At 64.0% G+C, this 111882-nt stretch carries 108 protein-coding genes, 2 tRNA genes, 1 other RNA gene and 3 pseudogenes (1 of these 114 only partly in view); 52 read left to right on the top strand and 62 right to left on the bottom strand.

Features of this window, described 5'->3' with window-relative positions:
- Positions 1-181, bottom strand: partial view of a hypothetical protein gene (locus tag BM222_RS03675; RefSeq protein ID WP_092226929.1) — the 5' portion only. The gene continues 8 nt to the left of window position 1, outside the view; only the first 181 of its 189 coding nucleotides appear in the window; the start codon lies at positions 179-181; its stop codon lies off the left edge, out of view.
- A gap of 316 nt (positions 182-497) precedes the next feature.
- Here BM222_RS03675 and BM222_RS03670 point away from each other — a divergent pair.
- Positions 498-572: transfer RNA gene (locus tag BM222_RS03670), tRNA-Thr, on the top strand.
- Positions 573-1016: 444 nt separating this feature from the next.
- Here the strand turns inward: BM222_RS03670 and BM222_RS40865 are convergent.
- The 3 genes from BM222_RS40865 to BM222_RS03655 form a co-directional block, all read right to left on the bottom strand.
- Positions 1017-1340, bottom strand: coding sequence for a hypothetical protein (locus tag BM222_RS40865; protein WP_177242991.1), 324 nt, complete (start codon positions 1338-1340; stop codon positions 1017-1019).
- Between the two features lie 345 nt (positions 1341-1685).
- A complete protein-coding gene (locus BM222_RS03660) occupies positions 1686-1928 on the bottom strand; it encodes a DUF3551 domain-containing protein (protein WP_092226928.1) in 243 nt (80 codons plus the stop codon).
- Positions 1929-2553: 625 nt separating this feature from the next.
- On the bottom strand, positions 2554-3036 hold the full coding sequence (locus tag BM222_RS03655) for a Crp/Fnr family transcriptional regulator (protein WP_092226927.1): 483 nt from the start codon (positions 3034-3036) through the stop codon (positions 2554-2556).
- Between the two features lie 172 nt (positions 3037-3208).
- Here BM222_RS03655 and BM222_RS03650 point away from each other — a divergent pair, with 172 nt between their 5' ends.
- Complete coding sequence (locus BM222_RS03650; protein ID WP_092226926.1) at positions 3209-4204, top strand: LLM class flavin-dependent oxidoreductase; 996 nt, start codon at positions 3209-3211, stop codon at positions 4202-4204.
- Positions 4205-4369: 165 nt separating this feature from the next.
- Here the strand turns inward: BM222_RS03650 and BM222_RS03645 are convergent, their stop codons facing one another.
- Genes BM222_RS03645 through BM222_RS03625 form a run of 5 tightly spaced genes read right to left on the bottom strand, consistent with a single transcriptional unit; the run spans position 4370 to position 8157 of the window.
- Positions 4370-5245 (bottom strand): amidohydrolase family protein, encoded by an 876-nt coding sequence (locus tag BM222_RS03645; protein WP_092226925.1) that lies wholly within the window; start codon positions 5243-5245, stop codon positions 4370-4372.
- A 13-nt stretch (positions 5246-5258) separates the two neighbouring features.
- A complete protein-coding gene (locus BM222_RS03640; RefSeq protein WP_092226924.1) occupies positions 5259-5651 on the bottom strand; it encodes a RidA family protein in 393 nt (130 codons plus the stop codon).
- Entirely contained in the window at positions 5648-6529 is an 882-nt protein-coding gene (locus tag BM222_RS03635) for a fumarylacetoacetate hydrolase family protein (RefSeq protein ID WP_092226923.1), read from the bottom strand. The genes BM222_RS03640 and BM222_RS03635 overlap by 4 nt, the downstream gene beginning before the upstream one ends.
- A 45-nt stretch (positions 6530-6574) precedes the next feature.
- Complete coding sequence (locus tag BM222_RS03630) at positions 6575-7192, bottom strand: flavin reductase family protein (RefSeq protein WP_177242990.1); 618 nt, start codon at positions 7190-7192, stop codon at positions 6575-6577.
- Entirely contained in the window at positions 7192-8157 is a 966-nt protein-coding gene (locus BM222_RS03625) for a Bug family tripartite tricarboxylate transporter substrate binding protein (RefSeq protein WP_092226921.1), read from the bottom strand. The genes BM222_RS03630 and BM222_RS03625 overlap by 1 nt, the downstream gene beginning before the upstream one ends.
- Before the next feature lie 108 nt (positions 8158-8265).
- Here BM222_RS03625 and BM222_RS03620 point away from each other — a divergent pair, with 108 nt between their 5' ends.
- The 3 genes from BM222_RS03620 to BM222_RS03610 are packed head-to-tail and all read left to right on the top strand — an operon-like array spanning position 8266 to position 11221.
- Positions 8266-9078 (top strand): IclR family transcriptional regulator, encoded by an 813-nt coding sequence (locus BM222_RS03620; protein ID WP_177242989.1) that lies wholly within the window; start codon positions 8266-8268, stop codon positions 9076-9078.
- Positions 9079-9138: 60 nt separating this feature from the next.
- Positions 9139-10434 (top strand): O-acetylhomoserine aminocarboxypropyltransferase, encoded by a 1296-nt coding sequence (locus BM222_RS03615; protein ID WP_092226920.1) that lies wholly within the window; start codon positions 9139-9141, stop codon positions 10432-10434.
- Between the two features lie 4 nt (positions 10435-10438).
- On the top strand, positions 10439-11221 hold the full coding sequence (locus BM222_RS03610) for an alpha/beta fold hydrolase (RefSeq protein ID WP_092226919.1): 783 nt from the start codon (positions 10439-10441) through the stop codon (positions 11219-11221).
- A gap of 8 nt (positions 11222-11229) precedes the next feature.
- Here the strand turns inward: BM222_RS03610 and BM222_RS03605 are convergent, their stop codons facing one another.
- Complete coding sequence (locus BM222_RS03605) at positions 11230-12183, bottom strand: aliphatic sulfonate ABC transporter substrate-binding protein (protein ID WP_092226918.1); 954 nt, start codon at positions 12181-12183, stop codon at positions 11230-11232.
- Positions 12184-12285: 102 nt separating this feature from the next.
- Between BM222_RS03605 and BM222_RS40860 the strand changes: the two genes are divergently transcribed.
- The gene (locus BM222_RS40860) at positions 12286-12573 is read left to right on the top strand and encodes a hypothetical protein (protein WP_177242988.1); all 288 of its coding nucleotides are present in this window, start codon (positions 12286-12288) and stop codon (positions 12571-12573) included.
- Between the two features lie 335 nt (positions 12574-12908).
- Here BM222_RS40860 and BM222_RS03595 read toward each other — a convergent pair whose 3' ends face one another.
- Genes BM222_RS03595 through phnG form a run of 9 tightly spaced genes read right to left on the bottom strand, consistent with a single transcriptional unit; the run spans position 12909 to position 19901 of the window.
- Positions 12909-13520: a pyridoxamine 5'-phosphate oxidase family protein gene (locus BM222_RS03595; RefSeq protein WP_092226916.1), complete on the bottom strand. Its 612-nt coding sequence runs from the start codon at positions 13518-13520 to the stop codon at positions 12909-12911.
- A 26-nt stretch (positions 13521-13546) separates the two neighbouring features.
- Entirely contained in the window at positions 13547-14128 is a 582-nt protein-coding gene (phnN, locus tag BM222_RS03590; protein ID WP_092226915.1) for a phosphonate metabolism protein/1,5-bisphosphokinase (PRPP-forming) PhnN, read from the bottom strand.
- Complete coding sequence (locus BM222_RS03585) at positions 14125-15282, bottom strand: alpha-D-ribose 1-methylphosphonate 5-triphosphate diphosphatase (RefSeq protein ID WP_092226914.1); 1158 nt, start codon at positions 15280-15282, stop codon at positions 14125-14127. The genes phnN and BM222_RS03585 overlap by 4 nt, the downstream gene beginning before the upstream one ends.
- Positions 15283-15287: 5 nt before the next feature.
- Positions 15288-15986 carry a phosphonate C-P lyase system protein PhnL gene (gene phnL / locus BM222_RS03580; RefSeq protein WP_092226913.1) on the bottom strand — a complete coding sequence of 233 codons (699 nt, stop codon included), beginning with the start codon at positions 15984-15986 and terminating at the stop codon, positions 15288-15290.
- Positions 15987-16008: 22 nt separating this feature from the next.
- Positions 16009-16806, bottom strand: coding sequence for a phosphonate C-P lyase system protein PhnK (phnK, locus tag BM222_RS03575; protein WP_092226912.1), 798 nt, complete (start codon positions 16804-16806; stop codon positions 16009-16011).
- On the bottom strand, positions 16799-17707 hold the full coding sequence (locus tag BM222_RS03570) for an alpha-D-ribose 1-methylphosphonate 5-phosphate C-P-lyase PhnJ (RefSeq protein WP_092226911.1): 909 nt from the start codon (positions 17705-17707) through the stop codon (positions 16799-16801). Before BM222_RS03570 ends, phnK begins: the two co-directional genes overlap by 8 nt.
- Positions 17704-18819, bottom strand: a complete 1116-nt coding sequence (locus BM222_RS03565) for a carbon-phosphorus lyase complex subunit (RefSeq protein WP_092226910.1) — start codon at positions 18817-18819, stop codon at positions 17704-17706. Before BM222_RS03565 ends, BM222_RS03570 begins: the two co-directional genes overlap by 4 nt.
- Positions 18820-18823: 4 nt before the next feature.
- The gene (gene phnH / locus BM222_RS03560) at positions 18824-19432 is read right to left on the bottom strand and encodes a phosphonate C-P lyase system protein PhnH (protein ID WP_177242987.1); all 609 of its coding nucleotides are present in this window, start codon (positions 19430-19432) and stop codon (positions 18824-18826) included.
- Between the two features lie 4 nt (positions 19433-19436).
- Entirely contained in the window at positions 19437-19901 is a 465-nt protein-coding gene (gene phnG, locus BM222_RS03555; protein WP_092226908.1) for a phosphonate C-P lyase system protein PhnG, read from the bottom strand.
- A 108-nt stretch (positions 19902-20009) separates the two neighbouring features.
- Here phnG and phnF point away from each other — a divergent pair, with 108 nt between their 5' ends.
- Positions 20010-20738: a phosphonate metabolism transcriptional regulator PhnF gene (gene phnF, locus BM222_RS03550; protein ID WP_092227266.1), complete on the top strand. Its 729-nt coding sequence runs from the start codon at positions 20010-20012 to the stop codon at positions 20736-20738.
- Positions 20739-20909: 171 nt separating this feature from the next.
- Here phnF and BM222_RS03545 read toward each other — a convergent pair whose 3' ends face one another.
- Positions 20910-21089 carry a hypothetical protein gene (locus BM222_RS03545; protein ID WP_092226907.1) on the bottom strand — a complete coding sequence of 60 codons (180 nt, stop codon included), beginning with the start codon at positions 21087-21089 and terminating at the stop codon, positions 20910-20912.
- Between the two features lie 771 nt (positions 21090-21860).
- Between BM222_RS03545 and BM222_RS03540 the strand changes: the two genes are divergently transcribed.
- Complete coding sequence (locus tag BM222_RS03540; protein ID WP_092226906.1) at positions 21861-22199, top strand: hypothetical protein; 339 nt, start codon at positions 21861-21863, stop codon at positions 22197-22199.
- 76 nt (positions 22200-22275) lie between these two features.
- Positions 22276-22479 carry a hypothetical protein gene (locus BM222_RS03535; protein WP_244547004.1) on the top strand — a complete coding sequence of 68 codons (204 nt, stop codon included), beginning with the start codon at positions 22276-22278 and terminating at the stop codon, positions 22477-22479.
- 143 nt (positions 22480-22622) lie between these two features.
- On the opposite strand, the gene phnE (BM222_RS03530) is transcribed toward BM222_RS03535, so the two are convergent.
- From phnE (BM222_RS03530) to phnC, 4 genes are all read right to left on the bottom strand, one after another.
- A complete protein-coding gene (gene phnE, locus BM222_RS03530) occupies positions 22623-23438 on the bottom strand; it encodes a phosphonate ABC transporter, permease protein PhnE (RefSeq protein ID WP_502690868.1) in 816 nt (271 codons plus the stop codon).
- A 29-nt stretch (positions 23439-23467) separates the two neighbouring features.
- Positions 23468-24352: a phosphonate ABC transporter, permease protein PhnE gene (gene phnE, locus BM222_RS03525; RefSeq protein WP_092226903.1), complete on the bottom strand. Its 885-nt coding sequence runs from the start codon at positions 24350-24352 to the stop codon at positions 23468-23470.
- 85 nt (positions 24353-24437) lie between these two features.
- Positions 24438-25367 carry a phosphonate ABC transporter substrate-binding protein gene (phnD, locus tag BM222_RS03520; protein WP_092226902.1) on the bottom strand — a complete coding sequence of 310 codons (930 nt, stop codon included), beginning with the start codon at positions 25365-25367 and terminating at the stop codon, positions 24438-24440.
- A gap of 63 nt (positions 25368-25430) precedes the next feature.
- Positions 25431-26240: a phosphonate ABC transporter ATP-binding protein gene (gene phnC / locus BM222_RS03515; RefSeq protein ID WP_092226901.1), complete on the bottom strand. Its 810-nt coding sequence runs from the start codon at positions 26238-26240 to the stop codon at positions 25431-25433.
- Positions 26241-26414: 174 nt separating this feature from the next.
- On the opposite strand from phnC, the gene BM222_RS03510 reads away from it, so the two are divergent.
- From BM222_RS03510 to BM222_RS03500, 3 genes and pseudogenes are all read left to right on the top strand, one after another.
- The gene (locus BM222_RS03510) at positions 26415-27071 is read left to right on the top strand and encodes an LbetaH domain-containing protein (protein ID WP_092226900.1); all 657 of its coding nucleotides are present in this window, start codon (positions 26415-26417) and stop codon (positions 27069-27071) included.
- A pseudogene (locus BM222_RS03505) lies at positions 27068-28241 on the top strand (alpha-D-ribose 1-methylphosphonate 5-triphosphate diphosphatase). Before BM222_RS03510 ends, BM222_RS03505 begins: the two are co-directional and overlap by 4 nt.
- An 18-nt stretch (positions 28242-28259) precedes the next feature.
- A complete protein-coding gene (locus BM222_RS03500) occupies positions 28260-28958 on the top strand; it encodes a DUF1045 domain-containing protein (protein ID WP_092226899.1) in 699 nt (232 codons plus the stop codon).
- Positions 28959-29100: 142 nt separating this feature from the next.
- Here the strand turns inward: BM222_RS03500 and BM222_RS03495 are convergent, their stop codons facing one another.
- The 5 genes from BM222_RS03495 to BM222_RS03475 form a co-directional block, all read right to left on the bottom strand.
- Entirely contained in the window at positions 29101-30039 is a 939-nt protein-coding gene (locus BM222_RS03495) for a dihydrodipicolinate synthase family protein (RefSeq protein WP_092226898.1), read from the bottom strand.
- A 103-nt stretch (positions 30040-30142) separates the two neighbouring features.
- Entirely contained in the window at positions 30143-32224 is a 2082-nt protein-coding gene (locus BM222_RS03490; protein WP_092226897.1) for a methyl-accepting chemotaxis protein, read from the bottom strand.
- A gap of 122 nt (positions 32225-32346) precedes the next feature.
- A complete protein-coding gene (locus BM222_RS03485) occupies positions 32347-33117 on the bottom strand; it encodes an enoyl-CoA hydratase (protein ID WP_092226896.1) in 771 nt (256 codons plus the stop codon).
- 12 nt (positions 33118-33129) lie between these two features.
- Positions 33130-33603, bottom strand: coding sequence for a MarR family winged helix-turn-helix transcriptional regulator (locus tag BM222_RS03480; protein WP_092226895.1), 474 nt, complete (start codon positions 33601-33603; stop codon positions 33130-33132).
- 47 nt (positions 33604-33650) lie between these two features.
- Positions 33651-34310 (bottom strand): TetR/AcrR family transcriptional regulator, encoded by a 660-nt coding sequence (locus BM222_RS03475; protein WP_092226894.1) that lies wholly within the window; start codon positions 34308-34310, stop codon positions 33651-33653.
- Positions 34311-34400: 90 nt separating this feature from the next.
- Between BM222_RS03475 and BM222_RS03470 the strand changes: the two genes are divergently transcribed.
- The 3 genes from BM222_RS03470 (at position 34401) to BM222_RS03460 (ending at position 37877) form a co-directional block, all read left to right on the top strand.
- Positions 34401-35663: an HlyD family secretion protein gene (locus BM222_RS03470; RefSeq protein WP_092226893.1), complete on the top strand. Its 1263-nt coding sequence runs from the start codon at positions 34401-34403 to the stop codon at positions 35661-35663.
- The gene (locus tag BM222_RS03465) at positions 35605-37227 is read left to right on the top strand and encodes an MDR family MFS transporter (RefSeq protein ID WP_210188489.1); all 1623 of its coding nucleotides are present in this window, start codon (positions 35605-35607) and stop codon (positions 37225-37227) included. Before BM222_RS03470 ends, BM222_RS03465 begins: the two co-directional genes overlap by 59 nt.
- Before the next feature lie 98 nt (positions 37228-37325).
- A complete protein-coding gene (locus BM222_RS03460) occupies positions 37326-37877 on the top strand; it encodes an ATP-binding protein (protein WP_244547003.1) in 552 nt (183 codons plus the stop codon).
- Between the two features lie 24 nt (positions 37878-37901).
- Here BM222_RS03460 and BM222_RS03455 read toward each other — a convergent pair whose 3' ends face one another.
- The 6 genes from BM222_RS03455 to BM222_RS41880 form a co-directional block, all read right to left on the bottom strand.
- The gene (locus tag BM222_RS03455) at positions 37902-39356 is read right to left on the bottom strand and encodes a GntP family permease (protein WP_092226891.1); all 1455 of its coding nucleotides are present in this window, start codon (positions 39354-39356) and stop codon (positions 37902-37904) included.
- 4 nt (positions 39357-39360) lie between these two features.
- Positions 39361-40380, bottom strand: coding sequence for a patatin-like phospholipase family protein (locus BM222_RS03450; RefSeq protein ID WP_092226890.1), 1020 nt, complete (start codon positions 40378-40380; stop codon positions 39361-39363).
- Positions 40381-40488: 108 nt separating this feature from the next.
- Positions 40489-41733, bottom strand: coding sequence for a phosphoglycerate dehydrogenase (gene serA / locus BM222_RS03445; RefSeq protein WP_092226889.1), 1245 nt, complete (start codon positions 41731-41733; stop codon positions 40489-40491).
- A 199-nt stretch (positions 41734-41932) separates the two neighbouring features.
- Positions 41933-43165 carry a rhodanese-like domain-containing protein gene (locus BM222_RS03440; protein ID WP_092226888.1) on the bottom strand — a complete coding sequence of 411 codons (1233 nt, stop codon included), beginning with the start codon at positions 43163-43165 and terminating at the stop codon, positions 41933-41935.
- 83 nt (positions 43166-43248) lie between these two features.
- Positions 43249-44148 (bottom strand): alpha/beta fold hydrolase, encoded by a 900-nt coding sequence (locus BM222_RS03435; protein ID WP_092226887.1) that lies wholly within the window; start codon positions 44146-44148, stop codon positions 43249-43251.
- Positions 44127-44453 (bottom strand): hypothetical protein, encoded by a 327-nt coding sequence (locus tag BM222_RS41880; RefSeq protein WP_244547002.1) that lies wholly within the window; start codon positions 44451-44453, stop codon positions 44127-44129. The genes BM222_RS03435 and BM222_RS41880 overlap by 22 nt, the downstream gene beginning before the upstream one ends.
- Here BM222_RS41880 and BM222_RS43220 point away from each other — a divergent pair.
- Positions 44334-45170: a LysR family transcriptional regulator gene (locus BM222_RS43220; RefSeq protein ID WP_502690867.1), complete on the top strand. Its 837-nt coding sequence runs from the start codon at positions 44334-44336 to the stop codon at positions 45168-45170. The two genes, BM222_RS41880 and BM222_RS43220, sit on opposite strands and share 120 nt — an antisense overlap.
- On the opposite strand, the pseudogene BM222_RS03425 reads toward BM222_RS43220, so the two are convergent.
- Positions 45162-46307 (bottom strand): annotated as a pseudogene (locus BM222_RS03425) (PepSY-associated TM helix domain-containing protein); the annotation flags it as partial. The gene BM222_RS43220 and the pseudogene BM222_RS03425 overlap by 9 nt on opposite strands.
- Before the next feature lie 37 nt (positions 46308-46344).
- Positions 46345-48663: a TonB-dependent siderophore receptor gene (locus tag BM222_RS03420; protein ID WP_177242986.1), complete on the bottom strand. Its 2319-nt coding sequence runs from the start codon at positions 48661-48663 to the stop codon at positions 46345-46347.
- A 515-nt stretch (positions 48664-49178) separates the two neighbouring features.
- Between BM222_RS03420 and BM222_RS03415 the strand changes: the two genes are divergently transcribed.
- Positions 49179-50408 carry an MFS transporter gene (locus BM222_RS03415; RefSeq protein WP_092226885.1) on the top strand — a complete coding sequence of 410 codons (1230 nt, stop codon included), beginning with the start codon at positions 49179-49181 and terminating at the stop codon, positions 50406-50408.
- Between the two features lie 9 nt (positions 50409-50417).
- Here BM222_RS03415 and BM222_RS03410 read toward each other — a convergent pair whose 3' ends face one another.
- On the bottom strand, positions 50418-51302 hold the full coding sequence (locus BM222_RS03410) for a dihydrodipicolinate synthase family protein (protein ID WP_092227264.1): 885 nt from the start codon (positions 51300-51302) through the stop codon (positions 50418-50420).
- Positions 51303-51478: 176 nt separating this feature from the next.
- On the opposite strand from BM222_RS03410, the gene BM222_RS03405 reads away from it, so the two are divergent.
- Together BM222_RS03405 and BM222_RS03400 are read left to right on the top strand one after the other, a co-directional pair.
- Positions 51479-52891 carry an FAD-binding oxidoreductase gene (locus BM222_RS03405; protein WP_092226884.1) on the top strand — a complete coding sequence of 471 codons (1413 nt, stop codon included), beginning with the start codon at positions 51479-51481 and terminating at the stop codon, positions 52889-52891.
- An 8-nt stretch (positions 52892-52899) separates the two neighbouring features.
- Positions 52900-53565: a GntR family transcriptional regulator gene (locus tag BM222_RS03400; protein ID WP_092226883.1), complete on the top strand. Its 666-nt coding sequence runs from the start codon at positions 52900-52902 to the stop codon at positions 53563-53565.
- 4 nt (positions 53566-53569) lie between these two features.
- Here the strand turns inward: BM222_RS03400 and BM222_RS03395 are convergent, their stop codons facing one another.
- The gene (locus tag BM222_RS03395) at positions 53570-53770 is read right to left on the bottom strand and encodes a hypothetical protein (protein ID WP_092226882.1); all 201 of its coding nucleotides are present in this window, start codon (positions 53768-53770) and stop codon (positions 53570-53572) included.
- A gap of 208 nt (positions 53771-53978) precedes the next feature.
- On the opposite strand from BM222_RS03395, the gene BM222_RS03390 reads away from it, so the two are divergent.
- The 4 genes from BM222_RS03390 (at position 53979) to BM222_RS40855 (ending at position 59493) form a co-directional block, all read left to right on the top strand.
- The gene (locus tag BM222_RS03390; RefSeq protein WP_092226881.1) at positions 53979-56000 is read left to right on the top strand and encodes a YgiQ family radical SAM protein; all 2022 of its coding nucleotides are present in this window, start codon (positions 53979-53981) and stop codon (positions 55998-56000) included.
- A gap of 293 nt (positions 56001-56293) precedes the next feature.
- Positions 56294-57316, top strand: coding sequence for an LLM class flavin-dependent oxidoreductase (locus BM222_RS03385; protein ID WP_092226880.1), 1023 nt, complete (start codon positions 56294-56296; stop codon positions 57314-57316).
- 1194 nt (positions 57317-58510) lie between these two features.
- Entirely contained in the window at positions 58511-58693 is a 183-nt protein-coding gene (locus BM222_RS39800) for a hypothetical protein (RefSeq protein ID WP_143105892.1), read from the top strand.
- Positions 58694-59331: 638 nt separating this feature from the next.
- A complete protein-coding gene (locus tag BM222_RS40855; protein ID WP_177242985.1) occupies positions 59332-59493 on the top strand; it encodes a hypothetical protein in 162 nt (53 codons plus the stop codon).
- A gap of 164 nt (positions 59494-59657) precedes the next feature.
- On the opposite strand, the gene BM222_RS03375 is transcribed toward BM222_RS40855, so the two are convergent.
- A complete protein-coding gene (locus BM222_RS03375; RefSeq protein ID WP_177242984.1) occupies positions 59658-61052 on the bottom strand; it encodes a serine hydrolase in 1395 nt (464 codons plus the stop codon).
- Between the two features lie 255 nt (positions 61053-61307).
- Here BM222_RS03375 and BM222_RS03370 point away from each other — a divergent pair, with 255 nt between their 5' ends.
- The 4 genes from BM222_RS03370 to BM222_RS03355 all read left to right on the top strand — a co-directional run bounded on the left by BM222_RS03370 (position 61308) and on the right by BM222_RS03355 (position 66741).
- Positions 61308-61499: a CsbD family protein gene (locus tag BM222_RS03370; RefSeq protein ID WP_092226877.1), complete on the top strand. Its 192-nt coding sequence runs from the start codon at positions 61308-61310 to the stop codon at positions 61497-61499.
- A gap of 1229 nt (positions 61500-62728) precedes the next feature.
- Positions 62729-63037, top strand: coding sequence for a DUF1330 domain-containing protein (locus BM222_RS03365; protein WP_092227263.1), 309 nt, complete (start codon positions 62729-62731; stop codon positions 63035-63037).
- A 252-nt stretch (positions 63038-63289) separates the two neighbouring features.
- Positions 63290-66355 carry a GAF domain-containing protein gene (locus BM222_RS03360; RefSeq protein ID WP_092226876.1) on the top strand — a complete coding sequence of 1022 codons (3066 nt, stop codon included), beginning with the start codon at positions 63290-63292 and terminating at the stop codon, positions 66353-66355.
- On the top strand, positions 66352-66741 hold the full coding sequence (locus BM222_RS03355) for a response regulator (RefSeq protein ID WP_092226875.1): 390 nt from the start codon (positions 66352-66354) through the stop codon (positions 66739-66741). The genes BM222_RS03360 and BM222_RS03355 overlap by 4 nt, the downstream gene beginning before the upstream one ends.
- A gap of 46 nt (positions 66742-66787) precedes the next feature.
- Here BM222_RS03355 and BM222_RS03350 read toward each other — a convergent pair whose 3' ends face one another.
- From BM222_RS03350 to BM222_RS03340, 3 genes are all read right to left on the bottom strand, one after another.
- A complete protein-coding gene (locus tag BM222_RS03350; protein ID WP_092226874.1) occupies positions 66788-67249 on the bottom strand; it encodes a hypothetical protein in 462 nt (153 codons plus the stop codon).
- Between the two features lie 7 nt (positions 67250-67256).
- Positions 67257-67478 (bottom strand): hypothetical protein, encoded by a 222-nt coding sequence (locus BM222_RS03345; RefSeq protein ID WP_092226873.1) that lies wholly within the window; start codon positions 67476-67478, stop codon positions 67257-67259.
- A 101-nt stretch (positions 67479-67579) separates the two neighbouring features.
- Positions 67580-68200, bottom strand: coding sequence for a TetR/AcrR family transcriptional regulator (locus BM222_RS03340; protein WP_244547001.1), 621 nt, complete (start codon positions 68198-68200; stop codon positions 67580-67582).
- A 100-nt stretch (positions 68201-68300) separates the two neighbouring features.
- On the opposite strand from BM222_RS03340, the gene BM222_RS03335 reads away from it, so the two are divergent.
- The gene (locus BM222_RS03335; RefSeq protein WP_092226872.1) at positions 68301-69611 is read left to right on the top strand and encodes an MFS transporter; all 1311 of its coding nucleotides are present in this window, start codon (positions 68301-68303) and stop codon (positions 69609-69611) included.
- Positions 69612-69814: 203 nt separating this feature from the next.
- Positions 69815-70912, top strand: a complete 1098-nt coding sequence (locus BM222_RS03330) for a glycoside hydrolase family 3 N-terminal domain-containing protein (protein WP_092226871.1) — start codon at positions 69815-69817, stop codon at positions 70910-70912.
- 41 nt (positions 70913-70953) lie between these two features.
- On the opposite strand, the gene BM222_RS03325 is transcribed toward BM222_RS03330, so the two are convergent.
- The 8 genes from BM222_RS03325 to BM222_RS03285 form a co-directional block, all read right to left on the bottom strand.
- Complete coding sequence (locus BM222_RS03325) at positions 70954-72642, bottom strand: methyl-accepting chemotaxis protein (RefSeq protein ID WP_092227261.1); 1689 nt, start codon at positions 72640-72642, stop codon at positions 70954-70956.
- A 177-nt stretch (positions 72643-72819) separates the two neighbouring features.
- A complete protein-coding gene (locus BM222_RS03320; protein WP_177242983.1) occupies positions 72820-73677 on the bottom strand; it encodes a carotenoid biosynthesis protein in 858 nt (285 codons plus the stop codon).
- Between the two features lie 258 nt (positions 73678-73935).
- Entirely contained in the window at positions 73936-75618 is a 1683-nt protein-coding gene (locus BM222_RS03315) for a tannase/feruloyl esterase family alpha/beta hydrolase (protein WP_244547000.1), read from the bottom strand.
- Between the two features lie 957 nt (positions 75619-76575).
- On the bottom strand, positions 76576-77199 hold the full coding sequence (locus tag BM222_RS03305; protein WP_092226867.1) for a LysE family translocator: 624 nt from the start codon (positions 77197-77199) through the stop codon (positions 76576-76578).
- 125 nt (positions 77200-77324) lie between these two features.
- The gene (locus BM222_RS03300) at positions 77325-78548 is read right to left on the bottom strand and encodes an amidohydrolase (RefSeq protein ID WP_092227260.1); all 1224 of its coding nucleotides are present in this window, start codon (positions 78546-78548) and stop codon (positions 77325-77327) included.
- A gap of 62 nt (positions 78549-78610) precedes the next feature.
- On the bottom strand, positions 78611-79087 hold the full coding sequence (locus BM222_RS03295) for a GNAT family N-acetyltransferase (RefSeq protein ID WP_092226866.1): 477 nt from the start codon (positions 79085-79087) through the stop codon (positions 78611-78613).
- Complete coding sequence (locus tag BM222_RS03290; RefSeq protein ID WP_177242982.1) at positions 79071-80498, bottom strand: methyltransferase; 1428 nt, start codon at positions 80496-80498, stop codon at positions 79071-79073. The genes BM222_RS03295 and BM222_RS03290 overlap by 17 nt, the downstream gene beginning before the upstream one ends.
- A 27-nt stretch (positions 80499-80525) precedes the next feature.
- Positions 80526-81716, bottom strand: coding sequence for a hypothetical protein (locus BM222_RS03285; protein ID WP_092226864.1), 1191 nt, complete (start codon positions 81714-81716; stop codon positions 80526-80528).
- A gap of 266 nt (positions 81717-81982) precedes the next feature.
- Between BM222_RS03285 and BM222_RS03280 the strand changes: the two genes are divergently transcribed.
- Complete coding sequence (locus BM222_RS03280; protein WP_092227259.1) at positions 81983-82525, top strand: recombinase family protein; 543 nt, start codon at positions 81983-81985, stop codon at positions 82523-82525.
- Positions 82526-82774: 249 nt separating this feature from the next.
- Here BM222_RS03280 and BM222_RS03275 read toward each other — a convergent pair.
- Positions 82775-82851: transfer RNA gene (locus BM222_RS03275), tRNA-Arg, on the bottom strand.
- A gap of 231 nt (positions 82852-83082) precedes the next feature.
- Positions 83083-84525 carry an ATP-binding protein gene (locus BM222_RS03270; RefSeq protein WP_092227258.1) on the bottom strand — a complete coding sequence of 481 codons (1443 nt, stop codon included), beginning with the start codon at positions 84523-84525 and terminating at the stop codon, positions 83083-83085.
- 445 nt (positions 84526-84970) lie between these two features.
- Between BM222_RS03270 and rpmH the strand changes: the two genes are divergently transcribed.
- From rpmH to dapE, 10 genes are all read left to right on the top strand, one after another.
- Positions 84971-85105 carry a 50S ribosomal protein L34 gene (rpmH, locus tag BM222_RS03265; RefSeq protein WP_008542748.1) on the top strand — a complete coding sequence of 45 codons (135 nt, stop codon included), beginning with the start codon at positions 84971-84973 and terminating at the stop codon, positions 85103-85105.
- Between the two features lie 28 nt (positions 85106-85133).
- Entirely contained in the window at positions 85134-85589 is a 456-nt protein-coding gene (rnpA, locus tag BM222_RS03260; protein WP_092226863.1) for a ribonuclease P protein component, read from the top strand.
- A 16-nt stretch (positions 85590-85605) separates the two neighbouring features.
- On the top strand, positions 85606-87453 hold the full coding sequence (yidC, locus tag BM222_RS03255) for a membrane protein insertase YidC (RefSeq protein ID WP_177242981.1): 1848 nt from the start codon (positions 85606-85608) through the stop codon (positions 87451-87453).
- Positions 87454-87559: 106 nt separating this feature from the next.
- Entirely contained in the window at positions 87560-88213 is a 654-nt protein-coding gene (yihA, locus tag BM222_RS03250) for a ribosome biogenesis GTP-binding protein YihA/YsxC (protein ID WP_092227257.1), read from the top strand.
- Positions 88213-88572: a DUF423 domain-containing protein gene (locus BM222_RS03245; protein WP_177242980.1), complete on the top strand. Its 360-nt coding sequence runs from the start codon at positions 88213-88215 to the stop codon at positions 88570-88572. Before yihA ends, BM222_RS03245 begins: the two co-directional genes overlap by 1 nt.
- 241 nt (positions 88573-88813) lie before the next feature.
- Entirely contained in the window at positions 88814-89701 is an 888-nt protein-coding gene (gene argB / locus BM222_RS03240; protein ID WP_092226860.1) for an acetylglutamate kinase, read from the top strand.
- 155 nt (positions 89702-89856) lie between these two features.
- Positions 89857-90843, top strand: coding sequence for a DUF1036 domain-containing protein (locus tag BM222_RS03235; RefSeq protein WP_092226859.1), 987 nt, complete (start codon positions 89857-89859; stop codon positions 90841-90843).
- A 13-nt stretch (positions 90844-90856) separates the two neighbouring features.
- The gene (locus BM222_RS03230) at positions 90857-91552 is read left to right on the top strand and encodes a pyrimidine 5'-nucleotidase (RefSeq protein WP_092226858.1); all 696 of its coding nucleotides are present in this window, start codon (positions 90857-90859) and stop codon (positions 91550-91552) included.
- Positions 91553-91737: 185 nt separating this feature from the next.
- Positions 91738-92583 carry a 2,3,4,5-tetrahydropyridine-2,6-dicarboxylate N-succinyltransferase gene (gene dapD, locus BM222_RS03225; protein WP_092226857.1) on the top strand — a complete coding sequence of 282 codons (846 nt, stop codon included), beginning with the start codon at positions 91738-91740 and terminating at the stop codon, positions 92581-92583.
- 8 nt (positions 92584-92591) lie between these two features.
- The gene (gene dapE / locus BM222_RS03220; protein WP_092226856.1) at positions 92592-93758 is read left to right on the top strand and encodes a succinyl-diaminopimelate desuccinylase; all 1167 of its coding nucleotides are present in this window, start codon (positions 92592-92594) and stop codon (positions 93756-93758) included.
- Positions 93759-93921: 163 nt separating this feature from the next.
- On the opposite strand, the gene truA is transcribed toward dapE, so the two are convergent.
- From truA to def, 3 genes are all read right to left on the bottom strand, one after another.
- Entirely contained in the window at positions 93922-94659 is a 738-nt protein-coding gene (gene truA / locus BM222_RS03215; RefSeq protein ID WP_092226855.1) for a tRNA pseudouridine(38-40) synthase TruA, read from the bottom strand.
- Positions 94660-94779: 120 nt separating this feature from the next.
- Complete coding sequence (gene fmt, locus BM222_RS03210; protein ID WP_092226854.1) at positions 94780-95703, bottom strand: methionyl-tRNA formyltransferase; 924 nt, start codon at positions 95701-95703, stop codon at positions 94780-94782.
- A 206-nt stretch (positions 95704-95909) separates the two neighbouring features.
- Positions 95910-96434 carry a peptide deformylase gene (gene def, locus BM222_RS03205; RefSeq protein ID WP_092226853.1) on the bottom strand — a complete coding sequence of 175 codons (525 nt, stop codon included), beginning with the start codon at positions 96432-96434 and terminating at the stop codon, positions 95910-95912.
- Between the two features lie 170 nt (positions 96435-96604).
- Here def and BM222_RS03200 point away from each other — a divergent pair, with 170 nt between their 5' ends.
- From BM222_RS03200 to BM222_RS03190, 3 genes are all read left to right on the top strand, one after another.
- Positions 96605-97810, top strand: a complete 1206-nt coding sequence (locus BM222_RS03200; RefSeq protein WP_092226852.1) for a DNA recombination protein RmuC — start codon at positions 96605-96607, stop codon at positions 97808-97810.
- Between the two features lie 135 nt (positions 97811-97945).
- Positions 97946-98248 carry a GIY-YIG nuclease family protein gene (locus BM222_RS03195; RefSeq protein ID WP_092226851.1) on the top strand — a complete coding sequence of 101 codons (303 nt, stop codon included), beginning with the start codon at positions 97946-97948 and terminating at the stop codon, positions 98246-98248.
- A gap of 179 nt (positions 98249-98427) precedes the next feature.
- Positions 98428-99792 carry an AmpG family muropeptide MFS transporter gene (locus tag BM222_RS03190; RefSeq protein ID WP_092226850.1) on the top strand — a complete coding sequence of 455 codons (1365 nt, stop codon included), beginning with the start codon at positions 98428-98430 and terminating at the stop codon, positions 99790-99792.
- A gap of 121 nt (positions 99793-99913) precedes the next feature.
- Here BM222_RS03190 and BM222_RS03185 read toward each other — a convergent pair whose 3' ends face one another.
- The 5 genes from BM222_RS03185 to ffs all read right to left on the bottom strand — a co-directional run bounded on the left by BM222_RS03185 (position 99914) and on the right by ffs (position 103440).
- Positions 99914-100348, bottom strand: a complete 435-nt coding sequence (locus tag BM222_RS03185) for a hypothetical protein (RefSeq protein WP_092226849.1) — start codon at positions 100346-100348, stop codon at positions 99914-99916.
- Positions 100349-100374: 26 nt separating this feature from the next.
- A complete protein-coding gene (recR, locus tag BM222_RS03180; RefSeq protein ID WP_027561562.1) occupies positions 100375-100977 on the bottom strand; it encodes a recombination mediator RecR in 603 nt (200 codons plus the stop codon).
- A gap of 1 nt (position 100978) precedes the next feature.
- Entirely contained in the window at positions 100979-101299 is a 321-nt protein-coding gene (locus tag BM222_RS03175; protein ID WP_092226848.1) for a YbaB/EbfC family nucleoid-associated protein, read from the bottom strand.
- Positions 101300-101408: 109 nt separating this feature from the next.
- A complete protein-coding gene (locus BM222_RS03170; protein WP_092226847.1) occupies positions 101409-103250 on the bottom strand; it encodes a DNA polymerase III subunit gamma/tau in 1842 nt (613 codons plus the stop codon).
- A gap of 93 nt (positions 103251-103343) precedes the next feature.
- Positions 103344-103440, bottom strand: an RNA gene (gene ffs / locus BM222_RS03165) — signal recognition particle sRNA small type.
- Positions 103441-103623: 183 nt separating this feature from the next.
- Between ffs and BM222_RS03160 the strand changes: the two genes are divergently transcribed.
- From BM222_RS03160 to BM222_RS03115, 9 genes are all read left to right on the top strand, one after another.
- On the top strand, positions 103624-104478 hold the full coding sequence (locus BM222_RS03160) for a transporter substrate-binding domain-containing protein (protein WP_092226846.1): 855 nt from the start codon (positions 103624-103626) through the stop codon (positions 104476-104478).
- 223 nt (positions 104479-104701) lie between these two features.
- Complete coding sequence (locus BM222_RS03150; protein WP_092226845.1) at positions 104702-105364, top strand: amino acid ABC transporter permease; 663 nt, start codon at positions 104702-104704, stop codon at positions 105362-105364.
- Positions 105361-106155, top strand: a complete 795-nt coding sequence (locus BM222_RS03145) for an amino acid ABC transporter ATP-binding protein (protein ID WP_092226844.1) — start codon at positions 105361-105363, stop codon at positions 106153-106155. The genes BM222_RS03150 and BM222_RS03145 overlap by 4 nt, the downstream gene beginning before the upstream one ends.
- Positions 106155-106910 carry an SDR family NAD(P)-dependent oxidoreductase gene (locus tag BM222_RS03140; RefSeq protein WP_092226843.1) on the top strand — a complete coding sequence of 252 codons (756 nt, stop codon included), beginning with the start codon at positions 106155-106157 and terminating at the stop codon, positions 106908-106910. Before BM222_RS03145 ends, BM222_RS03140 begins: the two co-directional genes overlap by 1 nt.
- On the top strand, positions 106907-108034 hold the full coding sequence (locus BM222_RS03135) for a muconate cycloisomerase family protein (RefSeq protein WP_092226842.1): 1128 nt from the start codon (positions 106907-106909) through the stop codon (positions 108032-108034). The genes BM222_RS03140 and BM222_RS03135 overlap by 4 nt, the downstream gene beginning before the upstream one ends.
- A gap of 152 nt (positions 108035-108186) precedes the next feature.
- Complete coding sequence (locus BM222_RS03130; protein WP_092226841.1) at positions 108187-108606, top strand: HIT domain-containing protein; 420 nt, start codon at positions 108187-108189, stop codon at positions 108604-108606.
- A gap of 11 nt (positions 108607-108617) precedes the next feature.
- A complete protein-coding gene (gene nudC / locus BM222_RS03125; protein ID WP_092226840.1) occupies positions 108618-109556 on the top strand; it encodes an NAD(+) diphosphatase in 939 nt (312 codons plus the stop codon).
- Positions 109557-109564: 8 nt separating this feature from the next.
- Positions 109565-110518, top strand: a complete 954-nt coding sequence (locus BM222_RS03120; RefSeq protein ID WP_092226839.1) for a sugar kinase — start codon at positions 109565-109567, stop codon at positions 110516-110518.
- A 67-nt stretch (positions 110519-110585) separates the two neighbouring features.
- Positions 110586-111095 carry an Lrp/AsnC family transcriptional regulator gene (locus BM222_RS03115; RefSeq protein WP_092226838.1) on the top strand — a complete coding sequence of 170 codons (510 nt, stop codon included), beginning with the start codon at positions 110586-110588 and terminating at the stop codon, positions 111093-111095.
- Between the two features lie 166 nt (positions 111096-111261).
- Here the strand turns inward: BM222_RS03115 and BM222_RS03110 are convergent.
- A pseudogene (locus BM222_RS03110) lies at positions 111262-111882 on the bottom strand (phosphomannomutase/phosphoglucomutase); the annotation flags it as partial.

Genomic DNA, 111882 nt, shown 5'->3' with positions numbered 1-111882 from the left:
CGGCCTTGCCGGCGGTCCCCTCACTTGAGGAGCCATCGTCGTCTTGCGAGGGGTCGGCGGTCGCTGCGCGTTCGCGCGCCTGGGCCTTGCGTCGCTTCAGATTCTCCCGCAACGCCGATTTCAGGCGGTCGTCCCGCGCGCCCCTCGCCTGTCTTGCGCTCTTGTCGGTCTGGTCAGCCATCACGGATTCCTACAACGGTCCGCGATACCTTGCCCAGGGATTGCGGCAGCTCAAGAGGCCGGCGCGGTCCCGATCGTTGCGAAACTCAAAATGGCGCGAATCCGGCGTGGCGGCCAACTGCCCAGTTGACCGGGGGACGCGGAACAAAAATCACCGGAAAGTCGGTCGTTTCGGGCCCAAACGGCCGTATAATCCCCGATATTGCCTCGATTTTCTCGTTTGGAGGGGCCTTGCAAGCTTGCACAGCGGGGAGGCCTGTGGCAGATATCGGCCCGCTTGGAAGGCCCCCGTGGCGGCCGATTCTTATCCCAGCATTGCTGCCGTAGCTCAGTGGTAGAGCACTCCATTGGTAATGGAGAGGTCGACAGTTCAATCCTGTCTGGCAGCACCATTTCATCTTCTTGAAATACGCACGGATCAGCATTCTCGCGGCACTGAACGCCCGAGTTTCGCTCGTCTCGATTGCCCTCCTCCTGTGAAGAGGGCGCAGGGAAGACCGGGTGCCGACGGGCACCCGCGGTCCACTGCGCGAAAAAGTGTAGCGCAAGGAAACCGCACAGCAGCATACAGGTGACGCCGAACACTCGGCCTTCCCTGCGCGATGGTCGGACGGCTTATGCCGTGCTCTCCCCGGCGACGAATTCTTGTTGTCACCGTCGCCTCACGGAATTCACCGGCACCGCGCCGGTTGACGCCAGTGCCGCCTCCGCAAGTGCTTGACCGTAGCGACGACGGCCAGGACCACACGGTTTTGCCGTACGCATCAGCGCCGTTCGTACGACACGGCTTGCGACGGGCTCACGGGGTTCGGCTCAATCCTCTGCCCGCCCTGCCCTCACATCCGCGCCGGCGCTGCGGCGTCCACCGCATCCCCAACCCACAATCGTGACGACGTACGATCGCCCCTCTCCATCGGGCCGGGATGTGCGCACATTGCTGCAAATCCGAATTTCGGTAAAGTGGAATATTTTTGTGACGAAGGGTTGACGGGGTTTGGCGATAGATGGGTGTTTTGCCCGACGGGACAGATCAAAGCAGAAATGGCGACGTCGCGGTCATCGATCGCCTTCTTTGCCTGCGCAAGCCTGGCGCTGTTTTGCTTGCTAAGCGACATATCTACGACAATCGCCTTGGCTCTGCTGATCGCGCGTTCTCTCATGAAGCTCGCAAGCTCGCTGTGGCCGCGCTCCTCGGCACCGCCCTCCCTGGACCGCGCAGGTAAGTTTAATTCTTCCTTTCGATTGTCGGTAAAATTTTATCTATTATCGTTCCGGTCGTGCATGAACGAACCAGGGGCTCCGATAGTGATTGCGTTTTGCTTGATCGTGACTGGGGCTGCGCTGCTTCTGTCCGGCCTGGTCGCCTTCGGGTTTCATGGAAATTCGCTGCACTCGCTGGCGCTGCTATAGCCGGATCAGGCTTCCCTGCACGTCCGGATCTCTCCGGCCAAGGCCCAAGCATACTCGACGACCGGTGCGCCCAGTGTGCGCCTGCGTGCTGCGATTCAGTGCGTCCGGCGCGGAGGCGGAGGCGGCGCCGGCTGCCTGAACCTCACACGCGGGTTGATGTCGCAATAGAGGTTCCACCGCCCATATGCCGAGGCCAGGCACTGCTCCCGGGTCTCATACATGCAATCGCCGGAAGCACCGAGCTCACCGCCAAAGACGCACCAGGGATAGTCACGCTCGGCGTGTGCTGCGGGAGCCAGCCCGGCCATCATGACAACAACCAACAGGGCAATTCGCATTGCGATCCTCCACGATGTCAGCCGAGCGGCGCCGGAGAGCGGGAGCCCTGAAGGGTCGCCGGTCGCCTGACATGACTTACGAATTGTCGCACCCCACGGCAAGCGCCAATCCGTCGTGACGCCAGATCGTTCCTAACGGCTTGCGAAAGCTCGTCTCAGCTGCTCTTTAGGAACGTCCGCAGGCAGCTCCGGTTGACGGCCACAACCTCAATGGAGCTGAAAAATGCGAAAGACAATTTTCTCGATGGCCATGTGCGCGTTGCTTGCGGGTGCGTCGATCGGTTTCGCCCACGCGCAGGCGGGCGGAGGAAGTGGCGCGGGCGGTGCGGGCAGTGCGGGTGCCGGCGCTGGAACAGGCGGTGCGGGCGTGGGAGCTGGCGCAGCCGGCTCTGCAGGCAGCAACGGAACGGGTGGCACGACCGGCATGGGCGCTGGGGGCAGCAATGCGGGTGCCGCATCCAGCACCGGCGCAGCCGGCCAGGGCGCATCCAGCAGCGGCCTGGGCGGCCCCCAGGCTATTCGTCCCGGCGGGAACAACGATCCCACCCGTCGTCGACGCTGACATTCCCGCCACGTGATCTGACGGGGAAAGGAGGCTGCCGAGTTTCTGCTCGGCAGCCTCCGTTCACAGCTCGGAATCGTCCCCCACGCGATGCCCGGTGAAGCGATCATCGGCGCGGCGAAGCCGCCGGCATAGCTCCCGATTGATGTTTTGCAGGACGAGCACATAGGCGTGGATGTCGGTCTTGTAGCAGGCGTAGAGCTTCTGGGCCGTCAGTTCGTACAGCACGGTCGGGGACTCCGCGACGACCGTGGCGGAGCGATTCTGCATTTCGATCAGCATCATCTCGCCGAAGAAATCGCCAGGCTTCAGAACGGAAATCGGGATGGCGCTCCCCGCATTCGACCGCTTGCTGACCGCCAGCCGACCCGACCTGACGATGAACATCGAGCGTCCCGGCTCGCCTTCGGCCACGATGGTCGCGCCGAGATCGAAGTGGTACTCGACCAGCATCGAGATCAGGAGATCGAGACTTGCGTCCGAAAGGCCGCCGAAGAACGGCGTCGCGAGCAGGAATGCTTTCAGGTCGGGGGCGCTGACAGTCATCGCGCGAGGATATGTCCCATCGCCAGAGGCGGCAAGCAAAGTACTGGACCGTTCGAGGGCCTTGAACGATTTCGCAAAGCCCCTCTCCGTTGTGTGCGCTAACATTTCCGGACCCGGTTCCTATATGTGAGGCCCCGGCGCGCCTCCCGCGCCTTGATCCGGTGGCTGCTTCATGATCCCCTTCTCCGTGCTCGACCTCGCTCCGATCAGGCAGGGCTCCGACGCCGCGCAGGCCTTCCGCAATTCGCTCGATCTCGCGCAGCATGCCGAACGTTGGGGCTTCAAACGGTTCTGGCTGGCCGAGCATCACAACATGACCGGCATTGCGAGCGCCGCGACGTCGGTGGTGATCGGGCATGTCGCTGGAGGCACCAAGACGATCCGCGTCGGCTCCGGCGGCGTGATGCTGCCGAACCATTCGCCGCTCGTGATCGCCGAGCAGTTCGGCACGCTGGAGTCGCTTTATCCCGGCCGGATCGACCTTGGCCTCGGACGTGCGCCGGGCACCGACCAGCTCACTGCGCGGGCGATGCGGCGCGACCTCGCGACGGCCGCCGAGAACTTTCCCCATGACGTGCTGGAGTTGCAGGCCCTGCTCGGCGACGTCAAGCCGAATCAGACCATCCGCGCCGTGCCCGGCATGGGAACGAAGGTGCCGCTCTGGATCCTGGGCTCCAGCATGTTCGGCGCGCAGCTAGCGGCCATGCTCGGGCTGCCCTTTGCGTTTGCTTCCCACTTCGCGCCGCAGATGATGATGCCGGCGCTGCGCGAATATCGCGCGCGGTTCGAGCCCTCGGCGCAGCTCGACAAGCCGTATGCGATGGTCGGCGTCAACGTGTTCGCCGCCGACAGCGATGCCGAGGCGCAGCGCCTATTCACCTCGCTGCAGCAGCAGTTCATCAATCTGCGCCGCGGCACGCCCGGCCAGCTGCCGCCGCCAGTCGACGACATGGACGCCCTGTGGTCGCCGGCGGAGAAGGCCGGCGTCGCGCAGGCGCTGGCCTGCACCGCCGTCGGCTCGCCCGCTGTCGTCGAAGACAAGCTGAAGGCGCTGATCGCCGACACCGCGGCGGACGAGCTGATGACCACGGGCCAGATCTACGATCATGCCGCGCGACTGCGATCGTTCGAGATCGCAGCGGAGGTGCGGGATCGGCTGGCGGTGTGAGGCGGTGGCGTGAGCGCGGACTTTCTTCCGTCAGGCGAGCCAACGGGTCCGCGCGAAGCGCGGCCCGATGACAGGCTCCGCGAAGCAATCCAGGCTGCCTCCGCAGAAACAGCCTGGATTGCTTCGTCGCTACGCTCCTCGCAATGACGGCGGAGGGTGTCTCGCCTAATCCGGAAACCCGAACAGCTTCGCCGGATTGTGCACGAGGATCTTCTCGAGCTCCGCCTGATCGGGCGCGTAGCGGTACATCAATTCGAGCAGATCGGCATCGTTGGGCGGCTGCTTGACCGAGACCGGATGCGGCCAGTCGCTGGCCCAGACGCAGCGGTCGATGGCGGCGTCGATATAGGCGCGCGCGATCGGGACGACGTCGTCATAGGGCGCGCCGGCCTGCGAGGTCTTCTCGCCGAGCGAGAGCATGACCCAGAAATTGCCCTTCTCGAGCAGCTCCAGCATCTTGCGCAGGTTCGGATCGTCCTTGCCATTCGCTGGAACCGGCCGCGCCATGTGGTCGATCAGCACGGGCACGTCGAGGTTTTCGTATTTCGCGACACTCGACATGATGCCGTCTTTCTCCGGCTGGATCTTGACGTACCATCCGAGCTCGCGAATGCGCGCAATGGCGCGGGCGAAGTCCTGGTCCGACAGCACCGCGCCAAGCTCCTGGCGGAAGCTGAAGCGGGCGCCCCGGACGCCCGCGTCGTACAGCCTGGCGAGATAGGCGTCGTCGGCTTCCGCAAACACCAGCGCGTTGGCACAGCCGCGATAGTTCGGACCCATCGCAGCGAGACCGTCGAGCACGACGGAATGATCCGCGCCATAGGTCGTGGTCTGCACGATGATGCCGCGCTCGATGCCGAGCTTCTTGTGCATGCGCAGCGCCGCCTCCCAGGTCGCGGTCGGCATTCGATAGGCGGCACCAGGTCGCTCTGGATATTTGTCGACAGGACCGAGCACGTGAAACTGGCTGTCGACGGTTTTGGGCGGCGGCGCCTTGACCGGGCGCCGCGGGTTCGGATCGAACGGCAGATAGGTCGGCATGCGCAATGCTCCTTCAGTCGATCACGGCGGTGAAGTCGCACTGCACCAGCGCGCCGCCGTCCATGACGTCCATCGCCAGCGTGTGGCGCGCCGGCCGCGAATGCTCATCCGGAAACATCTTGAGCCATTCGGCATTGACGGGACCGCGTTGCGTGCGGTCCTTCAGCCACACCGTCATCTTGATGATGTCGTCGGTGCTGCCGCCGGCGGCCTCCACCGTGGCCTTCATATGTGCGAACATGTTGGCGCATTGGGCGTCGAGGCTCTCCGGCATCGCGCCGCCGGCATCACGCCCCAGGATGACGCCCGACATCACGAGATTGCCGATGCGGCAGGCGTTCGGAATCGGATTGGCGTGCCTGAAGCCGCCGATATGGATGCTCTTGCGGCGCGTTGAGCCTGTCATGATGCGCTTCCCTTTGTCGTTGGTTCAGCGGCGACGGTGTTGCTGAGTACGCCGATGCGGCTGGATTCGACCTCGACGACGTCGCCCACCTTGAGCCAGCGCGGCGGGTCGAAGCGCGCGCCCGCTCCGGTCGGCGTGCCCGTCACGATCATGTCGCCGGGCTTGAGCGTGGCGAAGGTCGAGAGATAGGAGATCAGAAAGTCGAACGGGAACATCAGCCGCTCGGTCGTGTCCTGCTGCCGCACCTCGCCGTTGACGCGCGTGATGATGTCGTGCGGTCCGCGCGGATCGAGCTCGTCCGCGGTGACGATCCAGGGGCCGATACTGCCGGAGCGATCGAAGTTCTTGCCCTGCGTGACGTTGAACTTGCCGTGGCGCAGCCAGTCGCGGACGGTGCCTTCGTTGCACAGTGTCATGCCGAAGATGTGCGCGAAGGCGTTCTCGCGCGGGATATGCCGGCCGCCCTCACCGATCACGATGACGAGCTCGCCCTCGTAGTCGAGCTGATCGGAGACATCAGGTTTCTCGAGCGGCTGGCCGGAGCCCGTCATCGACGACATGCTGCGCACGAACAGGCTCGGATATTTGGGCAGGTCCGAATTATCCTTATATTCGGCGTTGCGTTCGGCGTAATTGACGCCGATGCACCACAGCTTTTCGGGTGCCAGCACCGGCGGCAGCAGCGTGAGACTGTCCAGCACGTAATCCGGCTTTTGTCCGGCCAGCGCGGCTTGCGCTTTGGTCAGCGCGTTCGCGGCGATCAGCGCCTTCACATCGGAGAACTCGCGGCCGATCCGTTTGGTGAGATCAACCACGCCGCCCTCGATCACCGCACCGTAGCGCGGCTCTCCCTCCATCAGATAGCTCACGAGTCGCATTGTCGTTTTCTCCAAAGGCTTTCCGACGTCCCGCGACCCGCGCGCTCAGTCCTTTGATTTCGGGGTCTGGAACACGGTGTTCAGCGTCACGATTTCCCCGAGGCGGGCATAACGGGGACCGCCGATGCGGGCGATCGGATCGAGCGCCGCGGTCTCGACCTTGCCGTTGCTCACGAGGCCATCGCGGATGTGGAACATCACGACCTCGCCGACGATCAGCCGGCTGCGGGCTTGGCCGAACTCCAGGCATTGCCGGAACACGCATTCCATCGCGACCGGTGCTGCGGCAAGCCGGCGCACCCTGACGCGTTCGCATGGCAGCGTCTCCAGGCCGAGATGCTCGACCTCGCTGATTTCAGGTGGATGCTCGACCGAGCTGTCATGCACCGCATTCATCAAGGGCGTATCGGCGATGTGGATGACGTAGTCCTCGGTGTCGAGGATGTTGTGCGCGGTGTCCTTGTAATCGACTCCCTTGCGGCCGACGCTGATGGCAAGCATCGGCGGCTTCTGCGAGACGAAGGTGAAGGCGCTGAAAGGCGCGAGGTTGAGCACGCCCGATCGCGACAGGCTGGTCACCCAGGCAATCGGGCGCGGCACCACGATGCCGGTCATCAGCCGGTAGATGCGCTCCGCGCCAAGCTCGGCAGGGTCGATCCGCATCAGTCAGCCCTGATGTTGGCCTTGCGCACGATCGGAATCCATTTGGCATCCTCGCGTGCGAGATAGGCTCTGAACTCGTCGGGGCTCATCGGAACGGCTTCCGCGCCGAGCTTGTCGAACTTGTCGACCACGCCGGGGTCCTTCAGGACCGCGACCAGCGTGTCGTGCAGCTTGTCGACCACGGGTGCCGGCGTACCCGCGGGCGCGAACAGGCCGGTGAAAGTCTGGGCATCGAAGTCCTGGTAGCCGAGCTCGGCGAAGGTCGGAACCTCGGGCAAGGATGCCAGGCGATGCGGGCTGGTGACGGCGAGCGCCCGGAGCAGGCCGGCCTTGATGTGTTGCAGGCTGACGGTGAGCTGATCGAATGCGAATTGCACCTGCCCGCCGAGCAGATCGTTGATCGCGGGCGCGTTGCCACGGTAATGCGCGGTGACCCATTGCAGGCCGAGGCTGGACTGCATCAGCTCGCTGAGCAGATGGTTGGTGGTGCCGGGACCCGGCGAAGCCATGGTCAGCTTGCCGGGCTCGCGCTTGGCGAGATCGACGAACTCCTTGAAGGTCGTCGCCGGCACCGACGGATGGACCTCGAGCACCAGCGGCGTCATCGAGATCGTCGAGATCGGCACGAAGTCCTTCTTCCAGTCATAGGCGTCGCGCCGGTTGATCTCGGGCGCGAACAGCACCGGGCCATTGGCACCGACGAACAGCGTATAGCCGTCGGGCGCGGATTTCGCGAAGGCTTCGCCCGCGATCATACCGCCGGCGCCGGCCTTGTTCTCGATGATGAAGGGCTGGCCGAGCTTCTCCTGCAGCTTGTCGGCGATGATGCGCGCGGCGCTGTCGACATTGCCGCCGGCGGGATAGGGCACCAGCAGCTTGACGCCGCGCGCCGGCCATTGCTGCGCCGACGCGGGGCCCGCCAGCATCGCCGCCACCGCAGCTGCGATCACCCAGAGCGACCTCATCTGAACCTCCCGAACGGCGGATCCGGACCGCCGGTTGTTCTTGTTGCGCGCAATCTGTCGATTCCGGACTTTACCTGTCGACTGAATTGTGCGGTTCTTGTCCATAATATGGACAAGCCTCGCTCGTCTAGCCGCCCGGTAGAACCGCGTCGGGGCGCTCAAGCCATCCGCCGCGCGCTCTCCGTGCTGCGCATTCTTGCCGCCGGCCGCGAAGACGGCGTGCCGTTGGCCGAGGTCGTGCAGGCCACCGGCCTCACGCGCCCGACCGTGCACCGTATCGTTCACGTGCTGGTCGAGGAAGGCATCGTCGAGCGGCACGGCAGAACCGGCCGCTATGCAATCGGCAACCAGGTGCCGGAGCTGGCGCTCGCGCGTCCCCGGCCCTCGCCGCTTCTGGTCGCCGCAGATCCTTCGCTGCGGCGCGCATCGGCCGAGATCGGCGACACGCTGTTCCTGACGGTACGGACCGGCAATGACACGCTGTGCATCGACCGCCGGATCGGCGCCTATCCGATCCAGGTGCTGTCGATCGAGGTCGGCGCGCGCCGTCCGCTCGGCGTCTCCAGCGCCGGCGTGGCGATCCTCGCCGCACTGCCGGCACCGGACGCGCGCAAGATCGTTGCGGCCAATGAAAAGAGATTCGAGGCCTACCGCACCGACATCGTAACCGTGCTCGGCCAGGTCACCTCGGCGCGACGGCGCGGATATGGGATACGGGAGATCGGCCTCGTGCAGGGCACGAAATCGATCTCGACCTGGATCAAGACCCCGGACGGCCGGCCCGCGGCGGCGATGACCGTCTCTGCCGTTCGGACGAGGCTCGGCCCGCGCCGCGAGCAGGAGGTCGCGGAGATTCTGTTGCGGGAGGCGCACATCATCGAGCAGGCCATTCGGGGTCAGGCGATGCTGTCAATGGGCTGACTTCCAGCGCCGTTTTGTGGCACAAGGGCGACCTCCGCCGACCGACCAACGAGGCCACGCATGCCCGCGCCAAAACCGCCCGCCTTCGAGACCCTGAGCCTGCATGCGGGCCAGCATCCGGATCCCGCGACCGGCGCCCGCGCGGTGCCGATCTACCAGACCACGTCCTACGTATTCCAGGATTCCGATCACGCGGCGGCGCTGTTCAACCTGGAGCGCGCCGGCCACATCTACACGCGCATCTCCAATCCGACCACCGGCGTGCTGGAGGAACGGCTCGCGGCGCTCGAGGGCGGCGTCGGCGCAATCTGCACCGCAAGCGGCATGGCCGCGCTGCATCTCGCCATCGCAACGCTGCTCAATGCCGGCGACCACATCGTGGCGTCGAGCTCGCTCTATGGCGGCACCATCAACCTGCTGGCGCACACGCTGCCGCGCTTCGGCATCACCACGACCTTCGTGAAGCCGCGCGATCATGACGCGTTCCGGAAGGCGATCAAGCCGACCACGAAGCTGGTGATCGGCGAGACCATCGGCAATCCCGGTTTGGAAGTGCTCGACATTCCCAAGGTCGCCGCGATCGCGCACGAGGCCAGAATTCCGCTCTTGATCGACAACACCTTTGCCACGCCCTATCTGAGCCGGCCGATCGAGCTTGGCGCCGACATCGTCATGCATTCGGCGACCAAATGGATCGGCGGCCACGGCATCGCGATCGGCGGCGCCATCGTCGATGGCGGCCGGTTCGACTGGCGCACGTCGCGCAAGTTCGGCGTGCTCACCGAGCCCTATGGCGGCTATCACGGCATCGTCTTCGACGAGCAATTCGGTACCGCGGCCTTCATCATGCGCGCACGCACCGAAGGTTTGCGCGATTTCGGCGCCTGCCTGTCGCCGACCAACGCGTTCCAGCTGTTGCAGGGTGTGGAGACGCTCGGCGTGCGCATGGACCGCCACATGCAGAACACACATCTTGTGCTGGACGCGCTGAAGTCGAACAAGGCCGTCGACTGGGTGCTGCATCCCTCGCTGGAGAACCACCCCGACTATCAGCTCGCAAAAACATTGCTGCCGCGCGGCGCGGGCTCGATCGTCTCCTTCGGCATCAAGGGCGGCCGTCCTGCGGGGCGCAAGTTCATCGAGTCCCTGCGCATGATCAGCCATCTCGCCAATGTCGGCGATGCCAAGACGCTGGTGATCCACCCGGCGTCCACCACGCATCAGCAGATGGATGCCGAGCAGCTCAAGGCCGCCGGCATCGGCGAGGAGCTGGTGCGGCTATCGGTCGGCATCGAGACGGCCAGCGACATCATCGACGATCTTGCGCAGGCGCTGCGCATCTCGCAAAAGGTTTGACACGATGAAGCTCTCCGTCAACGGCACCGAGATATTTGTCGCAACTGGCGGCCGCGAGTTCGACAAATCGCTGACTACGGTCGTCTTCATCCATGGCGCCGGCTTTGATCATGCGACCTGGGCGCTGCACACACGCTGGTTCGCCCATCACGGTTTCGGCGTGCTCGCACCTGATCTGCCAGGTCACGGCCGCTCCGCCGGACCATCGCTCACAAGCATCGCCGAGATGGCCGAGTGGACCGCAGCGCTGCTCGATGCGGCCGGAGCACCGAAAGCGCATCTGATCGGCCATTCCATGGGATCGCTGATCTCGCTCGAGACCGCCGCGCGTCACCCCGACAAGGTCTCCGCGCTGAGCCTGATCGGTACGGCTGCAACCATGACTGTCGGCCCGGATCTGTTGAAGGCTGCCGAAGCCAACTCGCAGGACGCCAACGACATGGTCTCGATCTGGGGCCTCGGCTTTAGCGCCGAGCTCGGCGGCAGCCTCGCGCCCGGCCTGTGGATGCATGGCGGCGCACAGGCGGTGCTTCGGGCTTGCGAGCCGGGCGTGCTGTTCAGGGATTTGTCGGCCTGCAATGCTTACGCGAATGCACTGACCGCGGCCGCAAGCGTGCAGGTGCCGACGACTCTGATCCTCGGCGAACGCGACATGATGACACCTGTGAAGGCCGGCAAGGCTCTCGCGGCGGCGATCCCGCACGCGAAGACCGTCGTGGTGCCGGGCGCGGGCCACATGATCATGGCCGAGCGCCCGGATGAGCTGCTGGCAGCGCTGAGGGGCTAGCTCCTGACTCAGGAGCCCGGCGTCCACTTCCAGGCGATGTCGGAGACGTTGACCGGCTTCGGAATCAGGCCGAGCTTGGCAAAGCGATCGGCGATGGCCTGCTGCGTCTTGATCACCTCGGCATCGAGCGGCGCCACGTTGTAGGTGGATCGATTCACGAAGCGCCTGATGGCCTCGATGTCCACACCCGTTGCCTCGGCCTGCGCCTTCGCCACCTCCTCATGATGAGAGTTCGCCCAGTCGCCTTCAGCCGCGAAGGTCGTGTTGAGCCTGGCGACCAGCGACGGATATCTTTCGACGAAATCGGTATTGGCGATGTAGAAGGCGTTCGGCTTGTGAACGTCCTTGTCGAAGACCAGAACGCGCGCGTTCTCCTTCAATTCGGCGAGCGCGAGATACGGGTCCCAGATCGACCAGGCGTCGACCGAGCCCTTGACGAAGGCTGCCGTCGCGTCCGCCGGCGCGAGCGGCGCCGGAGTGATGTCGGACCAGGACAGGCCGGCCTTCTCGAGCGATGCGACCAGGAGATGATGCGCGCTCGATCCCTTGCCGTAGGCGACACGCTTGCCTTTGAGGTCGGCGATCGTCTTGATCGGCGAGTCCTTCGGCACGATGATGGCCTGATTGTCGCCTTCGGACTTGACGGCGGCGACATAGCGGATCCTCGCGCCGCCGGCCTGCGCGAAGATCGGCGGGGTGTCACCGACAAAGCCGAAATCGACGCTGCCGACGTTGATCGCTTCCAGCAGGGGCGGACCGAACTGGAAGTCGATCCACTTGACCTCGATGCCGAGCGGCTTGAATGCGGTTTCGAGCGTCTGCCGTTGGCGCACAGCCGGAAAGAACCCACCCTTTTGAGTGCCGATGCGGATCTCCGCCGGCTTGTCCTCCGCCTGCACGGGCACAGCGATAGCGGTCGTGAGCAGCAGCGCTGCGGTCAGGAGTTGTCGTCGTGCGATCATGTTGCGATCCTTTCAGTTGGCGAGGGGTGAAGACTTCACGCGCCGGTTCCGCTCGGAGAACACGGCACGTGCAGCGCGCTCTGCCTCGCGTGCAGAGCGGAATTGACGGCCTTCGAGACTGTCGAACAGACGCTCGGAGGAAAAGAAGCGGAAGCCGCGCTCACCGCGAGTGACGATGCCAGCGGCGCGATCGTGGATTTCGATGATGTAGGCGTTGGACTGGGCTTGCTGTTGGGCTCGGGACATGACTGCTCATTCGCCGAAGTCTCGGCGTTCCTGTCGTGGACATTGCGATATGGAAGGTTGCTAGAAGACCGTCAGCAACAACAACAGGCGCGTGTTACCGCCGAGAAACAGCGCCGCGTCATGCGTTCGTGCATGTCGTTCTGATTGCGCTGGTGATCGGTTCTCATGTGGCGGCTTTGGCTCGAGCAGCATTTTCGACGCTCCGAATGTCGGGCGATCAGCGCCTTTGGTCAATGAAATGGCTATCCAAATTTGCGGCGCGCGCGCTCTCGCGCTTCTCCCACTGCAAGCAACAGCAGGCAGATTCATCCCGCGCGACTGTTTTTTCCTTCTCCCTTTGCGGGAGAAGGTGGCGCGAAGCGCCGGATGAGGGGTATCTTTCGGCTTGCGAGAGCGCGCCGCTGAGGAGCGATACCCCTCACCCGTCTCGCCGCTATCGCGGCGAGACCCTCGCCCAAAAGGGGAGAGGGGAAGAAAGTTCACCACATCGTCGCGGCAGCGCGTTCCGGCCAGATGCGGTCATACTCCGCGCCGCCGACCTTGTTCTGGCTCATCTCGGCGAGGATTTGGCCTGGCGTCGGCAGCGTTTTCGGATCGATACGCTTGTCGGGATTCCAGAGGTCGGAGCGGACGATGGCGCGGGCACACTGGAAGTAGATCTCGTCCACGTTCATCACCATGACACTGCGCGGCGCCTTGCCCTCGACCCTGAACGAGGCGAGCAAATTCGGATCGACCGAGAGATGCGCACGGCCGTTGGCGCGGACCGCGTTGCCGGAGCCGGGGATCAGAAACATCAACGACACGCGGGGGTCGCGCACGATGTTGCGCAGCGAATCGACCCGGTTGTTGCCGCGGCGATCCGGCAGCATCAATGTCTTGGGATCGTGAATGCGGACAAAGCCGGGGAGATCGCCGCGCGGCGAGCAGTCGATGCCCTCGGGTCCGATCGTTGCCAGCGCCGCGAAAGGCGCCTTCTCGATGAAGATGCGGTAGAGTGGGGTGACGTGGTCGGCGACTTTCACCGTCGAGGCGTCGTTGGTGGCGCCGTAGATGGCTTCGAGTTCCTCGACCGTCTTGATCACCGTCATTCCGCTCTCTCCTGTTCTGCCGGCGATCAATCGTGCCAGCACTCATTCCTGATCACGCGCACAAGCTGACGACTGTGATAGTCCGCGCTGCCCGCGTTGAGGATGGTGAGATCGGCATTGGCCGAGGCATCGTCGACGCTGCGCGTGAGCCGATGAGCGATATTGCCGTCGCTGTGACGCGCGCGCGCGGCAAGACGCTGCGCCAGCACGTCGGGCGGCGCCGTGATCGCGACCACGGCAACGTTGGCATAGGTCTGGCGTAGCGCGCGGATCACCGTGCGCGAGACATTGGCCACCACGGCGCGGCCCGCGCGGATGTCGTCATTGATCTGCCGCGGCAGCGCATAGGAATGCCCATGTGCGTCCCAATGCACGGCGAAATCGCCGTGATCGCGCGCTCGCGCGAAGTCGTCGGGGCTCACGGCGATGTTGTCCTCGTCGGCGGATGATGCGCGCGTCACGACGCGGCGCGGGAATACGACGTCGGGATCGTCGACACAGGCGGCCTGCGCGAGCCGCAGCAACGTATCCTTGCCGGCGCCGCTCGGGCCGACCACGAGCACGAGTCGGCCGGGACCGATTGCGTCCGCCGCGACGGTATCGCTCATGCGACGCGGCCTCCTTCACGCCAGACGCTGCGCACCACGGGAACGCTGCCCGCGACATGCACGCGGATCAGGTCCGCACGCTTGCCGATCGCGATCTCGCCGCGGTCGGTGAGGCCAACCGCATCGGCCGGCGCCTTCGTCACGGTTCGAATGGCGGTCGGCAGGCTGATGGAGGGCGCATGCTCGGGCAATTGCAGCGCGCCCATCAAGAGGCTCGACGGAATGTAATCCGACGACAGGATATCGAGCAGGCCTTCGCGGGCGAGATCGACCGCGGCGATGTTGCCGGAGTGCGAACCGCCGCGCACGACATTGGGCGCGCCCATCAGGATGTCGATGCCGGCCTGGTGCAGGCCGCGCGCGGCCTCGATCGTGGTGGGGAACTCCGCCACCGCGACGCCGTCGCGCACGGCATCAGCAACGTTCTCCTCGGTGGTGTCGTCATGGCTTGCGAGCGGAATCTTGTACTCATGCGCCAGCGCCACGATCTCGCGCATATTGGCCGCGGCATATTGCTTCTGGTACTCGAAGCGTTTCGCGAACAGCTCGTCGAGCTCGGCATCGGTTTTGCCGCCGCCCTTGCCGCGGTAATAGTCACGCAGCTTGACCTCGTCGCGGAACTGGCGCTGGCCGGGCGTATGGTCCATCAGTGACATCAGCTTGACATCGGGTCGGTCGATCAGCTCCTTCGCCTCCTCGACCACGCTCGGCATCGGGATTTCGCAGCGCAGATGCAGGAAATGATCAGCGCGCAGCAGGTTCGAGTCACGCGCGGTCGTGATCGCGGCGGCGAGCACGCCGGCGCGGCCATCGACCTCCTCGGCGCCATCCTCGCGCCAGACTCGGAGCGAATCGAACACAGTGGTGATGCCCGAGGTCGCGAGCTGGCCGTCATAGGAGACGACGGCGGCGACCGGATTCCAGAACACCTTCGGACGCGGCACGTAATGCGCTTCGAGATGGTCGGTGTGGAGCTCGATCAGACCTGGCATGATCAGGTCGCCGCCGGCATCCTCGGCTCCTGCGGGCGCCCTGCCCTCGCCGATTTCGGCGATGCGTCCGTCCACGAGAGCAAGCCAGCCCTGCTCGATCACCCGGTCAGCCAGCACGATCCTGGCGTTGGCGATCACAATGTCCTTCGGCTTCATATCCATGTCCTTCAGGCCGCGGCGGCAAAGCTGGTGACGTCGACGATGCGGTCGGCGATCAAATGGCGGATTTCGTCGTCGTGGACAATGGCGACCATGGCGACGCCCTGGCGTTTCTTCTCGGCGACCAGCTCGACCACGACGGCGCGGTTGGCGGCGTCCAGCGATGCGGTCGGCTCGTCCAGCAGCAGGATCGGCAGGTCCGAGATGAAGCCGCGCGCGATGTTGACGCGCTGCTGCTCGCCGCCGGAGAACGTTGCGGGCGGCAGCTGCCAAAGCCTCTCGGGAATGTTGAGGCGATGCAACAGCTCACCGGCGCGCGCTTGCGCATCAGCCCGGCTGAGGCCGTTGACGATCAGCGGCTCGGCGACGACGTCGATGGTCGCAACGCGCGGCACCGCGCGCAGGAACTGGCTGACATAGCCGATGGTGGCCCGACGAACGTTGAGGACCTGCCGCGGCTCGGCGGTGGCGAGATCGATGAGCATACCGCGATGGCGGATGCCGATACGGCCGGAATCGCAGCGGTAATTGCCGAAGATCATCTTCAGGATCGAGGATTTGCCGGCGCCCGACGGCCCTGAGAGCACCACGCATTCGCCCGGCTGGACCTGGAAGGTCACGCCGCGCACGACAGGCAGTTCGATGCCGCCTTGCAGGTGCATCGTAAAGGTCTTGTTGGCGTCGGCGATATCGATCATGACGGTCATAGGCAGGCTCTTGTTCGAAGGCTCATGGCGGCAAAATCGAGGAGACGAGAAGCTGGGTATAGGGCTCGCGCGGATCGTCCAGCACTTGGTCGGTGAGACCTGTTTCGATGACGCGGCCACCCTTCATCACCATCACGCGATGAGACAACAGCCGCGCAACCGCGAGATCGTGGGTGACGATGACGACCGCGAGATGCAATTCGGCGACGAGATTGCGCAAGAGATCGAGCAGGCGGGCCTGGACCGACACGTCAAGTCCGCCGGTCGGCTCGTCCATGAACACCAGCCGCGGCCCGGTGACGAGGTTGCGCGCGATCTGGAGACGCTGGCGCATGCCGCCGGAATAGGTGCGCGGCGCATCGTCGATGCGCGCGACGTCGATCTCGACACGGGTCAGCCAGTCGGAGGCGGATTCGCGAATGCGGCCGTAATGGTTCCAGCCCACGGCCATCAGCCGCTCGCCGACATTGGCGCCGGCCGAGACCGCCATGCGCAGGCCCTGCGCCGGATCCTGATGCACAAAACCCCAATCAGTACGGAATAGCAGACGCCGCTCGGCCTCACCCAGCGCGGCGAGATCCCGCGTGACGCCATCGCGCATGCGATAGGACACCTGCCCGCCGCTGGCGGCGAGCTGGCCTGACAGCAGTTGCAGCAGCGTCGACTTCCCCGAACCGGATTCGCCGACGATCGCCAGCACCTCGCCGGGATAGAGCGAGAACGACACGTCGCGGCACGCGGCGATGCGGCCGTAGGACTTGCTGAGACCATCGGCGATCAGCAGCGGCCGATCAGCTTCGAGCGTATCGAAATCAGCCATTTGCTTTCTCTCGTGCTTTCCCCTGCGCCTTGTCCTTGTAGGGCGCAGCGCTCAGGGCACCGTGATGGCCGGCGGCCTGCCGGCCCTCGCAATAGTCGGTGTCCGAGCAGACGAACATGCGGCTGCCCTTGTCGTCGGTGACGATCTCGTCGAGGTAGGAATTTTCCGCGCCACACAGCGCACAGGGCGCGTTGAAGCGATAGGGCTCGAACGGATGGTCCTCGAAATCGAGCGAAACCACCTTTGTATGGGGCGGGATCGCGTAGATGCGCTTCTCGCGACCGGCGCCGAACAATTGCAACGCCGGGCAATTGTCCATCTTGGGATTGTCGAACTTCGGCGTCGGCGACGGGTCCATCACGTAGCGCGCATTCACTTTCACCGGGTAGGCGTAGGCGGTCGCGATGTGACCGAAGCGGGCGATGTCCTCGTAGAGCTTCACATGCATCAGGCCGTATTCGGCGAGTGCATGCATGCGCCGCGTTTCGGTCTCGCGCGGCTCGAGGAAGCGCAAGGGCTCCGGGATCGGCACCTGGTAGACCAGAACCTGGTTCGCATGCAGCGACGCCTCGGGGATGCGATGGCGCGTCTGGATCACGGTTGCCTCTTCAGTCGAAGTCGTCGTCGCCACGCCCGCGGTCTTGGCGAAAAATTTGCGGATCGAGATCGCGTTGGTGGTGTCGTCCGAGCCCTGGTCGATCACCTTCAGCACGTCCTGCGGCCCCAGGATCGCGGCCGTTACCTGCACGCCGCCGGTGCCCCAGCCATAGGGCATCGGCATTTCGCGGCTGGCGAACGGCACCTGATAGCCGGGAATCGCGATCGCCTTGAGGATCGCACGGCGGATCATCCGCTTGGTCTGCTCGTCGAGATAGGCGAAGTTATAGGCGGGCGCGTTCATTCCGCGGCCTCCTTCATGGCATCGGACGCATTGGCCCCGGCAGAAGCTTCGGCGAATTCCTTGCGCAGCTTGCGCAGCAGGCCGAGCTCGGATTGGAAGTCGACATAATGCGGCAGCTTCAGATGCTCGACGAAACCGGTCGCCTGGACGTTGTCCGAATGCGACATGATGAATTCTTCATCTTGCGCCGGAGCTCCGACCTCCTCGCCGAGTTCGTGGGCGCGCAGCGCGCGGTCGACCAGCGCCATCGACATGGTCTTGCGCTCGCTCTGGCCGAAGGCCAGGCCATAGCCGCGGGTGAAGCACGGCGCTTCGCTCGCCGAGCCCTTGAACTGGTTGACCATCTGGCACTCGGTCAGCTCGATCGAACCGAGCGGCACGGCGAAGCCGACGTCCTCTGCTGCAAATTCGACCTCGACCTCGCCGAAGCGGATCTCGCCGGCAAAGGGATGGTTGCGGCCATAGCCGCGCTGGGTGGAGTAGCCCATCGCCAGCAAAAAGCCTTCGTCCCCACGCGCGAGATTTTGCAGGCGCAGATCGCGGTCCGCCGGAAAGTTCAGCGGTTCGCGGGTGAGATCACCGACGCTGGCGCCGTCTTCGGCCTGCGGCGAAGTCTCGATCAGCCCGTCACGGCCGAGAATGTCGGTCACGCGGGGCGTCGGCGCCGTCGAGGCTTCGGCCAAGGCCGGCGCTTGCGGCACGAAGCCTTCGGCGAGCGAGGGATCGAGCAGGCGGTGCGTATAGTCGAAGGTTGGGCCGAGGATCTGACCGCCGGGAATGTCCTTGAAGGTCGATGACACCCGCCGCTGCACCCGCATCGCGCCGGTGTCGACCGGCTCGCTGGCGCCGAACCGCGGCAAGGTGGCGCGGAAGGCGCGAACCAGGAAGATCGCCTCGATCAGGTCGCCACGGGCCTGCTTGATCGCGAGCGCTGCGAGCTCGCGGTCATAGAGCGAACCCTCGCTCATGACGCGATCGACGGCGAGCCCAAGCTGCTCAGAGATCTGGTCGAGCGTGACTTCCGCAACGCTTTGATCGCCGCGCCTGGCGTTGGCGAGCAGGCGATGGGCGTTCTCGATGGCGCGTTCGCCGCCTTTGACTGCGACATACATGCCTCTAGCCTCCCTTGCCCAGGACTCGCGTGGTGCGCGGGATCGCAGCCACGGCATCATCGGCGACCAGAACCACGTCGATGCCACGTGGAAACAGGGTTTCGTTGCAACGAAGACGTTCGAACAGGTCGACGGGCTTGATCGAGGCCTGAAGCGTCGCGGCACCGTCAATGCCGGGGCCACGCAGCTCGAAGCCCGGTCCTCGGTCCAGGCTCTCGACCTGGATGATCACCGTGGTCGAACGGTCGGGATATTCGTTGGTGCCGAGCGCGAAGCGCTCGAACGGCGGCAACGCAGCGCCGTCACTGATCAGAGCGAACGCCGCGATCGAGGAATCCTGCACCACCGGCGCACCGCTGTGGAACTTGAGCCATTTCAAGACGCCGGGGCTTTCCGCCATCCGAGCATCGAGCCAGAGCGGCGTGTCATGATCGAACAGCGTCAGCGCGATCGCGGCGGTGCCACGCATCATCGTTTCAGGTGTTCCGGCCATCGGCAGGATGCGCTGGACCGAGCCCGGCCGCGCCATCGCATCCATGACCGAGCGAAAGGTCGATTGCGCCGACAAAACCTTGTCGGCGAACCCCGGCGGCAGTTCCGCAATCGTGGTCATGGCCTCACCCCTCACCGCGCACCATGGTGTAGAAATCAACCTTCGTCGCCGCGGTCTCTTCCGCCGCGCGGCTGCGCCTCAGCATAAGCTGCTCGCGCAACGGCGCGATTACGTCGCGCTCGACAGCCGCGCCAAAATCGCGCGACTGCACCAGTGCGTCGCACAGCGCGATCAGCCGCGCCTTCTCGCCATCGCGCCCGAGCGTATAGCCGAAGCCGACCTCGCCGCTCGCAAGCCGCACGGCGGCGCGCGACACCGTCGCCTCGCCGAGATTGAAGGGCGCACCATCGCCACCGATCCGGCCGCGCAACATCACCAGGCCGCTCTCCGGCGCGCGTAAATCCTGATGGCCGGGCAGGGAGATCGTGCGGAGGCGAGCGGCGATCTCGCCCGCCTCCGCATGCGCCAGCACGGCCATGGCGGCCTGGCGCTGGGCTTGCTGGGTGTTGTGCTGGGTCACCGAATCCACCGACTCTTGTCGAACTCAAGTTGTCTATGATAATAGACAACTTGATACGGAAACGCCATGACCGTTTCGTGACAAACGTGTGATTTTCGGGCTAGGTTGATCGCCGACATGAGCATGCAGGACACCGCCTCTTCAGGCGTCGCGCTGTGGCGCCTCGTTGCCGACGGCATCGAGCGCGGCATCGCCGACGGCCGTTTTGCCATAGGCGACAAGCTGCCAGGCGAGATGGAGATCGCCGAAACCTATCGCGTCAACCGCCACACCGTGCGTCGCGCGCTGGCGGCGCTCGCCGAACGCGGCATCGTGCGCGCGGAGCGCGGCAGCGGAACCTATGTCGAGGCGCAGAAGCTCGCTTATCCCCTGCGCTCGCGCACCCGCTTCTCGGAGATCGTCGGCGCCGACGGCCGCGAGCCGCATGGAAGGATGATCGAGGCGTCAGACGATGTCGCAACGCGAGAGCTCGCGCGGGAGCTCGGATTGAAGACAGGTGCGCCGCTGGTCCGGATCGAAGCCATCCGCCTCGCCGATCGCAGGCCGATCTGCGTCTCCACCACCTGGCTGTCGGCAGAGTGGTTTCCCGGCGCCGGCACGGTGTTCTCAGCCACGCGCTCGATGACGAAGATGCTCGAGCATTACGGTATCAGCGACTACCGCCGCGGCGCCACGAGGATCACGGCCGGCATCGTGGACGCGACCGACGCCGCGCGGCTCGATCTGCCGTTGGGGCGGCCGATCCTGGTGGTCGATGCGACGGATCTCGATCTCGACGGCAAGCCGCTGCTGACCAAGCACTCCCGGTTTGCAGCCGAGCGGGTGGAGTTTGTGGTGGAGCCTTAGACTCATCCCCTCTCCCCTCGTGAGAGGGTGGCTCGCCGCAAGGCGGCGAGACGGGTGAGGCGTTCTCTCCGCGAGTTCAACTCTGATCTGAAGTGGGGGAGCCTTGGCGGTGCTCGGCGCGTTGACCTAAAGCAACAGACTATTGTCAGGTCCAATTATGCATCTGGGCGATCAGTTTTCGAGGTTGAGGTTCCGCGCGATCCGCTCCTCGTTTTCCGCCAGCGTGTCGTAATCCTGTGCGAGCCTCTGGTACGCGCCGCACACACCTTTGTCAGTGAGGCACGCAGCCATTGTCCGGCATTCTTCGGCCATCTCACGATGCCTTCTCGCTTCGACAGTGTAATCCGTCATCCAGCTCTCCTGCAAAGTCGCGTACAGCGGAGAATGCGCGCAGGTTCGGCGGGATGGATTGTCGCACCTTTGATCCTGATCAACTAGTTCCCCTGCGACGCGGAGTATGTGAAACGTGCGTTGCCCTACCTACGCAGCCCCCAAAGTTGATCCGTCAGCTCCCCCCAAGGCTGGCGGCTTCACTTTTTTGTGCGCCGAACCGGCACCGCCCGAGGATGCCTCCGGGCGGTTGGTCGGATCGGCCGTCGATTCTCTGTCCTCGATTCGGTTTACGGGGCCGTTCTTGTGGCGGCTCTTTGGATGACGATTGACCTTGACTATCCGAGCCTGGGTCTAATCAGGGTCAGCAATCGCGTGGTTGTAGAAACCTTAGGCGCGATGAATTGAACATCGCGCTTCTCGTGATGCCTACCATGGCCCCTTCGCGGGAGGTGGCTGTTGGCTGCGGCCGATGTCCGTTCCTGGGGCCCATCTCCGAAGTTGGCCGCGCCCGACGGAGGTCCGCGCAGCGCGGCAGAGCGGACCGGATTTGCTCAACCTGAGACTCCTCGCATTTTGACCCCGAGCAGACAACGGCTTTGATCCTGCTCAAGACTGGCAACCTCTGCACTCAGCCCCCGAGTGCCCCCCATTTGCGACAAAGGCCGCCGACCCCACGGCGGCCTTTTTGTCTTCACGCCGACGTGACGATCACCGCATGAAATATCTTTCCGGCTAACTGGGCTCGGTTGCATAATCGGCCCGTAGACAGGATGGCCGACGGGGGTTGCCATGCACCGGTTTGTCGCCAAGGCCAACGTCGACCATTACATCGGCCTTTTGAACAGAAGTGATCTAGCGCCTGACCATCGAATGCACGTTACCAAGCTGCTGATCGAGGAGGAGGACAAGCTCAGCCATGATCTGGAGCATCTGGAATTTGCCGAACGGAAAGCCGCAAATGGTCGCGACCACGTGCACCACGTCAGAACCGCTCGGGATGGCTTTGCTTTCGGCTCAGCGGATCGCGAGTTGGCCGAGCGGCTGCTCGTGAACTGCGAAAACCTTCAGACGGTGCTGGAGGATTTCTGTCATCGCTTGCGCGCGAAGATCAACTCGCGAGGCCTTTGACGGTCGGTTGGTTTGCGTCTGATCCAGATCAACCGGCCGCTCCCGCCGCGCAGTACAAGCGGCCATGGACCGCACTATGCTGCAACAGCACCTTGCGATGGCCGAGCGACACGTGGCCCTCGGTGAGGATCACCTTGCGAGGCAAGAGGCTTTGGTCGCGGAGCTGGACCGCGACGGCCACGATACGGCTGATGCCCTGGCGATCCTGGCCACCATGCGGGAGACCCAGCGGCTGCACTTGCAGGACCGGGACCGATTGTTGGCAGAGTTGGCACGGTAGCCCCCGTCCGGCGCCTTGCCGAACATGTCGCGAACGTGAGCGTTCCGCTACTCGATGGCGGCGGCCTGCTGCGGCGACATTGAAGTCCTCCAGTCTTGCGAACAACCGCGCCGCAGTTGAGGACAGAAGGGAAGAAACAAAGGCTAGGCCACCGCCCTTCGCCCAATAATGGCAAAGCGCAGCTTGCCCGAGATGAAATCGATCGCGGCGACTGCGACCAGGATCATCAGGATCAGGAAGGATACTTTCTGCCATTCCAGCACGCGGATCTGCTCGGCGAGCTGGAGGCCGATGCCGCCCGCGCCGACGATGCCGATGATGGTGGCCGAGCGCGTGTTGGACTCGATGAAATAGAGCACCTGGCCCGCGATGACAGGCAGCACCTGCGGCATCAGACCGAAGCGGATCTCGTGCAGCACGCTGCCGCCGGAGGCATGGATGCCCTCGACCTGCTTCTGGTCGGCGCCTTCGATCGCCTCCGAGAACAGCTTGCCGAAGGCGCCGAAATCCGACACCGCGATCGCGAGCACGCCGGCGAACGGGCCGAGCCCGACGACGTTGATCCAGACCAGCGCCCAGATCAGGGTGTCGACGCCGCGGATCGAGTCGAGGAAGCGCCGCACCGGAAAGCGCAGGGACACCGACGGCACGATATTGCGCGCGGCGAACAGGCTGACAGGCAGCGCCAGCAATGCGGCCAGCGTGGTGCCGAGCAGCGCGATCGACAGCGTCTCGCCCAGCGCCTTGAGATAAAGCGGCAGCGACGTGCCGGGATCGGGCGGGATCATCATCATGGTGATCCAGCCGAGCTGGCTCAGTCCCGCGATGAACCGCGACGGGGAGAAATCGAGATCGACCAAGCCATAGACAAAAATGGCGAGCGCGGCGACGGCCATCGCCGGGGTCGCCAAGCGCGCCGTCGCCGGACGATCGAAGATATCGGGGTAGCGCGAGCGCATCTCCGCGGTATCGATGTCATGCGGCTTGCTCACGTTCGCGCCTCCTTGCCGAACAGGCGGCCGCGCACCCAGCCGGTGGTGATGTCGATCAGGAAAACCGTGACGATGATGGTGACGAGGATCGCGCTGACGTCGGAATAGTAGAATTTTCGGATGGCGACGATCAGCTCCTGCCCGATGCCGCCGGCGCCAACGAAGCCCATGACAGAAGCTTCGCGAACGTTGATCTCGAAGCGCAGCAGCGCGTAGCTGGCATAGCCTGCCGAGACCTGCGGCAGGACCGCAAAGCGCATGCAGGAGATCCAGCTCGCGCCGGTGGAGCGGATACCCTCGACCGGCTTCATGTCCGCATTCTCGACGATCTCCGAGAACAGTTTTCCGAGCGCGCCGGTCGAGTGGATCGCGATCGCCAGCACACCCGCGACCGGACCGAGGCCGAAGGCCATGACGAAGATCAACGCGAACACGATGCCGGGCACCGTGCGCGCGAATTCGAGCAGGCGCCGCACCGTGAAGCGCAGCCAGGCCGCGGGCGAGGTGTTGTCAGCAGAAAAGAAATTCAGCGCGAAGGCGAACACGGCGCCGATCAGCGTGCCGACATAGCTGATCAGCAGCGTCTCGCCGAGCAGCTTCAGCCATTTATGCCAGCCCCAGAACCACTCGCCAGGATTGGTCCAGACCCGCTGGCCGCCATCGAGGGTAAGGATGCGGTCAAAATAGCTGACGAAATTGCCGAAATAGCTGAAGAACGTGCGCAAATTCACCTCGGCGCCGATCGAGGCCAAGATCAGCGCGGCGACGAAGACGGCGAGGCCCGCCACCAGCCGCAAGCGCTTGCGTGCGACCGCCTTGCGATAGGCGGCGTTGAGGGCGGCGAGCTGCTGCTCGGGAAGGATCGAAACCGCAATCGTCATCGGTGGCACAGATCCGGCACGGACAGATCCATCAAGAAAAGAGCCGGGTCCCTCGACCCGGCTCCAGTACATCGTCCCGACGCGCTCAGGACGCCTTCTTGCGCAGATTGTCGACGAACTTAATCAGCTCGATGGTCTTGTTGTAATCGTCGGTGGCGACCGGCTCCCACGGCTTGTTCTTGCCGTCGGAGAGCTTCTTGAACGCCTCGGGATCCTTCGTCGCCGCATCGAGGAAGGCCTTCTTGATGGCGGCCTTCATGTCATCAGGCAGATCGCTGAGATAGGCGTAGGGCGAGTTGATGATGAGGTCGGACTTCACGATGATGCGGAAATCCTCCTTCTTCATCGGCGTGCCGTCGGCCGACTTCACCATGCCCTTGTTGAGCATCCGCGTCAGGTTGGAATCATCGTCGGCGTTCCACCAATTGGCGGCGACGTCGACGGTGCCCTGGGCGAGCGCGAGAACGGCGTTCTCGTGGCTGCCGGTGAAGACGACCTTGGAGAAATAGGCATCGGGATCGATGCCCATCGCGTTCAGCTTGAAGCGGGGCATGTTGTTGCCGGACGTGGAGTTCGGATCGACCAGCCCGAGGTTCTTGCCCTTGAGATCCTCGATTTTCTGGTACGGCGATTTCGCCAACACGTAGAACACGGAGTAGTAGCCCTTCGAGCCGTCGGAATTGACGTCGATGACGAAGGCGTCGGTCTTCACGCCGGTGAGGCGGGCACGCGCAAAGGAAGCCGGACCGTAATAGCCGATCTGGATGTTGCCGGCGCGCTGGCCCTCGATCAGAGCCGCATAGTCATTGGCGACACGCAGTGTGACCTTGATGCCAAGCTCCTTGGACAGATAGCTGATGAAGGGGGCATAGCGCTCGGTCACGCCCGAGCCGTTCTCGGCCGGAATCGCGGCGAAGGTGATCTCCGGATATTTCGCCCGCCAGTCTTCGGCGGAAGCGGATCCGGCAAAGGTCAGCGCGGCTGCGCCGGCGAGAATGAGTCTGCGAGTGATCATGATGCCCTCTTGATGTGATAGGATCGGTTGACGCAAAACTGGCAATAATGGATGCGGCGCGGCTCAGGCAGCCGCGGCCGTTCCGAGCGCCGGGACGCCCTGGGGCACCGGCGCAGGCGCGCCGCCCATGATTTCGGCGGCTTCGAGGTCGTACAGCTCACGCGCGACGAGGTCGGTCAGTGCGGACGGGGCGCCGTCGAACACCACCCGCCCCTGCGCCATGCCGATCAGGCGGTCGCAATAGCTGCGCGCCAGATCGAGCGAATGCAGGTTGCAGAGCACGGTGATGCCGAAATGCTTGTTGATGCGCAGCAGCGCATCCATGACGATCTTGGTGTTGCGCGGGTCGAGCGAGGCGATCGGCTCGTCGGCGAGGATGATGTCGGGCTGCTGCACCAGGGCCCGCGCGATGGCGACGCGCTGCTGCTGGCCGCCCGAGAGCTGATCGGCCCGCTGGGCGGCGAGCGCGGCGATGTCGAATTGTTCGAGCGCCGACATCGCCAGCGCCTTGTCCCGCTCGGGCCAGACCTGCGATAGCGAGCGCCAGGCCGGCATGGTGGCCAAACGCCCCATCAGCACATTGGTCAGCACGTCGAGCCGGCCGACCAGGTTGAACTGCTGGAAGATCATGGCCGAGCGCGCCCGCCACTGCCGCAGCTCCTTGCCGCGCAGCGCGGTGACGTCGAGGCCGTCGAACAGGATGCGGCCCTGCGTCGGCGTCACCAGACGGTTGATGGTCCGCAGCAAGGTCGACTTGCCGGCGCCGGAGCGGCCGATCACACCGACGAAGCCGCCGGGGGAGATTTGAAACGAAGCGTCGTCCACCGCGGCTTTTGCGCCGAAGCGACACGTCAGACCTTCAACCACCAGCATGCAGGGCTCCAGAGTAGCTGGAGCCCACCGCTAGCGCCAGCGGTTGACACTTGTATGACATGAGCACGGCGGTGCGGCGATCCAACACAGCTCATCCCCTGTCATCGCATCGTCATCATGATGTCATCAGGCCGCTCGAAGACGAGCGCCCGCCCTCGAAATTTCGGATGCAACATGGCCAAGGTGCTTTCAGTCGAGCCGACCGTGGATCCTTCGGCGAAACTGCACGAGACCAGGCTCGGCGCCTACACCGAGGTCGGCGCGCGAACGATCCTGCATGACGTGGCGATGGGCGATTACTCCTACGTCGTCAACGACGCGCAGATCACCTACACCACTATCGGAAAGTTCTGCTCGATCGCGGCGATGACGCGGATCAATCCCGGCAACCACCCCATGCATCGCGCCACGCAGGCGCATTTCACCTACCGCTCCAGCGCCTACTTTCCCGGCGAGAGCGACGACAGCGAATTCTTCGAGTGGCGACGCCAGCATCATGTCCATATCGGCCACGACGTCTGGATCGGCCATGGCGCGATCGTGCTGCCGGGCCGCAGCATCGGCACCGGCGCGGTGATCGCAGCCGGCGCCATCGTCACCAAGGACGTGCCGGCCTATACCATCGTCGCCGGCAATCCCGCGCGCATCGTTCGCCGCCGGTTCTCGGAAGAGATTGCCGGGCGGCTTGCCAAGCTGGCATGGTGGGACTGGGATCACGACAAATTGCGTGAAGCGCTGCCCAATTTCCGCAAGCTCGCGATTGAAGATTTCCTCGGAGCATACGAAGCAGGGGCAAGTTTCCCTACCAGCAAACGAAGCGCGGTCGCGTGACAGACATTTTCATCGAGGGTGGCCGGACCCTGATCGGCTCCGAGCTCGCCGAAACTTCCCTCGCAATTTCCGGAACCGACATCGCGCAGGTCGATGCATCACGCGGCCGGGCGCGGCTGGCGATCGATGCGCGCAATCTTCTGGTGCTGCCTGGAATCGTCGATCTGCACGGTGATGCCTTCGAGCGGCAGATGATGCCGCGCGCCGGGGTCGATTTCCCGATCGACGTCGCGCTTGATGACACCGACCGCCAGGTCATCAGTAACGGCATCACCACGGTATTCCACGCCACCACCTGGTCGTGGGAGCCGGGCCTGCGCAGCGGCGACAATGCAAGGCGCCTGCTCGAGGCGATCGAGCGGCAACGTCCGCGCTTCGCCGCCGACACCCGTTTCCATCTGCGCCACGAGACCTACAACCTCGATGCCGAAGATGAGATAAGCCAGTGGCTCGGAGAGGGCCGCGTCGACCTGTTCGCCTTCAACGACCACATGGATGGGGTCGTTGCCGACATCTCCAATCCACGCAAGCGCAACCGCATGGTGGAACGCACCGGCCTGTCGAGCGAGGACTTCGACAAGCTCGTCACCCATATCGTCTCGCGCGCCGCCGATGTTCCGGCGTCGATCCCGCGCCGCCGACGTGCGGATGCTCTCGCACGACGATGCGACGCCGGCGATGCGCAGGTCATTTCGCGACATCGGCGTGATGCTCGCCGAGTTTCCGGTCAATGAGGAGACGGCGCGCGAGGCCGCGACCGCTGGCGACGCCATCGTCTACGGCGCGCCGAATGTCGTGCGCGGCGGCAGCCACACCGGCTGGACCAAGGCGTCCGACATGATCGCGAAAGGGCTCTGCTCGGTGCTGGCCTCCGACTATTACTATCCGGCGCCGCTGCTCGCGGCCTTCCGCCTGGCCGCCGAGGGCGTGCTGCCGCTGACCGACACCTGGAAGCTGATCTCGTCGGCGCCGGCAGAAGCCACCGGGCTGACCGATCGCGGCACGCTCGCGACAGGCCTTCGTGCCGACATCCTGCTCGTCGACGACAGCGCGCCGCTGCGGCCGCGGCTGGTCGCGGTGATATCAGCCGGCAGGCTCGTGCATCTCACCGATGCGACCCGGCTGATCGGCACGGCAGCGACGCCGCGCGAGACTGTCGTTGCGGCGTAAACTGGTTATGCTCCCGAAATGACAGGTTTCCCCCGCTACGCGATCTATTTTGCCGCCGGCGCAGATAGCGCGCTGTCGCGCTTTGGCGCCGAGCTGCTCGGCTACGACCCATATACGGGCGACGAGCCATCCTTTCCCGCCGACGCGTTACACGTAGCACCTGACTGGCGCGACATCACCGCCGATCCCCGCAAATACGGCTTTCACGGCACGCTCAAGGCGCCGATGGCGCTGGGGGCGGGCAGGACCGAAGCAGAGCTCGCCACGGCCTGTGTGGCGTTCGCACGTCAGGCGCGCTCGATTCCGGTGATCCGACCTGTGGTCGATGCCATCAGCGGATTCATTGCCGTGATCCCGGCTGAGCCGGTCGCTGGACTCGAACAGCTTGCCGCGGAATGCACCCGGGATTTCGACTGCTTCCGCGCCGCCCTGACGGCGGAAGATCGTGCGCGGCGCAAGCCGGAAAAACTTAGCGAGCGACAGCGTGAGTATCTCGACCGCTGGGGCTACCCTTATGTGATGGAAGAATTCCGCTTCCACATGACATTGACGGGACGGCTGGATTTGCAGCGACGCGGGCCGATTCTGGAGATGTTGCGGGCGCGGTTTGCGGGTTTGAAGGTTGACAAGCTGGCGATCGATCGCATCACGCTGTTCAAGCAGGATGATGCGAAAGCACGCTTCCGCGTCGTCGGCGAGTGGACGCTCGCGCGGTAACCTCAACAAACTCCGTCATTGCGAGCGCAGCGAAGCAATCCAGACTGTATCCGCGGAAATACTCTGGATTTGCTTCGTCGCATCAGCGCAAAATTGCTGCGCAATTTTGTCGCGAGCATCCTCGCACGGACGGTGGAGAGACTTACTTCCCCCAGCGCAGCGCCAGCGCGTCGCGCTCCTTGGCGAGTTCCAGCAGTCCTGCCCGCGTCGCGGGATGCAGCGGCTGCAGCGGATGGCGGACCGCGTCGGACTTGATCACGCCTCCGGCCTGCATCATCGCCTTGCAGGCGATCAGACCACATTGACGGTTCTCGTAATTGATCAGCGGCAGCCAGCGTTCATAGGCGGCCTTGGCCTTCTCCCGATCGCCCGCGAAATAGGGATCGATGATCTGGCGGATACCGTCGGGATAGCCGCCGCCCGTCATCGCGCCGGTCGCGCCGGCATCGAGATCGGCCATCAGCGTGATCGCCTCCTCGCCGTCCCAGGGACCCTCGATATCCTTGCCGCCGGCCTCGATCAGGCTGCGGAGCTTTGACGCCGCACCCGGCACCTCGATCTTGAAATAGCGGATATTGGAGAAGTCGCGCGCCAACCGTGCCAGCAGCTCGACCGACAGCGGCGTGCCCGCGACCGGCGCGTCCTGGATCATGATCGGGATGTTGATGGCCCCCGAGAGCACCTTGAAGAATTCGACGATGCCTTTCTCAGGCACCCGGAAGGTGGCGCCGTGATAGGGCGGCATGACCATGACCATGGCCGCACCGGCGGCCTCGGCCTGCTGGCTCCGCGCCGCGCATACGGCCGAGCTGAAATGGGTGGTGGTGACGATCACCGGCACGCGGCCGGCGACCTGCTCCAGCACCGCATGCATCACGCTCTCGCGTTCGGCATCGGTCAGGACGAATTGCTCGGAGAAATTGGCAAGGATGCAGATGCCGTTCGAACCGGCATCGATCATGAAATCGATGCAGCGGCGCTGGCCCTCGAGATCGAGCTCGCCGCGCTCGTCGAAGATGGTGGGCGCGACCGGAAACACGCCGCGATAGGGGCGCTGGGCCTTGTGGGGGGTGACCGGCATCGAAATTCTCTCCCTGTAGTCCCGTCGTTAGAGCTTGGTACCGCTACCATTTACAGGTCGCAGGCAGGCGCGGCAATGCCGATCCGCGCCCGGAATGGAAACCTCAAGCGGACTTTACGGCGCCGAGGAAGCCCTCGACCGCCACACGGAGGCGGTCGGCGTCGGCCGACATCTTGGTCACGGATTGGAACAGCACGGTGCCGGCATTGCCGGTCTCCTGGTTGAGCTGGGCCACGCTGCCGATGGTATCGGTGACCTCGCGGGTGCCCTGGGCGGCATGCTGGAAATTGCGCGAGATCTCGGTGGTGGCCGCACGCTGCTGCTCCACCGCGGCGGCAATGGCGGTCATCTTCTCGTCGATGCCGCTGATGGCACCGCCGATCGAACGGATGGCAGCGACCGCCTGACCGGTTGCACCCTGGATTTCTTCGACCTGACGCGAAATCTCTTCGGTCGCGGTCGCGGTCTGCGCCGCGAGGCTCTTGACCTCGCCGGCAACCACCGCGAAGCCGCGGCCGGCTTCGCCGGCCCGGGCCGCCTCGATCGTGGCGTTCAATGCGAGCAGATTGGTCTGGCCGGCGATGGCGTGGATCATCTTCACGACCTCGCTGATGCGGCCAGCGGTCTGGTCGAGGATTTCGACGGTCGCGTTGGTCTGCTCCACCTGCGACACCGCTTCGCGCGCATCTCGCGCGCTGGACTGGACCTGCGCGGAAATCTCGCCGACGGAGGCCGAGAGTTCCTCCGTCGCAACCGCGATGCTTTCGAGATTGTTGGTGGCCTGCTCCGCGGCCGAGGACACCGCAGCGGTCTGGCTGCTCGATTCCGAGACCAGCGTGCGCACATCGGTCGCGGTGGCATCGAGCTCCTTGGCCGACGCAGCCACGCTGTGGATCACCGCCTGCACGGTGTCGTCGAAGTTGCGGCACGCCTCGTCGACGGTGCCGGAGCGAGCGAGCTGCAGTGCCTGCTGCGATTCGCGTTCCCGGCCCAGGCGCTCTGCGGTGGCCGCGCTCTCGCGCAGGCTTTCGAGCGCGGCAGCCATGGTGCCGAACTCATCGGGATATCTGGATTGCGGTACCGGCGTCGCATAGTCGCGAGCGCTGATCCGGGCAATGGCACCGAGAATGGCACGGACCGGGCGCATCAGGCGATTGCGTACGACATAGACACCGGCCAAGGTCACCGCGAGCGCCAGCAGGAAGGCGAGCGACTGCACGACGAGATTGGTCAGCGCCTTGGCCTGCACCGTCTCCGCACGTGCGATCGACTGGTCCAGCGCCGTGGTTGCCACCCCCACGATGAGCGGGAACGGCGACTGGCACAGCGTATTCCAATCCGCCGCCGCCATCGCCGGCTTGCCGCTGCCATCGAAATTCTTGGTGAGATCGCCGATCTGCTTGAGGACGCCGTCTGTCTTGGCGCGCGCCTCCTTGGCCGCGGTGACCAGTTGCGCGGGCACATCGGACGCGGCCAAAAGCTCGTCCATGCCGGACCAGCCCGAAGCGATGGTGCCGTCCCATTGCGCCAGTTCGCGCTTCTGCGTGTCGTCGAGCGGCTTGCTGCTGTTGACGTTCGAGCGCAACGCCGAACAATGGATTCCATAGCGGTCGCGTACCTGCCAGGCGAGACGCCGGACCTGGATCATGCGGGCAATGAAGGGATCGTCCATCCAGGCGCGGTTCGACACCGCGGTGGAGGCGAGGTTCGCGGTGTCGATGACCTTGGAGACGGCGTCGTACCAGGAGTTGGTGCGCTCGATCTTGCGTTCGGCACGGGGACGCTTGGCTTCGTCGTAGAACAGCTGGAATTGCGGCGCGGCCTCACCCCAGCGCTGCTTCAGCGTGCTCGCAAGCTCGTCGCGCCGGGCGAAGTTGACACTGGCCATCGCGGCGCTGACGCCCTCATAGCCACCCTGCTCCGCCTTCTCGGCCTCGGCAAGTTTGGGACGCGCGTCGTCTTCGCCGAGCAGCGCGCTCTGGGCGTCGCCGCGATTGCTGCGCAGCGCCAGCACGCCATGAAAGATCGCCTTGTCTGCGGCGGCCAGCCTCGCGGTCTCGAGGCTGTCGCTGTAGCGGCCGAAGGCCCCGACCATCTGGATTGCCGTAGAGGCGAGCGCGGCGGCCGCCAGCAGAGTCATCAACACCAGGAGGAGCGAGCTTACCGATTTCTTAAACATTGACATGGGTCACAAGGGGCCTACTTCCACGAGAAGCCACCTTGCGCCGCGACATGCCAACGTTCCGTTAAGTTTGAATCAAACGCGGGGAATTCCCGGTTTGCCAGACCCTTACGCCCGCCTCGAGGTCACGAAACCTTCGTGAAGTCAGGCGGCCGACGCTCTGCAAAGGCCGTGAACGCCTCGCGCGCCTCGGCGGTGCGCAGGCGCTGCGCGAACTGCTCGCCCTCCGCCAGCATCTGCGCGACCAGCGCCTCGCCATTGCGCATGAGTTTCTTGGTCGCAGTGAGCGCACCGGCCGGCTGGCGGGCGAGACGCTGCGCCAACGCAAGCGCCTCGGCCTCGAGCTTGTCCAGCGGCACCACGCGGCTTGCCAGGCCCCATTCCAGCGCCGCCTTGGCCGGCACGGTCTCGCCGAGCGCGAACATCTCGTAGGCCCGGGCATAGCCGATGCGCGCCGGCATCAGCAGGCTCGATGCGGCTTCCGGCACCAGCGCGAGGCTGACGAAGGGCGTCGACAACAGGGTATTGTCGGCGAGCACGACGAGATCACAATGCAAGAGCATCGTGGTGCCGATGCCGACGGCGCGGCCCTGCACGGCCGCAACCAGCGGACGGGTGCAACGCGCCAGCGACTGGATGAAGCGGCTGACATTGCGGCTGCCTTCGGACTTGCCGGTGGCCACGGCTGCAAACTCGCCGACGTCGTTACCGGCAGTGAACATGTCACCCTCGCCGCGGATCAGCAGCACGCGCGCAGACGGATCGGACTCCGCGGATTCGATGGTATCGGCAAGCTTGCCGTACATCGCATCCGTCAGCGCGTTCTTCTTGTCCGGGCGCGCCAGCGTGATCGTGAGAATTCCGCCGTTGTTTTCAACGCGCACATGCTCGGTCATCGGTTTCTCCTCTTAGTCCTCTGGATCTCTCGTGGTGTCTCTTGAAATCTCTCTTGGAAACTTGTCTTGAATGCTTTTCAGCCAGCGCGCGACAACCTCGATCTCCGCATTGGTAAATCCCTCCGTCAGCGTGGCGTTGATTGCAGCCGTGTCGGTCTTCGCCTGCGCCAGCACGCCACGGCCCTTTGGCGTCAACCACACGCGCCAGGCGCGGCCGTCCTCGCGATCGGCCCGCCGCTCGACCAGTTTTGCCGCAGCACTGCGATCCACCAGGCCGGAGATGCCGGCCGGCCCCATATCCAGCGCCGCCCCGGCTTCGCCCATGAGGACGCCATCCTGCTTGCCGAGGATGAACAGCAGCCCGGCCTGTGCCGGCGTCACTTCGCTCGAGGGCTGTGCCGCCATCCAACGCTGCAGGCGCCGTTGCGCGACGTTGAGCAGATAGATCAGCCGAGGATGTCTCGCTGCGGGCGGACTATTTCGCATGCGAAGTATATAGTCGCACGACGGCGGATTGTCAAAGCCTGCCGTCGCTAGCCCGAGGGCCCGCGGCAACCGTCGAGCAGAATTGCCGCGCAGACCCGCGCCCGCCGCTCGATCTCCTTGCGCGAGGGCAGCGTCAGCTGCGCATAGATCGCAGCGCGCTGCGGCGCCGACACCATCATGCCGATCATCATTCCGGCGGCTTCATCGACGTTATCAAGCGCGATGCGCTTCTTCTTGACCTGCTCCCGGAGCCAGCCCACGAGCGCCGCCGCCGTGCGGGCAATACCATCCCTGTAGAAATTCGCCGCAAGGTCGGGGAACGTAGCCGATTGCTGCAACACCATGCGCTGCAGCGCCACGACCTCGGGATCGAGCGCAAGATCGGCGCAGGCGACCAGCACGGCGGCCAGACCCATTTCGATGTCGGCCTGGTTGTTGGCCTGAAGGTTGACGTCCGAGAGCAGCCGCTCGAGTCGGTCCGCGCACATCGCTTCGAACAGTGCCGCCTTGCCCGGAAACAACCGATAGAGCGTCTTGGTGGAGATGCCGGCGCCACGCGCCAATTCTTCTGTGCTGGTTGCTGCGTAACCGTCGACCGCAAAGGCATGCCGCGCGGCCTCGATGACGATCCGCTTCGTCTCGTCGTCGCTGCGCACCGGCGGCCGGCCGCGGGAACGGACTTCGCTTTCCGATTTTGTTCGAGCCATGTTTTTAAATGATGCCTGTCATTCCATTGACAGTCCTGAAGCTAGCCCTATTTTGGAAATCGTCAAGTTTCCTAATTCAGGGAGGCGGCCATGACCGTCCACACAACCCCATCCAAGACTGAAGCCACTGTGGTCCCGCCGCCCGGCCTAGAGGGCGTCCTGCCCGCCCCGTCGCAACCCGTACGCCGCCAAAAGCTCAACCTCCGCAAGCTGTTGCTCGTGGGTGTCGCGGTCGCGGCCCTCGCCGGCGCGAGCTGGTACGGCTACGATTACTGGACCATCGGCCGTTTTCTCGTCTCGACCGATGACGCCTATGTGAAGGCCGACAACACCACCATCGCGCCGAAGGTCAGCGGCTATCTCGATCGCGTTCTGGTCGGCGATAACGAGCATGTGAAGGCCGGCCAGGTGCTGGCCCGGATCGACGACCGCGACTTCCGCGTCGCGCTCGACCAGGCCAAAGCCGATGTCGCGGCCGCGAATGCGACGATAACAAGCAAGCGGGCGCAGCTCGATGTTCAGGATGCGGTGATCGCCGCAGCGAAGGCGACCATCGATGTCGACACCGCTGCGAAGACCTTCGCGCAGCAGGAGAACAAGCGTTACACAGAGCTCGCCGCGACGGGCTATGGCAGCGTGCAGAACGCGCAGCAGGCCCAATCGCGCAACGCTGGGGCCGAGGCCGCGATCCAGCGCGACAGTGCCAATCTTGCGTCCGCGCTCAAGCAGGTCGAGCTGCTCAAGGCCGAGATCGTGCAAGCCACCGCCGCAGCCGCTCGCGCCGCCGCGCTTCAGCAACAGGCCGAGCTCAACCTCGGCTACACCACGATCGTTGCGCCGATCGACGGCGTGATCGGCAATCGCACGCTTCGTGTCGGCCAGTTCGTGCAGGCCGGCACACAGCTGATGTCGATCGTGCCCGCCGAAGGCGCCTATGTGGTCGCCAATTTCAAGGAGACCCAGCTGACCCACGTCCGCGCAGGACAGCAGGTCGAGATCGAGGTCGACACGTTCCCGGGCCAGGTCGTGCATGGTCGCGTCGATTCCATCGCGCCGGCCAGCGGCCAGGAGTTCGCCCTGCTGCCGCCCGACAACGCCACCGGCAACTTCACCAAGGTCGTGCAGCGCATCCCGGTCAAGATCGCGCTGGATGCCGGGATCGCGCCTACGATCGAGCTGCGGCCCGGAATGTCCGTGATCCCGACGATCGCAACCCGTTCAGCGCCGACCGCGCCAGCGGCAACGACGCCCCAAGCAAAAACCAATGCAAAGCTCGTTTCCGGAGGGTCGTGCCATGTCAAACAGCTTCTCAATCTCGACGCCAGCACCCGCAACAACGGCCGCGACGCCTGAACGGGTCGCAGTCGAGCCTAACAGCGCCAGCGCCAGGGTCTGGATCGCCGTCTTCGCGGCGATGATCGGCGCCTTCATGGCGATCCTGAACATCCAGATCACCAATGCCTCGCTGCTCAACATCGAGGGTGGCATCGGCACCGGCGTCGACAACGGATCCTGGATCTCGACGTCGTATTTGATCGGCGAGATCATCGTGATCCCGCTGACCGACTATCTGTCGCGGGTGTTCTCGTTCCGCAATATCATCCTGAGCTTCGCCACACTGTTTGCGGCGTTCTCGGTGGCCTGTGCGTTCACGCACGATTTGCCGTCGATGATCACGATGCGCGGCTTCCAGGGCTTCTTCGGCGGCGTGCTGATCCCGATGGCCTTCACGCTTGTTTTCACCAAGCTGCCGAAGGGCCAGCAGCCGATCGGCCTCGCCATGTTCTCGCTCGCGGTGACGTTCGCGCCCGCCATCGGCCCGACCATCGGTGGCTATCTCACCGAGAATTACGGCTGGCAGACCATCTTCTTCGTCAACGTGCTGCCCACCGCCATCATGGTGGCCATTCTGTTCCTCACGCTGGAGCGGGCGCCCCTGAATCTCGGACTGCTGCGTGAAGGTGACTGGTTCGGCATCGCCACCATGGCGGTCGGCCTCGCCTCGCTGCAGGCCGTGCTCGAGGAGGGCAACAAGGACGACTGGTTTGGCTCGCCTTTCATCGTGCGGCTTGCTGTCATCGCCGCGGTCAGCCTGTCGCTGTTCATTTACAATGAGCTCGTAGTCGAGAAGCCGCTGCTGCGCCTGCGCCTGCTGACACAGTGGAACTTTGGCGTCGGCACGATCGCCGCGGTGTTCCTCGGCTTCGCCCTGTTCGGCTCGGTCTATCTGCTGCCGGCCTATCTCGGTCAGGTGCAGGGCTACAATGCCGAGCAGATCGGCAATGTGCTGGCCTGGACCGGACTGCCGCAGCTCCTGCTGATTCCGTTGGTGCCAAAGCTGATGGCACGGTTCGATGCCCGCTATATCGCGACCATTGGCCTGCTCCTGTTCGCCGCGAGTTCCTTCATGAACATCATGATGTCGCTCGACTACTCAGGCGATCAATTCTTCATCCCCAACGTCGTGCGCGCCGTCGGCCAGGCCCTGACGCTGGCGCCGCTGTCGGCGCTCAGCCTGGGCAGCGTCGCGCCGCAGGACGCGCCCGCGGCCTCCGGCATCTCCAACATGATGCGCAACCTCGGCGGCGCCATCGGCACCGCCGTGCTGGCGACCATCGTCACCAAGCGCGAGCAGTTCCACTCGAACATCATCGGCCACTCCGTCACGCTTGGCCGCGAGGAAGTCCGTGCCCGTATTGCGCAGATGACGGACTATTTCATCGCGCACGGCGTGCCCGACCCCAACGCCGCGCGCGAGCAGGCCATTATCACGCTCGGCAAGACGGTCAAACGCCAGGCGCTGGTGATGGGCTATTCCGACACCTTTGCCGTGATCGGCGTGGTCCTGGTGCTCGCCGCGATCGCGGTGCTGATGACCCGGCGGGTGAAGGCGGCGAGCGGCGGCGGCGCGCACTAACAATTCGTCCATCGCTCGCCATTTATCGCGGCCGTCACGCTTCGATCCTCTCGCTCGATGCCGACTCCGACTATCGCGGCCGTTCGCGTGGTATCACGGTGCACCGATTGCCGGCGGTCGCGCGCGACGAGGTGATCCTGCCGGAGCAGACCTTGCGGCTGCTCGACCGCAACGTGCTGAACTTCGTCAGCACGCGCGATCAATTGCGCCGGCTGGGCCAGACGACGCGCAAGGGCATCCTGCTGTACGGCCCGCCGGGCACCGGCAAAACTCATACGATCCGCTATCTCGCGACACATCTTCCCGGGCACACGACGCTGATCATCACCGCCGAGCAGATCGGGCTGCTCGGCGCCTATCTGGGCCTCGCGCGCCTGCTCCAGCCGTCGATGGTGGTGATCGAGGATGTCGATCTGATCGCCCGTGATCGGGACGACATGGGACCTTGCGAGGAATCCATGCTGAACAAGCTGCTCAATGAGATGGACAGGCTGAAGGAGGCGCGGCTGGCACAGGCGAGCCTGGCCCGCGATGGCGGTAACTCGGTGATATCAGCCGATATCGACCAGGCGCTTGACGACATGCTGTTCTCCGGCGGCCGGCTCAATGCGCAATTGCTCGGTGGTGCGCAAGCGATGGCGGCGGGGTAAGCCACCACCACCTCGTCAATCGCTTCAGAACGATCCGAGCGCGCTGCCCAGCGCGATGACGGTCACCAGCGCCACGAGCGACGTCACGATGCCCACCATGACGATGTCGACATAGCTGTCGCGATGCGTCAGGCCGCAGATCGCCAGCAGGCTGACCACTGCACCGTTATGCGGCAGAATGTCCAGCGTTCCCGAGCCGATCACCGCGACGCGATGCATCAGAGCGAGATCGGTGCCGGTGCGTGCGGCGAGATCGAGATAGGTCTCTCCGAGTGCATCAAGCGCAATGGTCAGGCCGCCCGATGCCGAGCCGGTCAGCGCCGCCAGCACGTTGGTTGCGACCGCGAGCGACACCAGCGGTCCACCTTCGATCGCGAGCACCCAGTCGCGCACGGTTGTAAAGGCCGGCAGCGCGGCGACGACCGCACCAAACCCGACCAGGCTCGCGACACTGAACGCAGGCAGCACCGATGCATTGGCCCCGGCATCCATGGTCTGCCGCAACGCCGGCAGGCGCGCCCGGTTCAGCACGATGGTCGCGACGATGGCGGCGGTCAGGGCGACCACGACCGACCACACCCCTGCAACCGCGGCAAGCGAGGTCCCGCCAAAGCGTTGCTCGGCGAGATAGGAGACATCGAGGCGCGGCAGCACGCCGAGCGACATCACCAGATTGACGGCGACGACGACGACCAGTGGCAGGACGGCGCTCACGACCGGCGCAGGCTCGCTGCTGCGGCGGCCGTGCTTGAGCTCCGCCGGATCGAACTCGCGTGCCGTGGTCGCGCGCTCGCGGACGAACTCGTCGGATGCGGCGCGCTCAGTCGGATCCTCGCCTTCGTCGCCATAACCCTCGCCGGTGCGCCGCGCCCTGGCTTCGGCGCGATGCAGCCACCACAATCCTGTTCCGAGCATGATGAGAGAGGCGATGATGCCGAGGCCAGGTGCGGCAAACGGCGTCGTGCCGAAGAACGGCATCGGGATCGCATTCTGGATCGAGGGCGTGCCCGGCAGCGCCGACATGGTGAAGGTCGAGGTGCCCAGCACGATCGTGGCCGGAATCAGCCGGCGCGGAATGCCCGCTGCACGAAACAGCGAACGTGCCATCGGCACGATGACGAAGAACGCGACGAACAGGCTGACGCCGCCATAGGTGACCAGCGCACCCGCCAGCACCACGGCCAGGATCACGCGCCGCTCGCCGAGATTTTTCGCCATGAAGGCGGCGACCGACGTGACCGCGCCGCTGTCATCCATGAGCTTGCCGAAAACGGCGCCGAGCAGAAAGATCGGAAAGAACTGTGCCAAGAATCCCGCCGCATTCACCATGAAAACCTGCGTCAGGTTCGCCAGCAGCGGCTCGCCACCGAACAATGCCGCCACCAGCGCCGCGAACGGCGCGAGCAGGAGAACGCTCCAGCCGCGAAACGCAAACAGCACGAGCAGGCCGAGTCCTGTGAGAAGGCCGAGAAGTCCCATGGCCTCAGCACTCCGCCAGGAGGACATCGAGATCGGCCGTCGACCGCCGGCCGATCTCGGCGCCATGCTCGACGAGAAAGGCCTCCGCGGCCATGCGCCCCTCCGCGCGGAGCATCGAGACGAACTCCCATTCCGCGTTAAGCTTCGACGACGCGCCAAACTTCGCCAGCATGTCGCTCTTGACCCGGTGCGTGCGCATTTTCGCCCAGCGCGCCCCCTCACCGCTGCCGGGATCCGCAGCCTGCCGGAGCAGCGCGATCATGCGCAGTTCCTTCATCAGCGGCGAGTTGAAGGAGATCTCGTTGACGCGATTGAGGATCTCGGCCGCGGTGCGGGGCTGTTCCGGCCGTTCGGTCGGATTGATCTGAACAAGTATCGTGTCGTGCGCATCGCTTTCGCGGACCAGTGGCGTGATGGTCGGATTGCCGGCGTAGCCGCCGTCCCAATAGGGCTCACCGTCGATCTCGATCGCGCGAAACATGGTCGGCAGGCAGGCTGATGCGAGCAGCACGTCGGCGGTGATCTCCGCGTTGCGGAAGATTCGTCCGCGACCAGTGCGCACGCGCGTCGGGGTGATGAAAAGCTGGATCGGCGAGCGCGCGAGGCGCTCGAAATCGATACTCTCGGCCAGCACGGCGCGCAGCGGATTGTAGCCGGTCGGATTGAGATCGTAGGGCGAGAGCACCCGCGACATCAAGTCGGTGAAGATGTAGAAGGGCGAGGTATCGAGCGTCCAGCGCCCCATCAGCCGGTCGAGCGGCGAGCGCTGCAACGGGCTGAAGGCGGCGGCCTTCGAGACGCGGCGCCAATATCGTTCAAGGGCATCGCGCGCACCCTCTGCTCCACCAGCCGTCCATCCATCAGCCAGCACGGCCGCATTCATCGCGCCGGCCGATGTGCCGGAGATCGCGGCGATGGGGAGCCACTTCTCCTCCAGCAGGCGGTCGAGCACGCCCCAGGAGAAGGCGCCGTGCGAACCGCCGCCCTGAAGCGCAAGATCGATCAGTACGGAATCCCGTTCCATGGCGGGCCCTCACGCAACTGAAGCTCAAATTCCACGCGATTTTAATACGCGAGAATGACAGCAGTGTAGCGAGCACTGGCCAGAAGACGCAACCGGAACGTGACGCAGCTAGTGCTCAAACACCAGGCGTGCGCCGATCGTGCCTTCGAGGCTGCGGATCTGCGCCAGCAGCGCGCCTGAGTCCTGCCCACCGAGATCGGCGTCGAGCACGACGTAACCGAGATCCCCGGCCGTCTCCAGATATTGCGCGGCGATATTGATGTCGCGCTGGAGGAAGACCTCGTTCAGCCGACGCAGCATACCCGGCACGTTGCGATGGACGTGGCTGAAGCGTACGCCGGAGGGACGCAAATGCAGCTGCACCTCGGGGAAGTTCACGGCGCCCATGGTCGATCCCGTGATGAAATAATCGACCAGCTTGCGCGCCACCTCGCCGCCGATGCGCTCCTGCGCCTCTTCGGTGGAACCACCGACGTGGGGCGTGAGGATGACGTTGTTGATGCCCTGAATAGGGCTCTTGAAGCGCTCCGAGTTCGACGACGGCTCGACCGGAAACACGTCGACGGCGGCACCGGCGATATGACCATCACGCAACGCGCCGGCAAGCGCATCGAGATCCACGACCGTGCCGCGGCTGTTGTTGATCAGGAACGACCCTGATTTCATCGCCCGCAGCTCCTTCTCGCCGATCATACCTGCGGTCTCCGGCGTCTCCGGCACGTGCAGGCTGACCACGTCGCTCTGCGCCAGCAGCTCTTCCAGCTTCTCGACCGGCTCGGTATTGCCATGGCGGAGCTTGTCGGTGCGATCGTAATAGATCACCCGCATGCCCATGGCTTCCGCCAAGGTCGAGAGCTGCGAGCCGATATTGCCGTAGCCGATGATGCCGAGCGTACGGCCGCGCACCTCGCGGCTGCCTGCCGCGGACTTGTCCCAGCCGCCCTCGTGGGCCGACACCGAGCGCGGAAAGATCTGCCGCAGCAGCATCACGATCTCACCAATGACGAGCTCGGCGACGCTGCGCGTGTTGGAGAACGGCGCGTTGAACACGGGAATGCCGCGCTTTCGCGCGGCCAGCAGATCGACCTGGTTGGTACCGACGCTGAAGCAGCCGACCGCGAGCAGCCCGTCAGCGGCCGCCAGCACATCGTCGGTGATCTGGGTACGCGAGCGGATGCCGAGCAGCGAGACGCCCTTGAGCGCGTGGCGCAGCGCCTCGCCATCCAGCGCCTTGGTCAGGCGCTCGACATTGGTGAAACCCGCGCTCTTGAACAGGTCCACGGCACTGTCGTTGACACCTTCAAGCAGCAGCGCCTTCGCGCTCCGCTCAGGGCTTTGGCCTGGGGCTGGCATGGAATCTCCTGAAATGACGGCTTTGCCGCAGCTCTTAGACCGCCGACGCCGTACAGCACAATAGGGTTCGGATACGGGGAGAAGATGGCGGGAGCGCTTGGTATCCCACGAGCTCCGTCGTCCTTCGAGGGCCGCTGAAAAAGCGGCCACCTCAAGCGATAACGGGTTCGCCGTTGCGCGGAGCTGACGGGATTCAGAGTCAGATCACATAGAACCCGTGCGTGCCGTCGCGGCGGAGCTGGTCGACCAGGCCATATTCCCACTCGAGGTAGGCCTTCATGGCGCGCTCGGCGATATCGGTTCCCTCATAGGGACGACGGTAGCGATGCGCCGGATCGGGCTTCGGCAGGATCAGCGGCGGGCCGGCCTCGAGCGTGCCGCCATAGCCGCCTTCGAGCACGTAGACCTCCCAGCCCATCTGCGCGAGCCAGGATGCGGTCATGTCGGCGCGCACGCCCTTGTCATCAGTCAGTACGATGCGCGCGCCGCGCACCGGCGCGGCCATGTCGGTCTCCTGGACAAGCTGGCCGCCGGGATAGTGGCGGAAGCCCGGTAGATGACCGCCGGTATATTCCTCCGAATCGCGCACGTCGAAGCGGTAGAGAGTGCGATCGGTATCCACCACCAGCGCCGACATCTCGTCGGCGCCGATATGGCGGACGCCGGCGCGATAGGCGACGTCGCGGGCATTGGCGGGACCACCCTCGAACGGCCCGATGGCACCGCGCTTGTCAGCACCATGCGCGAGCGTATGCCGCGCCAGCGTCCAGCCGATGGTGCCGTTGCGCAGCGCTCGCACCTTGTTGGGCACGCCGGCATTGATCAGCGACTGCGTGCCGATGATCGAGCGGGTACGGCCGGCGCAATTGACGATGATGGTGGTGTCGGGATCGGGCGCGGCCTGGCCGGCACGCAGCACCAGTTCCGCGCCCGGCACGCTGACCGAGCCAGGAATGTTCATGGTGGCATATTCGTCGAAGCGGCGGACGTCGAGGATGGCGATGTTGGCCTTGTCGGCGATCAGCTTTGCCACTTCGTCGGCGCTGATCGACGGCGTGTGGCGACGTGCCTCCACCAGCTCGCCAAAGGCTTTGGAGTAGGAATTGACGTCTTCGAACACCTCATACCCTGCCGCGCGCCAGGCTTTCAGCCCGCCATCGAGCGCACGGACATTGCTGTAGCCGAGCGCAGCAAGCCGTTCGGCGCCCTCTGCACCCAGTCCCTCGCCGTCATCAAAGAGCACGACCGGCACATCCTTGCGCGGCAGCCGCACCGCGGCCTCAACCGCGATCCGGTCCACGGCCATGTTGGCCGCGAACAGGGGATGCCCGGTGGCGAAGGCCGCCTCATGCCTGAGATCGAGCAGCGCGATTTCCTCGCGGAGCAGCAGCGCGCGGCGGATATCGGCGGGGGTGGCGGTCGAAACCTTCATGGCGTGAACCCTGATGAGGACAGGCCATGGGCTTTTGAACGATTGCGAGAGGCTTGGCTAGCCACTCCGTCGCATGGCGGCCGTTAGCCTGCCAGCTGCTTCTCGATGATGCTGGCGACCCGCACCGGGGTTTCCAGCATCGAATAATGGCCGGCGTCGTCGATGACCTCGAACGTCACGCGTGGATAGGCGAGCGCAAAGGCATTCCGCAGCGGCTCGCCGCGATAGAACGGGATGTCAAGCGCGCCGGTCACGACATGCAGGGGCGCCGCCAGCCCATGCGTCTCGCCGGTGATGGCCGATGACGTGAACATCGTGAGATAGCCGCGCTTGGCCTCGACCGACGAGGCCTCGCGCGCGATGGTAAGCTTGCGGCGCAACCAGCCGGCGCCGTAGCGGCTGGACGTACGGGCCGTGATGGCGCGCCCGGCCGCCTCGTCCTCGTCGATGACGGCGTTGAATGCCTTCATCGCGGCCTCGTCGGCGCGAAAGCCGGTGGGCGGCACCGGCGAGAACAGTGTCACGTTTTGAAGCCGGCTTCCGGCCTGAAGCGCGACCTTCTGCGCGACCAAGCCGGACATCGAATGTCCGACGAGATGAAAGCGGGTGATCGCGAGCTCGTCCGCGGTACGCAGCACGTCAGCGACGGCCTCATCCAGCGTGTAGCCGCCACTCATGCCGCGCGACCAGCCGTAACCTCTGAGATCCATGAACACGAGGGTGAATCGTGCGGGGTCGAGATAGGGCAGCACCGGCTCCCAGTTGACGTGATCGCCGAGCCATTCGTGGAGCACCACACAGACTGCGGGGCCGTTGCCAAAGCGGCAATGGCCGAGCCGGCTGGCAGTCGCCAGTTGCGGAGCCGGCCAGACCGATCGCGATGCACTCGCAGCACTGCCCGAGCCTTGCGCCAAGGCCGGCGTGGTGGCCATGGCGGCAGCGGCCGTCAGGCCCAACTTTCTCAGAACGTCGCGGCGTTGCATGTGTTTCCTCCGCGCCTTCGAATACGGCTGGCGCTGCCTGACTGATAGCGCGCAGGCCCCACGCGCGCGAAATTGATTTCTGCGATGGATTGATTGATAAATCTCATTCTGACTGCCCTCTCGCTGGAGCCTGTCCGGCGCATCGTCCGGAGTCCTCCATGCCGACGACCCTTGATATCGACACGCTGCGGGCGCTGCTTGCCATCGTCGAGCTGAAGAGCTTCTCGCGTGCGGCGGATCAATTGGGACGATCGCAATCCGCGATCAGCCTCCAGATCGCCCGGCTCGAAGCCGTGGTCGGTCATCCCCTGTTGCAACGGGCCCGTGGCCGGGTACTCGGGCCGACGGTGAAAGGCACGGAGCTGATCGCACATGCGCGAGAGATCATCTCGCTCAACGAGCGCGCGGTCGCGGCGATGCGCCGGCCGCCATCGGGGGAGCGGATCAGGCTCGGCATGCCCGCAGATTTTCTCGAGCGCGACTTCAGCTCGGCTGTCGACGAAATCCGCTCCCGCTTCCCGAAGGCGAGACTATCAGTGCACACCGACCTGTCGGCCCGGCTCGCCGAGGACGTCGGTCGCGATCGGCTCGATCTCGCCTTCTACAAGCGCCTGCCCTCGAACGCCGCCGACGCCGCGATCGCGTTCGAACCGATGGCCTGGTTCGGCAAGGCCGCAACGTCAGACCGGTCCCGCGATGCTGTTCCGTTGGTCGCCTTCGCGGACGGTTGCGCCTATCGCGGCGAAGCGTTGCGCAGCCTGCACCTGGTCGGGCGCGAATGGACCATCGCCTGTGAGGCGCGCAGCCTCTCTGCGCTGGTCGGCGCCGTCAAGGCTGGCCTCGGCTATGCCGCCCTGCCCGTCAGGCTCGGCGAGCGCAAGTCGCTGCGGCACGCCGGCGATCTGGCCGACCTGCCGCAGCTCAATGCGGTCGAGCTTGCCCTTGGTGTCGCTCAAAGCTGCAACCTGCCGTTCGCCCGTGCGATCGGCGGCATTATCGCCGAGCGTTGCACGCTGGCGTGACGCTCGCAACTTGCGCCGCGACAGGTACAACAGCATGCCGGTGAGCGCGAACAACGGCATCAGCGCCGCGGCGATCATGAACATGAGCTTGCCGGGCCAGCCCAGAACCGCGCCGCGGTGGATATCGAGGACGCCGGCAATGGTCTTCTCACCCAGCGTCTTGTCGGCATAGCGCTCCGCGGAGATGACCTCGCCGGTCACAGCATCGATGCGAAACTCATCGCGCATGGACTCGCGTGTGGCGTCCTTCGGCCAGGACCGGATGCGCATCACTGTGCCCGGCCCGGCAGGAAGGGTCAGCTGCGCCTTTGCGAAGCCGTCGTTCTCCTCACGAAAGGCCGACCACGCACGGTCGAAGCCGATCGACTGCGCTGGCTCGCTGCGGGCGGCCGGATGTGGCTGCTTCGGCTGCATCTTTGCCGCCGCCACATGTGGGCGCGACAGCAGCCAGAGGACGCCGTCCTTGTACGCCTCGAACGAGTACCAAAGCCCGGTCAAGGTCATCAGCAGATAGATCGGCAGGACCCAGGTGCCGACGACGAGGTGCAGCGAGCGATGCAGCCCCCGGCCGCTGAGCCCAAGATTCGGCTTCAGCCACATCTTCAAGCTGCTGGCCCGACGCGGCCAGCGCAGCACGAAACCCGAGATCACCATCACGATCAGGCCCAGCGCGGCCACGCCAGTGATCCGGCGGCCCCAGCCGTTGGCATCGCCCGGTATCAGCAGCCAGCGATGCAGCCGGCGCACCGTCGCAAAGAAATCCTCGCCGCGCGGCACGCCAAGCACGTGTCCGTCATAGCAGTCGACATAGAACGAGGACGGCCGCGAACCCTGCTCGTCGCGGGCGAAGCGGATGTGCACAGCGCGCGACGGATCGCTCGACAGCGTGATGGCCGCGACCTTGCCGGCATCCGGCACTGCCTTGAGGCGCGCCACCAGCTCGTCCGGCGTCAGCGCCGGCGTCGTCCGTGGCGCGACCTGCATGATGCCGGCGTTCAGATGGTCGACGATCTCGTCCTCAAAGCTCATGATCGCGCCGGTCAGCGCGATCAGCGAGAGCAACAGGGCGAGCAGGAGACCGGCAATGGAATGAAGCTGGAGCAGCGCAGCCTTGATTGTGAGCCAGAGCTTACGCATCGTCGCAGCCCCTCTCGTCGTGGTGTCGCATCACTGGCTAGAACTTCACCGTTGCCGACAGCGAGATACGCCGCCCCTCACCCATCGCGACATTCGATGCGCTGCCGGTGGTGGAGGTGTAGTAGACCTTGTCGAACAGGTTCTTGACGTTGAACTGATAGACCACAGGCACTTTGTCGATCTTGGTGTCGTAGGTCGCGAAGATGTCCGCGACGGTGTAGGCAGGCAGGAAGAACGTGTTGGCCGTGTCGCCAGGCCGGTCGCCGACATAGTGCGCGCCGCCGCCGAGCCGCAGGCGACCAGGCAACCGGTCGCCGAAATCGTAGACGAGATACAGCGACGCCGTGTTCATCGCTGCGTTCAGCAGCTTTGCATTACCAACGAGGGGATCGTTGATCAGGCGCGCGTCGGTATAGCCGTAGCTACCGATCATGCTCCATTCGTCGTTCAGCCGACCGGTGACGTCCAGTTCGACACCGCGCGATCGCGCTGCGCCGGAGGCGCGCGCCACCGACTTGCCGCCGCCGATGTCGTTCAGCACCAGCACGTTCTTTTTCTGGATATCGTAGACCGCAAAGCTGCCCGAGAGCCGTCTATTGACGTCGAACTTCAGTCCGGTCTCCCATTGCGTTCCCTCTTCGGGCGCGATGGTTGAATCGACGACGAAGCCGTTGGTGAACGCCGCGATCGTCGACGTTGGCTTTAGGGACTGCGTATAGCTGACATAGTAAGAAAGCTCCTCGCTCAGCTTGACGATGACGCCGCCGAGCGGCAGCACCTTGTCACCCGAGAGGTTGGTGTTGGTGACGAACAGAGGCCGGCCTTTTCCGGCCAGCTGCTCATATTGCATCCAGCGTACGCCCCCGACCGCGGACAGCCAGTTGGTCAGATGGAACGTGTCCTGGGCGAAGAAGCCGCGGGTGCCGAGCTTGTCAGTCTGCTCGCTGTCAACCGGCGAAATGGTAGTGCCCGGTGTGACCAGCCCATAGACGGGATTGTAGACATTCAAGCTCGCCGTCGCCTGCCGAATCAGGTCGCGGCGATCGATGGTGCGATACATCGCCTCTCCGCCGAACAGGACCTCGTTGCGGAAGCCACCGACCCACACGTCGCCTTGCATATAGGAGGTGCCGTAGCTGACGTTGCTCAGCGAGTTCCGGGTACCGTCATTGCTGCGGGTCTCGACGCCGGTGGCAGTATTGACGCCGGTGATGCGGAGCTGGTTCGCGCTGTAGGTCTCGGTGTTGTAGCTGTAGGTCGCCGAAACCTTCCAGCTATCGTCGAGCTTCTGCTCGATCGAGCCCTGCACGAGGTCCGACGTGCCCCACATGTTGTTGAAGGGCTCGTCGAGCCGCCGTGTCTTCGGGATTGCCAGCGGCGCGCCGTTGACGAAGGCGGTGCCGCGGTCGAAAGGATAAATGAACTCGCGATGCTCATAGGTGAGCTGGACCGTCGTGGTCTCGCCGTACCAGGCGACCGACGGGTTCACCAGCATTTCCCGATGGCGGCCGAAATTGCGCCAATAGTCCTCACTGACGCCGTAGCCGATGAAGCGATAGGCGAGGCCGCCGGCGCCGATCGGACCAGTGACATCAAGAGTGCCGTCGGCACCGTTGCGGCTGTTGGCGTAGGTCGAGCCCAGCAGCGTGACCGAGCCGTGCTGGTAAAGCTCCGGACGCTTGCTGATGGTGTTGACGACGCCGCCGGGATCCATGATGCCGTAGAGCAGCGATGCCGGCCCCTTCAGCACCTCGACGCTGTCGACGGCCGCGTTCAGGCTCCGACCCTGCACCAGCGGCATGCCGTTGCGCATGATCGAGCCATCCCTATTGTCACCGAAGCCGCGGCGGATCACCGCATCCTGGGTGCCTGCGAGTGTATTGGTCTGGGTGATGCCGCTGATGTTGACCAGCGCATCGTCGATATTGCGCGGCAGTTGGTCCTTCAACACCGGGGCGGGCACGACGTTGACCGATTGCGAGGTGTCGAGCGGCGATGCGCCCGAGCGCAACGTGGACGCGCTCGGCATCGCGCGATAGCCGAGCTTTGCGGCTTGTTGCGCGGCGGCCTCAGCCGCCGCACGCTCAGACGGGATCGGGGCTGCGGGCAGCCCGGCAATTGAGCTCCGGCGCACAGCCTGGGTGCGGCGTTGAGATTGCCCTGAAGCGCGCGCCGGCTTCGGCCGCTGCGCCGGCGCATCCACAGTCACCGGCGGCAGGGTCGTCTGCGCCTGTGCGATGCCGGTGTTGAAGGGATATTCGGCGAGCAGCACGACGAGAAGGCCAGCGCGGCTCTTGCCGGCGCGATTTCGACGAGCACCGACGCGAGGATCATTCGCAGAGGCATGCACTTTCAATTCACTTCCAGATCACAGCGTTGAAGCCGGCGCATCTACCAGTCGCTGCGAATGAAGAGAACATGGCGGCGACTTGAATCGCTCTAGTGTCGAATCGTTCTAAGGACGGCGTGACCGCTCGATCGCTGCGCCCCGAACTGCGATGCGCCCTGAGCGGGAACCAAAACATCGCAACCGAATGCGGTCGAGATGAGCACGATTGCTTGCTAGATCGACGCTCCTCGTGCGTCATCGGCGCGACGCCATGTCGCACGAGAACTGCGCGGTGCGTGAGCTTCACGACGCCGACACCGGCGGATCCGCTCACGTCTTTGTTCAGGTCAACTGCACAGTTCTTCTTTACAGATCAGCTTCATAGATGTCATTCACGCCACCATGATCAGCTCGTCCGACCAACGCTCGTCTCGTCCGCGCGCCGGCGCGCTCGCAGAAGACCTCCATTCGCTGATGGGCAAGCTGAAGCGCGTCAGCGGCCTGCGCGGGGAGCCAATCCAGACCACGCTCGCAAGGGATTCGTGAGCGTGCCGGTCGCGGGCACCTTTCGCTCACTGCGGAACTATAATTACCGCGTCTGGGCTGCAGGCGCGCTGGTGTCCAACACGGGAACGTGGATGCAGCGTGCAGCGCAGGATTGGCTCGTTCTCACTGAGCTGACACGGCACAATGCCTCCGCAGTGGGCATGGTGATGGCGCTCCAGTTCGGACCGCAACTGCTGCTGATGCCATGGACGGGTTTCGCCGCTGATCATTTCAACCAGCGACAGCTGCTGGTCGCGACCCAAGCGACAATGGGAGCACTGGCTTTGGCCCTTGGCCTTCTCACGGTCGGCGGCCTGGTGCAGCTCTGGCATGTCTATGTGTTCGCCTTCCTGTTTGGCTGCACTGCGGCCTTCGACGCCCCGGTGCGTCAGACATTCGTCGCTGAGCTCGTCGGCGACGGCGAGCTCTCCAATGCGATCGCGTTGAACTCGACGTCCTTTAACGCCGCGCGGATGGTCGGGCCTGCGGTCGCAGGCATGGTCATCGCCTCGATCGGCACCGGCTGGGCTTTCCTCCTCAACGCCGCGTCCTTCACGGCGGTGCTCTGCTCGCTTGCCTTGCTGCGCAGCTCGGAGTTGCGCCCGAATGCGCGGGCGCACCGCACACCTGGCGGAATGACCGAGGGCTTTCGCTACGTGTGGTCGCGCCGCGATCTCAGGGCGATCATGATCATGCTGTTCCTGATCGGCACGTTCGGGCTGAACTTCCCGATCTTCATCTCGACCATGGCAGTCAGCGTCTTCCACACCGATGCGCGCGGCTTTGGCCTCTTGTCCTCGACGATGGCGGTCGGCACGATTTCGGGCGCGTTGCTGGCTGCCGGCCGTGCGCAGCCGCGGTTCGGAGCACTGCTGATGGGGTCTGCAGCTTTTGGCGCCGGATGTGCACTGGCCGCGCTCGCGCCGAATTACTGGCTGTTCGCAGGCAGCCTTGTCCTGATCGGCGTCGCGGCGCTGACGGTGACCAATACCTCGAATGCCATGATGCAACTCTCCACCGAGCCGCGGATGAGGGGACGCGTGATGGCGTTGCGCCTCGGCGTCGCCCTTGGCGGCACACCGATCGGCGCACCCATCGTCGGATGGGTGGCGGACAATCTGGGTCCGCGCTGGGCACTCGGCGTCGGTGCTGCGGCCGGCTTTGCCGCCGCACTTGTCGCGGCTCGCACCATGTCGGCGCGCGCCGCCGACGATCGAGGCAGATGAAACGCGTTCTTACGCGATCGCCCGGCTGGTCAGTTCATCGAGCTTCGCCCTGAGCGCAGCGCCGTCCGGCAGCGCACGCAGCGGCGGGCGTACCCGCAACCAGCCCGCATCACCGGTCTGCTCGGCGAGAATGGCCTTCAGCGTCGTCAGGAAGGATGCCGACTTCACCACGATATCGACGGCGGCCTGCATGCGCGCCTCGACATCCTTGCCGTCGATCATCGCCTTGACCAGCTCCGGCGCGACGTTGGCCATGCCGCAGATGGTGCCGGCACCTCCGCCGGCGATCGCGCGGGCGATATCGGTTTCATTGCCGACAGTGATGGCGAGCTCGGGCGCGGCCGCGCGGAACGCCTGAAACTGCTTGAAGTCACCGCTGGAGTCCTTCAGGCCCGCAAGCACCTTGCCGTAACGCTTGCGCAGGTTCGCGGCAACGGTGGTGGGGATCGCGACGCCCGAGATCTGAGGGATATGATAGAGATAAGCGCGCAGGCGGTCGTCGGCGGCACCGTCAATGATCGCAGCAAATGCATCCTCGATGCCCTCAGCCGTGACGCTGCGATCGAAATATGGCGGCAGAATCAGCACGTGGCGCAAGCCAAGGCCGAGCGCGGCGCGCGTCAGTGCGATGCTGTCACTAATGGCGGGGAAGCCGCCGCCAACGCCGATCCGCTCCGCCGGCACGCCGGTCTTGAGCACGGCTTCGAGGGTCGCGACGCGTTCGCTGACATTGAACGAGGTGCCCTCGCCCGTGGTGCCGAACAGAACGACGCCGTCGACGCCCTTGCTGAAGAGTCGCTTGGCATGGCCGGCGAGCTTGGCGGAGTCCACGCTGCCGTCCGACGCCAGCGGCGTCGCCGACGCTACCCAGAAACCGCGAATTGCCTCGGTCATAGCACCATCCATTGCTGCGGCTCCCGAATAAGCCCCTGATCTCCAATGATCCACAGAGCTTACCGAGCCTTGTTTTTACTTTACTTTTCCTGTTGTACCTTACATACAAGACGGGCGCAAATCCTTTCCGTCGTTCCGGCGCGCATGGGCGCCGCCAAATCCAGAGGAGGTCTCGCATGAACATGGTGACCCCTGTCGGACATCCCGAGCCGCTGCTCGCGGCCTTGCGCGACAAGCTCGGCGCCGCGGCCGTGCTCACCGGCAACGACGTGCCCGCGCGCAATTGTAACGACTGGAGCGCGAGCCTGCCGCAAACCCCGCTCGCAGTGATCCGCCCGCTCGATGCGCGGGGCGTTGCCGATGCTATTGCGACCTGTCGGCAGGCACGCCTGCCCTTCGTGCCGCAAGGCGGATTGACCGGGCTCTGCCGCGGCGCTTCGCCCGAAACGGGCTGGGTCGCAATCTCGCTCGAGCGCATGACCGGGATCGAGGAGATCGATCGCGCCTCGATGACCATGACGGTGAAATCGGGCACGCCGCTGGAGACGATCCAGAAGGCCGCGGATGAAGCCGGGTTCTTCTTTCCGCTCGATCTCGGCTCGCGCGGCTCCTGCGCCATCGGCGGCAATCTCTCCACCAATGCCGGCGGCAATCGCGTGATCCGCTACGGCATGACGCGCGAACTGGTGCTCGGGCTGGAGGTGGTGCTGCCCGACGGCACCATCATCACCAGCCTCAACAAGCTGATGAAGAACAATGCCGGCTACGATCTGAAGCATCTCTTCATCGGCTCGGAGGGCACGCTCGGCATCATCACCCGCGTGGTGCTGAAACTGTTTCCCAAGCCGCGCTCGACCATGGCTGCACTCTGTGCGCTGAAAGACTATGCCGCGGTGATCGACTTGCTCGGCGCTGCGCGCGGCGGGCTCGGCCCGCTGCTCTCGGCCTTCGAGGTGATGTGGCCGGACTATTGGGACGTGATCACCAGGCGCGCGGGCGTCAAGCCGCCGGTCGCCGCCGGCCAGGGTCTCTACGTGCTGGTCGAAGCGCAGGGCACCGACGAGAGCGTCGATGCGCCGCGCTTTCAGGCCTGGCTCGAAGAGCTGATGGAGCGCGGACTGCTGGCGGACGCCGCGGTGGCGCAATCGCTGGCCCAGACGCTGGCGTTCTGGCGCGTGCGCGACATCTGCGCCGAATTCGGCCAAGTGCTGGGACCGCACATTTCCTACGATATCGGCCTTGCGGTCGCGCGGATGGACGAGTTCGCGAGGCGCTGCAAGGCGGCCTTGGCTGCCGGCATCAAGGGCTGCGAGAGCGTCTATTACGGCCATATCGGCGACGGCAATCTGCACCTCGTCTCCTGGGTCACAGGCCTTCCCGTCGAGCAGCAGCCCAAGGAGGAGATGGACGCGATCATCTACGGCCTCGTGCGCGACATGGGCGGCAGCGTCTCCGCCGAGCACGGCATCGGCACGCTGAAAAAGAAATGGCTCGGACACGCCCGCAGCGAGGGCGAGATCGCGTTGATGCGGACGCTGAAGGCCGCGCTCGATCCCGATCATCTGCTCAACCCCGGCAAGGTGATCTGAGAGCATCCATGCGCGCGCTGAAGCTCGATGCGCCGAAATCGCTGTCGCAGCGGGTGATGCTGCGGCTGCGGCAGGCCATCATCGACGGCGAGTTCGCACTTGGTGCCGCCATCTCAGAGGAGATGGTGGCGAATTCCTTCGGCGTCAGCCGCACGCCGGTGCGCGAGGCCATGGGCCAGCTGCAGGCGCAGGGGCTGGTGGTGATCCGGCCGCAGGTCGGCAGCTTCGTGTTCACGCCGAGCGCCGAGGACATCACAGCGCTCTGCACCTTCCGTATTGCACTCGAGCCCAAGGCGGCCGAGCTCGCCTTTCGCCACGACCGCGACGGCGCGATCGCGACGATGAGCGAGGCGATCACAGCGATGGAGCCGGCGGTCGAGGCGCGCGACAACATCGCCTATGGCCGCGCCGACGCCGGCTTTCACGAAGGCCTGTTCGCCCATTGCGGCAATCGCTACCTCGCCGAGTCCTATCAGCTCGTCTCGGGCCGCGTCGCCGCGCTGCGCACCAATCTGACCTCGCCGATCGACGTGCGCACCCGCTCCTCATTCGACGAGCATCGCAAGCTGCTCGATCTGTTCACGCGCGCGGAATTTTCGGCGTTTGAAGCGGCGATGACGACGCACATCACCAATTCCGGCCTGGTCTACGCCAAAGCGCTGCAAGTGGACTAAGCGGCTACCGCGCGTCTCTCGATCCCGGCCTGTCCAGAAAATCCAGCGCCGTGTTGATCTGTTCGAGCTGGTGCTCAATCTTGTCGCGGTCCTCGACCGCCTGCGCTTTCTCGAGTTGTTCCACGAGCTTCTGCTTTCGCAACAGCAAGTTCTCTATGACTGTACTCACAGCTCCCCCATCGCCCGAGGCGAACATCGAGGTCATCCAGATCCTGGACGCGGGCGCGCGCAAGCCGGGCTCGGTGCGATCCCTGGGGGCAATGTTCACGAGGGCGGATGGTTCCTATGGGTGAACCGCCGCACATGCCGATGGAACTGCTGCGCAAGGCCAGGTGCGGCAGCGTCCCGGAACGTTAATCTTTCACGCGTCCGTCGGTTGTATTCGCGCCCCCGGAGCCCTATGCGTAGGCGCCATGGACAGCCAGATCATCACCGCCGAAAACCCACTGATGGCGCAGGCGCGCCCGCGCAAGCCGGCGCCGTTCCTGCCGATGAGCCGCGCCGAAATGGACGCGCTCGGCTGGGATGAATGCGACATCGTGCTGGTAACCGGGGATGCCTATGTCGACCATCCGAGTTTCGGCATGGCGATCATCGGCCGGCTGCTCGAGGCCCAGGGTTTCCGCGTCGGCATCATCTCCCAGCCGGACTGGCAGTCGGCCGAGCCATTCAAGGCGCTGGGCAGGCCAAAAGTGTTTTTCGGCGTCACCGGCGGCAACATGGATTCCATGGTGAACCGCTACACCGCGGACCGCCGTATCCGCAGCGACGACGCCTACACGGCCGGCGGCGAGGGCGGCAGGCGGCCGGACCGCTGCACCATCGTCTACGCCCAGCGCTGCCGCGAGGCGTTCAAGGACGTGCCGATCGTGCTTGGCGGCATCGAGGCCTCGCTGCGCCGGATCGCGCATTACGACTACTGGTCCGACAAGGTGCGCCGCTCGGTGCTGGCCGACGCCAAGGCCGACCTCTTGCTTTACGGCAATGCCGAACGCGCCGTCGTCGAAGTCGCGCACCGTCTCGCTGCCGGCGAAGCGCCGCGCGAACTCGACGACATCAGGGGCGTCGCGCTGTTCCGCCGCGTGCCCGAAGGCTATGCCGAGCTGCACGCCGACGATCTCGATTCCGCCGATGAAGGCGCGACGCGCCAGAAGGGCTTGACCGTGATCCGGCTGCCGGCGCTGGAGCAGGTCGAGCAGGACAAGGACGCCTATGCGCGCGCCTCGCGCGTGCTGCACCGTGAAAGCAATCCCGGCAATGCGCGGCCGCTGGTGCAGCGCCACGGCGACCGCGACCTCTGGCTCAACCCGCCGCCGATCCCGCTCACATCAGAGGAGATGGACGCGGTCTACGATCTGCCCTACGCGCGCGCGCCGCATCCCTCCTATGGCGAGGCAAAGATCCCCGCCTGGGACATGATCAAATTCTCGGTCACGATCATGCGCGGCTGTTTCGGCGGCTGCACATTCTGTTCGATCACCGAGCACGAAGGCCGCATCATCCAGAACCGCTCGGAAGGCTCGATCCTGCGCGAGATCGAGAAGATCCGCGACAAGACGCCGGGCTTCACCGGCGTGATCTCCGACATCGGCGGCCCCACCGCCAACATGTACCGGATGGCGTGCAAGGACCCGAAGGTCGAGGCCGCGTGCCGAAGGCCGTCCTGCGTCTTCCCCGAGATCTGCCCGAACCTCAATACCTCGCATGACGATCTCATCAGGCTCTATCGCAAGGTGCGCGAGACCAAGGGCATCAAGAAGGTGATGGTGGCCTCGGGCGTCCGCTACGACCTTGCGGTCGAGAGCCCCGAATACATCAAGGAGCTCGTCACCCATCACGTCGGCGGCTACCTGAAGATCGCGCCCGAGCATACCGAGCGCGGCCCGCTCGACAAGATGATGAAGCCGGGCATCGGCGCCTACGACAAGTTCAAGCGGATGTTCGACGAAGCCGCGGAACGGGCCGGCAAGAAATATTACCTGATCCCCTATTTCATCGCGGCGCATCCGGGCACGACCGACGAGGACATGATGAACCTCGCGCTCTGGCTGAAGAAGAACCGCTATCGCGCCGATCAGGTGCAGACCTTCCTGCCCTCGCCGATGGCGACCGCCACCGCGATGTACCACACCGGCGTCAATCCGTTGCGCGGGGTGCGCCGCGGCGGCAGCGACAAGGTCGAGGCGATCAAGGGCCTGCGCCAGCGCCGCCTGCACAAGGCCTTCCTGCGCTACCACGACCCCGACAATTGGCCTGTTCTCCGCGAGGCCCTGATCGAGATGGGCCGCCGCGACCTGATCGGTTCGCAGCCGCACCAGTTGGTCCCGGCGCACCAGCCGCCCGGCACCGGCAAGGCCGCCGGCACCAAGCGTCCGCTTCGATCAGGCGGCAAGACGCAGAAGTTCACGACCAAGGGCATAAGGTTGATGAAGTAGCAGGCGAGAGTGATCAGGTTTGGGCTGGTGCGCACCGCGCAAGAATTCGAAAACAACCCCATGCACAGTAGCCGGGCAGCGAACCCAGGGACTTAAGGCGCGATGCGGCGCGTCATCGCCGCCCGAGCGCGTTGCCCAGCCCAACATTTCCGAAAATCCGCAAATGCTCTTGACCCGTCGGGCAAAACAGGCGCATGGTGACATCATCGGGGACGCAGGCTTTCCCGGCCGCATCGTCCGTCTCACCTGAATGTCAGAAGACGAACCCCTCCCCCCCTCCATAGATTGTCCCCATGAAGAAAATCGGATTTCTGTCCTTCGGACATTGGACACCCTCGCCGCAATCGCAGACGCGTTCGGCGGCAGATACGCTGCTGCAATCGATCGAGCTTGCGGTGGCTGCCGAGCAGCTAGGCGCGGACGGCGCTTATTTCCGCGTGCATCATTTTGCGCGGCAGCTGGCGTCGCCCTTCCCGCTGCTTGCGGCGGTCGGCGCCAGGACCAGCACGATCGAGATCGGCACGGCCGTGATCGACATGCGTTACGAGAACCCGCTCTACATGATCGAGGACGCCGGCTCCGCCGATCTCATCGCCGGCGGGCGGCTGCAGCTCGGCATCAGCCGCGGCTCGCCCGAGCAGGTGATCGACGGCTGGCGCTATTTCGGGTATCGCCCGGCCGAAGGCCAGAGCGATGCCGACATGGGCCGGCGTCACGCCGAAGTCTTCCTCGACCTGTTGCGCGGCGAAGGTTTTGCCGAGCCGAATCCGCAGCCGATGTTTCCGAATCCGCCCGGGCGGCTGCGCCTGGAGCCGCATGCGCAGGGCTTGCGTGAGCGCATCTGGTGGGGCGCGGGCTCGAACGCGACCGCGGTGTGGGCAGCCAAGCTCGGCATGAATTTGCAAAGCTCGACGCTGAAGAACGACGAGACCGGCGAAGCTTTTCACGTGCAACAGGCGGCGCAAATCCGCGCCTATCGCGCCGCGTGGAAGGAGGCAGGCCACGTCAGAGAGCCGCGCGTCTCGGTCAGCCGCAGCATCTTCGCGCTGATGAACGATCGGGACCGCGCCTATTTCGGCGGCGAGCGCGGCGGGCAAGACCAGATCGGCTTCATCGATCCGCAGACCCGCGCGATCTTCGGCCGCTCCTATGCGGCGGAGCCGGATGTGCTGATCGAGCAGCTCAAGCAGGACGAGGCGATCACTGAAGCCGACACACTGCTGCTGACGATCCCCAACCAGCTTGGCGTTGATTACTGCGCACATGCGCTCGAGGCGATTTTGCAGCACGTCGCGCCGGCGCTGGGGTGGCGCTAAGTTGCGAGCGGGTCCGCGCGGGGCACTTTGGCGCCGCGCTCAATCAATCAGGAGGAAGTGACGCGCCCTGTGCGTTGGCTCGTACGCGCAATGCCCTTCTGGCCCGATGCTGGCCCCCCGGCACGCATCTCCGCTTCCGGGAGATGCTGATCGTCACTTGCCTGCTGCGTGCCCCCCTGCGTTCCGCTCGTCTGGCCCTTGGCGCTTTAGCATCGGAACATCCGCTGTCTGGCTGGGGGACCGAGCTCGGGCGGCACAATTGTGAATCGCTTCACCTGCTTTAATGCGGGCTCAGCCGGAAGCGCGCAGGATACCCGTCCGCGCTGAGGCGGGACGCGGCTCCGGCCCTTTGCAAACTCCCTTCAGGCCCCAGGCAGCCGGAGCCGCTCTCGTTCAGACGCCGAATGCGCCGCCGGCCGCGAACCCCGGCCCGCTGGCGTCTCAGCGACGACGGCGTGGAACTTACGCAATTCCGGGCGGTTGTCGCCGCGTGCCCCGTTGCGATTGGGATTAGCGATATGGTTCGGATGCTTGTGCTTTTCGCACTTTGCGCTTTTTGCATTGTTCCAAATGCAGCTTCCGCGGTTCAGACGAGCACGCAGCACAGTCGGTTGTCAGAGTTCAGCTCCCGACAGCGGTGCGTCTGCAGCACATCACTCGGGACGGTCCGAACGCTCCGGATCAGACACTACCACCGGATAAGAGCAGCCTATTTGATTGGCTATGATCCCCTGCCGTATCGCTATGGCTCGACTTTCGTATTCGAACCGCCCTACCGATATTATCGACGATGAGAGTGGCAGGGCGACAACTCGACGCGACGTAGCACCGAGCCTCGATCTTGCGGCTGTGCAAAAGCCAGAGTTCTTTGGCCGCCAGGCGCAGGTCCGGCCGTAACAGAAGCTCCCTTGAAAACATCAAAGTCCGCTGTCGCCCAATTGGTGTGACCGGTCTCGGAGCTCTAGGGGAGAGCGAGGGCAGCAAGGGAGGGCATTTCGTCCAGCTTGAGGCCCCCGAGCTCCTCATTGAGGAGCTGCGGTTTCGACTATCCGCCTAGCAGCCTTTAGCCGAATTCCCCAACGACCATTCTCGAAATAGGTGTATTGTCTCTGCATCACCGGCCAAGGCTCTGCCGTAGGCGTCGGTGGCTGAGAGACCGAGCGCGCTCCCGCCTGCACAACAGGAGAGCGCGCCATGATGAAGCGGCGTCAATACCCGCACCCGTCCATCGAAGCGAGCGACGCCAAGTTGTCGGCAGATACTCGCAAAATCATCAATGACTCGTTGAAATTGCTGAGAGAACCGGCTCCTGACAGCTTTTTGGGCCGCAGAACGCACAAAGCTTTTCCAGAGAAGCCAAGAGAGCCAGAAAAGTAACATGAGTAATAGCAACCAAAGTCTATGCGCCGCATTTGTCGCTCGCATGATTGATCCACTACACGTTCGTGCCCAGCTCGCTGTTGAAGAGAGCCGGGCAGTTCAAAGCCAATGCCGCGAGTTGCAGGCGCAACAGCTACGCCAGCGCGACCAACTTCGTCTCGAAAGCGCAGTGTATCGCGCTGAAGCCAGGGCGCACCGCGACAATCGAGAGAAGTAGGGCTGCTGCAAATGGCTGGCGCAAGGGACCATGCAGCCATAGCAAAGCGGTATCGGGATCAAGCCGAAGAATTTCGGGCCAAGGCAAGCCTGATGGGTGACGCGAGCACGCGGGCTCAATACGATAACATGGCAGACGCTTACGACAAGCTCGCGCACAACGAAGAAGTCGTCGGCCGGAATTTGGACCGAGCGGCCGAGTAGCATTGCCTCCTTCCATTTGAAGGTCGTCTGTTGGCCGTTCCCCGGAGACGTCCGCTTTCCCGCCGCCGCTAAACTAGTGATCGAGCGGAGGACGTGCCGGTGCGCATCTATCCCAGCGTCGTAAGTTAGATTGACCCCCATATCCCAAGTTAAATCAGTCAGCGTCCTAATCTGCTAAGTTTGCAACGGTCGCTTCCGGTTGTGGATTGGCGCTGATGGACAATTACCGAAAACTCCAACGCGACTGCGAGCGGCAGGCCGCACTCAGTTCCTCCGCCGAGACCAAGAAAAGTCTCCGCGAGATGGCGGAGGAGTACCGTAAGATGGCCGACTATATGGAGCGGGCTGCGTCCGCGACAGCGAAGCCCAAAGAGTAAGGTCGTCCCACTCACAAGCCTTCTTTCATTTCAGACCAATGCTGACCTGAGCGAGATTGTCGTCGCGTCTGGTCTTGGCGTAAGACCAGGGCCCACGTCCACCGCCGCTTTTGACCCTGGCGGTGTGAAAAGCCACCCGCCTGGAACGGAGCAGGTGTGATGGGCTATTGCTTTCTTTCGCCCCGCATGTCGTTGCCATTCTGATGAAGAATCAGATGGGAGATGTGCCCGGCGTCCGTCGCGAGGAACTCCAACTGGGCGTCCACGACTTTTGTGAAGAACTTGCTCCGAGATTCAGGAAAGAGCTGGAGTTTGCGCTGATGGGTCGCTTGCGACATCAATTGACCATGTTCCAGAGTGATGGCGATCGAGAGTGTCGGCGTGAGCTCGTAGACGCCAGTGTATGTCGCGAGAATAGCGGGATCGACCTTGACGCTCGTCCGGATGATCGGATGAAAATCCGGCCACCCGTAGACCGAGGCGATGCTGCGCAAGATCTCGGTGGCCAATAGCTGGCCGCCTCGCGCGTTCGTCATGATGACCGCTCCGTCGCCACTGTCCTGATAGGCGGCGAGCACGGCTTCGAAGCCCTCGTCGATGCCACCGTGTGAGAAGAAGGGGTTTTCCGGCGTGCCCCCGATCGGCAAACCCAAACCATGGCTGCCTTGTCCCGCGACGAGCATCTGCTTGGTCATCTCAGCCGAAAGCACGCGATTGGCATCTCCGCGCAACGAGCGCTGGATCTCTATCGCGTACCGCGCGAGGTCGGTCGGCGTCGTCCAAAGTCCGGCAGCCGCCATTTCCGGATAGACGTGGAAGCCGCCCTCTACAGGGACGCCGTCGGCTTTATAGGGCGTTGCCGCGCCGGAGCGCAGCTCGGTGGGCAGCGGTTGTTCGTAGGTGCTGCGGGTCATGCCGATCGGCGACAGCACAGTGTCATGCATGAGCTTGGGGAACGGCTGATGCGAGATGTCGAGCAGCAATTGCTGCACCACCGTGTACCCGCCCCCGGAGTACTTCCAACGGCTTCCCGGAGCAGCCTCCAGGCGAACGGCGGCGGTGTTGGCTGGCTTCTCTCCATCCAGGACTTGGACGAGCGTGGGAATCGGAGCACCCGCCGCGTAGCCCGGGAATCCGTGCACGGTGAGCCCGGCGGTGTGATTGAGCAACTCCCGCAGCGTAACCACGGCTCCCGGCGCGACCGCGCTTGCGGGGATCTTCCACGAGGTCAGTGCCTGATTGACGTCGGAGTCGAGCGCCAGCTTGCCTTGCTCAACGAGATGAAGCGCCGCCATCGCGGCGACCGGCTTGCTGATGCTGCCGGCCTGGAACAGGGTCTCGGGCGTGACCGGGCCGCCCCCGAGTTGCACGACGCCGAATCCCTGCGCCCATTCGATGGCACCATGATGGATGACGGCGATGCTGACGCCTGGCACACCGTAAGCGGCCATGCGGTCCTGGAGCCTTTGACAAACGTGAGGATCGTCCTTCTCCACGACCTTCGTCTTGAGGCACGCGCAGACATCGTCGATTCTATGTTGGATTTCGGGCGAGAACATACCTTGAGCCGCAATCCTTTCTGGTCGCCACAACAGCAAGGCGAGACACAGCAGTGGGGCCAGCAAGCAAAATCGTGTCACAATCATCGGTTGATACCCAAAGCCGACCGACGTTAACGTAGCTCGATTCCGAACACGAGAGAAATGCCCGCTCGTGGCCCGAAGCCTTGTTGAAAAACACCGGCTCGGATCTGCGAGGAACCCCTGCGCAACGCTTTCGTTGTGCTGATCTTCCGGATAACAAAGGACACGATCATGGACCGCGAACATGTTAAGGGCGCTGCTGACAAGGCTAAAGGCGCCATCAAAGAAGGTGCCGGCAAGCTCACTGGCGACAAGGACATGGAAACCGAAGGCAAGATCGATAAGGCCAAGGGATCCGCCCACAACGTCGCGGGGGATGTGAAGGATGCAGCGCGGGACGCCGCTGACGGCATCAAGAAATAGGCAGAAGAAGCGATAATCAAAAACTAGCCGCCTCCGGGCGGTCTTTTTGTGCCGACGGACGGGTGTGTTGCAGCGGCTTTTGGCGTTAACGCGTTTTCTCTCGACCAACAATCCAGGTTGCGTGAGGTGAGTTTTAATGTTGGGAGCTTGAAACCAAGCGGTTTCTGCTGGGGTTTGTTTCGAGACAGCAAAGAAGAAACCGTTCGTGAGGAGGGAAACATGCACGAGCTGATCAGGTCATGGGGCAGGAACGCTCTTCTAGCCGCCAGCGTTGCTGCCGGTCTTCTTGGGCTCTCCGCTACGGACGCGTCCGCCGCTATTGCGTGCAGGGGAGACGTTTGTTGGCGTGTTCATGCGCCCGCCGTCTATCCGCCGCCTGCGACAATAGTCATTCATCCTGACTATTGGCGGCCCCCGACTCCGACAATCGTCATTCGCGAGCACTGGCGACCGGTCGAGCCCTTCTCGCGCGAGTACATCGTGCGGGACTATGGGGGCTTCGACGATCCCGAATGGTAGCCAGGTCGCCAACGGCAGATCTGGAGGCCCGGCACGTAAGCTTCGAGCGTCGTCTATGAGCGGTGCGAGTGACCTGTTCGTCCCCTGGACACGGGACAGAAACGCGCAGCGCAGAATGGGGCGCTCTTCCGACCCGAAGCCGCCTCAACGTCGGAGGCGCTCGTTAGGAACGTGACGGCTCCAGTCTCACAACTCGAGTCTTCTTGCGTGCAGTGCGCCGGCTGCCCGTGACCTGCGCACCTTCTCATAGTGGCAAAGCGGACTCCGTCCATTTCAGAACGGCAACCATTTTTGTAAGGCAGCGCGAGCTGGATGATGGTTAGCTTGTGAGCATTCTGGGCCGAGTACCTTTCATCCCGATTTATTTGGCCCGCGTGCACTAAAAAGACCGCTTTCGGGTCAGGCGCCAGTGCCGACAAGTGGCCGATACAGGGCGTCCCAAATAGCGTCTCGCTCGCCAAGCCATTTGCCCCAGCACAGTCCGCATCCCACGGCCGAGGATATGGCGGCTGTCAAGGGGGAGACCGGATCTAACCTAATCCGGGCCAAACTGTCGCGATCGACAATGAACAGACCTCGACGCTCGATTAGCCTAGCCCCGCCGCGCCACCAACGGTACGTCAACCGGACGGAACCATCGGCACCGCAGAGCAATTCAACTGCGGGCGGCCCCTTTTGATTTTGAGAAAGAAAAGATGAAGGAGGACAACATGCCGAACGGGTATTGGATCGGGCGCATCGATGTGATCAAACCCGAATACACCAAAGCCTACGGCCCCGCCCTCACGGCGGTGCTCCGCAAATACGACGGGAAATTCCGGGTGCGCGGCGGCACCTTCGAGGCCGTGGAGGGCAAGGCGCGCGAGCGCAACATCGTGATCGAGTTCAAGGACTACGAAACCGCGCTCGCCTGCTACCGCTCACCTGAATACACCAAGGCGAGGGCACTGCGCGCGGGCGCCGTGGACATCGATATCGTCGTGATCGAAGGCTACGACGGCCCGCAGCCCACGGATTGAACCCGGCTCGGCGGCGCGCACCACGCAGCCTGATATTTTGCCGTAGGTCGTTCGCACCGCCGAAAGTCTCCTTCTGGCCCCCGCAGCTGCCTTCCCGCGTGATGGTCGCCGCGACTGGTTATACGGATAGACGAGACCAGCACCAGGACGAGCCCGACCGCCGCTCTGGACCCGTAGCGGCTTCCGGCCATGGCGCGAAACTCCGGATTTGTGTAAGCTCAAGCATCGTTCTGACCCATCCGGGGGAGCGAAATGCGGCGACGCAGCGGAAGTGAACATCCGATCGAGGAGCGGCGCGCGAGCGGGCGCAACGTGCCCAACCCGTCGAGCGCAGCCCCATCCATTGCCGACCTGCAACAGCAGCTGGCCGCGCGCACCCGCGAGCTGAACGAGGCACGTGAGCGGGAGGCCGCAACTGCCATCGAAAGCGCGCGTCTCCTGGGCGAACTGCGCCAGCGCACCGATGAACTTGCAGAAGCATTGGAGCAGCGCACGGCAACCTCCGAAGTGCTCCAGATCATCAGTCGTTCCCCGGGCGATCTTCAGCCGGTGTTCGCTGCCATCCTGGAAAACGCCTCACGCATTTGCGAGGCCAAGTTCGGCATCCTCATGCTGGCCGAAGGCGATGCTTTTCGACTTGGCGCGGCCCACAACGCGCCGCAAGCATTCGCCGATTTCATGCTGCGCGCGCCGGTGCGCCCCAGTCCGCACATAACCTTTGGCCGCGCGATAACGACCAAGCAGGTTGCGCAAACGACAGACATCACCATCGAGCAACCTTACCTTCAAGGCGACCCTCTGGCGGTGGCAGCCGCCGAGCTCGGCGGCTATCGCACCGTCCTGGCCGTGCCGATGCTCAAGGAGAGCAACATCATCGGGGGGCTGATCTTTTTCCGGCAGGAAGTCCGCCCGTTCGACGACAAGCAGATCGCGCTGGTGCGGAATTTTGCGGCTCAAGCCGTCATCGCCATTGAGAATGCGCGGCTGTTGGGCGAGCTGCGCGAGCGTACGGCCGACCTGACTGAATCCTTGCAGCACCAGACCGCGACCGCCGATGTGCTGAAGATCATCAGCCGCTCGACCTTCGACCTCAAGCCCGTACTGGCAACGGTCGCCCGGACCGCGGCGCAGTTGTGCGAGGCCGAGATGGCGTTCCTCTCGCAGCGCGACGGCGACGTCTTCCGCTACGCCACGGCGGTCGGCTCGACATCCGAAGCGGCGGCGGATGCCATCAGATTCCAGGAGTACCTCGATAGTCATCCGGTTTCCGCGGCTCCGGACCGGCGCACGATGACTGGCCGGGTGATGGCGGAACGCCGCGCTGTGCAAATCGCCGACATCACCACCGATCCGGAATATCAATTCCCTGAAACCTTCAGGCTCGCGAAAGTCCGCGCGATCCTCGGCGTTCCGCTGCTGCGTGACGGCGAGCCGATCGGTCTCATGATGCTGGCGCGCCAGCGCCCCGGGCCTTTTTCCGAGCGGCACGTCGAGTTGGTGCGGACCTTTGCCGACCAGGCGGTGATCGCCATCGAAAATGTGCGGCTCTTGACCGAGCAGCGCGAAGCGCTCGAGCGACAGACCGCGACCGCCGAAGTGCTGCAGGTCATCAATTCATCGCCGGGCAACCTCGCGCCGGTGTTCAATACCATCCTGCTGAAGGCACATCGCCTCTGCGAGGTCGCTTATGGCAGCCTGCAGGTCTACGATGGCGATCGGTTCCGCGCTGTCGCGGTGCATGATCTGCCGGAACAATTCGCCGATATCTTGCGGCGGGGTTTTCAGGCATCGGATCATCCCGTAGGCCGGCGCCTGCTCGCCGGCGAGCGCCTGGTGCACCTCCCCGACTGCGCGGAAATCGACCATCCGGTGATGCAGGGTGCCGTCGAACTTGCCGGGATTCGTACCGCGCTGTTCGTGCCGCTGCGCCGCCACGAGACCCTGCTCGGAATGATCGCGTGCGGGCGACGCGAAGTCAGGCCCTTCACCGAGGACGCGATCGCCATCTTGGAGGGATTTGCCGCACAAGCCGCGATCGCGATCGAGAATGCGCGACTGTTGGGAGAGTTGCGCGAGCGCCAGGCCGAACTGCGCACCACCTTCGACAACATGGGCGACGCCGTCGCAATGTTCGACGCCGCGGGTCGCCTGGCGGCATGGAACTACAATTTGCAGGAGATGCTCGACCTGCCGGAGTCCCTGCTTGCCGCACGGCCGCGCTTTGCCGAATTTTTCCACTATCTCGCCGCACGCGGGGAGTTCGGCTCGGCCGAACTCGAAACGCAACTGAGCCGCCACCTCGAAGATACCAGGCACGAAATGCGCTACGAGCGCACGCGTCCGGACGGTCGCGTCGTCGAGGTGCGCCGCAATCCGGTGCCGGACGGCGGCTTCGTGATGATCTATGCCGACATCACGGAGCGAAAGCGCGCGGAGGAAGCTGTCCGCGCGGCACGCGATGCCGCCGAGGCTGCATTGCGTGACTTGCAGGCGGCTCAGGATCGCCTGGTCCAGACCGAAAAGCTCGCCTCACTTGGTCAGCTCACGGCGGGCATCGCGCACGAGATCAAGAATCCGCTCAATTTCGTCAACAACTTCTCGAGCGTATCGGTGGAATTGATCGACGAACTGCATGAGGCGCTCGAGCGAGTGACGCTCGACGACGATGCGCGCTCCGAGATTACCGAACTGGCCGACACCCTGCGCACCAATCTGGGCAAGATCGTCCAGCACGGCAAGCGTGCCGATTCCATCGTCAAGAACATGCTGCAGCATTCGCGCCAAGGCTCTGGCGAGCGTCGTCCCGCCGACATCAACGCGATCGTCGAGGAAAGTCTCAACCTCGCCTATCACGGTGCGCGCGCGGAGAAACCGGGCTTCAACATCACGCTCGAGCGACACCTCGACCCCACCACGGAGATGGTCGATCTGTATCCGCAGGAAGTCACGCGCGTGTTCCTCAACCTGATTGCAAACGGCTTCTACGCAGCCACCAAGCGCAAGGAAGTCGCAGGCGACGGTTTCGAGCCAAGGCTGAGCGCAACGACGAGAAATCTCGGCAGCGCCGTTGAAATCCGGTTTCGCGACAACGGCACCGGCATTCCAGCCGAGGTCAAGGAGAACATATTCAACCCATTCTTCACCACCAAGCCGGCCGGCGAAGGAACAGGGCTCGGCCTTTCGATCTGCCATGACATCATCGTAAAGCAGCATGGCGGACGGATCGACGTCGATACCGAGCCTGGCGCCTTTACCGAATTCATCATCACGCTGCCGCGCACGGCGACCGCACCGCTGCAGACCGGAGGCAAGAGTTGAGCGTTTATATCCTGGTCGTGGATGACGAGCCCGATGTGGAAATGCTGTTCCGCCAGCACTTCCGGAGCGATCTGCGGCGCGGCCGTTTTCTCATGGAGTTCGCGCCCTCGGCCTCGGTCGCGCTGCAGCGCGCGCTCGAGATTCGCGATGCCACCCTCATCCTGATCCTGTCGGATATCAACATGCCCGGGATGAGCGGGCTGGAGATGCTGCCGATCGTGCGCTCGGCCCGGCCCGATGTCCCCGTCATCATGATCACGGCCTATGGCGATGCCGAAACCAAACGCAAGGCGCTGGAGAAAGGCGCGACCGGCCTATTGACCAAACCGATCGATTTCGCGGCGCTGCGCCAGGAGATTGACGCAAGGCTCGAGCAGGCCGCATGACCGACCCCATCCCGTCTTGCGCGGGCAGTCCCTTTGCTGGTGACGGTCAGCCCCCGCTCAAACTGTGGCTGATGCGCGTGACGGCCTCGTCCCATTGCCGCTTCTCGGCCGCTGGATAGTTGATCAGCACGCAATGCACGTAGCGGCGCGCGAAGTTGCAGCGGTCGTACCAGATCTTGTCGCGCTTGACGCTGGAGACCACGAAGAAGTCCGGTGCGACCCGCTTGTAGACGATCGCCGACGGCGGGTTCCTCGCCGCCAGGAACGCGGCGGGCGACGTGCCGCGGTCTCGGCGCACGGCTTGTATGGTGAGATCGGCGCTGCCATCTGGCGTACGAAATTTCTGACCGTATCCGTCGGGCTTCCCGGCCGGTTCAGTGAAGATCGAGATGGGGATGTCGACCGAGGTTCCGGATTCGGGGATGCGATAGGTCGTCCAGGTGTCTGCCTGGGCAGGCACCGCCGACGCAACGGAGAGTGCAATGACAGCGGCGGAAAACGTCTTCATGTCGGTCTCATCCGTGACGCGGCGCCAGTTGCAGCTCCAGCAAGGCGACCCTTTGCAAGTTCGCCACGTCACGCTCTCCCGCGCCCGCTGTGCGCAGGATCGATTCGGCGAGCGCAGTGACATGCGAGGAATGCACGGGTTCCGGCAGGGTCGCGACCGCGCCTTCCAGGGCGATGGTCATGAGATCGATGACCTCCGGGGAAAATTCTGCGTTGGCAAAGTTCTTCATGTCGCGAAACCGGCCGCTCGTGCGTGCCGCCAGTCCAACGTCGGGAAAAACTGGAAGTTCCTGCGGTTATCGGCTGCCTGACGCAGTGTGCACGGGATACATCATCCCGCCTTCACGCTCGCATCGATCAACAGCTTCGCCGCCGCGAGCGCCGACTGCGCGGGGCCGTCTTCGGATTGCTGGCCGGTGACGTAGATGCCTTCGATCAGCAGCAGCAAGGCGTCGCCGAGCACGTTCGGCTGGCGCGCGCCCATTTGCGCGGCGAGCTCGCGCAGGCGCTTGCGGAAGACCTTCTTGTGGGCTTCGGCGACCTGGCGCGCGGGATTGTCGCGCGAGGGATATTCCACCGCGGCATTGCTGAGGCCGCAGCCGCGATAGCCCTTGGCGACGGCGCGCGGCGCAAGCTGGCCGATATAGGCGAGCACGTGGTCGCGCGCATTGCTGTAGGTCTTGCCGCCGGGGCGTTCGAAGGTCTCCCAGAAGCTCAGATCGTAATCGCGCAAATAGGCGGCGGCGAGATCGTCCTTGGAGGCGAAGCTGCGATAGAGGCTGGGCTTGGTCACGCCGGCCCGGTCCACCACCTCGTCGACCCCGACGGCGCGAATGCCCTCGCGGTAGAACAATTCGCTGGCGGAGGCTCTGATCCGGTCGGCGGCCCGGAGCGGCGCGCGTGCGGGCTTTTCGGCGTTTTTCGGCATCTGGCTTCGTTCGGGCTTCGGCATGGCTTTTGATCTTGGCTCGATCCTGGCTTGATCCTGGGCTTGACAATGTTACTGACCGGTACGTATTAGTACAGCACCCCAATACGTACCGGTAAGTAACATGCCTAATCCTGCCTTTCAACGTGCCTCGGTTCAATCCTCCCCGGTGTCGCGGCGGCCGTTCGGCGCAAATTACGCCTTCGTCGTCGTTGCCGTGATCTTCCTGGCGCTGCTCACCTCCGCCGGCCTGCGCGCGACGCCCGGCGTGCTGATGTTGCCGCTGCAGAAAGCCTTTGGCTGGGACGTCAGCGTGATCTCGTCGTCGGCCGCCATCGGCATCTTCCTCTACGGCCTTGCCGGTCCCTTCGCCGCGGCCGTGATGCAGCGCTTCGGCATCCGCCGCACCGTGCTCGGGGCGCTGACACTGATGTCGGCCGCGACGGCCGCGAGCTATTTCATGACCGCGCCGTGGCAATTGTTCCTGACCTGGGGACTGCTGTCCGGCATCGGCTCGGGCGCGGTCGCCAACGTGCTCGGCGCCACCATCGTCAATCGCTGGTTCACCACCAATCGCGGCCTCGTCATGGGATTGCTGACGGCCAGCACCGCGACCGGCACGCTGATCTTCATGCCGGGGCTTGCGAGCCTGGTCGAATGGGGCGGCTGGAGGCCGGTGGTGCTGACGGTGGCGGCATGCTGCGCGGCGCTGATCCCGCTGGTCTATTTTCTGGTGCCGGAGCGCCCCGCCGCGATCGGCCTGCGCTCCTACGGCAGCCCGCACGAGGACCAGCCCGCGGCGCCGGCGCAGGGCAATCCGTTCGTCGCCGCGATCAGCAACCTGTTGCGCGCCGCGAAGACGCCGACCTTCTGGTTCCTGTTCGCGACCTTCTTCATCTGCGGCTTCACCACCAACGGCCTCGTCGGCACCCATCTGATCGCGTTCTGCGGCGACCACGGCATCTTCGAGGTGCAGGCCGCGAGCCTGCTGGCGCTGATGGGGTTCTTCGACCTGTTCGGCACCACGCTGTCGGGCTGGCTCACCGACCGCTTCGATCCGCGCAAGCTCCTGTTCTTCTATTACGGCCTGCGCGGGCTCTCGCTGATCTACCTGCCCTACTCGGATTTCACCTTCGTCAGCCTGTCGGTATTCGCGGTGTTCTACGGCCTCGACTGGATCGCCACCGTGCCCCCGACCGTGCGGATCGCCAACGAGGCCTTCGGCGACAAGAATGCGCCGCTGATCTTCGGCTGGGTCGTCGCCGGGCATCAGTTGGGCGCAGCCTGCGCCGCGTTCTTCGCCGGCTTCATGCGCTCGTCGCAGGGCGATTATCTGCAGGCCTTCATGATCGCCGGCGCAACCGGCATCGTCGCGGCCGTGCTGTCGCTGATGATCGGCCGCAAGCCGGTGCAGCCGGCGCTCGCTGCGGCGTGAAAAATGGCGCGCCGGCAAGGCACGCGACACTGACCTTGCCGGCGAACCTGTCCCCGCCTGTGATTTGAAGATTGATTCCGTTAAGCAATTTGAAATATCATACTGGCGACGCGGGCGGTTCGAAGGCTCGTGCAGGAGCTGATTGTTCCCGTGGCGTCGAGCTCCATCTCAATCAACCCCAGCAATCTGTGGCGGCCCGGCGGATGAGCGATTCCCTTCTTGCAACGGTCGGTGACCATTTCTTCATCGGGCTGAAGCCGACGAGCGTCCTCGATGACCGCGATCGCGCGCTGTTGAGAGATCTCAGGCCCGCGGGCGTCACCCTCTACAAGAGCAATTTCCGTCACGACCTGCCCTATCGGGACTGGCTGTCTGTTCACCGCGACCTGATCGCCGCCATTCGCGACGCCTCGCAGCGCGACAAGCAGTTCATCGCGATCGATCACGAGGGCGGGCGCGTGTGCCGCACACCGGCGCCGATCACGCGCTTTTCCTACGCGGCGCGCTGGGCCGGCACCGCCGAGCAGGTCGGCGATGCCATGGGCGCCGAGCTTGCCTCGCTCGGCTGCAACCTGAACTTCGCGCCGGTGCTGGACATTCACTCCAATCCCGCCAACCCCGTGATCGGCGAGCGCGCGTTCGGCCGCTCGGCTGACGACGTCATCAAGTCGATGCTGCCGTTCGCGAAGGCGATGGAGCGCCGCGGCGTCCGGGCCTGCGGCAAGCATTTCCCGGGGCATGGCGACACCCAGGTGGATTCGCATCACGAATTGCCGGTGCTCGATCTCGATCTCGATCAGATCAAGGCGCGCGAGCTGAAGCCGTTCGCCGCCGCGATCGAGGGCGGGATCGAGATGATGATGACGTCGCACATCCTCTACCGGAAGCTCGACCCCAACGATCCCGTGACGCTGTCGCGCGCGATCACGCACGGGCTGCTGCGCGAAGCCATGAATTTCCGCGGCGTGATCGTGTCCGACGACGTCGGCATGCGCGCGATGGCGGGCCGGCTCGATGCGCCTGACGCCGGCGCGCGCTTCATGGCCGCCGGCAACGACATGCTGATGATCTGCTCGCATCTGACCGACACCGAACGTGCGCGCTTCCTCGCGCAATCGATCATCAACGGCGTCGATTCCGGCAAGCTCGAGCCCGATGTGCTGAAGGCGTCGAGCCAGCGCGTCCGCACGATGCTTGACGGCAGCGCGCAAAACGAGGTCACGGAGCTGTCAGGCGAGGTTCTCGCCCGCCACCGTGCGGCCGGCACCCAATTCGAGGCGGCGACCGTCGAGGTCGTCTAGGGATAACCCGGCGCCCGGGCCCCGACCTGACGCCTCGGCTTTCAGCCCGCGCGAACCTGGCGCAGGAATCCGTCCACCGCCGTGCGCAGCGTTCCCGCCTGCTGGTCGAGTTCGCGCGCGCCGCGCAACACTTCGGAGGCGGCGGAGCCGGTGGCCGTAGTCGCTTCGCTCACCCCGCCGATATGGCTTGTGATCTCGCTCGAGCCCTGCGCGGCGGATTGGATATTGCGAGCGATCTCCTGCGTCGCCGCGCCTTGTTCTTCCACCGCAGACGAGATCGCGATCGCAATCTCGCTCATCTTGCCAATGGTCCCCGCAATGCCATTGATCGCCACGACCGCTTCACCTGTGGTCGCCTGCATGTTCGACACTTGCGTCGAGATTTCCTCCGTCGCCTTGGCGGTCTGAGTGGCCAGCGCCTTGACCTCGGATGCCACGACCGCGAAGCCCCGGCCGGCATCGCCGGCGCGCGCAGCCTCGATGGTGGCGTTGAGCGCCAGCAAATTGGTCTGCTCGGCAATGCTTTGGATCAATTGCACGACCGCTCCGATTTTCTCGGCGCCGCCCGACAATTGCTGCACCGTCGAATTGGTCTGCTCTGCCTCGCTGACGGCGGGGCGCGCGACCTCGCTCGATTGCGCCACCTGGCGCGAGATCTCGGCAACGGAGGCCGAAAGCTCCTCGGCCGCCGCAGCAACGGCTTGCACGTTGCCGAGGGCCTTTTGGGAAGCCTGGCCTACGGTGGCCGCGCGCTCGCTGGCGTCGCCGGCAGTCACGGTCATGGATTCTGCGGCGCTCTGCATCTCTCCCGCGGAGAGGCCGACAGCGCGCACCACGCCGTCGACACTGCGTTCGAACCCGTCGGCAAGCGCCAGCACGGCCGCACGGCGATCGGCGACGGCTTGCTGCTGCGCTTCAGCCTCCTTCTGCTCGAGCCCCCGGATACGGATGGCGTTGTCCTTGAACACCTGAACGGTCTCGGCCATCGAGCCGATCTCGTCACGCCGCCCCCCGTTGAAGACCGTCACCTGAAGGTCGCCGCTCGCGAGCTTGCGCATGCTGTCTCGCAGCTGCCCGAGTGGAACGGTGATCCCGCGTGCGGTGAGCCAGGCGGCGAGCCCGGTCACGCAGGCGATCACGAGCATCGAGAAGCCCAACGATCGGATGATCGGCCAAAGCTTGGCCTCCAGATCGTCGAGGTAAGCGCCTGTGCCGACGAACACGCTCCATCCCGGAATGCCGGCCGCGTATGTCAGCTTCCGCGACAGCCGGGTCTCGCCCGCCTTCGTGTGTTCATAGCTCAACGTGACCTCACCGTTGGAGGCCACGCCGTCGCGCAACTCGCGAATCAGCTTGCGGCCGCCGGTCACGGCATCGAGCCGATCTGTACCGATCAGCTTCAAGTCGGGATGCGCCAGCAGCACGCCGTCCATCGTGTAAACGAAGAGGTAACCTTCGCCTTTGTCGTAGGTCATGCTTGCGGTGCGCTTGGCAAACTCCTGGATCGCCTGCTCCTTGGTCATCCGACCGGCATCGACCTGCTTCTGGAGTTCGAGCGCGACATTCTTGGCGATATCAACGATCGTGCGCGCTTGCTCGGTCCGGTCGGCGAGGAGTTGGTCGCTCATCAGGCGCGCAGCCTGGAGCCCCGCAACCCCCAAGCCCAGCAATGCGAGGACGATAAGCCCGCCCAATTTTGCCGCGATCGGGAGATTGTTGATCAGTTTCATCATTGCGCTCCGGTGCCAGGTTTGCGGCGCAAAAGCCTTACGGAGCACTCGTTAGAGCTACGTTAAGGATGCGACTTCCGTCCTTGTCGTCGTTTCGGATACGCTCGAGGCGCGACGTTGGAGAACGCGCGACTTCCGCAAATTCGGATCGGCGGTGAGCCGCGACCACGAACCGCCCTAGGGAATGGGACGCATGAGGCGTAGCGTCGCCAGCAACGCGGTGAAGACCATCGTCAAAAGCAGGATCGCGACAGTGGCTTCGCGGATGTCGTGGACCTGCCAGCCATACCCCCTGGCATCGACGGCTTCGCCAGTCTGTCCCATTATCCAGGGCACGAGGTGCGTGAGGCCGGCGCCGACATAGAAAAGGATGCCGGTCGCTGGCAACCTGAGGCCAATGCGTGCATCCGGCCGGAGGCCGCTGCGACGCAGGTAGAGTGCGAAGGCCTGGAAGATCAGCCATGACGTGAGAAGCCAGCCAAGAAAGTTGGAGAGAGGAACGCCGAATACTCCGCCACCGTCGTGCCATATCCAGACCCGGGCGATGGTCGCGTTGGGGGCATCCATCACGAGATCCCATTGAGTCATCACGAACGCTGCGACGAGAGGCAGGGCGATCAAGTTGAAAGGGCGATCGAGCTGACGGTCGGCACCATCAAGCAGAACTGACGCGACCACCCACGAGAAATAGCCCGCCCCGAACCATAGCGGACCGACGATGATCGGAATGAGTCCGACATGCGGCAAGTCCGCGCCGACCTCGAAATGATAGACGCCGAATGGAAAGCCCGTGGCGGCACCGAGGTTTTCCATCGCAAACGCAATTGCATTGCAAGCAACGAACAGGATCAAGGCGCGCCGCGCACCATAGGCAAAGGCGGCATGGACCACTGCGCAGGCAATGAAAATTGCCGCGAGCGCTTGCGCAACCGGGGTTGGATTCCAGGAAAACCCGATGGCGGTTGCAAGAATGCCGCCAATGGCCAGCCAAAGCGCGATGTCCTGCCGCCTGCGGGCGGCATTCTGTGGTGTCATTGCGTGCGATCCGTCAGTCATGCGATGGCAGAGAACGGCGCACAGCGTAGGTGCGCCGCGTAAGCAGCGCAAGAAAGGGACCGACGCGGCGGAATGGCTGTCCGACTATGACGGCGGGACACGAGGGACGGCGTCGCTCCTTCCGGTCATTGCGAGCGGAGCGACGACACCGGGCATGCGATTCACGAAAGCTTCCCTCACCCGGATTGCAACGTCGATGCAATCGGCCTCTCCGCGCAAGCGGAGAGGCGAAGATGGCTAGGGCGTCTTGCAGACGAAGTTCGCGGCGTCCTCGCTATCGCCCTGACCCGAATAGGCGGCATAGCTCGGATACGGGCACAGCGGACGCGTGCGGGTCGGGCTCCAGGAGGCCGGCACTTCCTTGTTCGCGGGATTGGCGGAGGCGATGATGCGATCGGGCACCTTGCCCTTTTCCACCCAATCGGTCAGCGCGGTGAGCGCATCGAACTTGTCGAGCGCGACGCCGCCGCCGCAATGGGTTTCACCGGGGATGGTGAACAGGCGCGCGATGCCGTCGGCATGACCTTGCAGGTTCTTGTCGAGACGGCCGTACCAGCGGATGGTGTCGTTCACCGAGAACACCGGATCGGCCTGGCCGTGATAGATCAACATCTTGCCGCCCGCCTTTTGCAAGGCCGCGAGCTTGGGATCGTCGATGTCGGGCGGCGTCATGAAGTCCATGGCCGATTCCGTGAACGTATCGTTTTTGGCGAAGATCTTTGGCGCGTCCTTGTCGAAATCATAGGCCTTGAGCGCGTCGATCAGCTTGTCGTTGCTGCCTTCGACCGCCACCGGCGGCGTGGAGAAGATGTAGTTCAAGGATGCGGCGCCCATGGTGGCGATGATCGGATAATTGTTCCAGGGCGCGACGGGACTCTCGATCTTCCAGGCTCGCCAATTTCCGGTGCCGATGCCGCCATCGAGAGGCCAGTCGGAATAGAGCGCCTCGCCTTTGGAGTTCTTCGGCCCGGCGAGGCTCATCCTGAGCGCATCGACCTTGGCCTCGGGCAGGCACGCATTGGTCTGGCCCGGCGTGCAGGTCAGGCTCTTGAGATCGAACGCCTTCTGGCACGCGGCGAGATTGGCAGTCAGGCCATCCTTGACGCCGTCGAGCGCGTCGCAGGCTTCCGTGATGCGGGACGCGATGAGCTGCGCGTCCTCCTTCGTGATCGATTTGCGCAGATCCGGATCGGCCTTCAGGAAGGCCTGCACGTCCCAGGCGTGCTGGATCGCAGCCCGCGGCAGATCGAAGCCGGGATTGCCGACAAGGAAGCCATCGTAGCTCTCCGGCATGCGCGAGGCCGCGACCATGGCGTGGCGCCCGCCATTGGAGCAACCGGCCATGTAGGAGCGATCAGGCTTGCGGCCGTAATGCAGCGCGATGATCTGCTTCGCCACCGGCGCGAGCGTCATGTCGGCGGCATAGCCATAGTCGCGTCGCGCCTGTGGATCGAGGCCGAAGGCCGCTCCCGCGGCAAGGCCCAGCGATTGGTTCGCGGGATCAGCGCCGGAATGTCCGCTGTCGGAGGACAGCACCGCAAAGCCGCGCGCCAGCGGCACCATGCCGCCCGAAGCAAAACCGTCAGGCTTGTCGCCGAGCGCCGGCACGACGACGCCGTCATTGCCGCCGTTCACCTGGTGCAGGAAGCGGCCATTCCATTCGGCCGGCAGGCGAAGCTCGAACTGGATGGCATAGGATTTCCCATCGGCGCCGGTGCGCCTGTTGGCGAGCCCCGTCACGATGCAATGCTTGGCCAGGCCATCCGCGGCCTCCTGCATCTTCGATCCCGTGATCTCGACGCCGGAGATGGCCAGCGACGCGGTGGTGACCTTTGAGCAGGCCTCTCCATCAGCGCGAGCCAGAGCCGTAGATCCCAAGAGCGCAACCAGCGCGGTGGTCGATATCAAGCCAGTCTTCACGACGGTCCCTCCCATATTAATTATCTTCTATAATTATTACTTCACTCCTGTATTTTGACAAGGGTTCAGAACCTGGAGACCCGTCCGTTCGCCCGGTATGGAACAGGGTGGCGCGATGCGCCGGATGAGGGGCATGACGGGAATAGCGCTTTACGCCTGCTCCGCCTGGCGAGCGCCCGCGCGACGTCCGCGACATCGGATGGCTATGAGCCGCAATAACCAACCGGCCCGTGGAAATTCCCAATCTCAAATGGGGACCCAAGCGCACCGGATTGGTCAGATCGATCGCTGCGGCCGTATTGCGCGGTCGAGATGCGGCTTCGTTCGCCGCCTGCGGCCCGGCGGTGTCAGCCCCGCCTCGTCGCAAGACATCGAGAGTGCCGGACTGCGTGGCCGGCCGGATGCAATCAGACGGCTTGGATGGGAGCAACGGCGGGTTTCGGCGCCAATGGCGTATTGCGAAATGGCGCGCCATTCAGAATAAAACTGCGAACTTGTATGTAATTGAAATATCTAGATAAACTTTATCTCGAAGTCTGCGGACGCAGAGCGCCTTGGCCGGCGGACTGCCAACGCGTCGAAACCGACGCCGCAACCGTCGATCACCCGATGCCGACGGTGACGGTGATCTGCGCTCGCGCTTACGCCAAGAGCGCCCACGAACTCAACATTTCTCGAACTTCCGCCGGTACTCTCTTGGCGAGCAGCAGATGCCGTAGAGCCGGTGATCCGATGATCCGATGATCCGCGCTTCGATGATTCGGTCGTCGTCGAGAGAATCAGGGCCGGTCTCACCAGGGTGGCCGGATTCGATCGGATGGTTGCCGATTTCCGTCGGAATTGGCGGCCGAATTGCCGTCGTATGCATTACGCAAGGCCCCGGCAGCCCTATGGTGGCCCACATAGACAATCATACATATCCGACGGTTCGCGCCCTGCATTGTCCGGCAAGCTGCGTCAACGAAGAATGGCCATGCGAAGGCCAAGGCAGACTAACGCCATCCCAAGAACGGTATTGATTTTGGTTTTGAATCGTTCATACCCACGGCGCACCGGCATAAGCGAAAATAGGGTTGCCACCGAAATCCACCATATGGCTGAGACCGCCACCGCAGTGCTCACTGCTGCCCAGAACAACCACGCTGGCGGATCCGCCGGAAATACTGCTGCAAATATGCTTGAGTAGTACGCGATGGATTTTGGATTTGCCATGTTCGTCAAGAAGCCCGCGCGGACCACCTGCCAATCTGTATCGATTGCATCAAGTTGGGAAACGCCGCCTCGGGAGGGACTGGCACCAAACAGCATCTTTACGCCGACCCAAATCAGGTAGGCGGCACCTGCAATTCGAAGGGCGGCATAAAGCGAAGGCGTCGCGGTAACCAGCACACCTAGACCAGCTGCGGCCAGGAGGGCCCAACACAGAGAACCCACCACAATGCCGGTTACCGCCAGCAGGCCGCGCCTAAGCGATCCGGCTAACGAATAGCTCGTAACAATGAAGAAGTTCGGCCCTGGACTTGCTGCTCCTAAGAGCTGTATCAGCGCAATGCTGACCAAAGTTCCGAAGTACACTGTCATTCTAGACCCCTATCCTCGACTGCGCACTGTAGCCGCGGTCTCAGTGAGCTTGGTTGCTGCGTTGAGTGAATGACCACCGCTTGTTCCGATCGGTCTCGACGATCTGATGATCTTCCGCACATCCGTTAGGCCTGCCGAGGTGCAAGCTCCTCCTGAGCTATTCGTACGAACAACGCTGCAGCAGGAACAATTAAGCGATCATCGAAATCATAGCGCGGGCTATGGAGACTCTCTGACTGTTCTCCGGTGCCCTGTCCGAGCCAGATGTAGGCACCGGGCAGCGCCTGTAACATGAAAGAGAAGTCTTCTCCCGCCGTGCTGGGCGGCATTTCCTTACGAGCCTTTTCAGCTCCGAATAGCCGCTCGGCTGCACTCAATGCGATCGCCGCCTTTTCTGGCGCGTTGATCGTCGCGGGATAGCGGCGCATAAATTTAACAACGGCCCTTGCGCCGAATGCCGACGCTGTGTTCGCAGCGGTACGATGGAGCAGATCCTCGATAAGATCTTGGACCTCCGGCCGGAATGTTCTCACGGTGCCGATCATTCGAACACATCTAGGAAGCACATTGTACTGCTCCATACTTCCCGCCGAAACTCCCCCAAAACTGACAACAGCTGCATCGAGCGGATCGATACTGCGAGAAACGATGCTTTGGACAGACTGAATGACTGCTGCTGCGGCGAGGATCGCATCGGTGCCTTTGTGAGGTATCCCACCGTGGCCACCTCCTCCCTCAATGAGTATCTCAAGTCGGTCGGCCGCAGCCATCATTGGTCCAGCATTCGCGACCACCTCGCCAAACGGAATCCAAGGTGCATTGTGAATAGAGTAAACACTCGAAAGTGCGAAGCGCTCTAGCAGTCCCTCAGCGATCATGGCTTTGGCTCCCGCGCCTCCCTCCTCTGCCGGTTGGAATATCGCGCAGATTTTGCCAGGGAACTGTCGGTGTCTAGCTAGGTAACCCATCGCTCCCACTAAAGCGGCCATATGCCCATCGTGGCCACACGCATGCATTTTGCCCGACCTCTTCGACCGCCATGGCACCTCGTTTGCTTCTTCCATAGCCAGAGCGTCGAGTTCGGCTCGCAATCCAACGGTAGGGCCATCTCCTTTTTCACCGCGCAGGACCGCGACTATCCCCGTCCCAGCGATACCTTGGTGTATTTCATCTACCCCGATTGCTCGCAGTCGTTGCGCAATCGTTGAGGCCGTCTGAACCTCCTTGTAACCCAGCTCAGGACACGCGTGCAGTTCTCGGCGAAGATCCGTAAGCGCAGCTTGGTGAAGTGTCAGATGATCGACGAGTTCAGAAGCGGCGCAAATGGAATTCAAAGGCGCATCTCCCATCCCGCTGGCTGGGTTCGCGCGCAGGGAACGAGCGATTTCCATTCTCTTGACCTATCTTTAAGCTAGTTCGCCAATTGCATTGGCAACTTCTTTTCCATAAATATACTGAGTGGATCGCTTTTGTAGTTGCCAAATGGTGCGATCTCTTGGAAGCCATGTTTCCGGTATAGCGAGATCGCCTCCGGTTGCCGAACCCCAGTCTCAAGGCGCAGTACCGGCAACCCTAGCACCATCGCGCGGCGCTCTATTTCCTCCAAGAGTTGCCGCCCGACTCCTTCCCCACGAGCTTTCGGGTCGACAAACATCCGCTTTATTTCGCCGTATCCGCCAATGGCGACGACGGCGCCAAAACCGATGAGTGCGTTCCCCCTACGGGCCGCATAGAAGGAAATGTTGGGCGCGCAGAGGGAGACCGGATCGAAAAGGTGGTTGCTCTCCGCCGGATAGAGAGCAGCGTAGTACTCATCGCTTTCGGCAATCATCTGGCGCACCTGAGGGTCGAGCGGATTGTCCAGCGCGATCCTAATCGGTAGCTGCATGTATTTCTTCCTCAAGCTCGATGATGCCCGTGAGACACAATGACTTAACCGCTGCCAAAAACGGAATGGAGAGGGCGCGAGGGCGAACATACGGGCCGGTCAGCGAAAGAGGATAGACCCGTGCCAATGCCTCGCGGGGAGATTCCGAGCCGACGATTGATTGGCAAATTGTTGCGAATTCTTGGATCATTTTCGTAAGCTCGGTCCAATCAGCCAGTCGCCAATAAATTCCTGGCATATTTCCGATTGCCATGATGAATTTCTGAAGCGTGCGATCAATGTCAGACCGCGCAAGGGGGCTCCGGCGACCACGGATGCGCGCGTCCAGTGACAAGCCAGTGTGGAGCGCCTGGCTCGTCACTTGGCCACTCCCACCCAACCGAACGCGCATTAGCGACGATGAGTACGTTGTTGCACCCAACCGTTTCATTTCTCGGTCAAGGCGCGCAAGAAGCTCGTCCTTTGGAAGACCAGGATTGAGCGACTGCGCATTGCGAACCGTCAGCGCGGTTCGTACTTCTATCGGGACAAAAATGTCGGTAAAGAACTCGACGTCCCAACTCCTAGCACGCGCTATATCCGCGATTCTTCGTATTGCTAAGATTTCACGAGCGCTTCCAACTGATTGAAAGCGCATCGCCAGCAGACCGTCCGCTCGGCAAAGCTCTGCTCCAGCCTCAAGAAAGCGAAGGACGTTGACCGTACCATCGTCGCCGCCGTTTCCGGCTGGGCTATAGGCTATGCCGGCGGGCACAGGGACGCCGGGGGGATTCCCAACCACTGTGTCAAATCTGGCTTGTGGCGTAAATTGCTCCACCGCACTTGCTAAGAAGGAGCAACGCGAATCCAATCCATTGAGGCCCGCAGTAAGATACCCGGCTTCTGAGCATTCCGCGACGACGTCGATGCCGACTACGCTCCCGCAGTTTTGAGCCAGGGCAACGGTGGAAAGTCCGCTGCCGGAACCGATATCCAAGCCACGATCCGCTCGCGGCAACGAAAGTAGAAAGCGGGAGAATAGTAAGGAATCGTCACCGACATAGACCTGCGAAGCTCGCTCCAGAGCAGCGTCTGACGCGCAGAATAGATTCCTAAAATGCGAGAGGCGCCATCGCCCGGGTAGCATCTCCCCATCGCTGAACTGAGCGAGTTTGCATTCGCTTAACGCGCTTCGCTGGGAAGCTGGAATGTCAGTAGATCGAGATGTTCGACCGCAGTGAAGTGTTTCGTACAGCGATGCGGCAGCGCCCTCTTGCATAGACACTCCGCTCATCCACGGCTCGAAGCGATCGAATTGCATTCTCCTTTCAAAATCGATCGCGTCGCCCAGCCCTGCGGCGCGCAAATACCTACCAAGTCCCTCGGGATGCGGCACGTGCTTCCCCCTCCCTTGGCCCATTTGCTTGGACACGAACGGCTTCCTCAGCATCGAGCGCATCTACGCGAGGGCCGCACGGAGTGTCGGAAAGAAAGTGGATATTGGGGTCTCGACCGCCTCTGGAGCTTCGAGCGCTCGCCTGATGTGCGAGGATATATCCGTTTGGTACGTGCCAATGCGCGGCGCGAACGAGTAAATATCCGACGTGTCGATGATGACGGTCCTCATCTGGTTGACGTCGAATGGTATCGTGTCCGCCTTCCGAACAATCTGCACGATGGGCAACCGCATCATGTGACGGATGGCGAGCTCATAGAACACATTGGGATTGTGGTAAGACATATCGACAATTACGAGCCGGGCCTTAACCAGAAATTCCATGATCTGCTTGGTGATCATTCCTGGCTTGTCTATCTGATCGGCCCGCACAAGCGACAAACCGAACGATGCGACGGCCGGTTCGATGAGCGTGCCCATGAAGAGATCGGAATGCTGGCGATACTCGCTGTCAGCGGCGCCAATGGGACTGATGTAAAAGCACGTGGCTTCGAATTTGGCGTGGTCTGCTGTGATCACAGCACCGGCCGGTGGAGTTGTGGGCGGTAGAATGGACGACGGAACCGCTCCTAAGGGCGTCTGTCCCGCAGGCTGTTGAACGGCATCCACCGCAGCGTCTTTAGAAACGAGCCGTTCAGCACCGGACAGCATCGCTAAGAGGCCGACATAGCGGGCATTGAGGATGAATGTCTCGACGGCCTCGGGAGCGGCATCTCTGCTTTCGCCAAACTCCACGGCTGTATCAATCAAAGCCGTCTTCGCTGGCAAAGCCCTTCCCACAAATCTCTCATGGAGCTTTGCGAAAATCTCGATGTCCTCTATCGAGAGCTTGATCTTTGCACGAAGCTGGTCTCGTGCGGGTATCTGCGGGTCAACAGTACGCACACCATCTTGCGTCAACTCGAGCGTTTCGCTCGCGTAATTGCCCTTGATGAGCCCGTACTTGTTGGCATTTGTTACCAGCATGCGGCTCGCGCCACTATCTGGCGACTTGCTGATATGGTCGAACAGCGACAGCCTGCGGACCGCTTCACCGCTTCCGAACTCGAACATACTCTTCACGAAGTCGATGCTGTCTTCGAAGGGCGCCGCCGGGAAGCTGCGCACTGTACGCTTCCGTCGCGCGACCTCCTTTTCAACCTTCTCGTTTGCGGCTGCGATGCTCTCTGAAGTAGCCCTTCCCTTGCGTGCCATTCCCTGCCCTCTGCCCTCTTCTTGCGAGTTCCCAGATAGCACTCGCATAAATAGCGACGCAACCTGAGTACCCGGATGGGCCGGTGGAGAACTAAGGCGATGCACGCGCTGCCAGAGCCCTTTGCCACGAAGAGGACGGTGTTCGGTTGGGTCTACCCTCGCGAGACATTCGCCTGAGATACCAATAGCGTCTCAATAGGGTTGACTTTTGAGTTATGAGACAGCAATGTCTCAAGCTCTAAACCCTAATGAGACACGACCGGCAAATGACCATCATCGGGTACGCCCGTGTGAGCACCACCGATCAACACCTCGACCTTCAAGAGAACGCGTTGCGCGCAGCAGGCTGCGACCTGATCCGTTCGGAGAAGAGCAGCGGCACCACAACTGCTGGCCGCGAGGAGCTTCGCACCGTGCTCGACTTCCTACGCGCCGGAGACGTGCTGATGGTAACGCGTATTGATCGGCTCGCGCGCAGCATCGGTGACCTTCATGACATTGTACGCACAGTCAGAGCGCGCGGCGCCTCATTGAAGGCCACAGAGCAACCCATCGACACGAGCACCGCAGCAGGCAAGTGCTTCCTCGACATGCTCGGTGTGTTTGCCGAGTTCGAGACCAACCTTCGCAAAGAGAGGCAGCTCGAGGGTATTGCGGACGCCAAGGCACGCGGGGTCTACCAAGGGCGCAAGGCTTCCATCGACACCGCCAAGGTGAAGGCACTCAAGGCGGAGGGCATGGGTGCTTCAGCTATCGCCAAGACTCTCAAGGTTGGTCGGGCGTCGGTCTACCGTGCTCTTGAGGCCTGACCAGACTAAACCAGTTCCTTGTTGAGCGCCGCCACGGCCCTGAGTAACGTCATCTCGCTGAGATGGGGGCTGCAATTTAGGGCAAGGCCTTCGGCTTCTCTGGTACTGCCTTGCGGGCACACCACGTCCGGTGTCTTTCCTTAATGACGCCCATCAACACGCGCACGATTTGACCTACCGCTTGTGACGGCGGCAGCTAAGCGCTTGTATCTGCGTTACTTCTTGATGCTCAATGAGAGCTTGTGCGACTGGCGCGCCCGGAACGATTCGAACGTCCGACCCTCAGATTCGTAGTCTGATGCTCTATCCAGCTGAGCTACGGGCGCGTTTTTCGCTGACAGTGCGGGCTGGGCCCGCAGGCAGCCTCCGGACAGCGCCGGAGGGGTGCGAAAGAGCGCTCTGACTAACCGCTCTTGCCGGCGTTGGCAAGGTCCGGGAGGGGGAGATTTTGGCGTATTTTCACACGCTGCAGTCATTCCGGGATGACCCGAAGGGTCAGGCCCGGAATGACGAATGGTGGGTAGGCACGGGCGCCGGAAGGATCGGCCGCTGGCCTATCAGGCCCGCGCCCGCTCGTTGCGGACAGAGAGGAGTTCCACGGGGCGGTCGGGGATGACGATCCGGAAGGTGGCGCCGATGGTGCCTTCGACCAGATGGATGTCGCCGCCGTGGGCCCGCACCAGCTCGGCGGCGATGGCGAGGCCGAGCCCGCTGCCGCCGGGGCGGCCGGAGGTCTGGAACGCCTCGAACAGGTGCTCGCGGGTCTTCTGGGGCACGCCCGGGCCGGTATCGGAGACTTCCAGGATGGCAACCGCGCCTTCGCGCTTTCCGGTGATCCGGATCTGCTGCGGACCACCGTCGCCGGAGGCATGGCTCTCCAGCGCCTGGGCGGCATTGCGGACGAGGTTGAGCAGCACGCGAAACAGCTGGTCGGGATCGGCGTCGACCGCGAGGCCGCGCTCGATGGCGGTGACCCAGGCGATCGTTGCGTCACTGGCAAGGCCCGCGGTCTCGCGCACCTCGAGCACGACGGGCTCGATCAGCATCATGCGGCGATCGGGCGCGGCCTCCTGGGCGCGGCCGTAGGACAGCGTCGACTGGCAGAAGGCGATGGCGCGCTCGAGCGAGCGCACCAGCTTCGGCGCAAAACGCTGCACCCTGGGATCGGGCACGCTGGCGAGCTGGTCCGACAGCAGCTGGGCCGAGGCCAAGAGATTGCGCAGATCGTGATTGATCTTGGAGACGGCGAGGCCGAGGGCTGCGAGCCGGCTCTTCTGATGCAGCATCGACATCAGGTCGCGCTGCATGTCCGACAGTTCGCGCTCGGCGACGCCGATCTCGTCGCTGCGCTGGCTCGGCACGATGATCCGCGCCGAGCTTTCGGGGTTTTCGTGGAAGCCGACCAGGCTCGCGGTCAGCCGCCGCATCGGCCGCACGAAGAGATAATGAAGGGCGAGATAGACGAGGCCGGCGGTCAGGACGCCGATGATCAGCGCGACCACCACGACGTTGCGGGAGAAGCGGTACATCGACTGCCGCAAAGGCTGCTCGTCGGTGACGATTTCGATGAACTGGGCATCGCCGACGCCGGGGCCGACGATGCGGATCGGCTGGTTGCCGGTCTCCAGCATCATCTGGAACGAGCCGGTGATGGCCTGCCACACCGTCAGGTCACGCAGATCGACGTCGTGCTCGATCGTCGCAGGCAGATTGTCGCTGGCGAGCAGCCGCCGCTGTTGGCCCATCTTGATCGCGACCGCGCGCGCATTGATGCTTTTCAGGATCTGCCGCGACAGCGAATCCGGCACCATGCCGAGCGGCGCCGCATCGAGCACCAGCGCCGCCGTGTTGGCCGCGGCGACGCGGTCGTTGAGCCGGTTGACCCAGAAGTTCGCGATCGCAGGCACGTAGAGCAGCACGGCCGCGATCATCACCAGCGGGACGGTCAGCAGCAACAGCTTGCCCGACAGCCCAAGCCCGCCCGGGCCACGGGACCGCATCGCCGACGAATCCGGCTGGTCCGCTGGCCGATCCAGATCTTGATCCAGAGCTTGCTCCAGATCCTGGCTCCGCTGCTGAAGGTCCGTCGCTGCCACGGAATTCGCCCCTGCTGGCATTGGCTGGTGGAGGATGCGACCCGCCCGGGGGCCGGTCAAATTACGGATCGCTAATCTGCCGAGGTCGGATGTAGGCGCTGATCCTTCTATCCGCCACCTCAAGAGTTAAAAACCCCTAGGAAACAGTGATATTCACCGGAACCGGGCGATCTTGCGGCGTTGACGAAAACAAGACGCTCGCTTATAAGCCGCGCAAATTGTCCGCGATGACCCGGTACGACACCGGGAGCGGCTCTTCTGGGGCCGGAAATGGCTCGTTTGGGGCCGCATCTTCCGGACTTTATCATCAATTCTACAGGCAAATTGCCCGGTCAGCGGAGAAAAACCCGTGAAGCGGACTTATCAACCCAGCAAACTGGTGCGCAAGCGCCGTCACGGCTTCCGTGCTCGCCTCGCGACTGCCGGCGGCCGCAAGGTTCTCGCCGCCCGCCGCGCCCGCGGCCGCAAGCGTCTGAGCGCCTGAGCCGGACCCCCTTTCCCGGGATTTCATCATGGATCGGCTGAGGCAGCGAGCGGATTTCCTCGCCGTTGCCAATGGCGCGCGGGTGAATAGTCCCGCGTTCGTCCTGCAAAGCCTTGACCGACAAAGCCTTGACCAAAGCCTTGACCAAAGCCTTGACCAAAGCCTTGGCCGCGACGATCTTGGCCGCGGCGATCTTGGCCCCGTCAGGATCGGCTTCACCGTTACCAAAAAGAACGGCAACGCCCCCGAGCGCAATCGCATCCGGCGCCGGCTTCGCGAATTGGTGAAGCGGCTCGATCCGGTATCGATGCATCCCCATCATGATTACGTGCTAGTCGGCCGCAGGGACGCGCTTTCGCGCGACTTCACGACCATGCTCGACGATCTGCGCATGGCGCTCGCGAAAGCCGCGCGGCATACGCAAAAAGGACGCGGCCCAAGAACCGACGGTCCAGCTCCCGCGACCAGCCGCAAACCGGATTGATGACGAGACCATAGTGATGACCGACAATCGCAATACCATCCTCGCCGTCATTCTGTCCGGCCTGGTGCTGATCGCCTGGCAGTACTTCTACAACGTGCCGGCGATGGAGAAGCAGCGCGCCCAGCAACAGGCGCAGGCAGAACTGCAGAAGGCCAATCCGCAACCGACGGCCTCCGCAACGCCGGGCGCCACGCCGCAGGCCGGCAGCACGTCGACGCCGACCGCCGCGCCGGGCGCGAACCAGCCGGCCCAGCCGGTCGTCGCCCGCGAGGCCGCAATTGCCGCCAGCCCCCGCGTGAAGATCGACACGCCACGTCTGGCCGGCAGCATTTCGCTGAAGGGCGGCCGCATCGACGACCTCGCGCTGCTGCAATTCCGCGAGACCGTCGATCCGCAGTCGCCGCCGATTATTCTCTATTCGCCCTCCGGCACGGCAGAGCCCTATTACGCCGAGTTCGGCTGGGTGCCCGCGACGGGCGTGACGTCGAAGCTGCCTGATGCCCAGACCGTCTGGCAGCAGGACGGCAGCGGCAGCCTGACGCCGACGACGCCTGTCGTGCTGAAGTGGGATAACGGCGAAGGCCTCAGCTTCCGCCGCACCATCTCGGTCGACGACCATTATCTCTTCAGCATCAAGGACGACGTGAGCAATGTCGGCAACGCGCCGGTGACGCTCTATCCGTTCGCCCTGATCTCGCGTCACGGCACGCCGCAGGTCTCCGGCTACTACATCCTGCATGAAGGCCTGATCGGCTATCTCGATGGCCTGCAGGAATACGCCTACAAGAAGATCGACGAAGCCAAGTCAGTCAGCTTCAAGGCGACCAATGGCTGGCTCGGCATGACCGACAAGTACTGGGCCTCGGCGCTGCTGCCCGACACCAGTGCGCAGCTCCAGGCGAAGTTCTCCTCGAACCTCACCGGCAACGTCCACACCTACCAGACCGACTATCTGCTCGACCCCGTCACGGTCGCGATCGGCGGCACCGCCACCGCAAATGCGCGGCTGTTCGCCGGTGCCAAGGAAGCCGGCGTCGTCGGCGTGTTCCCGTTCGCAGGGCTCGGCGGCTACAACAAGGCGCTCGGCCTCAACCATTTCGATCTCCTGATCGACTGGGGCTGGTTCTACTTCATCACCAAGCCGATGTTCCTCGGGCTCGACTTCTTCTACCGCTTCTTCGGCAATTTCGGCATCTCGATCCTGCTCGTGACCGTGATCGTGAAGCTGCTGTTCTTCCCGCTGGCGAACAAGTCCTACGCCTCGATGGCGAAGATGAAGTCGGTCCAGCCGCAGCTTCAGGCGCTGAAAGAGCGCTATCCCGACGACAAGGTGAAGCAGCAGCAGGAGATGATGGAGATCTACAAGAAGGAGAAGATCAATCCGGTCGCCGGCTGTCTTCCCGTGGTGATCCAGATCCCGGTGTTCTTCTCGCTCTACAAGGTGCTGTTCGTCACCATCGAAATGCGGCACGCGCCGTTCTTCGGCTGGATCAAGGACCTCTCCTCACCCGATCCGACCAACCTGTTCACGCTGTTCGGCCTGCTGCACTACGATCCGACCGCGCTGCCGATGTTCGGGCACTATCTGCATCTCGGCATCTGGCCCCTCATCATGGGCGTCACGATGTGGTTCCAGATGAAGCTGAACCCGACGCCGCCGGATCCGACGCAGCAGGTCATCTTCAACTGGATGCCGGTGATCTTCACCTTCATGCTGGCGGGCTTCCCCGCGGGCCTCGTGATCTACTGGGCCTGGAACAACACGCTCTCCGTGCTCCAGCAGAGCTTCATCATGCGCCGCAACGGCGTGAAGGTGGAGTTGTTCGACAATCTCAAGGCGACGTTCGCGAGGAAGGCGACGTAAGACTCCGTCATTCCGGGATGGTGCGAAGCACCAGACCCGGAATCTCGAGCTTCCGGGTTCGATGCTCCGCATCGCCCCCGGAATGACAGCAAGCAAAGAGCTTCGCATGACCGACGACAATGATGCGAAGCTGCTCGAAGCCGGGCGAAAGCTGTTCGCCCGCGACTGGCAGTTCATCTGGGCGTCGCCCTCGATCCAGACGCTGCCGCCGATGGCGGGGCTGGAGATCGCCTTCGCCGGACGCTCCAATGTCGGCAAGTCGAGCCTGATCAACGCGCTGACGGGGCGTAACGCGCTGGCGCGCACCTCGCATACGCCCGGGCGGACGCAGGAACTGATCTTCTTCGAGGTTCCCGGGAAGACCGACCTGCGCCTCGTCGACATGCCCGGCTATGGCTATGCCAAGGCACCGAAGAGCCAGGTCGCGTCCTGGACCGAGCTGATCCACACATTCCTGCTCGGCCGCGCCTCGCTCGCGCGCGTCTATGTGCTGATCGATGCGCGGCATGGACTGAAGGACGTCGATCTCGAAGTCCTCAAGACGCTCGACCGCTCGGCCGTCAGCTACCAGGTCGTGCTGACCAAGGCCGACCAGGTGAAGGCCGCCGAACTCCAGTCCTGCATCACGGAGACGGAAGCCGCTCTCGCGAAACATCCGGCTGCGTTCCCGAACGTGATCGCGACCTCGTCGCGCAGTTCGACCGGCATGGCCGAACTGCGCGCCGCCATGGCGAAGCTGCTGGACGAGCGGACCAAGTGATGGCGCGCCTGCTGATCGCGCTCGCCGGCCTGATGGGCGCCGCCGGCGTCGCGCTGGCCGCCGCCGCCGCCCACGGCACGGACGCCAGCCGGCTTGCCTCCGCCAGCGCCATGCTGCTGTTTCATGCAACTGCCATATTGGCGGTGACAGCCTTGCTCGCGCGCGGCCTTCTGCATGGCGGAATTGGCCTGATCGCCGCATTCGGCTTCGTGATCGGCGCCGCGTTGTTCGCGGGTGACCTCACCTTGCGGCAATATGCCGGCCATCAGCTGTTTCCGATGGCCGCACCGTCAGGCGGAACGCTGATGATTTTGAGCTGGCTGGCGGTGACGCTGGCGGCCGCGGTGAAGGGCAAATAGCGACTTCTTCTTCCTTCTCCGATTGTGGGAGAAGGTGGCGCGAAGCGCCGGATGAGGGGTTGCTCCCACGAGCATTATTGCACGAGCTTTGCGTGCCGAGAGAACCACTCACCCGTCTCGCCGCTATTGCGGCGAGCCACCCTCTCCCACAAGGCGAGCGGGAAAGAACCAACGCTTTGCGCCTCGCCCGCCAATCGGATAGAACGCAGGCCGCGTTAGTCCCGCCAGCGAGATCCGCCCCATGACCGAAATCTCCCCGCTCGACCAGGCCCGCATCCTGTCCGAAGCGCTGCCGCACATGCAGCAGTACGACGAAGAAACCATCGTCATCAAATATGGCGGCCATGCCATGGGCGACGAGGAGACCGCGAAGAACTTTGCGCGCGATATCGTGCTGCTGGAGCAGACTGCGATCAATCCTGTGGTCGTGCACGGCGGCGGGCCGCAGATCGCGACCATGCTCAAGCGCCTCGGCATCGTCTCGGAATTCGCAGCCGGCCTGCGCATCACCGACGCCGCGACCATCGAGATCGTCGAGATGGTGCTGGCAGGCTCGGTCAACAAGCAGATCGTCGGCTACATCAACGAAGCCGGCGGCAAGGCCGTGGGGCTCTCCGGCAAGGACGGCAACATGGTGAAGGCGTCGAAGACGACGCGCACCATCATCGATCCGGACTCGCACATCGAGAAGGCGGTCGATCTCGGCTTCGTCGGCGACCCCGAGAAGGTCGATCTGACGCTCCTCAACCAGCTGATCGGCTACGAGCTGATCCCGGTATTGGCGCCGCTCGCGACCTCGAAAGAGGGCCAGACGCTGAACATCAACGCCGACACGTTTGCCGGCGCTGTCGCCGGCGCGCTCAAGGCAAAACGCCTGTTGCTGCTCACCGACGTGCCCGGCGTGCTCGACAAGTCGAAGAAGCTGATCCCGCAGCTCTCGGTGAAGGACGCGCGCAAGCTGATTGCAGACGGCACCATTTCCGGCGGCATGATCCCGAAGGTCGAGACCTGCATCTACGCGCTCGAGCAGGGCGTCGAGGGCGTCGTCATCATCGACGGCAAGATGCAGCACGCGGTGCTGCTCGAGCTCTTCACCAACCAGGGCACGGGAACGCTGATCCACAAGTGAAGAGCCGGACGCCCCGAAGGAAGAACGTCGTGGCCGGGCTTGTCCCGGCCATCCGCGACCTTTCTGACGGCCAAGACGTGGATGCCCGGGTCAAGCCCGGGCATGACGAGCGGAGAGTTTTGCGCACGCGCCGCACTCCCCTCGCGCGCTTCCTGATGACGCTGCCGGCGGCAGCGGTGTCGTTCGTCTTCTCCTCCGCACCGGCCATTGCCGATCTCAAGATCTGCAACCGCATGTCCTATGTGGTCGAGGCCGCGATCGGCATCGACGACAAGGCGGCCACCGCGACGCGGGGCTGGTTCAGGATCGATCCCGCCACCTGCCGCGTGGTGGTGCAGGGAACGCTCACCGCCGACCGCATCCTCCTCAATGCCCGCGCGCTCGGCATCTACGGCGCGTCTCCCATCCCGCAGAACGGCAACGACATGCTGTGCGTGGCGCCGGACAATTTCGTCATCGCCGCGGCGCGCCAGTGCCGCAGCGGCCAGACGCAAGCGCCCTTCACCCAGATTACCCCGACGACAGGCGACGACGGCAATCTCGTCGCCTATCTCGCCGAGGATTCCGAATATGACGACGAGCAGGCGCGGCTGGCCGGCATCCAGCGGCTGCTGGTGATCGCGGGCTACGATATCGGCGCGATCGACGGCGTCGATGGACCGAAGACGCAGGCCGCCCTCGCAGCCTTCCTGAAGAGCCGCGGCTTGTCCTCCGACGTGGTCGGCTCGCAAAACTTCTTCAAGATCATGGTCGAAGCCGCGCAGACGCCGTCCCCGAGTGGTCTCACCTGGTGCAACGACACGCCGCACAAGGTGATGGCAGCGGTCGCGACCGACGACGGCAAGTCGGTGACCAGCCGCGGCTGGTATCGCATCGACCCCAAAACGTGCCTGCATCCCGACGTGACCGGGCAGCCGAAGCAGATCTTCAGCTTCGCGGAAGCCGTCGACAGCGACAACCGCGCCATCAAGCTGAAGGACAAGCCGCTGAACTGGGGAGGCGACAAGCAGCTCTGCACCCGCGAGACCAAGTTCGAGACCGTCGAGCAGACCGATTGCGGCGCGCGCGGATTTGCGGCGACCGGATTCGGCGCGGTGGACATGTCGAGCGGCGGCAAGACGTTGCGCTTTGCGTTGCCGTGATCGAGAGAATTTGATGAAATCACCCCGCGCCTTTGCCCGTATCGATACCTGGGTGTTCGACCTCGACAACACGCTCTACCCGCACCACGTCAATCTGTGGCAGCAGGTCGATGCCAGAATCGGCGAGTTCGTCTGCAACTGGCTGAACGTCACGCCGGAAGAAGCGCGCAAGATCCAGAAGGATTATTACCGCCGCTTCGGCACCACCATGCGCGGCATGATGACCCTGCATGGCGTGCGCGCCGACGATTATCTCGCTTACGTCCACAAGATCGATCATTCGCCGCTGGAGCCGAACCCGGCGCTGGGGGCGGCCATCGCAAAGCTGCCGGGGCGCAAGCTGATCCTGACCAACGGCTCGGTCGACCATGTCGATGCGGTGCTGGCGCGGCTCGGCCTCGGTTCGCATTTCGATGGCGTGTTCGACATCATCGCCGCCGAATTCGAGCCCAAGCCGGCGGCGCAGACCTATCAGAAATTCCTCAGCCAACATGCGGTCGACCCGACCAGATCAGCCATGTTCGAAGATCTCGCCCGCAACCTCGCCGTCCCGCATGACCTCGGCATGACCACGGTGCTGGTGGTGCCTGACGGCACCAAGGAAGTGGTACGCGAGGACTGGGAGCTGGAAGGCCGCGATGCCGCCCATGTCGACTATGTCACGGATGATCTGGCGGGGTTTTTGGCCGCGCTGTCCCGCCCCAAGTAGCCGTCATACCCCGCGAAGGCGGGGTATCCAGTAATCACCGCCATCTCGATTTATCGCGACCGCCGCGGCGTACTGGATCACCCGCTTTCGCGGGTGATGACAGCGCACCAAGCTTGACTCCGCCCGTCCAAATCCCGAAAAAGCCCCCAATCCATCAAATTTGCCCGATCCCACGAGGAAATCCGATGTCCCTGTCCGCCCTGGAGTCCACGATCAACAGCGCCTTCGACGCGCGTGAGACCATCTCGACCTCGACCAAGGGTGAAGTCCGCGAGGCCGTGACCCAGGCGCTGGAGACCCTGGACAAGGGCGAGGCGCGCGTCGCCGAGCGCGGCGCCGACGGCAAGTGGAAGGTCAACCAGTGGCTCAAGAAGGCCGTGCTGCTGTCCTTCCGTCTCAACGACATGGACGTCATTCCCGGCGGCCCGGGCCAGGCGAACTGGTGGGACAAGGTGCCCTCGAAGTTCGAAGGCTGGGGCCCGAACCGTTTTCGCGACGCCGGTTTTCGCGCGGTGCCGGGCGCGGTGGTGCGCCGCTCCGCCTTCATCGCCAAGAACGTCGTGCTGATGCCGTCCTTCGTCAATCTCGGTGCCTACGTCGATGAGAGCACCATGGTCGATACCTGGGCCACGGTCGGCTCCTGCGCGCAGATCGGCAAGCGCGTGCACATCTCCGGCGGCGCCGGCATCGGCGGCGTGCTCGAGCCACTCCAGGCCGAGCCCGTGATCATCGAGGACGATTGCTTCATCGGCGCGCGCAGCGAGGTCGCCGAGGGCGTCATCGTGCGCAAGGGCGCCGTGCTGTCCATGGGCGTGTTCCTGGGCGCCTCGACCAAGATCGTCGATCGCGAGACCGGCGAGGTCTTCATGGGGGAGGTGCCCGAATATTCAGTGGTGGTACCCGGCGCGCTGCCCGGCAAGCCCATGAAGAACGGCCAGATCGGCCCGAGCACCGCCTGCGCCGTGATCGTCAAGCGCGTCGACGAGCGCACGCGGTCGAAGACCAGCATCAACGAGCTGCTGCGGGATTAAGGCGGCACATGACCGATGCCCTCTCCATTGCCCGCGACCTCATCCGCTGCCCCTCGGTAACCCCTGAAGACGCCGGCGCACTCGGCGTGCTTGAAAAGGTGCTGAACGCTGCAGGCTTCATTTGTCACCGCGTGACCTTCAGCGAGGACGGGACCGCCGATATCGACAATCTCTATGCGCGGATCGGTGCTGAAGCGCCGCACATCACCTTTGCCGGCCATACCGACGTGGTGCCGCCCGGCGACGAGAGCGCCTGGAGCGTCGGCGCGTTCTCCGGCGAGGTGAAGGACGGTTTTCTGCACGGCCGCGGCGCGGTCGACATGAAGGGCGGCATCGCCTGCTCGGTCGCCGCCGTACTGGAGCATCTCGCCGCGAACGGCGGCAAGCCACGCCCGGACGGCAAGGGTTCGATCTCGTTCCTGATCACCGGCGACGAGGAAGACGTTTCCATCAACGGCACGATCAAGCTGCTGAAATGGGCTGCCGAGCGCGGCGAGACGTTCGACCATTGCGTGCTCGGCGAGCCCTCCAATGTCGAGACGCTGGGCGATACCATCAAGGTCGGCCGCCGCGGTTCGCAATCCGGCACGCTGTATGTCGACGGCGTGCAGGGCCACGTCGCCTATCCGCACCGCGCGGCCAATCCGGTCCCTGACATCTCGCGCCTGATCGTAGCAATCTCCGACGAGCCGCTCGACAATGGCAGCGCGCAATTCCAGGCCTCCAACCTCGAATTCGTCTCGGTCGACGTTGGCAACAAGGCCTTCAACGTCATCCCCGGCGAGGCCCGCGCCAGATTCAACATCCGTTACAACGACAACCATACGCAGGCATCCTTGCGCGAGCTGGTCGAATCGCGTCTCGCCAAGGCCTGCGGCAATCGCATCAAGGCCCGCATCGTCTGGGAGCCCTCGAATTCCAACGTGTTCGTGACCAAGCCGGGGCCGTTCACCGATCTCGCCGTGTCCGCGATCGAAGAGGTGACGGGCCGCAAACCGGAGCTGTCGACCTCAGGCGGCACCTCGGATGCGCGCTTCATCTCGAGCTATTGCCCGGTGATCGAGTTCGGCCTGGTCGGCGAGACCATGCACCAGGTCAACGAGCGCGTGCCGGTGGCGGATCTGGAGAACCTGACCAAGGTCTATCGCGGGATCTTGGCAAGGTATTTTGGTTGAAGGGCAACTGCCTCCACAAACACTGCTGTCATCGCCCGGCTTGACCGGGCGATCCAGTCCTCCGAGACAGCAGTGACAGCACCGAGAGGCCGCGGAGTACTGGATGCCCCGCCTTCGCGGGGCATGACACCGAGAATATGGCGAGAGCGCACGCTCCCGCGCCTCAATAATCCACCTTCATCAGATACAGCCCCTCGGGCGGGGCGACGATGCCGCAGGCGGAGCGGTTGCGCGCCGCGAGCGCCGCGGAGAGATCGTCGGCGCTCCAGCGGCCTTCGCCGACCCAGACCAGCGAGCCCACCATCGAGCGCACCTGGCTGTGCAGGAACGAGCGCGCCGAGGTGACGATGATGACCTCTCGCCCGTCGCGCAGCACGTCGAGCTGGTCGAGCGTCTTCTCCGGCGACTTCGCCTGGCACTCGGTGTCGCGAAACGTCGTGAAATCGTGCTTGCCGAGCAGGCGTTGAGCAGCCGCATGCATCGCATCAGAGTCGAGCCGGCGCGGCACGCGCCAGGCATGGCCGACATCGAGCGCGAGATTGGCGCGGGTGTTGATGATGCGATAGCGATAGTGACGCTTCACGGCCGAGAAGCGCGCCTCGAACGTATCAGGGACGATCTCGGCTTCGAGCACCGCCACCGGATGCGGGCGCAGATGCGCATTGAGGCCATCGCGAAAACGGCCCTGCGGAAACTGCTTGTCGATATCGACATGCGCAACCTGGCCACGCGCATGCACGCCCGCATCGGTGCGGCCGGCGCCGTGCACCCGCACATCCGCGCCGGTCATCGCCTTCACCGCGGCTTGCAGCGCGCCCTGCACCGACGGCAGCGTGTCCTGCACCTGCCAGCCGAAGAACGGCGCGCCGTCATATTCGAGGGTGAGCTTGTAGCGGGGCATCTCAATCCGGGTGGTGTCATCGCCGGGCTTTGACCGGGCGATCCAGTACTCCGAGACATCTCCGTTCAGCTGAGAAGCCTCGACGTACTGGATACCCCGCCTTCGCGGGGTATGACAGCGTTAGGTGAATTTGGCTCCTGGCATCAACGGCACGCCGCGTAGAAAGTCCGCCGCTTGCATCCGGCCTTTGCCCTCGCGCTGCAGCTCGAGGACGCGGATCGCGCCCTCGCCGCAGGCGATCGTGAGCTGGGCGTCGAGCACCGCGCCCGGCTCGCCCGCGCCCTTCGCCAACTCGCAACGCAGGATCTTGACGCGCGCATTCTCAAGCTCGGCCCAGGCGCCGGGAAACGGCGACAGGCCGTGAATGTGGCGCAGCACCGCACGCGCGGGCCTGCTCCAGTCGATCCGCGCCTCGGCCTTGTCGATCTTGGCGGCGTAAGTGACGCCCTCTTCGCTCTGCTTTTTCAGCTGGAGGCCGCCGCGGTCGAGCGCGGCCATCGCGCGCACCATCAGATCGGCGCCGAGCCGAGAAAGGCGATCATGCAGATCCGCCGCAGTCATGTTGTCTGAAATCGCGAGACGCTCGGCCATGGCGACGTCGCCGGTATCGAGACCGACATCCATCTTCATCACCATCACGCCGCTCTCGGCATCGCCGGCCATGATCGCGCGGTTGATGGGAGCGGCACCGCGCCAGCATGGCAAGAGCGAGGCATGCAGATTGTAACAGCCGAGCTTCGGCGCATCGAGAATCGCCTGCGGCAGGATCATGCCATAGGCAACGACGACGGCGGCGTCGGCTTCAAAGGCGCTGAATTCGGCCAGCGCTTCCTGCGTCTTCAACGTCTTCGGTGTCAGCACGGGCACGCCGAGTTTTCGCGCGGCCTCTTCAACGGGCGTCGGCTGCAATTGCAGACCGCGCCGGCCGCCCGGCTTCGGCGCGCGGGTATAGACGGCCACGATCTCGTGGCCATGCGCGACCAGCTCGAGCAGCGTCGGCACGGAGAAATCGGGCGTGCCCATGAAGATCAGGCGAAGGGGCATGACAAGGACTCGGTACGTTCCCTCCCCCCTTGTGGGGGAGGGCTAGGGAGGGGAGTGCCACACGACGCGCTCTCTCTCAATTCAAGCGCGGATCAGTTCTTCGCCCCAGTTACAGTCTTTCCTGGGCCACCCCCCTCCCCCCGCCCTCCCCCGCAAGGGGGGGAGGGAGCGCAGCGGAGCGTGGGGCAGCACCTGTCGCTTACAACTTACTCCGCGCGCTTGGCGGCTTTCTCGAACTTCTTCATCACGCGGTCGCGCTTGAGCTTCGAGAGATAGTCGACGAACAGCACGCCATTGAGATGGTCGATCTCGTGCTGGATGCAGGTGGCGTAGAGGCCTTCGGCGTCCTCCTCGTGCACCTTGCCGTCGAGGTCCGTGAAGCGCACGCGCACTTTCGCGGGACGTTTGACCTCCTCGTAATATTCGGGAATCGACAGGCAGCCTTCCTCGTAGACCGACAGGTCTTCAGACGAGGCGATGATCTCCGGATTGATGAAGACGCGCGGCTCCGGCTTGGTCTCGCCATCCTGGTTGGGCTTGGCGAGATCCATCGTGATCAGCCGCAGCGGTTGCGCGATCTGGATCGCCGCCAAGCCAATGCCGGGCGCGTCATACATGGTCTCGAACATGTCGTCGGCAAGCTTGCGGATCTCCGGCGTGACCTTCTCGATCGGCTTGGAGATCAGACGCAGCTGCTTGTCGGGCAGGATGATGATTTCTCTGAGGGCCATGGCGGGCGATTTAAGCCGCGCGCGACATCGGGTCAATGCGGCCGGGAACGCGTTAACCCTCCGCTAACCATAAAACTTCACCCTTGGTTAACCATAAAAATGAGGGATCGATCAACGCAAATGTTCGCTATTCGTTCGTAGTCCGTGGCGAATCGGCTAGAAGGACAGGCATGAACGAGATCATTTTCATGCTGGGCGACTGGCCGGTACGCGGGTTCGATGCACTGATCGGCTTCGGCGCCCTCGTCCTCATCCTGCTGGTGGTGATTGCCGTCGTGATCGCCAGATCCGGGCGGCGTGGCGCGGAACTGGCGATGGCAGGCGCGATCCGGGCCGACGAGCTCGAGGAGCGGCTCGCCCAGCTGCTGCACGCCCAAGCTGAGGCCTCCGGCCGGGTCGACGCCATGACGCAGGCGCTGGCTGGACGGCAGGCCGAGATGGCGCGGGCCGTCAACGAGCGGCTGGATTCGGTGACCCATCGCGTCGGCCAGTCGATGGAACACTCGACCCGCAACACCATGGAGAGCCTGCGCGCGCTGCACGAGCGGCTCGGCATCATCGACAGCGCGCACAAGAACCTCACCGACCTCACCACGCAAGTGACGACCTTGCGCGACGTGCTCGCCAACAAGCAGTCGCGCGGCGCCTTCGGCCAGGCGCGAATGGAGGCGATCGTCCAGGACGGCCTGCCCAAGGGCGCTTACGAGTTCCAGTACACGCTCTCGACGGGAAAACGGCCCGACTGCGTCGTATTCCTGCCCGACCAGCGCCCGCTCTGCATCGACGCGAAATTTCCGCTGGAAGCGATGACCGCGCTGCACGACGCCCGCACTGACGAGGAGCGACGCAGTGCCACGCAGCGGCTGCGCGGCGACGTGATGAAACATGTCAGCGACATCGCCGAAAAATACCTCGTCACGGGCGAGACCCAGGAGATGGCGCTGATGTTCGTGCCGTCGGAATCGGTCTACGCCGAGATCCATGACGGCTTCGACGACGTGATCCAGAAGGCCTATCGCGCCAAGGTCGTGCTGGTCTCGCCCTCGCTGCTGATGCTCGCGATCCAGGTGATGCAGCAGATCATGAAGGACGCGCGGATGCGCGATGCCGCCGACCAGATCCAGACCGAGGTGATCAAGCTCGGCGACGATCTCGGTCGCCTGCGCGACCGCGTGCTGAAACTCCAGAAGCACTTCGCCGACGCCAACGAGGACGTCCGCCAGATCCTGATCTCCGCCGACAAGATCGAGAAGCGCGCAGGCCGGATCGAGGAGCTCGATTTCAGCAAGACCGATGCACCGGCGGAGGGGCCGCGGTTGGTGTCCACGGGCGGCGCACCGGAGCTGTTCCCGAGGAAGCTCCAGGCGGGGGAGTGAGATTGGGGCACACTGTCGTGCCCCGCGAAGGCGGGGCATCCAGTACTCCGTGACAGTCGTTGCTGAATCGAGACGCTGGCGATTACTGGATCGTCCGCCTTCGCGGACGATGACAGCGGAGTGAAAGGCGGGCAGATGGGCGCACGCTCCTACTACGTCTACATTCTCGCCAGCAAAGTCGGCGGTACGCTGTATATCGGCGTGACAAATGATCTGATCCGCCGTGTGGCTGAACACAAATTGCAATTGGTCGAGAGTTTCACAAAGCACTACGGCGTCGTGAAGCTGGTCTACTTCGAGCAATTCGATGATCCCGAGAACGCGATCAAACGGGAGAAGCGGCTGAAGAAGTGGAACAGGGCCTGGAAGGTCCGATTGATCGAGAAAGACAACCCGAACTGGGATGATCTGTATCCCGGGATAGCCGGGCCACCATGAAGGTGTCATGCCCCGCGAAGGCGGGGCATCCAGTACGCCGCGGCGGGCGCGATTGAACCGAGGTGCTGGTGAATACTGGATCGTCCGCCTTCGCGGACGATGACACTGAGAGTGCCGAAGGCATTCCCGCCACACTGTCGCCGCGAGTCTTTTCCCCCAGAATCTGCTAACACCTCTCCATGACCGCACCCGACGCGACCTCGCCCGCCGGCTCCGAGACCCCCGCGACCTCCTGGCGCGACAGTCTGGCCGTGTACCTGCAACCGCGGGTGCTGATCGTGCTGTTCCTCGGGTTTTCTTCGGGGCTGCCGCTGGCGCTGTCCGGCTCGACGCTGCTGGTGTGGATGCGGGAAGCCGGCGTGGATCTCAAGACCATCGGGCTGTTTGCGCTGGTCGGCACACCCTACACGCTGAAATTTTTGTGGGCGCCGCTGGTGGATGCGATGCATGTGCCCCTGTTCACGCAGGTCTTCGGGCGGCGCCGCGGCTGGCTGGTGTTTTCGCAGATGCTGCTGATCGTCGCGATCCTGCTGCTGGCGATGACCGATCCTGCAAGCTCGCCGTTCTACGTCGCGCTTGGGGCGCTGCTGGTGGCGACGACGTCGTCGACGCAGGACATCGTGGTCGACGCCTTCCGCGTCGAGAGCCTGCCCGAAAGCGAGCAGGCGGCCGGCATGGCGGCCTATGTCGCCGCCTATCGCATCGGTATGCTGGTCTCGACCGCGGGCGCGCTGTTCATCGTCTCCGGCTTCGAGGGCACCGGTATTCCGCGTCCGTCAGCCTGGATGTGGGGCTATGTGGTGATGGCGGCGATGGTGCTGATCGGAACGATCACGGCACTGGTTGCAACCGAGCCTGAGCAATCGGTGCGGGCGGAAGCCGCGACGCACGAAGACACCGCGTTCACGCGCGTGTCCCACGCAGCGATTGGTGCCTTCTCCGAATTCCTGTCGCGCAAGGACGCGCTCACCGCGCTTGCCTTCGTCGTGCTGTTCAAGTTCACCGACGCATTCTCCGGCACCATGACCGCACCGTTCGTGATCGACCTCGGCTTCACGCGCAACGACTACGCGGCGATCGTGAAGGGCGTCGGTCTCGCCGCGACGCTGATCGGAGGCTTTGCCGGCGGTTTTGTCGCGCGGCGTTACTCGCTCGCAACCTCGCTCTGGATCGGCGGCGTGGTTCAGGCGCTGGCCAACCTCACCTTCTCCTGGCTCGCATTGGTCGGCACCAATCAATGGGCCCTGGCGCTCGCGATCTGCGCCGAGAACTTCACCAGCGCCATCGGCACCGTGATCTTCGTCGCCTATCTCTCCGCGCTGTGCCAGAACCCGCTGCACACGGCGACGCAATATGCGCTGCTCACCGCGCTCGCGGCAGTGGGGCGCACCTATCTCTCGTCAGGCGCCGGCTTCGTGGCTGCCGCGACCGGCTGGCCGCTGTTCTTCTTGATCTGCGTGCTGGTGGCGATCCCGAGCCTGGTGCTGCTGACCTGGCTGCAGAAGCGCGGGCATTTCGAGGCGCTGGGGCCGGTAAGGGTGTAGGCCCGCCTCTCTCCTTCGTCATTGCGACCGAAAGCAAGCCAGAAACTTTCCGCGGAAACACTCCGGATTGCTTCGTCGCAAGAGCTCCTCGCAATGACGACGGAGAGAGCCGTCGCGCTCCCTACTTCTTCACCAGACTCCACTTCGTCACCACGGCCTCGCTCATCTGGCCGGGATCGCTGGCGCAGGCGATTTCATCGACCTTGACGGAGATCTCCTTGCCGACGAACGATTTCAGCTGCGAGGCCTGCGCGTCGCTGGAGGTGACGAGCTGGAAGGTTTCGGGCCCCGTCTCCAGATCGCACAGCCCGCTCGGCGCCGGCAGGCGGCGCGGCTCGGAGGTGATCTGGTACATCGCGATCCGCTTGCCGGCGTTCTTGACGTCGCGAATCTTCATGGCGTTCAGCTCGCCCGAGAGCACCTCGCCGGTGCTGATCGGCCTGCCGGGCTTCGAGGCCGGCGCCGCCTCGTCGTCCTGCTGCGCAGAGACGGCCGGTGTGACGGCCAGCAGCATCGTCGCGAGCAAAGCCAGGCGTGTGGCGAAGAGTTTCGTCATGTCGTCCGTTCCGTAAGTCTGGATGGCTAGAACAGGGTCCGCTGCCGCATGGCGGCCGATAGCGTACCCTCATCGAGATAATCAAGCTCGCCCCCGACGGGCACACCATGGGCCAGACGGGTGACCTTGACGTTGGCGTCCTGAAGCAGGTCGGTGATGTAATGCGCCGTGGTCTGGCCGTCGACCGTCGCATTCAGCGCGAGAATGATCTCGTGCACCTCGGCGGCATGGGCACGCGCGACCAGCGCATCGATGGTGAGGTCCTGCGGACCGACTCCGTCGAGCGGCGACAGCGTCGCGCCCAGCACATGGTAGCGCCCCTGGGTCGCATTGGCCCGCTCCAGCGCCCAGAGATCGGCGACGTCGGCAACCACGACGATGATCGCCGGATCACGCTTGGGGTCAGTGCAGACGGTGCAGGGATTCTGCGTGTCGATGTTGCCACAGGTCTTGCAGACCTGGACCTTGTCGAGCGCGACCTGCAAGGCTGATGACAGCGGCATCATCAGCGCTTCGCGCTTTTTGATCAGGTGCAGCGCGGCGCGCCGCGCGGAGCGCGGGCCCAAACCCGGCAGCCGTGCGAGAAGCTGGACCAGCCGCTCGATTTCAGGACCTGCAACGGCGCCCATTTTACTGGCCGAACAGCCCCGGCGGCAGGCCGAGCCCGCCGGTGAGAGACTGCATCTTCTCCTGCATCGCCGTCTCCGCCTTGCGGCGGGCATCCCCGAGCGCGGTGACGAGCAGGTCTTCCAGCACCTCGCGCTCCTCGGCCTTCATCAGCGAAGGATCGATCTTGATGCCCTTGACGTCCATCTTCGCAGTCATGCGCACGGCGACGAGACCTCCGCCGGAAATACCCTCGACCTCCACATTGGCGAGAGATTCCTGCATCTCCTGCATCTTGGATTGCAGCTGCGCTGCCTGCTTCATCATGCCGAGAAAATCAGCCATGGGTGTCCGTCCTTGGAAAGAGTGGCTAAAGCGCGATCAAACGCGCTTTAGCATTTTGTTTGAGCATGATCCCATCGGAAAACCGCTGCACGCTTTTCCGGATCATGCTCTAGAGATCGTCGTCGGCGTCGGAACCGTCGGGCGGATCGTCAGAGCCGTAGTCGGCATTAATATTGGAGGCCGGCGTCTCGGGGGCAAGCCTGCGGACCTCGACGATCTTTGCACCGGGGAAGCGCGACAGCACCTCCTGCACGCGCGGATCGGCCTCGGCGGTGCGCGCATGTTCCTGCTTTGCCGCCTGGTTCATCGAGCGCAGCGTCGGCTGACCCTGCTCGTTGGACACGATGATGGTCCAGCGTCGGCCGGTCCACATCTCGAATTTTCGTGCCAATTCGGTGATCATGGTCTTCGAGGCGTTCGGCTCGAGCGCGATTTCGAGCCGGCCCTCCTCGAAGCGAACGAGGCGCATGTCGCCTTCGAGCGCCGCCTTGGTCATGACGTCGCGCTTCTGGCTGGCAAGCGCGACGAGCTGGGTGAAGCTCGTGATGCGCAACTGAGGCGCAGCCGCCTGCGGATCCGGCGCAGGCGCCGCCATCTGCGGCCGCGCCGCACCGCCGAATGCGGAGGGCGACGATGTCGGCATGCGAACCGGCGGGGCTGAGACAACCGGCGCCGCGGCGGCCATCGGAGCCGTCGGCGCAGCGCCACGCGCGGCCCCCCCGGCGTTCACCACCGGCGAGCCGCCACCGTTCTGCTCCAGCATCCGGATCGCTTCATCGGGCGTCGGGAGATCAGCGACATAGGCGATGCGCACCAGCACCATCTCGGCGGCCGCCGCGGGCCGCGTGGCGGCCTGCACCTCGGTGATGCCCTTGAGCAGCATCTGCCACATCCGCGACAGCACGCGCATCGAGATCTTCGAGGCGAAATCCTTCGCGCGCACCCGCTCGGTCTCGCCATAGGCGACGTTGTCCGCGGTCGCCGGCACGATCTTCACGCGGGTGACGAAATTGACGAATTCGGCGAGGTCCGACAGCACCACGATCGGATCGGCGCCGACGTCATACTGGTCGCGGAATTCCTTGAAGGCGGCTGCGATGTCGCCGCGCGCCAGCGAATCGAACAGATCGATGACGCGGGTGCGGTCGGCAAGCCCCAGCATTTGCCTGACCGCATCGGCTTTCACGGCGCCGGCCGCATGCGCAATGGCCTGGTCGAGCAGCGACAGCGAATCGCGCACCGAGCCTTCGGCGGCGCGCGCGATGATGCCGAGCGCTTCCGGCTCGATCTCGACGCTTTCTTTCGCGGCGATATTGGCGAGGTGCTTCATCAGCACGTCGGCCTCGACACGGCGCAGGTCGAAGCGCTGGCAGCGCGACAGCACGGTGACCGGAACCTTCCGGATCTCGGTCGTGGCGAACACGAACTTGGCGTGTTCCGGCGGCTCCTCCAGCGTCTTCAGGAAGGCGTTGAACGCCGCCGTCGACAGCATGTGGACTTCGTCGATGATGTAGACCTTGTAGCGGGCGCTGGCCGGCGCGTAGCGCACGCTGTCATTGATCTGGCGGACGTCGTCGACGCCGGTGTGCGATGCCGCGTCCATCTCCAGCACGTCCATGTGACGGCTTTCCATGATCGCCTGGCAATGCACGCCAAGCGTGGGCATGTGGATGGTCGGGCCCTTCACCGAACCGTCCGGCATCTCGTAGTTGAGCGCCCGGGCGAGAATACGCGCGGTGGTGGTCTTGCCGACACCGCGGACGCCGGTGAGAATCCAGGCCTGCGGAATCCGCCCGGTCTCGAACGCATTGGAGACGGTGCGGACCACGGCCTCCTGGCCGATCAGATCGTCGAAGCTCGAGGGACGGTATTTGCGTGCCAGAACCCGGTAAGGCGCGTTGCCGGCCTGGCCGGCGCTATCAGGGTTCGAAGGGGCGCCAGCGTCGGTCATAGGTCGATCCGCAATGAAATGTCTCTCACCGGCTTTTGCGGAAAGGAGCGCGCCGGCGAGGCCCCCCGCCGGCGCATTTGCTCGAAAAAACAGGTAGGAGACTGACGAGCGACCCGATCCGGACCTCGTTAGGGCTGCTTCCTTCCGGACCTGACCCGGTTGGCGAGTGGCTCGTCCACCGCCAATCTCCCGGTCCCTATTTGGAGCCAAAAGGACGGGAACGCAAGCGGGTATCACATTGTCCAGCTTGATCTTGCCCAGCATCCGGGCAATTCCAGGTCTGCCCAGCCGACAGGCTGTGCTTTCGCGGGCTCCGCCGCATTGCTAAGAAGCCTGCCGGAACTCCACCCAACCAGAAAAGCGATTGACCCCAATGGTTACACGTCGTGATGTTGCATCGATTGTCGGACTTGGCGCCATCGGCGCGGCAACCGCCGGCGCGCTGGCCTCGAAGGCCGTGGCCCAGGCGGCCGATCCCAACGAATCGACCTTTGCCCGCATCCGCCGCACCAAGAAGATGCGGATCGGCGCGGTCGGCGGCGGCGCGCCCTATTACATGAAGGATCTTTCCAGCGGCCAGTGGAAGGGCTTCTACATCGACATCGCCAAGGCGCTCGCCGACGACATGGAGGCCGAGCTCGAAATCACCGAAACCACCTGGGGCAATTCGGTGCTCGATCTGCAGTCCAACAAGATCGACATCTTCTTCGGCCTGAATCCGACCCCGAAGCGCGCGCTGGTGGTCGACTTTTCGGTGCCCGTCTTCAACAACGCCTTCGGCATCCTGTGCAAGAAGGACTTCAAGCCCAAGACCTGGGCCGAGCTGAACTCGCCCGAGGTCAAGATCGCGGTCGACCAGGGCTCGTCGCACGACCAGGTCGTCAGCCGCCTGACGCCGAAGGCGCAGATCTCACGGCTCAAGACCGCCGACGATGCCACCGCCGCGCTGCAGACCGGCCGCGTCGACGCGCAGTGCCTGATCACCATGCTGTCGCTGACGGTGCTGAAGAAGAACCCCTCGCTCGGCCAGTTCGTGCTGCCGACGCCGATCTTCGCGACGACCTCGAATGCCGGCTTCCGCCGCGAGAACGACAAGACCTTCCGCGACTACGTCAACACCTGGATCGACTTCAACAAGGGCCTCGGCTTCATCCGCAACGCCATCATCACCAACATGGAGCTGGTGGGCGTGACCGAAGCGGACATTCCGCCGGGCGTTTCGTTGTAAGGCATCGCAAACTTGGGGCAGTCTCGATCCGCGCGCGCCGCTCCACTCCCTCTCCCGCTTGCGGGAGAGGGCCGGGGTGAGGGTGTCTCCTCCAGGGAGACTCCCCTAGAGGATAGAACCCTCACCCGGCGCTTCGCGCCGACCTCTCCCGCATCAGGGAGAGGTGCACCGAGCGCGCGGCTCAAGCTTTCCAAGCCACTTCTCGACTGAGGTCCAAGAAAATATGTATCAGTGGGACTTCGGCATCCTCTGGAGCTATCGCTGGCTCTTTCTCAACGGCCTCGGCGTCACCGTCGGCTTCACCGTGGTGATCGTGCTGCTCGGGCTCGCCTTCGGCCTGCTCGGCGCGTTCGGCACCCTGTCGCGCTTCAAGCCGCTGCGTCTGGTTGCCCTCAGCTTCATCGAAGCGTTCCGCTGCACGCCGATCCTGGTGCAGCTGATCTGGTTCTATTACGCGCTGCCGATCCTCGCAGGCGTCGAGATGACGCCGATCACGGCGTCGGCGCTGGCGCTCTCGCTCTATGGTGGCTCGTTCTATTCGGAGATCATCCGCGGCGGCATCATCTCGATCGACAAGGGCCAATCGGAAGCCGGCGCCGCGCTCGGCATGACGCCGGGCCAGAGCATGCGCCGCATCGTGCTGCCGCAGGCGATCAAGCGCATGATTCCGGCGCTGATGAACCAGTCGATCATCCAGTTCAAGAACACCTCGCTGGTCTCGGTGCTGGCGGTGCCCGACCTGGTCTACCAGAGCCAGGTCGCGGCCCATGACAGCTACCGGCCGCTGGAGACCTACACCGCGGTCGCCGTCGCCTACGCTGCGATCCTGATTCCGCTCACCATCATCGTCCGCCGCGGCGAGAAGCGACTGGCGGTCAGCGAATGAGCGAGACGCAAAAGATCGAGATCCGAGGCCTGCGCAAGAGCTTCGGCAGCAACGAGGTCCTGAAGAACATCAATCTCGGCGTGGCCAAGGGCGGCGTGGTTGCGCTGATCGGTCCCTCGGGCTCGGGCAAGTCGACGCTTCTCCGCTGCATCAATCTTCTGGTAGTGCCCGACGGCGGCAGCGTCCGGGTCGGCGACACCAGTTTTTCATTCGGCGCAGGCACAAAGCTGCCTGATGTGAAGACACTCGCAAAGTTCCGCGCCACCACCGGCATGGTGTTCCAGCACTTCAATCTGTTCCCGCACATGACGACGCTCGAGAACGTGATGGAGGGCCCGGTCACGGTGCGGCGCATGGCCAAGGCGGACGCCGAGAAGCTTGCGCGTGCGCAACTCGCCAAGGTCGGCCTTGCCGAGAAGGCGGACCAATATCCGGCGACGCTCTCCGGTGGCCAGAAGCAGCGCGTTGCGATCGCGCGCGCGCTGGCGATGGAGCCTGACGTGATGCTGTTCGACGAGGCGACCTCCGCGCTCGATCCCGAGCTCGTCGGCGAGGTGCTGAACGTGATCCAGCAGTTGGCCTCCGAAGGCATGACCATGGTGATCGTCACTCACGAGATCGCCTTTGCCCGCGAGGTCGCCGACCGCCTGATCTTCATGCGCGACGGTGTGGTCGTCGAGGAAGGGCCAGCGCGGCAGGTGATCGACAATCCCCAGGAGGCCGCGACGCGCGCCTTCCTCAGTCATTTCCACCGAACCGGCGCGCTGCCGCCGGCCAACGCGGCACCGTGATGCCGGATATCGATCGCGTCTATCTCGTCACCGGTGCCGCCAGCGGCATCGGTCGCGCCACCGCAAAGCTGCTGGCGGCACCCGGCACGGCTCTGCTGCTCCACACGCGCGCGAACGCAGAGGGTCTCGATGCCGCCGCGGCGGAAGCCGAAGCGACGGGCGCTGTCGTCGAACAGTGCCTCGGCGATCTCGCCGAGCAACCAGCCGTCACCGACGCCATCGCCGCCACCCAACGCGCCTTTGGCCGGCTGGACGGATTGATCCTGGTCGGCGGCCACGCCCGCCGTGGCAGCGCCATCGGCACGCCGGCGGATCAGTTTCGTCAGGCGATGGATGAATCGGCGCTGGCGTTCACGCGAATGGTCGAGGCCGCGCTTCCGCTGCTGCGTGCGGGGCAAGACGCGCGCATCGTCGCAGTGTCATCCTTCGTCGCGCATGCGATCCGGCCCGAATTTGCGCCCTTCGCGGCGACCGCCGCGAGCCGCTCCGCGCTGGAAGCGCTGGTGCGGCTCACCGCCGTCGAGCTCGCGAAAGACGCGATCACCGTCAACGCGGTTGCACCGGGCCTCATCGTCAAGGACAGGCCGAGCGAGAGCCGGCTGTCGCCCGAGCAGATCGCGGCGACCGAGGCGCTGATCCCGATGCGACGCCGCGGGCGACCGGAAGAAGTCGCCGAGATCATCGCCTTCCTGTCGTCCCCGAAAGCATCCTACGTGACCGGCCAGGTCTGGCACGTCAATGGAGGCCTGACATGACCGAAGCGACCATCGAACGCATCAGGCTGTTCCTGATCGAGAGCCCGATCAAGATGGCGCGCCTGCAAGGCGTCGGCAACGTCAAGGGCGCCGTGAAGCGCGTGTTGATCGAGCTGACCTCCAGCGACGGCGTGATCGGCTGGGGCGAGGCGGCCCCATGGGAGGTGTTCACGGGAACTGCCGAAGCGGCGTTCGCCGCCCTCGACATCTACTTGAGGCCAATCCTGCGCGGAAAATCCGTGCGCCGCATCCGCGCGCTGATGGCGGAGCTCGACCGCGCATTGGTCGGCCATGCGGAGGCCAAGGTCGCAATCGAGATGGCAATGCTCGACATCGTCGGCAAGGCGTCGGGGCTGTCGGTTGCCGATCTCCTCGGCGGCCGCGTGCGCGACACGATCCCGCTGTCGTTCTCGATCGCCGATCCTGATTTCGCTGCCGACCTCGAACGCATGCGGATGATGGTTCCGGACGGCAACGTCATCTACAAAGTCAAGACCGGCGTGAAGCCGCATCGCGAGGATCTCGATCATCTCGAAGCGATCAGGAAAGAATTCGGCGACAAGGTCGATCTGCGCGTCGACTACAACCAGGCCCTGGCGCCGTTCGGCGCGATCAAGATCCTGCGCGAGGTCGAGGAGTTCGCGCCGGCCTTCATCGAGCAGCCGGTCCCGCGCAAATTTCTCGATGTGATGGCGCAGCTCACAGCGGCGTTGGAAACGCCCGTGCTCGCCGATGAAAGCTGCTTCGATCGCCGCGACATGATGGAGGTGGTGCGACGCGAGGCGGCCGATGCCGTCTCGATCAAGCTGATGAAGGCTGGCAGCCTGTTCGAGGCGCAGGCGATCATGGCGGTCGCCGACATCGCCGGCCTGCCCGGCTATGGCGGCACGCTGTGGGAGGGCGGCATCGGCCTTGCCGCCGGCACGCAGCTGATCGCAGCGACGCCAGGTATCTCGCTCGGCTGCGAGTTCTATATGCCGCATCACGTGCTGACCGAGGACGTGCTCGAGGAACGCGTCGCCAACCGCGCGGGTCACGTCGTCGTGCCGGATGGACCGGGACTCGGGGTTCGTGTCAGCGAGACTTCGATCCGCGCCAACGCGCGGGTGCTCGCGGAGGCGTAAGCCGCTGGCCGTTCCGGGCAAGCCTCGGCGCAGACCCGGGACGACGACCGTGTATGCGGTGACAGCGGGGCACGATCCTTCCCCTATCGGAATCGTTATCGTATGGTTGGACCCAACACGCCCGCCTCCCGCCGGGCCATCCGGAAACCTCCATGTCCGATCCCGCCTGGTCGCTGCACTCCCGCCTGAAAGAGGACACCATCGACATCGGCGATTTGCCGCTGTCGAAAGTGCTCGTCATCAAGGACGCGCATTATCCCTGGCTGCTGCTGGTGCCGCGGCGCGCGGATGCGGTCGAGATCATCGATCTCGACGAGGTACAACAGGCCCAGTTGATGACGGAAATCTCCCGCGTCTCGCGCGCGCTGAAAGAGATCACCAAATGCGATAAGCTCAATGTCGCAGCGCTCGGCAACCTGGTGCCGCAGCTTCACGTCCACATCATCGCACGCCGCACCAGCGACGCGGCCTGGCCGCGGCCGGTGTGGGGCGTGATGCCGCCCTTGGCGCATGATGCCACCGAGGTGCAGAATTTCATCAGCGCGCTTCGCCGAAAAATCTGGCTGGGTTGAAAGAACAATAAATGTCAGCATTCGACTCCTTCCCGCTGGGACAACCGGCCTTCGTCACCAACATCCTCGATCGCGCCGCGCATCTGCGCCGCGATGACGAAAAACTGTTCGCGATGGAGCAGAAGCCGTCGTCGCGCGCCTATGTCGTCTATCGCGACTCGCTGCTGGTGAAGCGCGACGGCGACAAGGCCCGCGCGCTGCTCTCGATCGACGAGGCGCTGAAATGCGGCGCCAATCCCGGCACGATCTTTCTGGGCTTGCGCGACGGCGCCGCGATCTTCGGCATGGGCCTCTCGCAGGCTGCCGCCGAAAAACTTGTCGGACGCGAGGACTACACCGTCACCGAGCTGCGCGGCATGGCGATGCAGGGCGCGATCCCGCCCGAGGAACTGTCGGCGATCGCGATGGCGAAGTCGATGGTCGGCTGGCACCAGCGCCACGGCTATTGCGCCAATTGCGGCACGCGCAGCGCGATGAAGGAAGGCGGCTGGAAGCGCGAGTGCCCGGCGTGCAAGGCCGAGCATTTTCCGCGCACCGACCCGGTCGTGATCATGCACGTCTCCTCTGGTGACAAATGCCTGCTCGGCCGCCAGAAGCAGTTTCCGCCGGGCATGTATTCCTGCCTCGCGGGCTTCGTCGAGGCCGCCGAGACCATCGAGGACGCGGTCCGCCGCGAGATCCTGGAAGAGTCGGGCATCCGCTGCAGCGACGTGCGGTATTACATGACGCAGCCTTGGCCTTATCCGTCCTCGCTGATGATCGGCTGCAGCGCGCGGGCGCTGAACGAAGACATCGTCGTCGACCATTCCGAGCTCGAGGACGCCCGCTGGTTCACGCGTCAGGAGGCGGCGCTGATGCTGACGCGGACCCATCCCGACGGGCTCGCCGGCCCGCATCCGTTCGCAATCGCGCATCATCTGCTTGGCCGCTGGGTGCACGACAAGAGCTAGGAGCGCCGATGGCTGCGTCAGGGATCGCGCCGCGGATCCTCTGCATCGGCATTCCCGTGCGCGACCTCACCTTTCGGGTCGAGGCCGTGCCGGAACGCGGAAGCAAGGCCAACGCCACGCACCTCGCCGAGATCTGCGGCGGCAACGCGCTCAATGCCGCGATCGCGATGGTGCGACTCGGCGGCCGTGTCGCGTTTGCCGGACCGATGGGCGATGCGCGAGAGACGTCGAGCGGGTTTGTCCTCGAGCGGATGACCCGCGAGGGGATCGAGACCGCGCACATCGTGCGCATACCTGATGCGGCCACACCCGTCTCCGCGATCATCATCGACGCATCAGGCGAACGGACGCTGACGATCTATCGCGATCCCGCGCTGTGGACTGTGAAGCTGCCTGAGGCGGACGAACTCCTCGCCGATTGTGGGGCTGTCCTGGTCGAGAGCCGCTGCGGCACCTTCTGCATCGATCTCTGCACCGAAGCGCGCCGGCGCGGCATTCCCGTCATCGTCGGCGTCGATCGCGCGATGGCGCTCACCGACGGCCTGCTCACGGCTGCCTCGCATCTGCTGTTTGCCAGCGAGCAGCTTCAGGAAACCTCAGGAATCGCCGACGACGGCGAGGCGTTGAAGCGCCTGGCCAGGCTGACGCCCGCCTTCCTCGCCGCGACCCGCGGCCCGCGCGGCACGATCTGGCTCAGCGAGGCTGATACGCTGGAGGAGACGCCTGCGTTTCCGATCGCGGCCGTGGATACCCTTGGCGCAGGCGACGTCTTCCATGGCGCCTTCACGCTCCGGCTCGCCGAAGGCGGGGCCATCAGGGAGGCGCTGCGATTCGCCGCGGCTGCCGCAGCTCTGAAATGCACCCGCCATGGCGGCGGTCTGGCCGCTCCGCAACGCGTTGAAGTTGAAGAGCTTTTGCGCGGCGACCGAGAGCGCACGCATGACCGGCCGACAATATTATAGGCTTGCTATAGAAGGATTTTCTCTATATGAGGGAAATGGACCCCTGAAATGGAACAAAGTTCTTCAAATGACTGACCTCGCTGTCCAGATCCCCGAGACCAGCCGCCGCCTCGACGCCATCGACCGCAAGATCCTGATGGTGCTCCAGGAGGATGCCTCCCTGTCCGTCGCCGAAATCGGCGACCGCGTCGGCCTGTCCTCGACACCCTGCTGGAAGCGTATCCAGCGCCTGGAGGCTGACGGCGTGATCCTGAAGCGGGTGGCGCTGGTCGATCAGAACAAGATCGGGCTCGGCATCTCGGTGTTCGTCTCGGTGGAGAGCTCCGATCATTCCGACGCCTGGCTGAAGAAGTTCGCCGAAGCGGTCAGCGCCATGCCCGAAGTGATGGAATTCTACCGCATGGCGGGCGATGTCGACTACATGCTGCGCGTCGTGGTCGCCGACATGCAGGCCTATGACGTCTTCTACAAGAAGCTGATCGCCGCCGTGCCTTTGAAGAACGTCACCTCCCGCTTCGCGATGGAGAAGATCAAGTCGGTCACGGCGCTGCCGATCCCGGCCGTGGTGGCGGCGTAGCTTTCAGGGCTCACCACACGACAACTGTCATCGCCCGGCTTGACCGGGCGATCCAGTACGCCTGACCTCTCCGTATCCAACGACCGCCTCTGGAATGCTGGATCACCCGCTTTCGCGGGTGATGACAGCAGCGAAGGCGGCAAAGCGCGAGCGCCGCGGCCAAACCTCAAATCTTCTGATTGTACTCGCCGACTTCCGGATGGGTGCGCAGCACGCTGTTCACCATCTCGAACATGTCGTGCATGCGCTGCTCGGAGACCGGGCTCTCGACCACGACCACGAGTTCGGGCTTGTTCGAGGACGCGCGCACCAGGCCCCAGCTGCCGTCCTCGACGGTGACCCGCACGCCGTTGACGGTAACGAGATCGCGGATCGCCTGATCGCCGATCTTGGCGCCCTTCGCCTGCAAGTCCTCGAAGTGCTTCACAACCTTGTCGATGACGCCATACTTCACCTCGTCGGCGCAATGCGGCGACATGGTCGGGGACGACCAGGTTTTTGGCAGTGCGTTCTTGAGGTCGGCCATCGACTTGCCGGGCGCGCGATCGAGCATGTCGCAGATCGCGATTGCCGAAACGAGACCGTCGTCATAGCCGCGGCCATAAGGCTTGTTGAAGAAGAAATGGCCTGATTTCTCGAAGCCCGCGAGCGCGCCGGTCTCGTTGGTGCGGCGCTTCATGTAGGAATGGCCGGTCTTCCAATAGGCGGTCTTTGCGCCTTGCTTCTGCAGCACTGGATCGGTGACGAACAGTCCGGTCGACTTGACGTCGACGATGAACTGCGCGTC

Source organism: Bradyrhizobium sp. Gha (genome assembly GCF_900113735.1).
In the GTDB taxonomy this organism is placed as follows: Bacteria; Pseudomonadota; Alphaproteobacteria; order Rhizobiales; family Xanthobacteraceae; genus Bradyrhizobium.
Note: the sequence above shows the minus strand (reverse complement) of the source record. Positions and strands in the feature narration are given on the sequence as shown.

Excerpts from the sequence above, each read along its gene's own strand:
- BM222_RS03345 (WP_092226873.1), bottom strand. The coding sequence starts at position 67,478 with ATGAAGAACTTTGCCAACGCAGAATTTTCCCCGGAGGTCATCGATCTC.
- phnN (WP_092226915.1), bottom strand. The coding sequence starts at position 14,128 with ATGAGCGATACCGTCGCGGCGGACGCAATCGGTCCCGGCCGACTCGTG.
- BM222_RS03540 (WP_092226906.1), top strand. The coding sequence starts at position 21,861 with ATGCACCGGTTTGTCGCCAAGGCCAACGTCGACCATTACATCGGCCTT.
- phnF (WP_092227266.1), top strand. The coding sequence starts at position 20,010 with ATGAGCATGCAGGACACCGCCTCTTCAGGCGTCGCGCTGTGGCGCCTC.
- BM222_RS03335 (WP_092226872.1), top strand. The coding sequence starts at position 68,301 with ATGCCTAATCCTGCCTTTCAACGTGCCTCGGTTCAATCCTCCCCGGTG.
- BM222_RS03370 (WP_092226877.1), top strand. The coding sequence starts at position 61,308 with ATGGACCGCGAACATGTTAAGGGCGCTGCTGACAAGGCTAAAGGCGCC.
- BM222_RS03435 (WP_092226887.1), bottom strand. The coding sequence starts at position 44,148 with ATGCAACGCCGCGACGTTCTGAGAAAGTTGGGCCTGACGGCCGCTGCC.
- BM222_RS39800 (WP_143105892.1), top strand. The coding sequence starts at position 58,511 with ATGATGAAGCGGCGTCAATACCCGCACCCGTCCATCGAAGCGAGCGAC.
- BM222_RS03610 (WP_092226919.1), top strand. The coding sequence starts at position 10,439 with ATGAAGCTCTCCGTCAACGGCACCGAGATATTTGTCGCAACTGGCGGC.
- BM222_RS03490 (WP_092226897.1), bottom strand. The coding sequence starts at position 32,224 with ATGTCAATGTTTAAGAAATCGGTAAGCTCGCTCCTCCTGGTGTTGATG.
- phnD (WP_092226902.1), bottom strand. The coding sequence starts at position 25,367 with ATGATCACTCGCAGACTCATTCTCGCCGGCGCAGCCGCGCTGACCTTT.
- BM222_RS40855 (WP_177242985.1), top strand. The coding sequence starts at position 59,332 with ATGGACAATTACCGAAAACTCCAACGCGACTGCGAGCGGCAGGCCGCA.
- BM222_RS03480 (WP_092226895.1), bottom strand. The coding sequence starts at position 33,603 with ATGCGAAATAGTCCGCCCGCAGCGAGACATCCTCGGCTGATCTATCTG.
- BM222_RS03410 (WP_092227264.1), bottom strand. The coding sequence starts at position 51,302 with ATGACCGAGGCAATTCGCGGTTTCTGGGTAGCGTCGGCGACGCCGCTG.
- BM222_RS03135 (WP_092226842.1), top strand. The coding sequence starts at position 106,907 with ATGACCGAAGCGACCATCGAACGCATCAGGCTGTTCCTGATCGAGAGC.
- serA (WP_092226889.1), bottom strand. The coding sequence starts at position 41,733 with ATGCCAGCCCCAGGCCAAAGCCCTGAGCGGAGCGCGAAGGCGCTGCTG.
- BM222_RS03495 (WP_092226898.1), bottom strand. The coding sequence starts at position 30,039 with ATGCCGGTCACCCCCCACAAGGCCCAGCGCCCCTATCGCGGCGTGTTT.
- BM222_RS03120 (WP_092226839.1), top strand. The coding sequence starts at position 109,565 with ATGGCTGCGTCAGGGATCGCGCCGCGGATCCTCTGCATCGGCATTCCC.
- BM222_RS03450 (WP_092226890.1), bottom strand. The coding sequence starts at position 40,380 with ATGGAACGGGATTCCGTACTGATCGATCTTGCGCTTCAGGGCGGCGGT.
- BM222_RS03245 (WP_177242980.1), top strand. The coding sequence starts at position 88,213 with ATGGCGCGCCTGCTGATCGCGCTCGCCGGCCTGATGGGCGCCGCCGGC.
- BM222_RS03625 (WP_092226921.1), bottom strand. The coding sequence starts at position 8,157 with ATGAGGTCGCTCTGGGTGATCGCAGCTGCGGTGGCGGCGATGCTGGCG.
- phnH (WP_177242987.1), bottom strand. The coding sequence starts at position 19,432 with ATGACCACGATTGCGGAACTGCCGCCGGGGTTCGCCGACAAGGTTTTG.
- BM222_RS03440 (WP_092226888.1), bottom strand. The coding sequence starts at position 43,165 with ATGAAGGTTTCGACCGCCACCCCCGCCGATATCCGCCGCGCGCTGCTG.
- BM222_RS03145 (WP_092226844.1), top strand. The coding sequence starts at position 105,361 with ATGAGCGAGACGCAAAAGATCGAGATCCGAGGCCTGCGCAAGAGCTTC.
- BM222_RS03170 (WP_092226847.1), bottom strand. The coding sequence starts at position 103,250 with ATGACCGACGCTGGCGCCCCTTCGAACCCTGATAGCGCCGGCCAGGCC.
- BM222_RS03470 (WP_092226893.1), top strand. The coding sequence starts at position 34,401 with ATGACCGTCCACACAACCCCATCCAAGACTGAAGCCACTGTGGTCCCG.
- BM222_RS03350 (WP_092226874.1), bottom strand. The coding sequence starts at position 67,249 with ATGAAGACGTTTTCCGCCGCTGTCATTGCACTCTCCGTTGCGTCGGCG.
- dapD (WP_092226857.1), top strand. The coding sequence starts at position 91,738 with ATGTCCCTGTCCGCCCTGGAGTCCACGATCAACAGCGCCTTCGACGCG.
- BM222_RS03510 (WP_092226900.1), top strand. The coding sequence starts at position 26,415 with ATGGCCAAGGTGCTTTCAGTCGAGCCGACCGTGGATCCTTCGGCGAAA.
- phnK (WP_092226912.1), bottom strand. The coding sequence starts at position 16,806 with ATGGCTGATTTCGATACGCTCGAAGCTGATCGGCCGCTGCTGATCGCC.
- BM222_RS03585 (WP_092226914.1), bottom strand. The coding sequence starts at position 15,282 with ATGGATATGAAGCCGAAGGACATTGTGATCGCCAACGCCAGGATCGTG.
- dapE (WP_092226856.1), top strand. The coding sequence starts at position 92,592 with ATGACCGATGCCCTCTCCATTGCCCGCGACCTCATCCGCTGCCCCTCG.
- BM222_RS03175 (WP_092226848.1), bottom strand. The coding sequence starts at position 101,299 with ATGGCTGATTTTCTCGGCATGATGAAGCAGGCAGCGCAGCTGCAATCC.
- BM222_RS03150 (WP_092226845.1), top strand. The coding sequence starts at position 104,702 with ATGTATCAGTGGGACTTCGGCATCCTCTGGAGCTATCGCTGGCTCTTT.
- BM222_RS03650 (WP_092226926.1), top strand. The coding sequence starts at position 3,209 with ATGATCCCCTTCTCCGTGCTCGACCTCGCTCCGATCAGGCAGGGCTCC.
- BM222_RS03385 (WP_092226880.1), top strand. The coding sequence starts at position 56,294 with ATGAAGAAAATCGGATTTCTGTCCTTCGGACATTGGACACCCTCGCCG.
- BM222_RS40865 (WP_177242991.1), bottom strand. The coding sequence starts at position 1,340 with ATGAGAGAACGCGCGATCAGCAGAGCCAAGGCGATTGTCGTAGATATG.
- BM222_RS03300 (WP_092227260.1), bottom strand. The coding sequence starts at position 78,548 with ATGGGAGATGCGCCTTTGAATTCCATTTGCGCCGCTTCTGAACTCGTC.
- BM222_RS03280 (WP_092227259.1), top strand. The coding sequence starts at position 81,983 with ATGACCATCATCGGGTACGCCCGTGTGAGCACCACCGATCAACACCTC.
- BM222_RS03640 (WP_092226924.1), bottom strand. The coding sequence starts at position 5,651 with ATGACAGGCTCAACGCGCCGCAAGAGCATCCATATCGGCGGCTTCAGG.
- BM222_RS03390 (WP_092226881.1), top strand. The coding sequence starts at position 53,979 with ATGGACAGCCAGATCATCACCGCCGAAAACCCACTGATGGCGCAGGCG.
- BM222_RS03605 (WP_092226918.1), bottom strand. The coding sequence starts at position 12,183 with ATGATCGCACGACGACAACTCCTGACCGCAGCGCTGCTGCTCACGACC.
- BM222_RS03565 (WP_092226910.1), bottom strand. The coding sequence starts at position 18,819 with ATGTATGTCGCAGTCAAAGGCGGCGAACGCGCCATCGAGAACGCCCAT.
- fmt (WP_092226854.1), bottom strand. The coding sequence starts at position 95,703 with ATGCCCCTTCGCCTGATCTTCATGGGCACGCCCGATTTCTCCGTGCCG.
- BM222_RS03340 (WP_244547001.1), bottom strand. The coding sequence starts at position 68,200 with ATGCCGAAGCCCGAACGAAGCCAGATGCCGAAAAACGCCGAAAAGCCC.
- yihA (WP_092227257.1), top strand. The coding sequence starts at position 87,560 with ATGACCGACGACAATGATGCGAAGCTGCTCGAAGCCGGGCGAAAGCTG.
- BM222_RS03630 (WP_177242990.1), bottom strand. The coding sequence starts at position 7,192 with ATGCGGATCGACCCTGCCGAGCTTGGCGCGGAGCGCATCTACCGGCTG.
- BM222_RS03140 (WP_092226843.1), top strand. The coding sequence starts at position 106,155 with ATGCCGGATATCGATCGCGTCTATCTCGTCACCGGTGCCGCCAGCGGC.
- BM222_RS03405 (WP_092226884.1), top strand. The coding sequence starts at position 51,479 with ATGAACATGGTGACCCCTGTCGGACATCCCGAGCCGCTGCTCGCGGCC.
- phnL (WP_092226913.1), bottom strand. The coding sequence starts at position 15,986 with ATGACCGTCATGATCGATATCGCCGACGCCAACAAGACCTTTACGATG.
- recR (WP_027561562.1), bottom strand. The coding sequence starts at position 100,977 with ATGGGCGCCGTTGCAGGTCCTGAAATCGAGCGGCTGGTCCAGCTTCTC.
- phnE (WP_502690868.1), bottom strand. The coding sequence starts at position 23,438 with ATGCGCTCGCGCTACCCCGATATCTTCGATCGTCCGGCGACGGCGCGC.
- BM222_RS03195 (WP_092226851.1), top strand. The coding sequence starts at position 97,946 with ATGGGCGCACGCTCCTACTACGTCTACATTCTCGCCAGCAAAGTCGGC.
- phnC (WP_092226901.1), bottom strand. The coding sequence starts at position 26,240 with ATGCTGGTGGTTGAAGGTCTGACGTGTCGCTTCGGCGCAAAAGCCGCG.
- BM222_RS03500 (WP_092226899.1), top strand. The coding sequence starts at position 28,260 with ATGACAGGTTTCCCCCGCTACGCGATCTATTTTGCCGCCGGCGCAGAT.
- BM222_RS03545 (WP_092226907.1), bottom strand. The coding sequence starts at position 21,089 with ATGACGGATTACACTGTCGAAGCGAGAAGGCATCGTGAGATGGCCGAA.
- rnpA (WP_092226863.1), top strand. The coding sequence starts at position 85,134 with ATGGATCGGCTGAGGCAGCGAGCGGATTTCCTCGCCGTTGCCAATGGC.
- phnE (WP_092226903.1), bottom strand. The coding sequence starts at position 24,352 with ATGACGATTGCGGTTTCGATCCTTCCCGAGCAGCAGCTCGCCGCCCTC.
- BM222_RS03645 (WP_092226925.1), bottom strand. The coding sequence starts at position 5,245 with ATGCCGACCTATCTGCCGTTCGATCCGAACCCGCGGCGCCCGGTCAAG.
- BM222_RS03635 (WP_092226923.1), bottom strand. The coding sequence starts at position 6,529 with ATGCGACTCGTGAGCTATCTGATGGAGGGAGAGCCGCGCTACGGTGCG.
- yidC (WP_177242981.1), top strand. The coding sequence starts at position 85,606 with ATGACCGACAATCGCAATACCATCCTCGCCGTCATTCTGTCCGGCCTG.
- BM222_RS03395 (WP_092226882.1), bottom strand. The coding sequence starts at position 53,770 with ATGACCTCGATGTTCGCCTCGGGCGATGGGGGAGCTGTGAGTACAGTC.
- BM222_RS03465 (WP_210188489.1), top strand. The coding sequence starts at position 35,605 with ATGTCAAACAGCTTCTCAATCTCGACGCCAGCACCCGCAACAACGGCC.
- BM222_RS03660 (WP_092226928.1), bottom strand. The coding sequence starts at position 1,928 with ATGCGAATTGCCCTGTTGGTTGTTGTCATGATGGCCGGGCTGGCTCCC.
- BM222_RS03285 (WP_092226864.1), bottom strand. The coding sequence starts at position 81,716 with ATGGCACGCAAGGGAAGGGCTACTTCAGAGAGCATCGCAGCCGCAAAC.
- BM222_RS03365 (WP_092227263.1), top strand. The coding sequence starts at position 62,729 with ATGCCGAACGGGTATTGGATCGGGCGCATCGATGTGATCAAACCCGAA.
- BM222_RS03595 (WP_092226916.1), bottom strand. The coding sequence starts at position 13,520 with ATGACGGTGATCAAGACGGTCGAGGAACTCGAAGCCATCTACGGCGCC.
- BM222_RS03115 (WP_092226838.1), top strand. The coding sequence starts at position 110,586 with ATGACTGACCTCGCTGTCCAGATCCCCGAGACCAGCCGCCGCCTCGAC.
- BM222_RS03620 (WP_177242989.1), top strand. The coding sequence starts at position 8,266 with ATGGACAAGCCTCGCTCGTCTAGCCGCCCGGTAGAACCGCGTCGGGGC.
- BM222_RS03655 (WP_092226927.1), bottom strand. The coding sequence starts at position 3,036 with ATGACTGTCAGCGCCCCCGACCTGAAAGCATTCCTGCTCGCGACGCCG.
- BM222_RS03200 (WP_092226852.1), top strand. The coding sequence starts at position 96,605 with ATGAACGAGATCATTTTCATGCTGGGCGACTGGCCGGTACGCGGGTTC.
- BM222_RS03375 (WP_177242984.1), bottom strand. The coding sequence starts at position 61,052 with ATGTTCTCGCCCGAAATCCAACATAGAATCGACGATGTCTGCGCGTGC.
- BM222_RS03455 (WP_092226891.1), bottom strand. The coding sequence starts at position 39,356 with ATGGGACTTCTCGGCCTTCTCACAGGACTCGGCCTGCTCGTGCTGTTT.
- BM222_RS03330 (WP_092226871.1), top strand. The coding sequence starts at position 69,815 with ATGAGCGATTCCCTTCTTGCAACGGTCGGTGACCATTTCTTCATCGGG.
- BM222_RS03570 (WP_092226911.1), bottom strand. The coding sequence starts at position 17,707 with ATGAACGCGCCCGCCTATAACTTCGCCTATCTCGACGAGCAGACCAAG.
- truA (WP_092226855.1), bottom strand. The coding sequence starts at position 94,659 with ATGCCCCGCTACAAGCTCACCCTCGAATATGACGGCGCGCCGTTCTTC.
- nudC (WP_092226840.1), top strand. The coding sequence starts at position 108,618 with ATGTCAGCATTCGACTCCTTCCCGCTGGGACAACCGGCCTTCGTCACC.
- BM222_RS03230 (WP_092226858.1), top strand. The coding sequence starts at position 90,857 with ATGAAATCACCCCGCGCCTTTGCCCGTATCGATACCTGGGTGTTCGAC.
- def (WP_092226853.1), bottom strand. The coding sequence starts at position 96,434 with ATGGCCCTCAGAGAAATCATCATCCTGCCCGACAAGCAGCTGCGTCTG.
- BM222_RS03325 (WP_092227261.1), bottom strand. The coding sequence starts at position 72,642 with ATGAAACTGATCAACAATCTCCCGATCGCGGCAAAATTGGGCGGGCTT.
- BM222_RS03190 (WP_092226850.1), top strand. The coding sequence starts at position 98,428 with ATGACCGCACCCGACGCGACCTCGCCCGCCGGCTCCGAGACCCCCGCG.
- BM222_RS03615 (WP_092226920.1), top strand. The coding sequence starts at position 9,139 with ATGCCCGCGCCAAAACCGCCCGCCTTCGAGACCCTGAGCCTGCATGCG.
- BM222_RS03485 (WP_092226896.1), bottom strand. The coding sequence starts at position 33,117 with ATGACCGAGCATGTGCGCGTTGAAAACAACGGCGGAATTCTCACGATC.
- BM222_RS03400 (WP_092226883.1), top strand. The coding sequence starts at position 52,900 with ATGCGCGCGCTGAAGCTCGATGCGCCGAAATCGCTGTCGCAGCGGGTG.
- BM222_RS03270 (WP_092227258.1), bottom strand. The coding sequence starts at position 84,525 with ATGCGGTCCCGTGGCCCGGGCGGGCTTGGGCTGTCGGGCAAGCTGTTG.
- BM222_RS03185 (WP_092226849.1), bottom strand. The coding sequence starts at position 100,348 with ATGACGAAACTCTTCGCCACACGCCTGGCTTTGCTCGCGACGATGCTG.
- BM222_RS03305 (WP_092226867.1), bottom strand. The coding sequence starts at position 77,199 with ATGACAGTGTACTTCGGAACTTTGGTCAGCATTGCGCTGATACAGCTC.
- BM222_RS03130 (WP_092226841.1), top strand. The coding sequence starts at position 108,187 with ATGTCCGATCCCGCCTGGTCGCTGCACTCCCGCCTGAAAGAGGACACC.
- BM222_RS03320 (WP_177242983.1), bottom strand. The coding sequence starts at position 73,677 with ATGACACCACAGAATGCCGCCCGCAGGCGGCAGGACATCGCGCTTTGG.
- BM222_RS41880 (WP_244547002.1), bottom strand. The coding sequence starts at position 44,453 with ATGACCGACCACGGCTTCGAGCCGGGCGATCTGGAGGCTGATCGCGGA.
- BM222_RS03235 (WP_092226859.1), top strand. The coding sequence starts at position 89,857 with ATGACGCTGCCGGCGGCAGCGGTGTCGTTCGTCTTCTCCTCCGCACCG.
- BM222_RS03160 (WP_092226846.1), top strand. The coding sequence starts at position 103,624 with ATGGTTACACGTCGTGATGTTGCATCGATTGTCGGACTTGGCGCCATC.
- BM222_RS03295 (WP_092226866.1), bottom strand. The coding sequence starts at position 79,087 with ATGCAGCTACCGATTAGGATCGCGCTGGACAATCCGCTCGACCCTCAG.
- BM222_RS03360 (WP_092226876.1), top strand. The coding sequence starts at position 63,290 with ATGCGGCGACGCAGCGGAAGTGAACATCCGATCGAGGAGCGGCGCGCG.
- argB (WP_092226860.1), top strand. The coding sequence starts at position 88,814 with ATGACCGAAATCTCCCCGCTCGACCAGGCCCGCATCCTGTCCGAAGCG.
- BM222_RS03535 (WP_244547004.1), top strand. The coding sequence starts at position 22,276 with ATGCTGCAACAGCACCTTGCGATGGCCGAGCGACACGTGGCCCTCGGT.
- BM222_RS03475 (WP_092226894.1), bottom strand. The coding sequence starts at position 34,310 with ATGGCTCGAACAAAATCGGAAAGCGAAGTCCGTTCCCGCGGCCGGCCG.